Origin of the sequence: Pseudomonas marginalis, from assembly GCF_900105325.1 — a bacterium.
Taxonomy (GTDB): domain Bacteria; phylum Pseudomonadota; class Gammaproteobacteria; order Pseudomonadales; family Pseudomonadaceae; genus Aquipseudomonas; species Aquipseudomonas marginalis.
Window position 1 is genome coordinate 733902 of the sequence record NZ_FNSU01000001.1, and the last position, 114453, is coordinate 848354.

The following is a 114453-nucleotide window of genomic DNA, read 5'->3' on the forward strand; positions in this document are numbered from 1 at the left end:
CGGAAATGCACTTCCCGGGCTTCACGGGTCTTGGGGTCGACGCTGTGCATGCGCACCGGCGTCTTGAAGCCCATGCCGACGTGGAAGAACTGCACGTCGAGTTGGCCGTTCAATTCCTTCCACAGCGAATGGTTGCCGTCGTAGCCGATGGCGTTGAAATTCTGCGGGGTCATGGTCGCCAGGGTGGGCGGCAGCACCTGTTTGGTGTCTTTATACGCGGTTCCGGCGAGTTGTTTGGCTTGGGCCTTGAGCGTTTCAAAATCGAACGCCACGGCCTTGCCATCGGCGGCACGGTTCCCGGCCCAGGCCTGCGCGGCAAGCAGGCCGCTGGCCGATAAACCGGTGTAGGCCGCAATGGCCATGGAGGCTTTGAGCAAATTCCTGCGGTGCATAGAGACAACCTGTCGTGAGCAAATCCCGCGCCGTTCCTGGCACGTGCTGGATCAGAAATTACGGTTCGGACATGCCTTCGGCCAAACACAACGGACATTAAACAGACGCCGGATAGCTTAAGCGGTTCGATGACGTAGGAAAATTGATTGATGGCGGGGTGATTGCATTGCAAATGCGACAAGACATTTCCGACGCTGTGAGCGAACACATTACCCACGAATTATGAAGATCCAAATGTAGGAGCGAGCTTGCTCGCGAAGAACGTCAACGATAACGCGGACATTCTGACTAACCGCGGTGCGCTTGCGTTCTTCGCGAGCAAGCTCGCTCCTACAATAAAGCGTTACGGCACTTGGGCGATCAGTGCTTGAACATCACATGCCGAACCGTGGTGTAGTCCTCCAAGCCATACATGGACATATCCTTGCCATACCCCGACAGTTTCTGACCACCGTGAGGCATTTCGCTGACGAGCATGAAATGGGTGTTTACCCAGGTGCAGCCGTACTGCAAACGCGCGGCCAGGCGGTGGGCGCGTCCTACGTCGGCGGTCCATACCGATGACGCCAACCCGTAGTCCGAATCATTGGCCCAGCCCAGTACCTGCGCCTCATCGGTGAATTTGGTTACCGACACCACTGGCCCGAACACCTCGCGGCGCACGATTTCATCGTCCTGTTGCGCATCGGCGAGCACGGTCGGCTCAAAGAAGAAACCATTGCCTTCCACCGCCTTGCCACCGGTGACCAGGCGGATATGCGGCTGCGCCACGGCGCGTTCGACAAACCCGGCAACCCGGTCGCGGTGTTGCGCGGTGATCAACGGGCCCAGCTCAGTGGCCGGGTCATCCTGCAAGCCGTATTTGATGCTGGCGACCGCCGCGCCGAGCTTCTCCACAAAGGCGTCGTAGATGTCCGCCTGCGCATAAATCCGGCACGCTGCGGTGCAGTCCTGGCCGGCATTGTAGAAGCCAAAGGTACGAATGCCTTCCACCGCTGCATCGATATCCGCATCGTTGAAGATGATCACAGGCGCCTTGCCGCCCAGCTCCATATGCATGCGCTTCACGCTGTCGGCGGTGCTGGAGATGATATTCGCACCGGTGGCGATGGATCCGGTCAGCGACACCATGCGCACTTTCGGGTGGTTCACCAGCGGACTGCCCACGGTAGGCCCACGGCCGAACACCAGGTTGAGTACTCCGGCCGGGAAAATCTCCGACGCCAACTCGACCATCCGCAACGCGGTCAGCGGGGTTTGCTCCGACGGCTTGAGCACCACGGTATTGCCCGCGGCCAGGGCCGGTGCGATTTTCCAGGCGACCATCATCAGTGGGTAGTTCCACGGCGCGATGGACGCGATCACGCCCACCGGGTCGCGACGGATCATCGAGGTGTGGCCGGGCAAGTATTCACCGCCGGCCGAACCGCTCATGCAACGGCTGGCGCCAGCGAAGAAGCGGAACACGTCGGCAATCGCCGGGATCTCGTCGTTCAGCGCGGCGCTGTAGGGCTTGCCGCAGTTGTCCGATTCCAGCTTGGCCAGTTCTTCGCCGTGGGCTTCGATCACGTCGGCCAGTTTCAGCAGCAACAGCGAGCGATCCTTGGGCGCGGTTTGCGACCAGCCTTCGAAGGCCGCATCGGCGGCGCGCACGGCGGCGTCGACCTGGGCTTCGCTGGCTTCTTTGATTTCCACCAGCACGCGGCCCAATGCCGGGTTGAACACCGCTTGCGCCGGGCCTTCGCCTTCGACGAGGTGGCCGTTGATCAAGAGTTTGGTTTGCATGGTTCAGTCCTCCAAAAAGCGATCGTTATGTCACTGAATAAACCGGCTCTGAATGTGGGAGAGGGCTCGGTGTCTTCAATAAAAAATTATTTACCACCACTCCCGGCCACGCTTTCACCGCCGCGAGTCAGGTAATAGGCGCCCAGGATCGGGAACATCGTCACCAGCATCACCAGCATCGCGACCACATTGGTCACCGGCACATCCCGTGGCCGGCTCAATTGGTTGAGCAACCACAGCGGCAACGTACGCTCGTGGCCGGCGGTGAAAGTGGTGACGATGATTTCGTCGAACGACAGCGCAAACGCCAGCATGCCGCCGGCCAGCAGCGCCGAGCCGAGGTTGGGCATGATGATGTAGCGGAAGGTCTGCCAGCCGTCGGCGCCCAGGTCCATCGAGGCTTCGATCAGGCTGTGGGACGTACGGCGCAGGCGGGCAATGACGTTGTTGTAGACGATCACCACGCAGAACGTCGCGTGGCCGACGATGATGGTGAACATCCCCGGCTCGATGCCTAATGTCTTGAACGTCGCCAGCAGTGCAATACCGGTGATGATCCCCGGCAGCGCAATCGGCAGGATCAACATCAGCGACACACCTTGCTTGCCAAAGAACTCGCGGCGATACAGCGCCGCCGAGGCCAGGGTGCCCAGCACCATGGCAATCAGGGTGGCGATGGCGGCGATCTGCAACGACAGCTTGATCGCTTCCAGCACATCCGGCCGGGCGAAGGCCACGCTGAACCACTTCAGGGTAAAGCCCTGGGGCGGAAAGCTGAACGCGGCTTCCTCGGTGTTGAAGGCGTAGAGGAAGATGATCAGGATCGGGAAGTGCAGGAATACCAACCCGCCCCAGGCTGCGATCTTCAAGCCTAATGATGATTTCTCAGAGTGCATCGAAGGCCCCCAGGCGTTTGACGATGGACAGGTAAACCGCGATCAGCACGATCGGTACCAGGGTGAACGCCGCCGCCATGGGCATATTGCCGATGGCGCCTTGCTGGGCGTAGACCATTCCGCCGACGAAGTAACCCGGCGGACCCACCAGTTGCGGCACGATGAAATCGCCCAGGGTCAGCGAAAACGTGAAGATCGAACCGGCGGCAATCCCCGGCACCGACAGTGGCAGGATCACCTGCATGAAGGTCTGGCGCGGCTTGGCGCCGAGGTCGGCGGAGGCTTGCAGCAGCGACGGCGGCAAGCGCTCCAGGGACGCCTGGATCGGCAGGATCATAAAGGGCAGCCAGATATAGACGAACACCATGAAACGCCCCAGGTGCGAGGTGCTCAAGGTGCTGCCGCCCACGCCGGGAATGCCCAGCACGAACTGCAATACCGGTTCCAGGCCCAGGTGCTGCACGAACCACTGCGCCACTCCACCTTTGGCCAGCAGCAACGTCCAGGCATACGCCTTGACGATGTAGCTGGCCCACATCGGCATCATCACCGCGATATAGAAGAACGCCTTGGTCTTGCCCGTGGTGTAGCGCGCCATGTAGTAGGCGATCGGGAAGGCGACGATGGCGCTGGCGATCGACACCACGATCGCCATGCCCAGGGTGCGCAGGATGATGTCGAAGTTCGACGGCTGGAACAGCGCGGCGAAGTTGGCCAGGGTCAGGTCCGGGGTGACCGCCATGGTGAAGTCGTCAAAGGTATAGAAGCCTTGCCATAGCAGGGTCAGTAACGAACCCAGGTAGATCGCGCCGAACCAGATCAGCGGCGGAACCAGCAGCATCGCCAGGTACAGGTTGGGCTTGCGGTACAGCAGGTTGGAAAACCTGCGCATCGGCGGTTGGGAAAGGGCCAGGCTCATGTCACACCTCGCCTGCGCGGTCAGTCAGCGGCGTCATGGCTTCTCGCGCCCAGCGGGCGGTGATGAACTGGCCGACCTGATGGCCGCTGCTGATGTCCAGCCACTGGTTGTTGGCCTGGCTGATGTTCAGCGCCTGGCCGTTTTCCAGTTTCAGTTCATAGCGGGTGGCGCTGCCCTGGTACTGGATGTCGTGCAGCAGGCCGCTGATTTCCACTTCGCCGGCGCCCAGCGGGCCCTCGGCAAACCGTACGTGTTCCGGGCGAATCGAAAACGGCTGCGCACTGCCGCTGAGGCGCTGGGCCAACTCGCCGCGAATCACGTTGGAGGTGCCGACGAACTCGGCGACGAACGCGGTGGCCGGTTTCATATACAGGTTGCGCGGGGTGTCGACCTGTTCGATACGGCCCTTGTTGAACACCGCCACACGGTCGGACATCGACAGCGCTTCGGTCTGGTCGTGGGTGACGAAGATAAAGGTGATGCCGAGCTGGCGTTGCAGCTTCTTCAGCTCGCTTTGCATCTGTTCGCGCAGCTTGAGGTCGAGGGCGCCCAGGGGTTCATCGAGCAGCAACACGCGGGGGCGATTGACCAGGGCACGGGCCAAGGCCACTCGTTGGCGTTGGCCGCCGGAGAGCTGTACCGGCTTGCGCTCGCCGTAGCCACCGAGGGCGACCATCCCCAAGGCTTCTTCGGCGCGGTTGAGGCGTTCGGTCTTGCCCACGCCTTTGACCTTGAGGCCATAGGCGACGTTGTCGCGCACGTTCATATGGGGGAACAGTGCGTAATCCTGGAATACCGTGTTTACGTCACGCTGATACGGCGGCAAGCCAGCGGCTTCCTCGCCATGAATGCGGATCGAGCCTGCGCTCGGTTGCTCGAAACCGGCGATCAGGCGCAGGCAGGTGGTCTTGCCCGAGCCGGATGGGCCGAGCATGGAAAAGAACTCGCCGTCCTGGATATCGATGGAAACCCGGTCAACGGCCTTCACTTCGCCGAACTGACGGGAAACGTGGGTGAATTGGACTGCAAGCGTCATGGTGCGGTGCTCCAAAAAGGCGCGTTTTGGATAAAAATAAAATCGTAGGAGGTGCTCAGAAATCGCAGCCTCGTTTCACTCGACGGCTCCTACCAACGGTGTAGAAGCAGTAAAGATCCGTAGCAGCTGCCGAGGCACGAGGCTGCGTTGGGCCGCGAAGCGGCCCCTGAGGGTCAGATGGCTTAGCGCCCGCCCATGATCGCGATGTAGTCCTGGGTCCAGCGGCTGTACGGCACGAACTTGCCGCCCTCGGCCTGCGGGGTTTTCCAGAAGGCGATCTTGTCGAACTGATCGAAGCCGTTGGTCTTGCAACCCTCGGCGCCGAGCAGTTCGCTTTCCTTGCAGGCTGCGGGCACCGCCGGCAGCGAGCCGAACCAGGCGGCGACATCGCCCTGGACTTTCGGCTGCAGCGACCAGTCCATCCACTTGTAGGCGCAATTCGGGTGCTTGGCCTCGCTGTGCAACATGGTGGTGTCGGCCCAGCCGGTGGCGCCTTCCTTGGGAATGGTCGAAGCAATCGGCTGCTTCTCGTTCTGCAGGCCGTTGACCTGATACGGCCAGGCGCTGGAGGCCACCACGCCTTCGTTCTTGAAGTCGCTCATTTGCACGGTGGTGTCATGCCAGTAGCGGTGGATCAACGGCTGCTGCGCGCGCAACAGGTCGAGCACGGCCTTGTACTGGGTTTCGGTCAGTTCATAGGGGCTCTGGATCCCCAGTTCCGGCTGGGTGCTCTTGAGGTACAGTGCCGCATCGGCGATGTAGATCGGACCGTCATAGGCCTGCACGCGACCTTTGTTCGGCTTGCCGTCCGGCAGGTTCTGCGCATCGAACAGCACATTCCAGCTGGTGGGCGCGGTCTTGAACACGGTGGTGTTGTACATCAGCACGTTCGGCCCCCACTGGTACGGGGTGCCGTAGGTCTGCTGGCCCACCACGTACCACGGCGCATCCTTGAGGCGCGGGTCGATGTTCTTCCAGTTGGGGATCAACGCCGTGTTGATTGGTTGCACACGCTTGCCAACGATCAACCGCAGCGACGCATCCCCGGACGCGGTGACCAGGTCATAACCGCCCTTGGCCATCAAACTAACCATTTCGTCAGAGGTGGCGGCGGTTTTCACGTTGACCTTGCAGCCGGTTTCCTTCTCGAAACCTGTGACCCAGTCGTAGGCCTTGTCGCTTTCGCCACGTTCGATATAGCCGGGCCAGGCGACGATATCCAGCTGGCCTTCACCAGCGCCCACCGCCTTGAGCGGTTCGGCGGCCTGGATACTGACGCTGGCCAGCAGCGCGGTGGTCAAGGCACTGAGCAGTGCGGTCTTATGCGCAGACATGGGGATTCCCTCTTCTTTAATTATGGTCGGGGCAGTGTGTGAAGCCGTGACGCATGAGCTTAGTTGTTGTTTTAAAGATGCTGGCCGTGGCGGGCCATGATGTGGCGCACCACGCTGTAGTCCTGTAGCGAATCGCTGGACAGATCTTTCCCATACCCCGAGCGCTTCAAGCCGCCGTGGGGCATTTCGCTGACCAGCATGAAATGGCTGTTGATCCAGGTGCAGCCGTATTGCAGGCGCGCGGCGACCTGCATGGCCTTGTCCAGGTTCTGGGTCCAGACGGAGGAGGCCAGGCCGTATTCGGAATCGTTGGCCCAGTCCACCGCCTGTTCCAGTTCGTCGAAGCGGGTCACGGTGACCACCGGGCCGAACACTTCGCGCTGGACGATTTCATCGTTCTGCTTGCAACCGGCGAGCAGCGTCGGCTGGTAATAGAAGCCGGCCCCGGAATGCACGGCCGCGCCGGTGACCCGCTCGATATGCGGCTGGCCCAGGGCGCGCTCGACAAAGCTGGCCACGCGGTCGCGCTGGCGTGTGCTGATCAGCGGGCCGAGTTCATTATCGGCATCGCGCTTGCCGGCGAAGCGCAGGCTGCTGACGGCTGCGCCCAGCTCGGCGACCAATTTGTCGTGGATGCCCGCCTGGGCATAGATGCGGCACGCCGCGGTGCAGTCCTGGCCGGCGTTGTAGTAACCGTAGGCACGTACGCCTTCGACCACGGCTTGCAGATCGGCGTCGTTGCACACGATCACCGGCGCCTTGCCGCCCAATTCCAGGTGTGTGCGTTTGAGGGTCTTGGAGGCGGCCTGCAGGATTTTCTGGCCGGTGACGATGTCGCCGGTCAGCGAGACCATGCGCACCTTGGGGTGGCTGACCAAATGGCTGCCGACGCCTTCACCGCCACCGCACAGAATGTTGATGACCCCGCGTGGTAACACGTCCTTCAGGACCGGGGCCAATGCGAGGATCGACAGCGGCGTGTGTTCCGACGGCTTGAACACCAAGGTATTACCGGCCGCCAGCGCTGGGGCGATCTTCCACGCGGCCATCATCAGCGGGTAGTTCCACGGCGCAATCGAGGCCACCACGCCAATCGGATCGCGGCGCACCATGCTGGTGTAGCCCGGCAGGTATTCGCCGCTGAGCTGGCCGGTCTGGCAGCGCACGGCGCCGGCGAAGAAGCGGAACACATCGATGGTGGCGCTCAAGTCGTCCTGGCGCGCCAGGTGCAACGGCTTGCCGCAGTTAAGCGATTCCAGGCGGGCCAGATAGTCGGCGTGTTTCTCGATGGCGTCGGCGATGCCCAGCAGGATGTTGGAGCGTTGTTGCGGCGTGGTCCGCGACCAGCCGGCAAAAGCGCGGTGTGCGGCGAGGATCGCACTTTCGACCTGCTCGGTGCTGGCTTCGGCGATCTGGGTGAGCACTTCGCCGGTGGCCGGGTTGAGGATCGGCTCGGCAACGCCCTGGCCCTGGACCAGTTCGCCGTCGATCAGCAACGCAGTGAGCAGCGGGGTTGGCGCGCCGGACATTTTTCGTGATCTCTTTTCTTGTGTGGTCATGGGCGTTCTCTTACAAGGCGCATGACCCTCTCCTATGAATAAACAGAGACTAGAGGCCAGGCGTGAGGACAACAAATACTAAATACTGAATGCAGCATTCGATTAAATAGATGGCTTGCGCGGGTGTGGTTGTTCCCGCGCAACGGTGAGGAACGGATCCACCAAGGCCGGTCGCGCGGTGCCTCGACGCCAGGCCAGGCCGACGTCCAGGGTCTGGCTGAGGTCGGCAATCGGCCGCGCTTCAATAATGTCGCCCTCCAGGGACCAGGGGCGGTAGGTCATGTCCGGTTGGATCGACACGCCCAGGCCCGCGGCCACCAGGCTGCGCACGGCCTCGGTGGAGGCGGTGCGCAGGGTCACGCGCGGTTGCAGGCCGGCTGCTGCCCACAGGCGCTGGGCGTTATGCCCCATTTCGTCGACGTTCAGCTGAATCAACGGCTCGCTTGCCACGTCGGCGAGGTTGATGCTGTCGTGCTCCAGCAGCGGATGTTGCGCCGGTAGCCACAGGCGGTGGGGCGAGTGGGTGAGGACTTCGGTCTGCAGGGCGTGGCGGTCTTCCAGGTTGGAGAGGATCAGCACGCCCACATCGATCTCGCCGCTGACCAGCAAATGCTCGATATACGGGCGTTCGTCTTCCATCACGCGGATCTCCACGTTGGGGTAGGCGCGCTGGAAGCGGGTGAGCAAATCCGCCAGGTAGTAGCCGGCGACCAGGCTGGTCACGCCGATGATCAACTGCCCGGCGACCTGGTCGGTGCTCTGTTGCAGGCTGCGCTTGGCATTGTCGACGGTGGCGAGGATCAAGTGCGCCTGGCGCAGGAACTGATGGCCCTGGTGCGTGAGGGTCATGCCCTTGGCGTGGCGGTTGAACAGGGTGACGCCGATTTCCTGCTCCAGTTGCTGGATCGCCAGGGTCAGGGTGGACTGGGAAATGAACGCGGTCTGCGCGGCGGCGGAGATCGAACCGGTCTCGGCCACGGCGATAAAATGCCGGATTTGACGCAAGGTCATCATGCTGGAATTACCAGTGGGGTGTTTTTATAGATTTATCCGAGTGTATATCGATTTAAGCGAAGGGCAGCGGCGTTACATCTGGAAGCACTCTAGATCGCGGCTTTTTGGCACTTAGTTTTACGCTGAGGGCCTATTGGTCCTATGAACCCTAGTGTCTGGAGGCTACGAATGAATACCCGTGGATTGCTCGATCAGTTGCTCAAGTCCGGCCAGGACATGTTGCAGAACAAAACCGGCGGCCAGCGCAAGCAGGACGATAAAGGCGCCCTCGGCGGGCTGCTCGGCGGCGGCGGTCTCGGCAGCCTGCTCGGCGGTGCGGGCGGTGGCGCCCTGGCGGCGGGAGCCATGGGCCTGTTGCTGGGCAACAAGAAGGCGCGCAAGTTTGGCGGCAAGGCCCTGACCTATGGCGGGCTGGCCGCGTTGGGCGTGATTGCCTACAAAGCCTACGGCAACTGGCAGGCCAAGCAGGCCAACGCGCCTCAGGGCGAACCGCAAACCATCGACCGCCTGCCACCGGCCCAGGTCGAGCAGCACAGCCAGGGGATCCTCAAGGCATTGGTCGCCGCCGCCAAGGCCGACGGCCATGTGGATGAGCGTGAACGCGCATTGATCGAAGGTGAATTCACCAAGCTGGACAACGACCGCGAACTGCAAAGCTGGCTGCACGCCGAATTGAACAAGCCGCTGGACCCGGCCGACGTCGCCCGCGCCGCCGGCACCCCGGAAATGGCTGCCGAGATGTACATCGCCAGCGTGATGCTGGTGGACGAGGAGAACTTTATGGAAAAGGCGTATCTGGACGAATTGGCCCGCCAACTCAAGCTCGAGCCGGGCTTGAAGCTGGAACTGGAAAAGCAGGTACGGCTTAACCAATAACCGACGAGTGTACGCAATGTGGGAGGGGGCTTGCCCCGATAGCGGTAGACCAGTTGGAGTATTTGCAGCTGTTCCACCGCAATCGGGGTGTAGAACCGTAGACATCGTTTACATCTGAAACCGGGGACATCGTTTACACATTTGAGGCCTGGACGCGGGTCATACCTCGTCCAAGCCTCCCCAAGGGATAATCACACAGGTACAAATCCCAAGCTTCATCTTCAGCTTCTTTGAGCCCTATCCTTTCCCCGGACAGCGCCTCGCTGATAAATACCAACTTGCCGTTCCACTTGATCGATCCGTCCTGCCTGACGCTTCGAACTTTCATTTCTGCCGGATATTCCACATCGGGCAAGCATCCTGGATAAATTCGGGTGGACGGCACATACAAGTCTCCCGGACGTTTCATGCCGAGCGCTTCGTGAGGGCGTACGTAATTAAACTCATGCCTGAAATGCTCCAGCAAAAGCTGCTGCTCGACTAAGTTTTTCCCTAAGGGCAACTCAAGTTTCAAGCTACGGTGCATTCGTTCATGGCGACCATTCTGGGCGGGTCTTCCCGGCATGGTTCGCTCGGGATAAATACCCAGCCGAATCCACCAAACTGCCAGTGTGGATATTCTTGCCAGGCCAGGAGAGGCGAACGGTACCCCGTTGTCCGAACGGATAACTTCCGGCATGCCGTACTCCTGAAAAAGCCTCTCAAAGGCCTGTTTTACAGGCTGGGTCATGATCTTGGGATGGGCCCTGCACGCTAAAATCAGCCGCGACGCATGGTCTGTGACGGTCAAAGGGAAGCACATCTGAGCATTAAGCATCTTGAACTGCCCTTTGTAGTCAGCACACCACGTCTTGTTAGGTTCGTCGGCCTTTCGCATTTGTGCGTGGGAAATGCTGTGTCGGCGTTTGAAGCGCCGCTTTTTGACGAGCCCAAGTCGGTCAAGCCATTGACCGGCCGTACTTGGAGAGGGCCAGGTGACGGAGGGATCTTCCAGCCGTAATAGCTCGAGAAGCTTTTTCGGCCCCCATTTATCGTGAGCCTCCTTCATCGCGACTACACGGGCCAAAATCTCGTCGTCGGTTTTATTTGGGCTGTTGTGAGGTCGCCGGGACAGTTCGGATAAAGACCTCAAATCGCCGTCGTGCCGGGCAATCCACTTATCGACGGTAGGTCGGCTAACGTCAAAGCGGCGTGCCAACTGGCTTTTGGTGAAGTTGCCAGAAAGCCAATCAGCTACCAGCTTGATTCTTTGATTCATGGGGGACTCTTGGTTCCAGGGCATGATCAGTTACCTCCTGATCATGCGTATTAGCCTGTAAACCATGTCCCCGGTTAGAAATGTAAACGATGTCCCCGGTTTGTACCGGGGCAAGCCCCCTCCCACAGGTGTTTTTGCATATATGTCGGCACAACACCAAAACCCATTGATAAATGAGGGCTTCTGCTCAGCTATACTCCCCTCCATTTGAATGGCCCTTCGAGGAAACACTGTGAAGAATTGGACCTTGCGCCAGCGGATTTTGGCGAGCTTTGCGGTCATTATCGCGATCATGCTGCTGATGGTTGTGGTGTCCTACTCACGGTTGCTGAAGATCGAAGCCAGCCAGGAATCGGTGCGTGACGACGCGGTGCCGGGGGTTTACCTCAGTTCGATGATCCGCAGCGCGTGGGTCGACAGCTATTTGCAGACCATCGATATCATTGGCCTGCGCGAGGATAAAACCTTCACCAATAGCGATAAGTCGGATTACAAGGCCTTCGAGGCGCGTATCGAACAGCAGATGGCCAATTACGAAAAAACCGTGCATAGCCAGGCCGATCGCATGGAGTTCGATAACTTCAAGGCCGCCCACATCAATTACAACAAGGTCCTGGCCGAGGTGCTTGAGCGCGTCGAAGCCAATGACCTGCCGGCCGCCCGCGAGCTGCTGGAAGAGCAATTGACGCCGATCTGGACCGAAGGGCGCATGAAGCTCAATGACATCATCACGGAAAACAAGGCCGTGTCCGACAGGGCAACGGCCGCCATTGACGACGCCGTTGCCTCGGCCAAGGTCAGCATGTTCCTGTCGCTGGCCGTGGCCATTCTCGCCGCCGGCCTGTGTGGCCTGCTGCTGATGCGCGCGATCATGGCGCCGATGCAACGCATCGTCGAGATCCTCCAGACCATGCGCACCGGTGACCTGAGCAAACGCTTGAACCTGGAGCGCAAGGACGAGTTCGGTGCGGTGGAAACCGGCTTCAACGACATGATGACCGAGCTCACGGCCCTGGTGTCCCAGGCCCAGCGCTCTTCGGTGCAGGTCACCACCTCGGTCACCGAGATTGCGGCCACCTCCAAGCAGCAGCAGGCCACTGCCACTGAAACCGCGGCCACCACCACTGAGATCGGTGCCACGTCACGGGAGATCGCTGCCACTTCCAAGGATCTGGTTCGCACCATGACCGAAGTGTCCACCGCCGCCGACCAGGCCTCGGTGGCCGCCGGTTCCGGCCAGCAAGGCCTGGCGCGCATGGAAGAAACCATGCACTCGGTGATGGGCGCCGCCGACCTGGTGAACGCCAAGCTGGCGATCCTCAATGAGAAGGCCGGCAATATCAACCAGGTGGTGGTGACCATCGTCAAGGTCGCCGACCAGACCAACCTGCTGTCCCTGAATGCCGCCATCGAAGCCGAAAAGGCCGGTGAATATGGGCGCGGTTTTGCCGTGGTGGCCACCGAAGTGCGGCGCCTGGCCGACCAGACCGCCGTGGCCACCTACGACATCGAGCAGATGGTGCGTGAAATCCAGTCAGCGGTTTCGGCGGGCGTGATGGGCATGGACAAGTTCTCCGAAGAAGTCCGTCGAGGCATGTTCGAAGTGCAGCAAGTAGGCGAGCAACTGTCGCAGATCATCCATCAGGTACAGGCCCTGGCGCCGCGGGTGTTGATGGTCAACGAAGGCATGCAGGCCCAGGCCACCGGCGCCGAGCAGATCAACCATGCCCTGGTGCAACTGGGCGATGCCAGCAGCCAGACGGTGGAGTCCCTGCGCCAGGCCAGCTTTGCCATCGATGAACTGAGCCAGGTTGCGGTGGGTCTGCGCAGCGGCGTGTCGCGTTTCAAAGTCTGATGAGCGACCTTGCGGCTAAACGCGGCGCCGTTCCGGCAGCGAAAAAAGCCTTGTTCCTGGTGTTTCACATCGGCAGCGAACGCTTTGCGCTCAAGGCCACGGAGGTGGCCGAGGTGTTGCCACGCCTGCCGCTCAAGCCTATCGCCCACGCGCCACTGTGGGTGGCGGGCATCTTTGCCCATCGCGGGGCGTTGGTGCCGGTCATCGACCTGAGTGCGCTGACCTTCGGCACAGCGGCCCAGGCGCGTACGAGTACGCGCCTGGTGCTGGTCAATTACCAGCCGCACACCTGGGTCGAATCGCGCTGGCTCGGGCTGATCCTCGAGCAGGCCACGGACACCCTGCGGTGCGACCCGGCCGAATTCCAGCCTTACGGCCTGGATAACCGCCAGGCGCGGTACCTGGGGCCGGTGCGTGAGGATGCCCTGGGCCTGATGCAGTGGATTGGCGTGAATGACGTGCTCACCGATGATGTGCGCGCCCTGTTGTTTTCTGCCGAGCTGAGCCTATGAGCAACGACCCGCGTTTCTTTGCCTTCTTGAAAGAACGTATCGGCCTGGACGTCGCGTCGGTCGGCGAGGCCATCATCGAGCGCGCCGTACGCCAGCGCAGCCAGGCCGTGCAGGCGCAAACGCCAGGGCAGTACTGGCAGCACCTGCAAAGCTCCGAGGACGAGCAACACGCGCTGATCGAAGCCGTGATCGTCCCCGAGACCTGGTTTTTCCGTTACCCCGAATCCTTTGCGACCCTGGCCCGACTGGCGCTTGCACGCCTGGCCGAGATCAAGCAGATGCGCGCCCTGCGCATTCTCAGCCTGCCGTGTTCCACCGGCGAAGAACCCTATTCCATTGCCATGGCCTTGCTGGATGCCGGGCTGGCGCCGCACCAGTTCAAGGTCCTGGGCCTGGATGTCAGCCCGCTGTCGGTGGAGCGCGCCCGGCGTGGGGTGTATGGCAAGAACTCGTTTCGCGGTGGCGATACTGCCTTTCGCGACCGCCACTTCACGGAATACGGCGACGGGTTCCACATCGCCGACCGCGTGCGCGAACAGGTGCGCCTGCAAGTCGGCAACCTGCTCGACCCGACGCTGCTGGCGAACGAGGCGAGCTACGATTTCGTGTTTTGCCGCAACCTGCTGATCTACTTTGACCAGCCGACCCAGAAACAAGTCTTCGATGTGCTCAAGGGCCTGACCCATGTGGACGGCGTGCTGTTTATCGGTCCCGCCGAGGGCAGCTTGCTGGGGCGCCACGGCATGCGCTCGATTGGGGTGCCGCAGTCATTTGCCTTCAGCCGGCATGCCGAACCGGTGAAGCCTGAGCCGGTATTCGTGCCCATGCCGACGCCACCGCGCAGCGCCGCGCCGGTCCCGGTCAAGCCGCGACCGTTCAGCACGGCCAGCACCCAGGCGGGGCCGATCAAGGCGCCGCCCTCCGATGCGGGCACCTTGCTCAGCCGCATCGCCAGCCTGGCCAACGAAGGCAAAAGTGCCGAGGCCCGCGCCGCCTGCGAGCAGTATCTGAACAGTCACCCGCCGGCCGCCCAGGTGTTCTACTGGCTGGGGTTGCTCAGCGACGTGGCCGGCAGCGCCCTGGAAGCCCAGGGGTTTTATCGTAAAGCCTTGTACCTGGAACCCCAGCACCCGCAGGCCTTGATGCACCTGGCCGCCTTGCTCGAGTCCCAGGGCGACAGTGCGGGGGCGCGCCGTTTACAGGCGCGGGCCGCCCGCAGCGAGCGAGCAGACAGTGAGTCCAAACGATGAGTAGCACCGAGGCGCTCAACACCGCAGGCCTGGACCTGACCCTGGCCGACACCCAAGCCATCGACGACTGCTGGAACCGTATCGGTATCCATGGCGACAAGTCGTGCCCGTTGCTTGTGGAGCATATCCACTGCCGTAACTGTTCGGTGTACTCGGCTGCCGCCACGCGCTTGCTGGACCGCTATGCCTTGCAGCAGGACGACCGTCGTCCGGTGGCGGCTGCCGAGGTTGACGAAAAGATCGTCACCCGCTCGCTGTTGGTGTTCCGCCTCGGCGAGGAATGGCTGGGCATCGCCACCCGCTGCCTGGTGGAGGTGGCGCCGTTGCAACCGATTCACTCGCTGCCGCACCAGCGCTCCCGTGCCTTGCTCGGTGTGGCCAATGTGCGTGGTGCGCTGGTGGCGTGCCTGTCGCTGGTGGAGTTGCTTGGCCTGGAAACAACCCATCAGGGCGCCAGCGGTGGGCGGATCATGCCGCGCATGCTGATCATCGCCGCGCAGGATGGCCCGGTGGTGGTGCCGGTGGACGAAGTGGATGGCATCCATGCCATCGATGAGCGCACCCTGAAGGCGGCGTCGGCCTCGGGTACCCAGGCCAGCGCGCGCTACACCCAGGGTGTGTTGCAGTGGAAAGGCCGTAGCCTGCGGTGGCTGGACGAGGCGCAATTGTTGTCCGCCGTGACCCGGAGCCTCACATGACCCCCGACCAGATGCGCGACGCCTCGCTGCTGGAGCTGTTCAGCCTGGAAGCCGATGCCCAGACCCAGGTGCTGAGCGCGGGCCTGCTGGCCCTGGAGCGCAACCCTACCCAGGCCGACCAGCTTGAAGCCTGCATGCGTGCCGCGCATTCGCTCAAGGGCGCGGCGCGCATCGTCGGGGTGGACGCCGGGGTCAGCGTGGCCCATGTCATGGAGGATTGCCTGGTCAGCGCCCAGGAACGCCGCCTGTACCTGCAACCCGAACATATCGACGCGTTGCTGCAAGGCACCGACTTGCTGATGCGTATCGCCACTCCTGGCAACGATGTCGGCACGGCGGACATCGATGCCTATGTGGCGTTGATGGAGCGCCTGCTGGATCCATCCCAGCCCAGTGCCTACGTCGCGCCGCTGCCCGCTGCGCCTGAGCCCGCCCCGGCGCCGCTCATCGAAGAGCTGCCGCCGGAGCCTGAGCCCGCACCGCACGTCGCCAGTGATCCGCCGCGTCAGGGCCGGCGCATGACTGAAGGTGGCGAACGCGTATTGCGCGTGACCGCCGAGCGCTTGAACAGCCTGTTGGACCTCTCGAGCAAGTCTCTGGTGGAAACCCAGCGGCTCAAGCCCTACCTGGCCAGCATGCAGCGTCTCAAACGGATTCAAAGCCAGAGCGTACGCGCCCTGGATACCCTGGATGGCCAGCTCAAGACCCTGGGTTTGAGCCTCGAAGCCGAGGAAGCCCTGGCCGATACCCGCCGCCTGCTGAGCGAAGCCCAGGCGCTGCTGGCGGAAAAGACCGCCGAGCTGGATGAGTTTGGCTGGCAGGCCGGCCAGCGTGCCCAGGTGCTCTACGACACTGCGCTGGCCTGTCGCATGCGCCCGTTTGCCGACGTGCTGGCCGGTCAGGTGCGCATGGTGCGCGACCTCGGCCGAAGCCTGGGCAAGCAAGTGCGCCTGGAGATCGAGGGAGAAAAGACCCAGGTCGATCGCGACGTGCTGGAAAAGCTCGAAGCGCCACTCACCCATTTATTGCGCAATGCCGTCGACCACGGCATCGAAATGCCCGAGCAACGCCTGCTGGCAGGCAAACCTGCCGAAGGCCTGATCCGCCTGCGCGCGTCCCATCAGGCCGGCCTGCTGGTGCTGGAGCTGAGTGACGACGGCAATGGCGTCGACCTGGAGCGTCTGCGCGGCACCATCGTCGATCGGCATCTTTCAACCTGGGAGACGGCCCTGAACCTGAGTGAAGAGGAGCTGCTGACGTTCCTGTTCCTGCCGGGGTTCAGCCTGCGCGACAAGGTCACCGAAGTGTCCGGGCGCGGTGTCGGGCTGGATGCGGTGCAGCATATGGTTCGCCAACTGCGCGGCGCGGTGGTGCTGGAGCAGACGGCAGGGCAGGGCAGTCGCTTCCATCTGGAGGTGCCGCTGACCCTGTCGGTGGTGCGCAGCCTGGTGGTGGAAGTCGGCGAGGAAGCCTATGCGTTCCCGCTGGCGCATATCGAGCGCATGTGCGACCTGGCACCCGACGACATTGTGCAGTTGGAAGGCCGCCAGCATTTCTGGCATGAAGGTCGGCATGTGGGCCTGGTCGCCGCCAGCCAGCTGTTGCAGCGCCCATTGGGGCAGAGCAATGACGAAACCTTGAAGGTGGTGGTGATCCGCGAGCGCGATGCGGTTTACGGGATCGCCGTGGAACGCTTTATCGGCGAACGCACCCTGGTGGTGTTGCCGCTGGATGATCGCCTGGGCAAGGTCCAGGATATTTCCGCCGGTGCCTTGCTGGACGACGGCTCGGTGGTATTGATCGTCGATGTGGAAGATATGCTGCGCTCGGTGGACAAGCTGCTCAACACCGGGCGCCTGGAACGCATCGCCCGGCGCAGCCAGCAGGCCACCGAGGCACCGCGCAAGCGGGTACTGGTGGTGGACGACTCGCTCACTGTGCGGGAGTTGCAACGCAAACTGCTGCTCAATCGCGGGTACGAAGTGGCCGTCGCGGTTGACGGCATGGACGGCTGGAACGCCTTGCGCTCCGAAGACTTCGACCTGCTTATCACTGATATCGATATGCCTCGTATGGACGGTATTGAATTGGTCACACTCCTGCGCCGTGACAGTCGCCTGCAATCGTTGCCGGTGATGGTGGTGTCGTACAAAGACCGTGAAGAAGACCGCCGTCGCGGGCTGGATGCTGGGGCCGATTATTATCTGGCCAAGGCCAGTTTCCACGATGACGCGCTGCTGGATGCCGTGGTGGAGCTGATCGGAGGCGCGCGGTCATGAGGATTGCGATCGTCAATGACATGCCCCTGGCCGTGGAGGCCCTGCGCCGTGCCTTGAGCTTCGAGCCCGCGCACCAGGTGGTGTGGGTGGCCAGCAATGGCCTGGAGGCGGTGCAGCGCTGCGCCGAATTGACCCCGGACCTGATCCTGATGGACCTGATCATGCCGGTGATGGACGGCGTGGAGGCCACGCGGCAGATCATGGCCGAGACCCCGTGCGCGATCCTGCTGGTGACCGTCGACCGCCAGGCCAATGTGAGCCGGGTGTTCGAAGCCATGGGCCACGGCGCCCTGGATGTGGTGGACACGCCGGCGCTCGGCGTGGGCAACCCCAAGGATGCGGCGGCGCCGTTGCTGCGCAAGATCCTCAACATCGGCTGGCTGATCGGCCAGCGCGGCAGCCGTGTGCGCGCCGAAACCACCCCGGAGCGCAGCACCGGCGAACGCCAGAGCCTGGTGGCGATCGGTTCTTCGGCGGGTGGCCCGGCTGCCCTGGAAACCCTGCTCAAGGGATTGCCCCGGGACTTTGCCGCCGCCATTGTGCTGGTGCAGCATGTGGATCAGGTCTTCGCCGCCGGCATGGCCGAGTGGCTGAGCAGCGCCTCCGGCCTGCCGGTACGCCTGGCCCGCGAAGGCGAACCGCCGCAAAGCGGGGTGGTGCTGCTGGCCGGCACCAATCACCACATTCGTTTATTGAAGAATGGCACGCTAGCCTATACCGCAGAGCCGGTGAACGAGATTTACCGGCCTTCGATCGACGTGTTTTTCGAAAGCGTGGCCAGCCACTGGAATGGCGATGCCGTCGGCGTACTGCTGACGGGTATGGGGCGTGACGGGGCCCAGGGGCTCAAGCTAATGCGTGAACAAGGTTATTTGACCATCGCCCAGGATCAGCAAAGCTCGGCGGTGTATGGCATGCCCAAAGCGGCGGCGGCGATTGATGCTGCTGTTGAAATTCGCCCACTGGATAGAATTGCGCCCCGATTGCTGGAGGTCTTTGCAAAATGATCATGACCTTCCGCGGTGTTGGCTTGCAGGCAGTAATTCAGGTGACTGCACATGAATGATTTACAGATCGACGACATCAAGACCGACGAAAACGCCGCCATGGTGTTGCTGGTCGACGACCAGGCCATGATCGGCGAAGCCGTCCGGCGCGGCCTGGCCCACGAAGAAAACATCGACTTCCACTTCTGTGCCGACCCGCACCAGGCGATTGCCCAGGCCATCCGCATCAAGCCCACGGTGATCCTGCAGGACCTGGTGATGCCGGGCCTCGACGGCTTGACCCTGGTGCGCGAATACCGCAACCACCCGGCCACGCAGAACATCCCGATCATCGTGCTTTCCACCAAGGAAGACCCGCTGATCAAGAGCGCGGCGTTCTCGGCGGGGGCCAACGATTACCTGGTCAAGCTGCCGGACAACATCGAACTGGTGGCGCGCATCCGCTATCACTCGCGTTCCTACATGACCCTGTTGCAGCGCGATGCCGCCTACCGTGCGCTGCGGGTCAGCCAGCAACAGCTGCTGGACACCAACCTGGTGCTGCAACGGCTGATGAACTCCGATGGCCTGACCGGGCTGTCCAACCGCCGCCACTTCGACGAATACCTGGAGCTGGAATGGCGCCGCGCCATGCGTGATCAGACCCAGCTGTCATTGCTGATGATCGACGTGGATTTCTTCAAGACCTACAACGACAGCTTTGGCCACGTCGAGGGTGATGAAGCCTTGCGCAAGGTCGCCAACACTATCCGCGAAGCCAGCAGCCGCCCCTCGGACCTGCCGGCACGCTACGGCGGCGAAGAGTTTGCCCTGGTGTTGCCGAACACCTCGCCGGGTGGGGCACGCCTGGTGGCGGAAAAGCTGCGCATGGCCGTCGCCGCACTGAAAATCCCGCATATCGCCCCGGCGGAAGGCTCGAGCCTGACCATCAGCATCGGGCTGTCGACCATGACGCCGGTGCAGGGTACCGATTGCCGCCAGTTGATCATGGCGGCGGACAAGGGCTTGTATACGGCCAAGCACAACGGGCGAAACCTGGTCGGCATCGAGTGACTCGAGGCCGCAACAGATCAAAATGTGGGAGGGGGCTTGCCCCCTCCCACATTTAACCCTGCGTAGTCTGCCTTTTCGCCAGGCGGGCTGCCGCTCCCCCCCGTTTGCCGTTATACTCGCCGGCTTTCAAAAGTTCGCCAACGAGTGCTGCCCGCCATGGAAATCAACCCGATCCTTAACACCATCAAGGACCTGTCCGAGCGCTCCGAAACTATTCGGGGGTATCTTTGACTACGATCAAAAGCATGAGCGCCTGACCGAAGTCAATCGCGAGCTTGAAGATCCGAGTGTCTGGAACAAACCTGAATACGCCCAGGAACTGGGGCGCGAGCGCGCTGCGCTGGCGCAGATCGTCGACACCCTCGACGAACTGAATACCGGCCTGGCCGATTGCCGCGACCTGCTGGACATGGCCGTCGAGGAAAACGACGAAGGCGCAGTGGGCGATGTCGTCGCCGAGCTGGCCCGTCTCGAGGAAAACCTCGCCAAGCTTGAATTCCGTCGCATGTTCAGCCACGAAATGGACCCGAACAACGCCTACTTGGACATCCAGGCCGGTTCCGGCGGCACCGAAGCCCAGGACTGGGCCAACATCCTGCTGCGCATGTACCTGCGCTGGGCCGACAAACGCGGTTTCGACGCCACCATCATGGAACTGTCGGCTGGTGAAGTCGCCGGCATCAAGGGCGCGACCGTGCACATCAAGGGTGAATACGCCTTTGGCTGGCTGCGTACCGAGATCGGCGTACACCGCCTGGTGCGCAAGAGCCCGTTCGACTCCGGCAACCGTCGCCACACCTCGTTCTCTGCGGTGTTCGTCTCGCCCGAGATCGATGACAAGGTGGAAATCGAGATCAACCCGGCCGACCTGCGTATCGACACCTACCGCTCCTCCGGTGCCGGTGGCCAGCACGTAAACACCACCGACTCGGCCGTACGTATTACCCACGTACCGACCAACACCGTGGTGAGCTGCCAGAACGAACGTTCCCAGCACGCGAACAAGGACACCGCCATGAAAATGCTGCGGGCCAAGTTGTACGAGCAGGAAATGCAGAAGCGCAACGCCGCTTCCCAGGCCCTGGAAGACACCAAGTCGGATATCGGCTGGGGTCACCAGATCCGCTCTTATGTGCTCGATGCGTCGCGGATCAAGGATCTGCGCACTAACATCGAACGCAGCGACTGCGACAAGGTGCTCGACGGTGACATTGACGAATACCTGGAAGCCAGCCTGAAATCTGGCCTGTAACCCCTTGTAGGAACCGGGGGGACGCCTGGTCCTTGCCGGCGATCCCCGGCCTACGCCTGGGACAACGAACCTGATGGAAAATTTAAAGACATGAGCGACCAACAACTCGACCCGCAAGCCCTGCAACAGGAAGAAAACTCCCTGATCGCCCTGCGCAAGGAAAAGCTGGCTGCCGAGCGCGCCAAGGGCAATGCCTTCCCCAACGACTTCCGTCGCGACAACTACTGCGATGCCTTGCAGAAGCAGTACGCGGACAAGACCAAGGAAGAGCTGGCAGAAGCGGCGATCCCGGTCAAGGTGGCAGGTCGCATCATGCTCAACCGTGGCTCGTTCATGGTGATCCAGGACATGACCGGGCGTATCCAGGTCTACGTCAACCGCAAGACCCTGTCCGAAGAAACCCTGGCCTCGGTGAAAACCTGGGATATGGGCGACATCATCGCCGCCGAAGGCACCCTGGCCCGTTCCGGCAAGGGCGACCTGTACGTGGAAATGACCAGCGTGCGCCTGCTGACCAAGTCCCTGCGCCCGTTGCCGGACAAGCACCACGGCCTGACCGACACCGAGCAGCGTTACCGCCAGCGCTACGTTGACCTGATCGTCAACGAAGACGTGCGCCAGACCTTCCGCGTGCGTTCGCAGGTCATCGCGCACATCCGCAGCTTCCTGATGCAGCGTGACTTCCTGGAAGTGGAAACCCCGATGTTGCAGACCATCCCGGGTGGTGCCGCAGCCAAGCCGTTCGAAACCCACCACAACGCACTGGACCTGGAAATGTTCCTGCGTATCGCGCCTGAGTTGTACCTCAAGCGTCTTGTGGTCGGTGGCTTCGAGAAGGTGTTCGAGATCAACCGCAACTTCCGTAACGAAGGCGTCTCGACCCGGCACAACCCGGAATTCACCATGTTGGAGTTCTACCAGGCCTACGCCGACTACGAAGACAACATGGACCTCACCGAGGAACTGTTCCGCGAGCTGGCGCAGCTTGTCCTCGGGACTACCGACGTGCCGTACGGCGACAAGGTGTTCCACTTCGGCGAGCCGTTCGTGCGCCTGTCGGTGTTCGACTCGATCCTCAAGTACAACCCTGAGTTGACCGCAGACGACCTCAACGACATCGACAAGGCCCGCGCCATCGCCAAGAAAGCCGGTGCCAAGGTGCTCGGTTTCGAAGGCCTGGGCAAACTGCAGGTGATGATTTTCGAAGAGCTGGTGGAGCACAAGCTGGAACAGCCGCACTTCATTACCCAGTACCCGTTCGAAGTGTCGCCGCTGGCCCGTCGCAACGACGACAACCCGAACGTCACCGACCGTTTCGAGCTGTTCATCGGCGGCCGCGAAATCGCCAACGCCTACTCCGAGCTTAACGATGCCGAAGACCAGGCCGAGCGCTTCATGGCCCAGGTGGCCGACAAGGACGCTGGCGACGACGAAGCCATGCACTACGACGCCGACTTCGTACGTGCCCTGGAATACGGCATGCCGCCAACGGCCGGTGAAGGTATCGGCATCGACCGCCTGGTGATGTTGTTGACCAACTCGCCGTCGATCCGCGATGTGATCTTGTTCCCGCACATGCGGCCACAAGCGTAAATGTAGCGAAATCCGAAGCCGCCTTTTATAAGGCGGCTTTTTTATGTGGCGTTTTTAAGCGTCAAGCAAACAGCGCCAGGTTTTGATCTATTCAAGGATGTGTGTCGTGAACCGCGTAACCGCTCAAGAAGGTGCCGCCGGCATTGCCGCTGCCGTGGCTGAAAGCGTCCAGTACCAGGGCCGTAAGGCCAGCCGTCGGGGCAGCGAGCAACGCAGGCAAGACATTCTCGATGCAGCCATGCGCATCGTGGTGCGCGATGGCGTGCGGGCCGTGCGCCATCGGGCCGTGGCGGCCGAGGCCGGTGTGCCGTTGTCAGCCACTACCTATTACTTCAAGGACATCGATGACCTGCTCACCGATACCTTCGCCCAGTACGTTGAACGCAGCGCCGCCTTCATGGGCAAGCTATGGGTGCGTAACGAAGGCCTGCTGCGTGAGATGGTCGCCTATGGCGATGGCAGCCCGGAATCGCGCTCGCAACTGGCCGATGACATCGCGCGGCTGACCGCCGACTATGTGCTGCGCCAGTTGACCAACCGCCGCGAGCATTTGATGGCCGAACAGGCCTTTCGCCAGGAAGCCTTGCTCAACCCGCGCCTGGCTGAGCTGGTGCGTTCCCACCAGCAGATCCTGTTGCAGGGCACGGGGCAGTTTTTCCAGGTATTGGGCTCCCGCGAGCCGCAACAGGACGCCAAGGTGTTGACGGCGATTATCAGTCGGATGGAATATCAGGGCCTGCTGGGCGGCGCAGAGCCTCTGACCGGTGAAGAGATGCTTGAGATCCTCAAGCGTTACATGCATTTGGTGTTGGCCTCGGTCTGACACCGGGGGAGTCCAATGAAAACCTGGCGTGTGGCGGTAATCGCCTTGTCGTTCCTGTTGCTCAGCGGTTGCCTGGTCACGTTCAAGGACCCGTTGCCCGCCCATGAGGCGGCACCGGATGAGTTGCTGGGCCATTGGACCAGCAGGAATGCCTGGGGCGAACCGCTCAATCTGCGCATCAGCCGTGCCGGTGAGCACCGCTACAAGGCGGTGAGCTACCCTAAAGCCACGCCGGCCCAGCGCGATGAGTACCTGTTTACCGTTTCGCGTCATGGCAACCGCTGGTACCTGTCGGCACCGTTGCCGGCCCGGTTCGGAGGGCATTACTTCCTGGCGGGGTTCGAGTTCGACGATAAGCACGAATTGGTGGTCTATAACCTCGACCTCGAACAGATTCACCAGGCCATCGGGCAACAGGTGCTGCAGGGCAGCAGCGTGGATACCGTCGAAGGCGCCGGCGTACGGGTCGACAGTTCCATGAGCCAGGTGTTTGCCTACCTGGATGATCCGGCCAATGCCGATGTGTTCGTTGAAGCCGTGCGCTACCAGCGTGCGGGCAAATAACGTTTAAAGAGGAAGCACCGGGTGGACGATTACCAGCAGACGATACGCAGCTTGTCCGATCGCATTGTGCTGGCGCAAACACCGATTCGCGTCCTCGACGCCGTGAAGTGGGACGACAACATTCGCCAGGGATTCCTCAAGGCCAAGGGCAAGGCCATGCCCGCCGTGGATCGCGACTATTACCTGAACCGGCCGCTGTCGTTCGACTCCAGTGCGGTAAAGCTGGAATTCCAGAACATCGAACGCGACATCACTCGCCGCCTCGGCCAGTTCAGCCCGGTGGGGCAGATCATGCGCCGCATGTGCCGCGAATACCGCATGGTGGTGCGCATGCTCGAAGCCCGCGGCACCGAGGACTTCGGCCTGATTTCCCAGGAGCTGTACGGCGCCGCCTCCGACGCCTTCCACGCCGGCGACCCGACCCTGGCTGACCTGGGCCTGATGCTCTCCGACTACCTGAACAATATCGACGGCCGTGGTGACCTCAAGGACGAAGCCAAGACCCTGACCGCCAAGGACGCCGTGGCCCTGCTGCAAACCCGCCTGAACAAGGTATTTGGCGAAGCCGAAGAGACCATCCGGGTGTTTGAGTCCGACGGTATCGTTGCCGATGCCGCAGCGGGCGCCGACTACATCAAGATCCGCGCCGACGCGATGTTCAACGACCGCGACGTGCGTGCGCTGGAAGTCCACGAAGGCCTGGTGCATGTCGGTACCACGCTCAACGGCCAGAACCAGCCGATCTGCACGTTCCTGTCCAAGGGCCCGCCGTCGTCCACCGTGACCCAGGAAGGCCTGGCGATCCTCATGGAGATCATTACGTTCGCCTCCTACCCGAGCCGCTTGCGCAAGCTGACCAACCGCACCCGTGCGATCCACATGGTGGAAGAGGGTGCCGACTTCCTGCAGGTGTTCGAGTTCTTCCGCGAGCAAGGCTTTGAAATGGCCGAAAGCTATGGCAACGCCAGCCGGGTATTCCGTGGCTCGGTGCCGAACGGCCTGCCGTTTACCAAGGATCTGTCCTACCTCAAGGGCTTTATCATGGTCTACAACTACATCCAGCTGGCCGTGCGCAAAGGCAAGCTGGAGCAAGTGCCGCTGCTGTTCTGCGGCAAGACCACCCTGGAAGACATGCGCACCTTGCGCCAACTGGTGGACGAAGGCCTGGTGGTGCCGCCCAAGTACCTGCCGGAGCAGTTCCGCGACATGAATGCACTGGCGGCGTGGATGTGTTTCTCCAACTTCCTCAACCACTTGAGCCTGGACCGGATCGAGGCGGATTACTCCAATATCCTTTAAACGTTGTTATTCACGAGGCTTCAACGGATGAGAATCCTCGGCATTCTGTGCCTGCTACTCACATTGAACGGTTGCAGCTCGCTGCTGTTCTACCCCGAACCCGGCCTGCCGTTCACGCCCGAAAAAGCGCACTTGCAATACCGCGATGTCACCCTCACCACCGCCGACGGTGTGAAGTTGCACGCGTGGTGGCTGCCGGCCAAGGCCGGAGTACCCGTCAAAGGGACGGTGCTGCACCTGCACGGCAACGGCGGTAACCTGGCCTGGCACCTGGGCGGCAGCTGGTGGTTGCCGGAGCAGGGCTACCAGGTACTGCTGCTGGACTATCGCGGTTACGGGCTGTCGGCAGGCAAGCCCTCGCTGCCAGCGATCTATCAGGACGTGGACGCGGCGTTCAACTGGCTCGACCAGGCGCCCGAAACCCAGGGCCAGCCGTTGATCGTCCTCGGTCAAAGCCTCGGCGGTGCGCTGGCGGTGCATTACCTGGCGGAACACCCGCAGCGTCAAGTCCAACTCAAGGCCCTGGTACTGGACGGCGTGCCCGCCAGTTATCGTGACGTAGGACAATTCGCCCTGAGCACCTCCTGGTTAACATGGCCCTTCCAGGTGCCCTTGTCTTGGCTGGTGCCCGACGCCGACAGCGCGATCAACGCCATGCCGCAACTGACCGGCGTGCCGAAATTGCTGTTCCACAGCCTGGATGACCCGATCGTGCCCGTGGCCAACGGTATCCGCCTGTATCAGGCCGCGCCACCGCCACGGGTATTGCAGTTGACCCGCGGCGGCCATGTGCAGACCTTTGCCGACAAGACTTGGCAAACCGTGATGCTGCGCTATCTGGACGACCCGCAGCACTTCAACGGCCTGCGCCGCCTGGGCGAGATTCCGAATTACCCCATTCCTAAAGTTGATCCATCAGAGAGCCCGCAATGAGCGAAGAACGCAACATGATCCCGCTGATCCTCACCGGCATCGGCACCATCATCGGCACCGTCGGCTGCCTGTGGTACTACGGCTATTTGCACTTCGCCAAGCCTGAGGATGCGTTGCTGCTCAGCGACTTCACCATGCTCAAGACCGTGCCGGGCGAGGACTACAAGATCTCCCTGACCCCGGCCGCTCAAGTGGCACAGTGCGTCGATGGTGTGCTGGTCATGTTCGATACCGAACAAAAAGGCTTGAGTGGAGTGTTGGTCAACAACAAAAAGCAGGCGGTGCGTTGCATGGGCCAGGAAACCCCGCAACTGCAGCAGTAAGCCAGCGCGTCGAGTCCGTGGGAAAACGCCACTCAGCCTGGGGATTCGTCCCTTGGTGCAGGTCCGAGTCTTCCCAGGCCGGAACCATCTCTATTTGCCCGCCACAGACTATGGACTGATCGGTGTGACTGATCGGTCCTTTTCGTTAGTTATTGTGGAGTCGACATTTATGACAAGCATCAGCGGAACACAGTCTCCAGTGAATACGGGCAGCTATGGCGCCGGCGGGAGCTCCCAGGGAGACCTCAACCAACAGATTGATGACGTAAAAAGCAAAATTAACCAAATGGAGTCACAAGGCTCCCAGGGTGGGCAGGGAAGCGGTGGGGCCGGCGGCGGAGAGAGTCTCGAGGACCTGAAGGAGCTACTGAAGAAGCTGCTTGCACAACTGCAGCAACAAGGTGCACAGGGCGGCCAAGGCGGCGAAGGCGGCCAGGGCAATGGCCAGATTCCGCAACCCGACTATCAGGGGGGGGGCTCGATCAACACCTGATTGCCCACCCGTGGAAAAACCCGCCTGCCATAGGCGGGTTTTTGTGTATCCGGGGTCAGGTTAGCCACGGCCCGCTCAATGTCCACAGGGGGGCGGGATTTATTTGGAACCATATCGCGCAAGACGCCACAGAAAGCGGTGTAACTTACACAGTTCAGGGCCGAGAAAGTGGCGATATCTATTTTTTCAAATCCTGCAAATCCTGCAGCTCCTGAAAGTCCGGCATTACGCAACATGCGGGATATGGTCAGGTGCCATGAGGATCTGGAACGGCAGCAAGCTCGGGAGCAGAAAAAGCAACTGATGGAGCATTTGCCGAAACAGGCCCATGCCCCGAAGATTGAGCTGCCAGCGGAGGACACAAACCGTCCTGTCCAATTCGGCGAGCCCAAAAAAAACCCACCATAAGGTGGGTTTTCTTATCCAGCATCAATCAGTTGGTGACGGACGAGCGTGGCTTGACCGGCTGGTTATCGTTGGAGATGGTCACTTCAACGCGGCGGTTCATGGCACGGCCCGAGACGCTGCCGTTGTCGGCAACCGGGTATTCCTTGCCATAGCCGGTGGTCACGATGCGGCGTGGGTCAACGCCCATCTTGATCAGCGCAACCTGCACAGAAGCGGCACGTCGCTCCGACAGGCTCTGGTTGTAGGCATCGCTGCCTGTGCTGTCCGTGTAACCTTCAACGATCACCTGGCGATCCGGGTTTTCCTGAAGGAACTGCGCCAGCTTATTGATGTTGACCAGGCCGCTGGACTTCAGGTCGGCCTTGTTGGTGGCAAACAGCACGTCGCCAAAGGTCACCAGAGTACCGCGCTCGGTTTGCTTGGCGTTCAAGCTGTCCTGCAGCTGCTTGATCTGCGCATCACGGGCCTCGAGCAGGGCACGGGCGCGTTCGTCGCCGGCGTTTTTCAGCTTGGCTTCGGATTCGCGCAGCACGATGGTGTCTTTGGCCACTTCAACGCGCTGGTTGGTCAGGTAGGCCAGTTGATCGACCTTCTTCTGGTCTTCCTTGTCGCGGTAGGCCTTGTCAGCCTTGTCCAGCCAATCGCTGGCGTCCTTGGTTTCCAGGGCGGCAAGCTTGGTGGCTTGCGGGTTGGTTTGCAGGGACGAGAAGTTGGTCCGTGCGTTTTCCAGGTTTGCGTTGGGCGGGGTAGAGCAGGCCGCCAGGGCAACGCTCATCGCCAGCAGGGCAGGGATCATCAATTGTTTACGCATAGTCGTGTCGTCCTTTCAATTCGATATCGGGTGCAGTGCAATCAGGCGCGGCGCTTTATTTCTGCTGGATAGCAGCCGGGCGCATACCTTCCTGACGCAGCTCCTGAACAGCTTTCTGGGAATCCTTCACAGCCTGTTCGGCCTTGGCCGCCTGGGACTTGCGCTCTGCAACGCGAGCATCCCATTCAGCCTGTTCGGCCAGGCGACGCGCCTCGTCATAATTCTTGTCGTGCATGGCGATTTCGGCTTGCTTGAGCTTGTCCTGGGCCGATTTCATTTCAACTGCTGCGTACTCGGTACCGCCGGCGCTCACTGCGCTGTTGACCGCGGACTGAGTCACCGCGTACTGCTCGGTTGGCGGGTTGCCGGCGCAGCCAGCCAAAACGAAGCTGGTGCCGATTGCCAGCGCGGCCAATTTAAGCCCGCGCAGGTGGTTAAACGTGGATTTGGCAGTGCTGGTCTTCATCGTCTTCAACTCCATTGGATAGCTCCTAAAAACATCAAAATCCATCGCAGTCGGTGAACGGCTTGGGGCGCGGCGGTAAAGCGCGACAGGCCCTTTCAAACGGCCGTTCCAAGTGATGGCTTACTGGCTGTGACCGGAGGCTTTTTTCAAAAGTTCAGAAGAGATGGCGATTTGCCTAAAAAAATATCTGACTGATTGGTCAGGGTAAAAAGTTGGAACTTTTGCCACGTGCAGGGGTACTCCGAGCCTCGGCAGAGGCCCGGAATACGGGGTTCAGATGGGTGTCAATCGAGTCCGTCAGTGCTTTTGGTCGTCGGCACTGGCAGACAAATCATGCAGATAGCGACGGGACAAGGTCAGGAACCGCGGCGTTGGCCCGACGTCCTCATAGAGCGGGTCGCCCTCTTCATCGGTGGCGATGACCTGTTGTCCCTTGATGTAGGGAAAGCTGGCTTCCAGCTCCTCAAGGGCGGCACCGATCAGCTCGCCGAGCAGTTCTTCGGTGTGGCGCTTGGGGTACATCTCGGCGATGGCTGCCAGCCGTGCAGCAGCCTCCACATCCAGATGGATGGCGTACTCGGTCTTGGTCAGGCGACCCTTGGCGTTCTCTTCCCAATGCTGGGCCAGTTCTCGAATTTTCATGGCAACCTCAATAAAGCCTGCGGTGGCAGGCGGTGATGAGTGACCAGCCGTGCGCGTGGATAAACGCGGCGGCTCACACTTGAGACTAGCTGCAAGTCACAAGGTTTAAAGTCTTGTCATAAAACGATGCCGGCGGCACTCTGACACACCTGCGCGTCCCGGATTTCTGGCTGGAGATTGGCTGATGAGTGATATCGATGCACGCTTGCGTGAGGATGTTCACCTGCTCGGTGAACTGTTGGGCAACACCATTCGAGAGCAGTACGGCGATGATTTTCTCGCCAAGATCGAACAGATCCGCAAAGGCGCCAAGGCCGACCGCCGCGGAGCCGCCCCGGACAAAGCCGCGGGTGATGAACTGAGCGCCAGCCTCAATCAGTTGCAGGAAAACGAACTGCTGCCGGTGGCGCGGGCCTTCAACCAGTTCCTCAACCTGGCCAATATCGCCGAGCAGTACCAGTTGATTCACCGGCGCGACGAGTCGCAACCGGCGCCGTTCGAGTCCCGCGTATTGCCGGAGTTACTGGCTCGCCTGCAGGGCGAGGGCCACAGCAATGAGTCCCTCGCCCGCCAGTTGGGGCGCCTGGACATCGAACTGGTCCTCACCGCCCACCCCACCGAAGTGGCACGCCGCACCCTGATCCAGAAATACGACGCCATCGCCGCGCAACTGGCGCTGCAGGATCATCGCGACCTCACCAGCGCTGAGCGCGAGCAGATCCGCCAGCGCCTGCAGCGCTTGATCGCCGAAGCCTGGCACACCGAAGAAATCCGCCGCACTCGGCCCACCCCGGTGGATGAAGCCAAGTGGGGCTTCGCGGTGATCGAGCATTCGTTGTGGCACGCCATCCCCAATTACTTGCGCAAGGCCGACCAGGCGTTACACGCTGCGACGGGCCTGCGTTTGCCGCTGGAAGCCGCGCCGATCCGCTTTGCGTCGTGGATGGGCGGCGACCGTGACGGCAACCCGAATGTCACCGCGCCCGTCACCCGCGAGGTGTTGCTGCTGGCGCGCTGGATGGCGGCCGACCTGTACCTGCGCGATATCGACCACCTGGCCTCCGAACTGTCGATGCAACAGGCCAGCCCGGCGTTGCAGGCCAAGGTCGGCGACAGCGTCGAACCTTATCGTGCCCTGCTCAAGCAACTGCGCGAACGCCTGCGCGCCACGCGCCAATGGGCCCATACCGCGTTGAGCAGCAGCACGCCGGCGCCTGCCGAGGTGTTGCAGAACAACCGCGATCTGCTCGAGCCACTGGAGTTGTGCTACCAGTCGTTGCACGCGTGCGGCATGGGCGTGATCGCCGACGGCCCGCTGCTCGATTGCCTGCGCCGGGCCGTAACCTTTGGTCTATTTCTGGTGCGCCTGGATGTGCGCCAGGATTCCAGTCGTCATTCGGCGGCGATGACTGAAATCACCGATTACCTGGGCCTGGGCCGTTACGAGGACTGGAACGAAGACATGCGCATCAGCTTCCTGATGAAGGAGCTGGCCAACCGTCGACCGCTGTTGCCGGGCTATTTCAAGCCATCGGCCGATACGGCCGAAGTGCTCAATACCTGCAAGGAAGTGGCCGCCGCGCCTGCCGCATCGTTAGGCTCGTATGTCATTTCCATGGCCGGTGCCGCGTCGGACGTATTGGCGGTGCAGCTGCTGCTTAAAGAGTCGGGCGTTCAACGGCCGATGCGCGTGGTGCCGCTGTTCGAAACCCTGGCCGACCTGGATAACGCCGGTCCCGTGATCGAACAACTGTTGCTGCTGCCAGGCTACCGGGCGCGCTTGCAGGGCCCGCAGGAAGTGATGATCGGCTACTCCGACTCGGCCAAGGACGCCGGCACCACCGCCGCCGCCTGGGCGCAGTACCGGGCCCAGGAGCGGCTGGTGGATATCTGCCGGGAGCAACAGGTGGAATTGCTGCTGTTCCACGGTCGCGGCGGCACCGTCGGACGTGGCGGCGGCCCGGCCCACGCGGCGATCCTGTCGCAACCGCCGGGTTCGGTGGCGGGGCGTTTCCGTACCACCGAACAAGGCGAGATGATTCGCTTCAAATTCGGCTTGCCGGACATTGCTGAACAGAACCTCAATCTCTATCTGGCCGCCGTGTTGGAAGCGACATTGCTGCCACCGCCGCCACCGGAGCCGGCGTGGCGCCATTTGATGGATGAATTGGCGGCCGACGGCGTCAGCGCTTATCGCGCGGTGGTGCGGGAAAATCCGCAATTCGTCGAGTATTTTCGTCAGTCCACCCCGGAGCAGGAGCTGGGCCGGCTACCTCTGGGCAGTCGCCCGGCCAAGCGTCGCGCCGGTGGTATAGAAAGCCTGCGCGCCATTCCGTGGATCTTCGGTTGGACCCAGACTCGCCTGATGCTGCCGGCCTGGCTGGGTTGGGAGGCCGCGTTGAGCAAGGCCCTGGAGCGCGGCGAAGGTGAACTGCTGGGACAGATGCGCGAACAGTGGCCGTTCTTCCGCACCCGCATCGATATGCTGGAAATGGTCCTGGCCAAGGCCGATGCCGATATTGCGCGCCTGTATGACGAGCGCCTGGTGCAGCCGGACCTGTTGCCATTGGGGGCGCACTTACGCGACCTATTGTCGCAGGCATGCGACGTGGTGCTTGGCCTGACCGGCCAGTCGCAACTGCTGGCCCATAGCCCTGACACCCTGGAGTTCATCCGCCTGCGCAACACCTACCTCGACCCCTTGCACCTGTTGCAGGCCGAGTTGCTCGCGCGCTCGCGTCGCCAGGAAGCCGCGCAGGACAGCCCTCTGGAACAGGCGTTGCTGGTGTCCGTGGCGGGTATTGCCGCCGGCCTGCGCAACACCGGCTGAGGTTTTTTGCGTGTTCTCAAAAGCTTGCGGATAAACCACGACGGCCGCCCTGAAAGGGGTGGTCGGCGTTTACAGCGCTGGTTGCACTCAGGCACACCCTACCTATGACGTACGCGTGGCGCGGGTTCCTGCGACTTTTGGCGGCTTGTGTGGTTAGGGCCCGCTGTGTATCTTGATCAGCCTTTGGCCGTTTGGGCGGCCTGGGCCCATAGTTTCATGAGCCCTATATTATTTTTACGAGATTGGCCCCACGCGGCGAATCCGAGCGTCATCTCTATAAAAAATTGAGGAGCACATCGATGCGCGTCATTCTGCTGGGAGCTCCCGGGGCCGGTAAAGGTACTCAGGCAAAGTTCATCACTGAAAAATTCGGCATTCCACAAATCTCCACCGGCGACATGCTGCGCGCAGCCGTCAAGGCCGGCACCGAGCTGGGCCTGATCGCCAAGAGCGTGATGGACAGCGGCGGCCTGGTCTCCGATGACCTGATCATCAACCTGGTCAAGGAACGCATCAGCCAGGAAGACTGCAAGAACGGCTTCCTGTTCGACGGTTTCCCACGCACCATTCCCCAGGCCGAAGCCCTGGTGAAAGCCGGCGTCGAGCTGGACGCGGTGGTGGAAATCGCGGTTGAAGATGAAGAAATCGTCCAGCGTATTGCCGGTCGTCGCGTCCACGAAGCCTCGGGCCGCGTGTACCACACCGTCTACAACCCGCCTAAAGTTGAAGGCAAGGACGATGTCACCGGTGAAGACCTGGTGCAGCGTAAGGACGACACCGAAGAAACCGTGCGTCATCGCCTGTCGGTCTACCATTCCCAGACCAAGCCGTTGGTGGATTTCTACCAGAAGCTGTCCGCAGCCCAGGGCAAGCCGAAGTACAGCCATATCCCTGGCGTCGGCTCGGTGGAAGCGATCACCGCCAAGGTCCTGCAAGCACTGAGCTGATCCTTTATCGGCTTGATAGACAACGGCCCGCTTGCGGGCCGTTGTTGTTTATACTGGCGCACTTTTTTTCGACTTGGACACCCATACCGATGAGCACCCTGCTGGCCCTGGACACCGCGACTGAAGCTTGCTCCGTTGCCTTGCTGCACGATGGCAAGGTCACAAGCCACTACGAGGTGATCCCGCGCCTGCACGCGCAGAAGCTGTTGCCGATGATCAAGCAGCTGCTTGAAGACGCGGGCACCACCCTGTCGGCCGTGGATGCCATCGCCTTTGGCCGTGGCCCGGGAGCGTTCACCGGGGTGCGCATCGCCATTGGCGTGGTCCAGGGCCTGGCCTTTGCGTTGGAGCGCCCGGTGCTGCCGGTTTCCAACCTTGCCGTACTGGCCCAACGTGCCTTGCGCGAACACTGCGCCCAGCAGGTGGCGGCGGCGATCGATGCGCGTATGGACGAAGTGTATTGGGGTTGCTACCGCGAAACGGCTGGCGAAATGCGCCTTGTCGGCGTGGAAGCGGTGCAGCCACCGGAATCGGCGGTATTGCCGTGCGATGCCAGTGGTGACTGGTTCGGGGCTGGCACCGGTTGGGGTTATGGCGAGCGTATCGGCGTTCAACCTGCTGGCCAGGACGCCACCCTGTTGCCTCACGCCGAAGATCTGCTGACCCTGGCGCGCTTCGCGTTCGAACGTGGCGAGGCGATTCCTGCGGATCAGGCTGCACCGGTTTACCTGCGCGATAAAGTCGCGCAGACCAAGGCAGAAAGAGGGATTATTTGACGCCAAAAATGATGGCAATTTGAGGCAAAAGTCGCCAATCGTCAGAATTTGCCCGGGTTTTTAAACCTTTTTCAAATTATGTGTTCTAGTTATCACCAGAGCATTTGCGCGCGACGGACAGTGCTGCCAAAATGCCATTACTGATAGCGAGTTCGCGCCTATGCGTATAGATGGATTTTCCTCACAGTCGTACCCGATCAAGCGCAAGCCGCGTAAGGCAAACGCCACGGTGGACGACTCCGTCGAGGATTCGCCGGACTTCATTGAGGTCCAATCCGATGCGCAGGCCAGTTCACAAGCCCGCATCAGCGGCGTTCCCGCCCGTCAGCAAGACATGGTCTTCCCGCGCTCCATGAGCAAAAGCGTTGCCACCGCCCTGGCCAGCTACCTGACCACCGCCGGATTTGTCGAATGGGATATGGAAGTGCTGGGTCTCGACATCCACATCTGATGCGCCTGCCTTACTACCTCGGCTGCCCGTCCTGGAGTGAAAACGCCTGGCGCGAGTACCTGTACCCAGTCGACGCCCGCTCCAGCGATTACCTTGCCCTTTATTCCCAGGTCTTCAACGCCGTTGAGGGCAATACCACGTTCTACGCTCGCCCCTCGGCCGCTACCGTGCAGCGCTGGGTCGACATCATGCCCGACGATTTTCGCTTCACTGCAAAATTCCCCGGTGACATCAGTCACGGTGGCGACTTGCGCGAGCAATTGCCGGCGGCGGAAAGTTTTGTCGGTTTGATGAGCCCGCTCGGTGAACGTGTTTCGCCGCTGTGGCTGCAACTGTCGGCGAGTTTTTCGCCGCAACGCCTGGCTGAACTGGCCGGTTTTATCGATGGCCTGGAACGCCCGATGGCGGTGGAAGTACGCCACCCTGAGTTCTTCGCCAAGGGCGATGCCGAGCGCACGCTCAACCGTTTGTTACGGGATCGGGGTGTCGAGCGCATCTGCCTCGACCCGCGCGCGTTGTTCAGTTGCACGTCGACCTCGGCGGCGGTACTGCACGCACAATCGAAAAAGCCCAAGGTGCCACCCCGTCCGGCAGCGCTGACCCAGTTTCCCCAAGTGCGTTTTATCGGCCATCCGGAGCTTGAGGCCAATGACCCGTTCCTGGTGCCGTGGGTGGAAAAAATCGCGGGTTGGATCGAAGAAGGCCGCACACCCTACGTATTCCTGCACACCTCGGACAACCGCCTGGCCGCACAGCTGGCCCTGCGTTTCCACGCCAAGTTGATGGTGCGCCTGCCCGGCCTTCCGGCGCTGCCGACGTTGGATCGGCAACCCGAAGCGGAACAACTGGGGTTACTCTAGGGCTCCTTTTCCCGCCAGGAGTCAGTCATGGATGCCCAAGCCCTTCGCGCCGAAACCTTCAAGTCCCTGCATGAGCGCGACCGCGCCTTCGTGATGCCTAACCCTTGGGATGCCGGCTCCGCGGTGATGCTCACCAGCCTTGGCTTTGAAGCCCTTGCCACGACCAGTGCGGGTTATGCGTTCAGCCTGGGGCGCCCGGACGCGGAAGGCGCGTTGTCCCTTGAAGACACGTTGCTCAATGCCGCCATGATCGCCAAGGCCACCGCGCTGCCGGTGGCGGCCGACCTGGAAAACGGCTTCAGCGATACCCCTGAAGGCTGTGCCGAAACCATCTTGCGGGCGGCGGCCAGCGGTATCGTGGGGGGCTCTATCGAAGATGCCACCGGCGTTGCCGTCGACCCGATCTATCCCTTCGACCTTTCCGTAGAGCGCGTGGAAGCCGCCGTCGCCGCTGCCCGCAGCTTGCCATTCCCCTTCACACTGACGGCCCGCGCGGAAAACCTCCTGCATGGTCGCCTGGATCTGCCCGACACTATTCGCCGCCTGCAGGCCTACGCCGAAGCCGGCGCCGACGTGCTCTATGCGCCGGGCCTGCGCAGTGCTGAGGACGTGCTGGCGGTGGTCAAGGCCGTGGCGCCAAAGCCGGTGAACGTGTTGATGTCCGGCGGCCTGAAACTCAGCGTGGCGCAATTGAGCGCGATGGGGGTAAAGCGCATCAGCGTGGGCTCGGCCATGGCACTGGCGGCCTATGGTGAATTCTACCGAGCGGCCCAGGAAGTCTATGAGCTGGGCACCTTCAGCTTTACCGAGCGCTCGATGCCCTTCAGCCAGGCCAATCAGTTCTTCAAGGACTGAGCCGTGCGTTTTTTCAAACTGCTGGGTGCTCTGCTGGTGCTCAGTGGTGCATTTGCCGTGGGTGTATGGCGTGGCTGGCTGCCGTTGCCGGCCGAATGGAACCCCTGGTCGCCGCTGGACGTACGGTCCAGCCCGAACCTGTTGACCCGCTACAAGCTGGGACGCCTGCAGGATGACCCCGAGCTCTGCGACCAAGTGCTGAAAACCTCTGGTTTGCGTGTCAGCCATCAGGCTGACACGCCCGCTGACGCTGCCTGTCCTCTGCGCAATACCTTGCGCGTGCAGGGTGCAGACGTGGCATTAAGCAGCAGCTTTCTCGCCAGTTGCCCGTTGGCCGTGGCATTCGCGCTGTTCGAGCGTCACAGCCTGCAACCGGCAGCCCAGGCGGTGTTCGGCCAGGCGGTGACACGGGTCGATCACCTGGGCAGCTTTGCCTGTCGCAACATGTATAACCGTGCCGAAGGGCGGCTCAGCCAGCATGCGTCGGCCAATGCCTTGGATATCGCCGGGTTTCGCCTGGCGGATGGGCGCAGTATCAGCGTGCTCAAGGATTGGTCCGGGGAGGGCGACAGCGCGCGGTTCCTGCGCCAGGTGCGCGATGGCGCCTGTGATGATTTCAATGTGGTGTTGAGCCCGGACTACAACGCCGCGCACCGCAACCATTTCCATCTGGACATGGGGCGTTGGTGGGTGTGTCGCTAGGCCGCCAGGCGCAGGTTGTGGGTGATCAGTGGGCGTGCCCAGTGGTAGTCGAAGTCCAGCGCCTTCTGTTGCGCCAGCAGTTCTTCGGTTGGGTAAGGCGTGGCGGGTGGTGGCAACAGGTCCAGTTCGAACTCGGCAATCGGCAAGTGCAGAGGGCGTGGTTCCGGCGCCGGGCCGGGCTCAGGCAATGGCTGGCCGGCCGTGAGGACGATCGGGCGAACCCAAGCGCTTTCGAAATTCTGCTGGCGCTGCTGCGCGACGATTTCTTCCTGTGGGAATGGCGTGGCGGCCGGTGGCAGCAACTCGGTTTCGAATTCGGCGATAGGCAGGAACAGTGGCTCAGGTGGCGCAATCTCGGTGTCTTTGACGTCGCACTCACGCTGCGTGAGGATCTGCGACAACAGGTCGGCACCGGCGCTGGGCTCTACCGTCGGGTCCGCCGGTGCCGGCGCCTTGGCGGCGAGCGCGTCCGGCGTTTCACCGAGCTGCTCGGCCAGCGCCCGGGCGAAGAAGTCCTGCCACACATGGCTCACCCCGGCCAGCGCTTGAGTATTGCGCAGGCCGTAGTGGTTATGGGTCGGCAGTACACCGATGGTTAGGGGGAGAATGTCTGACATTTTTCTCGGTCGACGCTCAGCTCTGGCAAAATACCTGACTGTTGTTTTTATCGGCCGTTGTTTGCCGATCCTTAATATTTTTGAGCGTAGCGATTGATGAGCGAACAACCAGCGGCCAGCCGCATCCAGGTCGAGGCCTTGGGCGAAGGTTTCCAGGCCCGGGCCGAGCAGTGGGCTGCACAGCTCGGCTTGCCTTTACAGCTCGCGGATGCGGATTTTTCCCTGCAAGTGGGGGAACACGGCCTGCAACTGCAGCAGCTTGGACCTGACGCGCCGGGACCGGTGCGGGTGGACTTCGTCGAAGGCGGCGCGGCTCACCGTCGGCTGTATGGCGGCGGCAGCGGACAGATGATCGCCAAGGCCGTGGGCATTGCCCAAGGCGTGCGTCCCCGTGTGCTGGACGCCACGGCCGGTCTGGGCAAGGACGCGTTCGTGCTGGCCAGCCTGGGCTGCGAGATGAGCCTGATCGAGCGCCAACCGCTGATCGGTGCCTTGCTCGAGGATGGCCTGGCGCGCGCTACGCAGGATTTTGACGTAGCGCCCATCGTGGCGCGCATGAAGCTGCTCAAGGGCAACTCCATTGACGTGATGCTCAATTGGCAAGGGGAGCCACCCCAGGTGATCTACCTCGACCCGATGTTCCCCCACCGTGAGAAAACCGCCCTGGTGAAGAAAGAAATGCGCTTGTTCCGGCCACTGGTGGGCGATGATCCGGATGCACCGGCCCTGCTGGCCGCCGCCCTGGCCCTGGCCAGCCACCGCGTGGTGGTCAAGCGCCCGCGCAAGGCGCCCTGCATCGAAGGGCCCAAGCCGAGCCATGCGCTGGATGGCAAGTCCAGCCGGTATGACATTTATCCCAAGAAAGCGCTCAAGTCTTAAGCCACAAGCCACAAGCCACAAGCTGCAAGCTGCAAGCTGCAAGCTGCAAGCAAAAGCGCTTTTCACTTGCTGCTTGCAGCTAACCACTTGCAGCCGCATCTCTCCTATAGGCCCGCATAAACAACCCCACCACCTCCTGCACATGGGCTTCGGCGGCTTCCTCACTCAGTTGCCCGCCGCAGCCATACAGCAGGCAGAAGTTCGCGGTGCCCTTGAGCAGGCAGAAGAAGTGCTCGGCTGCCGTAAGCGGTCTGTCGATGCTCAGCGCGCCGCTCTGGTCGATCTTGCCGAGCAGGCGCTCCATGCCCTGGAGCATCCGCATGGGCCCGGCTTCGAAGAAGATCTGTGAGAGTTTCACGTCCTGATTGCCGGTGGTCATCATCAGGCGATGCAGGTTAACCGACTCTTCACTGTTGATCAGTCGATGGAACCCCCGGGCGATATTCAACAATACCGTTTCCACCGGCATGCCTTCGGGCAGTTCGAAGTACATCACCGGCAACTGTTCCTCGCACTTGGCCACCACGGCGGCGGTGAACAAGGTTTCTTTGTCGGTGAAGTGGCTGTAGACGGTCAGTTTCGATACGCCGGCCTCAAGGGCCACGGCATCCATGCTGGTGTTGGTGTAGCCGTTGCTCAAGAACAGGATTTTCGCTGCCGAGAGGATAGCCTGGCGTTTTGCCATGTCCTTGGGACGCCCGGGGCTATTGGTGCTTACACGATTGTCGGACATTTCTACCTTTAATACTGGACTGGCGAGTTTGGTATTAATAACATACCGGCCAGTATAATTATTCCTAGCTCCATTTGCGAAAGGTCCTTCAGCATGCGCAGCACTTTCCTGCCCTTTGCGTTGCCTGTCTGCCTGGTCTTCCTGTTGGCCGCCTGCGGCCAGGAAGAAGCGGTCCAGACCACCGTCCGCCCGGCCATGGTGGTGCAGCCGCAACCCTCGGCGCAGTCGACGGACAGCTACCCCGGTGAAGTACGCGCGCGCTATGAGCCGGACCTGGCCTTTCGCGTCGGTGGCAAAGTCAGCAAGCGTCTGGTGGAGGAGGGCGAGCGGGTCAAGACCAACCAGGCACTGGCGGAACTTGACCCTCAGGATGTGCGCCTGCAACTGGAGGCCGCCCGTGCCCAGGTCGCCGCTGCCGAGGCCAACCTGCGCCTGGTACGCGCTGAGCGTGATCGCTACAAGACCCTGATGGACCGTCAGATGGTCAGCCGTTCCCAGTACGACAATTCCGAAAACCTTTACCGTTCCGGTGAAGCGCGCCTCAAGCAGATCAAGGCCGAGTTCGACGTGGCCAGTAACCAGGCCGGTTACGCCGTATTGCGCGCCCCTCAGGATGGCGTCGTCGCCAAGCGCGCGGTGGAAGTCGGCCAAGTGGTATCCGCTGGCCAGACCGTGTTCACCCTGGCCACCGATGGCGAGCGCGAAGTGCTTATCAGCCTGCCCGAACAAGGGTTTGGTCGCTTCAAGATCGGTCAGCAGGTCGCGGTGGAGTTGTGGAGCCAGCCGGGCCAGCGTTTCACCGGGCGCATTCGTGAACTGTCGCCTGCGGCTGATCCAAAATCGCGCACCTTCGCCGCTCGCGTTGCCTTCACCGGCGGCAAAGTCCCGGCGGAACTGGGGCAAAGCGCTCGCGTATTCATACAGGCCGACGGCGTTGTTCCGCTGTCGGTACCGCTGTCTGCCCTGAGTGCGGAGAACGGTGCGTCCTACGTCTGGCGTGTACAGCCGGACAACACCCTCAAGCGCACGCCGGTACGCATCGGCGCCTTTGGCGAAAAAACCGTGCCGGTGCTGGAAGGCTTGACCCCCAACGACTGGGTGGTCGCAGCAGGCGTGCATGTGCTCCACGAGGGCCAGCAAGTGCGCGCGGTGGATGGCTCCAACCGTATAGTGAACCTGGCGGCCAAGGAGTAGTCCCCGATGGCTTTCAATCTTTCCGAATGGGCGTTGCGTAACCGCCAGATTGTACTGTTCCTGATGATCCTGCTGGCTGTGGTCGGTACTTTGTCCTATACCAAACTGGGGCAAAGCGAAGATCCACCGTTTACCTTCAAGGCCATGGTGATCAAGACCAACTGGCCCGGCGCTACGGCCCAGGAAGTCTCGCGCCAGGTCACCGAGCGTATCGAGAAAAAACTGATGGAGACCGGCGAATACGAGCGCATTGTCTCTTTCTCTCGCCCGGGCGAGTCCACCGTCACCTTCATTGCGCGCGACTCCATGCACTCTGTGCAGATTCCTGAGTTGTGGTACCAGGTGCGCAAGAAGATCAGCGACATCCGGCAGACCTTGCCGCCGGATATCCAGGGGCCGTTTTTCAACGACGAGTTCGGTACCACCTTCGGCAATATCTACGCCCTGACCGGCGACGGCTTCGACTATGCCGTACTCAAGGACTACGCCGACCGCATCCAGATTCAGCTGCAACGAGTGGCGGATGTGGGCAAGGTCGAGTTACTTGGCCTACAGGATGAGAAGATCTGGATCGAGCTGTCCAACCTCAAGCTCGCCACCCTTGGCCTGCCGTTGGCCGCTGTGCAGCAGGCGTTGCAGGAGCAGAACGCGGTCTCCACTGCCGGCTTCTTTGAAACCCCGAGCGAGCGCGTGCAACTGCGCGTGTCGGGTAATTTCAAGACGGTGGAAGAAATCCGCGACTTTCCTATTCGTGTCGCTGATCGAACCTTCCGCATCGGTGATGTTGCCGATATTCACCGCGGCTTCAACGATCCACCGGCGCCGCGCATGCGTTACATGGGGGCGGATGCTATCGGACTGGCCGTGGCCATGCGCGACGGTGGCGACATCCTGGTGCTGGGCAAGGCTCTCGAAGGCGAATTCGCACGCTTGCAAAAGAACCTTCCGGCGGGCATGGAGCTGCGCAAGGTGTCAGACCAACCGGCAGCGGTGAAAACCGGTGTCGGCGAATTCGTGCAGGTGTTGGCCGAGGCATTGGCGATTGTCTTGCTGGTGAGTTTCTTCTCCCTCGGCATACGCACTGGCATGGTCGTAGCACTGGCGATTCCGCTGGTGCTGGCGATGACCTTTGCCACCATGTATTACCTCGGCATCGGCCTGCACAAGATTTCCCTCGGTGCGTTGGTGCTGGCCCTTGGCTTGCTGGTGGATGATGCGATCATTGCCGTGGAAATGATGGCAATCAAAATGGAGCAGGGCTACGACCGGCTCAAGGCGGCCAGTTTTGCCTGGACCAGCACCGCCTTCCCGATGCTCACCGGCACGCTGATCACGGCGGCCGGCTTCCTGCCGATTGCCACCGCGCAGTCGAGCACAGGTGAATACACACGCTCGATCTTCCAGGTGGTGACGATCGCGTTGCTCGCCTCATGGATCGCCGCCGTGGTGTTTGTGCCGTACCTGGGGGAAAAACTCCTGCCGGACCTGGCGAAGATTCACGCGGCCAAACATGGCATCGATGGCCCGGATCCCTACGGTACGCCGTTCTACCAACGTGTAAGACGTTTGGTGGAGTGGTGCGTGCGTCGGCGCAAAACTGTGATTGTCCTGACGTTGCTGCTGTTTATCGGCTCGGTGGCGTTGTTTCGCTTTGTGCCGCAACAGTTCTTCCCGGCCTCAGGCCGCCTGGAATTGATGGTCGACCTGAAACTGGCCGAAGGCGCTTCCCTGAGCAACACCGCCGATCAGGTCAAGCGCCTGGAAGCCTTGCTCAAGGAACACGCCGGCATTGATAACTATGTGGCCTACGTCGGCACCGGTTCGCCGCGTTTCTACCTGCCACTGGACCAGCAACTGCCAGCGGCCAGTTTTGCGCAGTTCGTGGTATTGGCTAAGACCATCGAGGGCCGCGAAAGCCTGCGCACCTGGCTGATCGAAACCCTCAACGAACAATTCCCCGACCTTCGCTCACGCGTTACCCGCCTGGAAAATGGCCCTCCCGTGGGCTATCCGGTGCAGTTTCGCGTAACCGGCGAACACATCGAGGAAGTCCGCGCCCTTGCGCGGAAAGTCGCTGCCAAGGTTCGCGAAAATACCCACGTGGTCAATGTGCACCTGGACTGGGAAGAGCCGAGCAAGATCGTCTACCTCAATATCGACCAGGACCGCGCCCGCGCCCTCGGTGTCAGTACCGCCAACCTGTCGAAATTCCTGCAAAGCTCACTGACCGGTTCCAGCGTCAGTCAATACCGGGAGGACAACGAGTTGATCGAAATTCTCCTGCGCGGCACCGTCCACGAGCGCACCGAGTTGTCGCTGCTGCCCAGCCTGGCGGTACCGACCGACAACGGTAAAAGCGTGGCCCTGTCGCAGATCGCCACCCTCGAATACGGCTTTGAAGAGGGCATTATCTGGCACCGCAACCGCTTGCCGACGGTGACCGTGCGCGCCGATATCTACGGCAAGGAACAACCGGCAACGTTGGTCCAGCAAATCCTGCCAACCCTTGAGTGGGTTCGCGCCGAATTGCCGGATGGCTACCTGTTGGAGGTCGGTGGCACCGTCGAAGACTCCGCCCGCGGGCAGAACTCGGTGAAGGCCGGCGTGCCGCTGTTTATCGTGGTGGTGCTGACCTTGCTGATGCTGCAATTGCGCAGCTTCTCACGCACGGCGATGGTGTTTCTGACCGCGCCGTTGGGCCTGATTGGCGTGACGCTGTTCCTGCTGGTGTTCCGCCAGCCCTTCGGCTTCGTGGCCATGCTCGGGACCATCGCGTTGTCTGGGATGATCATGCGCAACTCGGTGATCCTGGTGGACCAGATCGAACAGGACATCAAGGCCGGGCTGGCGCCGTGGCAGGCAATTATCGAAGCCACCGTACGGCGTTTCCGCCCGATTGTGCTGACCGCCCTGGCGGCGGTGCTGGCGATGATCCCGCTGTCACGCAGCGTGTTCTTCGGGCCGATGGCAGTGGCGATCATGGGTGGCTTGATCGTGGCGACGGCGTTGACCCTGTTGTTCTTGCCGGCGCTCTACGCGGCGTGGTTCAAGGTTCGGAAGGCGGCATAGAGGGGTAAGGGCCAATATTTGAGTGTCGAAACGGGTGGCGGGAGCCGGGAACGCTTCCTGCATTCCTGCCACTTAGAGACTACCTGATCACAGGTATGGATTTGTCGATGTCAGTTGTTGACGACAACGGTAAATGGACTCATCTCTTTGGACTTAAGGAATACTTTATGTTTTTTTGCCCCTTCAAGTGCTTTTTTTCTGCGCTGTCGATGCCTCAAAGACCCCCGGTAAGCGGTCCTTGCCCGCAAGAGCCGCCACCCCGACCTTGCCCGCCGCCGCCCCGGCCTTGCTACGCAAAACCTCCTAGCCCTTGCTGGCCTGAGCCCAGTCCTGCGAGGCCACTCCCTTGTTCAATGCGTTCGGCCGAGCCGCCCATGAGTATTGGTTATGGCGTGGCAACAACGACGACTTTTGTCGTGGGCGCTTTCCTGTAGTTGTCTGGTTTAACCGCTGGAACGAATCTGCATGCCCTCCCGGTGAGGGCATCTTGCGGGTACTTGCAGTAGACTTCGCGAGTTTGATGATGGCCACTGTCGCCGGGCCATCCATGTTGACGCGTCAGTTTCGATGGGGGGAACGACTTTGGGTCGTCACTCTTGAGGAAAACCTGCATGTTCGCCTGCATTCCAGCCCTGATGTTGCTACTGCTTGCCCCCGGTCCCACCAATACCTTGCTGTTTCGTGCCGGCGTATTGTTTGGCTATCGTGCGTCCTGGTGGTTGGCATTTGTCGAGTGCCTGGCTTACGTGCTTCAGGTTTCGATATGGGGTGTTGCACTGCTCTACCTGGCGGCCTATTCGCCTTGGGCGTCGAAGTTCACGCAATTGGCGGCGGCCGGATACCTGCTGTATGTCTCGTACAAGCTCTGGCAACGCAAAAACAGCACCGTCGACCCTGGCCGTGACCGCCTCAGTGGGTGGAGTTTTTTCTGGTTGACACTGATGAACCCCAAGGGGCTGTTGATCGTGTCGTTTATTGCGCCGGCCGGCACCTTTGCCGCATGGCAAGGCTATGCCGGGTTCATGGCCACACTGGCATTGGTGGTGATACCGGTAGGGTCTGCGTGGATCGTATTCGGCAGTCGCTTCGAAGGGCTGCAAAAAGCCTGGCTGACACCCTTGAAGATCAACCGTGCGACGGCGCTGGCCATGGGGGGCTTTGCAACGTTGACGGTGGGGCGATTGGCTGAGTCGGTACTGCATTGAAGAAAGGCATGTCTCAATTTTCGTGGTTATTGAGATAGGTGGAGTTTTCTGCTGTACTCAAGTCTCAGAAATCAAAAATTGAGATTTTGATGATTAAACTGCCACCCAAGGTGCCGGAACGGGTTTTTGTTCTCATTGGCCAGGAGCCCCATCTTCAGCATCTATCTGACTATATGAAGCTGTCTCAGCCAACAGACAGTCGGGGCCGCTATTTGCACTTTGATCAGCTACGCCACCGTTTTCCTCAGCACTTGGATCAAGCGATATGCTGGGGGATCGTAAAGTACGAGCGCTCCCGTCTGTATCAGAAAATAGTGCCCGTAGGTACGCCTGAGGTCTGGTGCAACTTTGTATTAACGCCAACCGCACAACGCGTGGTCTCCACGGTCGACAGATATGCCTCGACTGCCGCACTTGAGTACATGAGCAGCAAGGTCGGGAAGGCTGCTCATATAAAGTATTTGCTCAACGACCTGATTGAAGATGAGGCAATCAGTAGCAGCCAGTTGGAGGGCGCGGCAACCACGACGCTCGTTGCAAAAGATATGTTGAAGCGAGAGCGACTGCCCAGAACGCCAGATGAAAAAATGATCATCGGCAATTACCGAATGATGCGTTTCGCTTGGGATAAGAGAAACGAGCCGCTAAGTGTGGAGTTGATCGCGGACATGCACGAAGTAGGTGTTCAGGGCATTGACGATGATAAATATTCTCCTGGCAGCTTTCGTTTAAACGATGAGGTGGTTGTCCAGGATGGTGATGGCAATGTTGTGCATTCGCCACCTCCCGCAGAAGGGATCATCACTCGGCTGGAGCGGTTGGCTGATTGGATCAATACTTGTCACGACGATGCTACGGCCACCCGCTACCTGCATCCACTGATCAAAGGCATTTCTCTGCACTTTGCCTTGGGTTACGAGCATCCCTTTCGGGATGGCAATGGTCGTGTTGCGCGTGCGTTGTTTTATTGGTTCATGTTTAAAAGCGATTACGCGGCATTCAGGTATATCTCCATCAGTGTCTTGCTGAAGAATGCGGCTGTTCAATACGGTATGTCTTATCTGTATACGGAGACGGATGAACTCGATCTGACTTACTTCATCGACTATCAGTGCTCCATCGTGCAACGCGCAGTTGATGGATTTAAGCAGTCTTACGAGATAAGTGTCCGAGAGGCCGAGGCGTTTGAGCGTTGGTTATGGGAGTCAGGACTTTATAAGGAACTGAATGAGAAACAAAAGACGGTATTTCAGGTCGCCAAGAGCGGTACCGCCAAACAGTTCACAGCCGTCAATGTGAAGGAAAATCTAGGCTGTTCTTACAATACGGCATCGGCCGTGCTGAACGGTCTAGTCGACTTGAATATATTTGTCAAAAAGAAGGTTGGCCGCGAATGGTTCTTTTCAATGCGAGATCAAGCAGAAATACAAAAGAACTGGTTAAAGGCTTCTCATTGAGCGGCTTCCCAATGCCCACGTCTCGCTGAAACGTGGGCATCACAGCTATTACAAGGCGCCAAACACCTTCTTCGCCAGGCTGGTCGCCGCAGCCGCCGGGTTCTTGCGAATCGTCTCTTCCTGCTGCGCAATCATCTTGAACAAACCATCCAGCGCCTGTTCGGTCACGTAGCTTTCGACGTTGGCGCTCTTGGCATCCACGGCGCCAAATGCGGCGGCCTTGCCTGCCAGGGCGTTGTACTGCTGGGCCACGCCCACCTTGTCGGTAGCGGCCTTGACGATCGGCAGGAACTTGGCGCGGATGGCTTCGCGGCTGCTTTTGTTCAGGTACTGGGTGGCGGAGTCCTGGCCGCCGCTGAGGATGCCCTTGGCGTCGGTCACGCTCATGTTCTTCACCGCGTTGACCAGGATCGGCTGGGCCTGGGTCACGGCGGTTTCAGCGGCTTTGTTCATGCTGTCTTCCAACTGCGTGACCTGGTCACCCATGCCGAACATTTTCAGCTTGTCGGCGACTTTGCCCAGCTTGCCCGGCAGGCCGATCTTCACTTCAGGGTTGTTGCTGAAACCACCGGGTACACCCAGTTGTTTCACGGCGATCTGTGCGCCTTGGGTCAGGGCGTCCTTGAGGCCGCCGCTGGCGTCGCCCTGGGACAGGCTACTGAGGTCCAGGGCCACGGCATTGGCGCCGAGCAGCAGGCCGGCACACAGGGCAGTGAGGCGAAGGGAGTTGCGGAGCATGGGCGCTTCCTTATGTTCGAGTTCAGGGTGCTACGGCGTTCACGCGCACGCGCAGCGGCTGTGGATCCTGGCCGTTGAGCTGCACCGTGTGCCGTTCGGTGGTGATAAACAGTAGCTTGCCGTCCAGCTCGATGCGAGCGCTCACCGAATAACTGTGGCCCGGCTTGACCTGTGCGGGGTCGTAGGTCAGGTGAAACGGCAGCGGCACCTGGCCTTTGACCGGGCCTTTCTGCTCGGCCAGCGTCACCGCGGGCGCATCCGCCAGGGACACGTCCTGCAGGCTCACGCTCAAGGTGGCGGCGGGCGGCAGGGCAATGCGTTGCAGGTAGAACACCTCGCCGTCGAGGCTGGCCTTGGGCGCTGGATGCATGGATTGGCAGGCTCCGAGCAGGGCGGTGAGACCCAGGAGAATGATTTTTTTCATGGTGCAGCTCCTTTTCAACGGCGCCAGCATCCAACTGGCGCCTTGTTCAATCTAGCGTGTTTCTTCCGCTTCCACCGGCGCTTCGGCTGCGCCATCCACACGGTGCAAGGCCACCTGGCGGATCGACAAGCGAATCTCCGCGGGCAACACGCGCTTGGCCGCACCTTCGGCCAGTTCGCCGAGCAGGTCGTGGTAGCTCAACTTGCCGGCCTCGTCGCGACGCAGCACATCTTGTTCCAGCAAGGTCTGGATGAAATGTCGGAAAAGGCTCTTGTCGAAGAACTCCGGGGCGTTGAGGCCATGCAGGATCGACAGGCGTTGGGCCATGATCGTGCACAGGTCTTCCAGTTCTTCGGCGCTGATGCTGTTCTGGCCGCTGTTGAGCAGCAGCGAGATCGCCATGTAGAAGCGTTGCAGGGTCTGGGCGATGGTCTTGGACAGCAGGGTCAGCAGTACGAAGTGTCGCGAGCTTGGTGCCGGGCGCAGGAACACATTGTTTTCGAAGCGCAGCAGGCCTTGTTCGACGAACGCGTCCAGCCATTGATCGACCACCGTATCCAACTCTTCCAGCGACCAGCGGATAAACAGCTCCGATTGCAGGTACGGGTACAGCGCGTGGGTATAGCGCAGGATCTGCTCGCGGCTCATCCGCGAGCTGCTCTGGAAGAAGCTGGCCAGCAGCGCCGGCAGGGCGAAGATGTGCAGTACGTTGTTGCGGTAGTAGGTCATCAGGACGGCGTTCTGCTCGTCCAGGTACAGAATCTTGCCCAAGGCATCGCTCTGTTCCGACAGCAGGTCCATGTCCTTGACGTGCTTGATCAGCGCCAGGCCGTCGCCTTCGGGCAAGGTGGTGTGGGGCGAATAAGGCACGCGGCGCAGCAGCGCCAGGTACAGGTCCAACTGGCGGGCCATGGCCTGTTCATCCAGGGCCAGGCGCGTGGTCGACAGCAGCGCCAGGGCCACCAGGTTCACCGGGTTCACGGCGGCGGCTTCGTTCAAGTGGCGGGCCACCTGTTCGCCGAGGCGATTGGTGGTTTCGTTGAGCCAGGCCGGTTTGTAGTTCGGGCCCAGTTCCTGGCTGCGCCAGTCCGGTTGCTCGGCGTCGAGGAACTCAGCCAGCTTGATCGGCTCGCCGAAGTTGACCGCGACCTGGCCAAAGCGCTGCTTGAGCGCGCCGACCACTTTGAAAATATCGAAGATCGACTCTTTCTTCTTGCTCGCACCCCGCAGCTCACCGAGGTAGGTGCGGCCTTCGAGCACGCGCTCATAGCCGATATACACCGGCACGAACACGATCGGCATGCGCGAGGAGCGCAGGAAACTGCGCAGCGTAATCGCCAGCATCCCGGTCTTCGGCTGCAGCATGCGCCCGGTGCGCGAGCGCCCGCCTTCGACGAAGTACTCCACCGGGAAGCCCTTGGTGAACAAGGTGTGCAGGTATTCGTTGAACACCGAGGTGTACAGCGGGTTGCCCTTGAAGGTGCGGCGCATGAAAAACGCACCGCCACGGCGCAACAGGCTGCCGATTACCGGCATGTTCAGGTTGATGCCGGCGGCGATATGCGGCGGGGTCAGGCCGTTCTTGAACAGCAGGTAGGACAGCAGCAGGTAGTCGATATGGCTGCGGTGGCAAGGCACATAAATTACCTCGTAGCCCTGGGCAACCTGTTGCACGCCCTCGATGTTATTGACCTTGATGCCGTCGTAGATCTTGTTCCAGAACCAGCTCAACACCACTTCCAGGAAGCGGATCGCGGTGTAGGTGTAGTCCGAGGCGATCTCGTTGCCGTAGCGCAGGGCTAGGGCCTTGGCTTTTTCCGGGCTGATTTTTTCCCGTTCGGCTTCGTCAAGGATGGCCTGGCGCACCAATGGCATGTTGACCAGGCCTTTCACCAGATTGCGCCGGTGGGACAAATCGGGGCCGATCACCGCCGTCTTCAGGTTACGAAAGTGCACGCGCAGGATACGTTGGGCCATGCGCACGGTGCGTTCGTGGCCTTTATTGTGCTCGATCAATTCACGCAGGTTGATGGGCGCGGAGAATTGCACGCGGGTCTTGCGCCCCAGGATCAGGATGCTCAACAACCGGCGTAGACGCCCAGTGACCGCCCAGCTGTCGGCAAACAGCAGTTTCCACGGGCTGGACTCGCTCGCAGGGGTTTGTCCCCAGAACACGCTGACCGGAATGATTTGTGCATTCTCTTCGGCGTGTTCGCTGAGGGTGTTGACCAGGCGGGTCAGGGTCGGCGGCGCGCCGCGCTTGTCCTGACGCCCCAGCCAGTCCGGCTCGGGCGTGAGGTAGAAGAACGCCGCGGGTTCCATCAGCGGGCCCACCGATACCGGCAGTACCGGGCGCGGCAGGCCGGCCTTGGTGCACTCGGCATCGACCACGGCCAATTCGGTGAGGGAGGGCGATTGCAGGACGTAAAACACCGGCCGGCTGCGGTCCAGGTTGAGGGTAAGGGACGACTGGTTGATCGTCTCCGAGCGAACCCAGAGGTACAACAGTCGGCGCAAGGTGCCAAACACCAGACGGCGGAACGGGGAGCGGGTCATAGGCGAGCTGCTTCAAGTGGGAAAAACCGAGCAGGCGCTCGGGCGGGTAGTGTGCCGTATTCGCCGAAAATCGGCAAAAAAGCAGCGATGTAAACTTGAGTTGATCGTTTTTGAGCCTGTCTTATACTCGGCAGTTCAACGCGATCGGCTCAACAATAACAATCAAGTGGGAGTGAACAGATGGCAACGCGCGAGACAGGCAATGTGAAGTGGTTCAACGACGCCAAGGGCTATGGCTTTATCCAGCGTGAAGATGGCAAGGATGTGTTTGTGCACTACCGCGCCATTCGCGGCGACGGCCACCGTTCGTTGGCCGAGGGCCAGCAAGTGGAATACGCCGTGGTAAGCGGCGAGAAGGGGTTGCAGGCGGAGGATGTGGTCGGCCTGTAGGCCGAGCGGCAAGCTACAAGCTGCAAGCGCTATGACTTGCAGCTTGCAGCTGCTTTTTAAGCTGTTTTCCAGGTGATCTGCTCTTCACCGTCCGCGCTGATGCGGATCCAGGTGTCGGCGCTTTCCTCACCTTCTTCCTCGATCCAGCTACCCGGTGCGCAACGTACTTCAACATTCAGCGCAGCAAACGCAGCGCGGGCACAGGCAATGTCGTCTTCCCACGGTGTCTGGTCACTTTCCAGGTACAGGCTGTTCCACTTGCCTACGGCTTTCGGCAGCCAGGTGACGGGCACATTGCCGGCCTTGCACTTGTAGGTCTGGCCACGTTGGACCCAGTCGCTGCAAGGGCCCAGGGCAGCGCCCAGCCAGGCGGCGATGGCCTTGTAGTCGACGTCGGCGTCCTTCAGGTAAATCTCGATATCGGGTTGGCGCATGGATATTCCTCGTTGCGGGATTCGAAAATCCATTCGCGGATGGTTAAAAGTCGGTTATTGAAGCACGAAATAATCGTAGCGCATCGACACCGTGACCAGCAGCGGCTCGGCCGCCTCGATCACCTCGGCACGGCGCTCGGCACTGGCGCGCCAGCCGTGAGGGGTCATGGCCAGCAGGTTGGCGCGGTCCCGGGGCTCGGCCAGGCTCAAGGTGAATTCCAGGGTTTCGCTGTGGGCCAGGCTCATGCCGTCCGGCACCAGGGCCAGGTGCTTGTCGTCGGTGTACTCGCGCACTTGGTCGTACAGGCGCTCGCGCAGTTCCATCAGGTGGCCGCTGGTCGGGCCGACCTTCATCAGGCCGCCGCCGGGACTGAGCAGGCGCCTGGCCTCTTGCCAATCCAACGGGCTGAACACACTGGCGAGGAACTGGCAGCTGGCGTCGGCCAACGGCACGCGGGCCATGCTGGCGATCAACCAGGTCAGCGCCGGGTCGCGTTTGCACGCGCGCTTGACCGCTTCCTTGGAAATGTCCAGCGCGTAGCCATCGGCATGGGGCAGGGCCGCGGCGATTTGCGCGGTGTAGTAACCCTCGCCGCAACCGATGTCCACCCAGCGCTGCGGTGCGCGTTCGGCGGCCAGCTCGGCCAGGCGCTTGGCCACCGGGGCGTAGTGCCCGGCGTTGAGAAAGTCACGGCGCGCCTCGACCATGGCCAGGTTGTCGCCCGGGTCGCGGCTGTTCTTGTGCTGCACCGGCAGCAGGTTCAGGTAACCCTGGCGCGCGCGGTCGAAACGGTGCCCGGCCGGGCACGCCACGCCATTGTCCACCGCGTTGAGCGGGGCGCTGCAAATCGGGCAGGCCAGCATCAGGCGAGCAACTTGATCAGGGTCTGGTAATAGATTTCGGTCAGCACGTCGAGGTCGCTGGCCAGGATCCGCTCGTTGACCTGGTGGATCGTCGCGTTCACCGGGCCCAACTCGACCACCTGGGTGCCAAGGGTCGCGATGAAGCGCCCATCGGAGGTACCGCCACTGGTGGAGGCCTGGGTCTCACGCCCGGTGATCGCCTTGATGCTGGCCGACACCGCATCGAGCAACGCGCCCGGCTCGGTGAGGAACGGCAGGCCCGACAGCGCCCACTCCACATGCCAGTCCAGGCCATGCTTGTCGAGAATCGCCGCAACGCGCTGTTGCAGGCCTTCGACAGTGGATTCGGTGGAAAAACGGAAGTTGAACACCGCCGTCAGGTCACCCGGAATCACGTTGGTGGCGCCGGTGCCAGAGTTGAGGTTGGAAATCTGGAAGCTGGTCGGCGGGAAGAAGGCGTTGCCGTTGTCCCAGTGCTCGGCGGCCAGTTCGGCCAGGGCCGGCGCGGCCAGGTGGATCGGGTTCTTCGCCAGGTGCGGGTAGGCCACATGGCCCTGTACGCCGCGCACGGTCAGGGTGGCACCGAGGGAGCCGCGACGGCCGTTCTTGACCACGTCACCCACCAGGGTGGTGCTCGACGGTTCGCCGACGATGCACCAGTCCAGGCGCTCCTTGCGCGCGGCCAGGCGTTCGATCACGGCCTTGGTGCCATGGTGCGCCGGGCCTTCCTCATCGCTGGTGATCAGGAACGCGACCGAGCCCTTGTGGTCCGGGTAGTCGCTGACGAAGCGCTCGGCCGCCACCAGCATGGCGGCCAGGCTGCCCTTCATGTCGGCCGCGCCACGCCCGCAGAGCATGCCGTTTTCGTCGATCAATGCGTCGAACGGGTCGTTCTGCCAGGCTTGCACCGGACCGGTGGGAACCACGTCGGTGTGGCCGGCGAAGCACAGCACCGGGCCGTCGTGCTTGCCATGGGTGGCCCAGAAGTTGTCCACGTCCTCGATGCGCATCGGCTCCAGCGCAAAACCGGCGTCGCCCAGGCGCTGCATCATCAGCTTCTGGCAATCGGCGTCGATCGGCGTGACCGAGGGGCGACGGATCAGGTCGATGGCAAGTTGAAGGGTCGGCGAAAGGTCGGCATGGGCCGTCATGGGAAAACTCCGGGAAGCATGTCTGGAAGAGCGGGGCGGGCGGACAAAATGGCCGTTATCTTATAGCAAAACGGCGGCCAGAGGCCGCCGTTTAGTGCATTGCGCAAGTTTTTAAGCCACGGGTGCAGGCTCAGGTGCCACGGCTGGTTTCGGCAGCGACGACAGGAACGCCATGATCAACGCCGCCACATACGGCAGCGATTGCACCAGCAGCATCACCACCCAGAAACGTATGTCATTGCTCGGCAGGCCTTGCACCAGGTAGATCCCCAGCGCCGCGCCCCACAACAGCAGCATGATGAACATTTCTTCGCGGGCTTCGGAAATCGCTACCCAGAAGCCGTGGTTATCCGCGTTTTTCGGGGTACGAAAGAACGGAATGCTGGTGGTGAAGAAGCCATACAGCACCGCCTTGGCGATGGTGTGGGACAACGCCAGGCCAGCCAGGGCGGCGCAGAATGCATCCTTGAGGTTCACACCTACCGCGCGGCGGTAGAGGAAGATGATCTTGCCCACCTTGAACACGAACAACGCCAGCGGCGGGATCGCGAAAATCAGCAGCGGCGGGTCGACCCGCGTCGGCACGATGATCATCGCCGCCGACCACAACAGCGCGCCGACGGTGAAGAAGATGTTCATGCCGTCCGCCACCCACGGCAACCAGCCCGCGAGGAAGTGGTAGCGCTGGCCACGGGTCAGCTCGGTGTCTTTGCCGCGCAGCAGGCTGGCGGTGTGACGCTTGATGATCTGGATCGCGCCATAGGCCCAGCGGAAACGCTGTTTCTTGAAGTCGATAAAGGTATCCGGCATCAGGCCCTTGCCGTAGCTGTCGTGGTAGTACGCCGCCGACAGGCCTTTCTCGAATACCCGCAGGCCGAGTTCGGCGTCTTCGCAGATGCACCAGTCGGCCCAGCCCAGTTCCTCGAGCACCGAGCGACGGGTCATGGTCATGGTGCCGTGCTGGATGATCGCGTCGCGGTCGTTACGGGTGACCATACCGATATGGAAGAAGCCTTTGTATTCGGCGTAGCAGAGCTTCTTGAAGGTGCTTTCGTTCTGATCGCGGTAGTCCTGCGGCGACTGCACCACGGCGATTTTCGGGTCGGCGAAGTGCGGCACCATGTGCTTGAGCCAGTTCGGCGACACGCAGTAGTCCGAGTCGATCACCGCGATCACTTCGGCATCCTTGGCGGTGTGCGGGATCAGGTAGTTCAGTGCACCGCCCTTGAAACCGGCCAGGGGTGCGACGTGGAAGAACTTGAAGCGCGGGCCCAGGGTTTCGCAGTAGTCGCGCACCGGTTCCCATACCGCCGGGTCCTTGGTGTTGTTGTCGATGATCAGGACTTCATAGTCCGGGTAATCGAGGGCCGCCAGGGCGTCGAGGGTCTGTTTGACCATCTCTGGCGGCTCGTTGTAGCACGGCACATGGATCGACACTTTCGGGCGGTAGTCCGATTCCCCTTCCACCGGCAGGAATTCACGCCGGCGCTTGTGGGTCCATACCGCTTCCGCCAGTTCGTGGGCTTCGGTCAGCAACACAATGAACACGCCCAGGGCGCCCAAGGCCAACAAGATGCCGATGGTCACGCTGAACCAGGTGCTGTATTGCTGGCTGTAGTCGTAGCCGATCCACACCAGTACGGAACCGCAGAGGAACGCGATAAAGGTCAGGAAGGTGCGGCCACGCTGGCGCAGGGATGAGCCGTCGATCATCAGCAGGGTCAGGGACAGCAAGGCGAGCACCACCGAGCCGATCGCCAGGACGCGCCACTGCGGGATTGCCACCACCGGCCCTTCGAAGTTGAATTTCTGCTGGCGCGCGGCGTTGTAGACGCCCCAATACGCGCCGGCCGAGCCTTCGTCGCTGACCTTCCACGGCTGGTCGAAGGCCTCGATCACGAAGTAGTTGTAGCCCTGGCGGTTCAGCTTGTTCACCAGCGTACGCAGGTAAATGGCCTGGTCTGCGGGGGACGTTTCATTCCCGCCGCGCATCCGGCCGTTACTTGGCCAGCCCACTTCCGACAGCAGCAGCGGCTTTTTCGGGAACAGTTTCTTCAGGTCCTTGGCGCGGTCGAGTACGTACTGGCCGGCCTTGTCCATCGGGATGTACTCCCAGAACGGCAGGATGTGCGCGGCGATCAGGTCGACGTGCTTGGCCAGTTGCGGGTTCTTTTCCCAGATATGCCATTGCTCGGAGGTCGTCACCGGTACTTTCACGGCGCCGCGCACCCGGTCCAGCAGCACGATCAGTGCTTCAGGGGTGATCTCTTCACGGAACAGCGCCTCGTTACCGACGACAACCCGCACGACACTGCGCGAGCTGTTGGCGATCTCGATGGCGCGCTGGACTTCGCGCTCGTTACGCTCCAGGTCCGGGCTGATCCAGATCCCCAGCGTTACGCGCAGGCCGAACTCTTCGGCGAGCTTGGGAATGTCCCCCAGCGTGCCGTCGACCGAGTAGGTGCGGATGTTATCCGTCAGCTTGCTCATGATCTCCAGATCGCGACGCATCTGCTCGTCGGTGGGGTACTGGTCTTTCTGCGGGTACTGGCCTTGCTGGAACGGCGAGTAGGAAAAACCGGATATCTGCTCGGGCCAGTTGGGAGCAGTGACCGGGCGGTTGATCAGCGCCCAGAAGCCGGTGAACAGCGCGGCAATTGCCAGCACTATCACCAGGTTGAGTCCAAATTTACGCGATGCCATGGTTATGTCGGGTTCCAAAGGGTGTGGAACGAAAAGAGGTGTCGGCCTGCACCGAACGGCGCGCATCCTACACCGGCCTTTCCCTGACCGTACAGCAAGCCGAGAAAAACCGGACATTGGGCAGCGAAAGTACATCTAAGTTCTTAACTTGTAGCTTGTAGCTTAAAACTTGTCGCTGCGTAGTCCTATAATGCGCGCCGGTTTTTGGGGTAATGGTCATGAGTACAGAAGATCCGCGGTTTGCAGGCGTCGCCCGCTTGTATGGCATTGAAGGCCTGGAGCGCTTGAAAGCGGCCCATGTGGCGATCGTCGGCGTCGGTGGCGTCGGCTCGTGGGCGGCGGAAGCCATGGCCCGTTGCGGGGTGGGCGAGATTTCGCTGTTCGACCTGGACGACGTCTGCGTCAGCAACAGCAACCGCCAGCTGCACGCCTTGGACAGTACCGTGGGCAAGCCCAAGGTCGAGGTGATGGCCGAGCGCCTGCGCGCGATCAACCCGGATTGCACGGTGCATGCGGTAGCGGATTTCGTCACCCGCGACACCATGGCCGAGTACATCACGCCCAACATCGATTGCGTGATCGACTGCATCGACGCGGTTAACGCCAAGGCCGCACTGATTGCCTGGTGCAAGCGCCGCAAGATCCAGATCATCACCACCGGTGGCGCCGGTGGGCAGATCGACCCGACGCTGATCCAGGTCTGCGACCTGAACCGCACCTTTAATGATCCCTTGGCGTCGAAAGTGCGTTCCACCTTGCGCCGTGACTACGGCTTTTCCCGCACCGTGACCCGCCACTACAGCGTGCCGTGCGTGTTTTCCACCGAGCAACTGCGCTACCCCAAGCCGGATGGCAGCATCTGTTTGCAGAAGAGTTTTGTCGGTGATGGGGTGAAGCTGGACTGCGCCGGCGGGTTTGGCGCGGTGATGATGGTGACGGCGACTTTCGGCATGGTCGCGGCGACCAAGGCGGTGGACAAGATTGTGGCCGGGGTGCGCAGGCCCTCGGAACGGGTCAAACCGACCTGAGTCTCAGAACTTTAGACGGTTCAAATGTGGGAGGGGCGGTGCGAGGATTCGACTTGCTCCCTCCCACATTTAGTCCTGTGTATGGCTTAGCGTTCGCATGCGCTGCAGGACTGCATTCAGCCCATTGCTGCGCGACGGCGACAGTTGACGGGAAAGCCCTAGCTGATTGAACCAGTCAGGCAAGTCGACCGCCTGCAACTCGTCCGCCGACAGCCCATTGACCCGTGCCAGCAGCAATGCCACCAAGCCACGAATCATCCGCGCATCGCTGCTCGCGGCGAACTGCCAGTGGCCATCGTGCAAGCGCCCCACCAACCACACCAGGCTCTCACAGCCCTGCACCAGGTTGGCATCGACCTTCTCCTCATCCGCCAATACGGGCAGGCGTTCACCCCACTGCATCAGCATTCGAGCGCGTTGCTCCCAGCTGCCTACTGACTGGAAGGCTTCTAGCGCAGCAATTGCAACCACCGGCAGGCTCATCGCAGCATATCCAGCGCCCGGTCCAGCGCTTCAAAGAAGCGTTCCAGGTCATCGGAATCGTTATACAGCGCCAGGGAGACGCGGATCGCCCCCGACAAGTGCATCGCCTTGAGCAGCGGCATCGCGCAATGATGGCCGGCACGTACGGCAATACCTTGTTCGGTCAGCAGGTGCGCGAGGTCGGCGTTGTGCACGCCTTCGACCACAAAACTGACCAGCGCCGCCTGCGGCGACCCCAACACACGGACGCCATTGCGCGCGTTCAGCCCGCGCAACAGGTAGTCATGCAGGGCCGCTTCATGGGTGAGAATCGCCTGTGGGTCCAGCGAACTCAGATAGTCCAGGGTCGCGCCCAGGCCGATCACGCCGGCAATCGGCGGGGTGCCGGCTTCGAACCCCAGCGGTGCCGGGCGGAAGCTGGCGCTGTGGTAGTCGGCCTGTTGCACCATCTCGCCACCGAATTGCCAATGGCGCAGGTGATGCAGGGCTGCGTGGCTGCCGTACAGCACGCCGACGCCGTCCGGGCCGTACAGCTTATGGCTGGAAAATACATAGAAGTCGCAGCCCAGGGCCTGCACGTCGTGGCGGCCGTGGACGATGCCTTGGGCGCCATCGACCACGGTCAGGGCGCCGTGGGCCTGGGCCAGCGCCAGCAAGGCCGGCAGCGGCTGCCAGGTGCCAAGCACGTTGGACAGTTGGCTCACCGCCAGCAGGCGCGTACGCGGGCCGATCAACTCGGCGGCGGCTTGCAGGTCGGTCACGCCGTCATCGTCGAGAGGCAATACCACCAGGGTGAGCGCGCGACGCTTGGCCAGTTGCTGCCACGGCAACAGGTTGGCGTGGTGTTCCAGGGCGCTGATGACAATCTCATCGCCCGCATTGAATAAGTGCTCAAGGCCATAAGCCAGGAGGTTCAGCGCTGACGTCGCGCCGTGGGTGAACACGATTTGCCCGCTGTCACCTGCATTCAACCACTGCGCAACCTTGCTGCGACTGTCCTCGAAGGCCTGGGTCGCATGGGCGCCCGGCAAATGCTGGGCACGGTGCACATTGGCGGCGCCATTGGCGTAGTAATGGCTGATGGCATCCAGCAGGGCCTGGGGTTTTTGCGTCGTCGCGGCGTTGTCCAGGTAGGTCTGGTCTTGCCGTTGCAGGGTGGCGATGGCCGGAAAGTCGGCGCGCCAGGGGGAGGGCACAAGCATGGTGTTCAAGACTCGTATAAGCGAGCCCCAGGGTCGGGGCCCGCTAGTGGCATCGAGTGGCTGCTTAGTTGTGAGCGTGCAGCGCTTCGTTCAGTTCGATGGCCGATTTGTGGGTTTTGCACTCCACGGCACCGGTCTCGGAGTTACGGCGGAACAGCAGGTCCGGTTGGCCGGCCAGCTCGCGCGCCTTGACCACTTTGACCAGTTGGTTCGACTCGTCCAGCAGTGCAACCTTGGTGCCGGCGGTGACGTACAGGCCCGACTCCACGGTGTTGCGGTCGCCCAATGGGATACCGATACCGGCGTTGGCGCCGATCAGGCAGCCTTCGCCGACCTTGATCACGATGTTGCCGCCGCCCGACAGGGTGCCCATGGTCGAGCAACCGCCGCCCAAGTCCGAACCCTTGCCGACGAACACGCCAGCCGATACACGGCCTTCGATCATGCCCGGGCCTTCGGTGCCGGCGTTGAAGTTGACGAAACCTTCGTGCATCACGGTGGTGCCTTCGCCCACATAGGCGCCGAGGCGAATACGCGCGGCATCAGCGATACGCACGCCGCTCGGTACCACGTAGTCGGTCATTTTCGGGAACTTGTCCACCGAGAACACTTCCAGCAACTCGCCACGCAGGCGGGCTTCCAGTTGGCGTTCGGCCAGCTCATTGATGTCGATTGCGCCCTGGCTGGTCCAGGCCACGTTCGGCAGTTGCGGGAACACACCGGCGAGGCTCAGGCCGTGTGGCTTGACCAGGCGATGGGACAGCAGGTGCAGCTTGAGGTAGGCCTCTGGGGTGGACGTCAGTGCGGCGTCTTCGGCCAGCAAGGTGGCGACCAGCGGTGTGTGGCTTTCAGCCAGGCGGCTCAGCAGGGCGGCTTGGGTGGCGTCGACGCCTTTGAGCGCGTCGGCCAGTTGCAGGGCCTGGGCGACGGTGAAGGTGATCGCCTGGTTGCCTTCGCTGTAGCCGAGGATCGGCGCGATGGCGGCAACGATTTCAGCCGATGGATTGAGCAAGGGTTGTGCGTAAAACACTTCCAGCCAAGCACCTTGGCGGTTCTGAGTGCCGACGCCGAAGCCCAGGCTGAACAGGGAATTGGACATGCTGTTACCTCTACAAAAATGGAAGGGCTGGCCTACTTGAGGGCCGCCGAATAACTATCTGGCTTGAAGCCAATCAGGGTTCTGTCACCGAGATCAAGCACCGGGCGCTTGATCATCGAAGGTTGCGCGAGCATCAATTCAATGGCTTTCGACTGATCGAGATCGGCTTTGCGTTCGTCTTCGAGTTTGCGAAAGGTGGTGCCCGCACGGTTCAAAACCACCTGCCAACCGTGCTCGTTGCACCATTGGGTCAAGTGTTCGCGGTCGATACCGGCCGTTTTGTAGTCGTGGAACGCATAGCTCACCGCGTGCTCATCGAGCCAGGTGCGCGCCTTTTTCATGGTGTCGCAGGCTTTGATGCCGAAAAGGTGCAACGTTTTGCTTGAAGCGGTCAAGGAATTGCCCCCCCTGCTTTACTGATGCAAGTGCCAATGAAAATGAAAGGTCACGGATTATGCCACGCCCAGAGATTTTGGGTGCCGCTCGTCAGCAGCGTGCGACTTTTGTGCAAAAGCCAGCGCGCAGCATAGGCCGGTAAGATAGCCGGGTAATATGGCACTTCAACGGCCAGTTGTTGCCTGATGTGTGTCGTTGCAAGCCGATCGTCCGGGAAACCCGCGTTATGCAAACCGCCTACACCGTTCTTATCCTGCTGATGCTGGTCAGCGTTTCGCGTCTGGTCGGGCGTGTCATCCCTCTGCCGTTACCCCTGGTGCAGATTGCCGCCGGCGCCTTGCTGGCCTGGCCCACGCTGGGGCTGCACGTGGCGCTGGACCCGGAGTTGTTCCTGTTTCTGTTCCTGCCCCCGCTGCTGTTCTCCGATGGCTGGCGCATGCCCAAGCGCGAATTGTGGCGCCTGCGTGGGCCGATCCTGACGCTGGCCGTCGGGTTGGTGCTGTTCACCGTGGTCGGTGCTGGCTACTTCATTCATTGGCTATTGCCGACGATCCCGCTGCCGGTGGCCTTCGCCCTCGCGGCCGTGTTGTCGCCGACAGATGCCGTGGCCGTGTCGGCAATTGCCCAGAACCGCTTGCCGACGCCGCTGATGCATATGCTTCAGGGCGAAGCGTTGATGAATGACGCCTCGGGCCTGGTGACCTTCAAGTTCGCCTTGGCGGCCGCGTTGACCGGTGTGTTCTCGTTGGCCGATGCCAGCCTGACCTTTGTCTTGGTGGCCTTGGGCGGCCTGGCGGTGGGGGTGGCGCTGAGTTGGCTGGTCGGCCGCCTGCGTGCCTGGATGATTGCCCGGGGCTGGGACGACCCGGCAACGCATGTGGTGTTCATGTTGCTGTTGCCGTTTGCGGCCTACGTGTTGGCCGAACGGCTCGGCGCCTCGGGCATCTTGTCGGCGGTCGCGGCGGGCATGATGCAAAGCTGGCTCGACCTGCTGCCTCGCCAGACCAGCACGCGCCTGCTCAATCGCAGTGTCTGGTCATTGCTGGAATTTGCCTTCAATGGCCTGATCTTCCTGCTGCTGGGCCTGCAATTGCCGGACATCATCAAGGCCGTGGCCAGTCATGAGCCGACGCTGTGGCCCACCTTGTTGTATCGCTGCCTGGATGTGATTGCTATTTTCCTGGTGTTGGTGGTGCTGCGTTTTATCTGGGTGCAGAGCATCTGGCGCCTATCGGGTTTGCTCCGGCGGCTGCGTGGGAAAAGTGAGTTGACCCTGGTGCCCACTGCGCGTTCCTGCTGGCTGTTGACCGTGGGCGGTGTGCGCGGTGCGGTGACCCTGGCCGGTGTAATGTCGGTGCCATTGCTGCTGGTGCCAGGCCAGGATTTCCCCGAGCGCGACCTGCTGATCTTTATCGCTGCCGGTGTGATCCTGCTGTCACTGATCGCCGCCTGCATCGCCCTGCCGCTGCTCTTGCGGGGCGTTGAAAAGAGTCCGGATGAAAAGCGCCATAACGAAGTGCGCGAGGCCTGGAAAAAAACCGCCGTGGCAGCGATTCACGCACTGGAGGCGGAAGAGCCCTTAGACTCGGAAACGTCCGACGCCGCCCAGGCGGCGCTGGCTACGGAGCTAAAGGCACGGTTGATGTCGGAATACCGCCATCAGTTGGAAGTGTTCAACGACTCGGCCGAAGCCCAGGCGCTCGCGATGCAGATGGACCTGCTTGAGCGAAAACTGCGGCTCAAGGCCCTGCGTGCGCAACGCTTGGAGTTGTACAGCTTGAGCCGTCATCACCAAATTGGTGATGACGTTTTGAGGGAAGTGTTGGCGGAGCTGGATATGAGTGAGGCGAATCTGGGCCAGATGAAATGACCCGGTTGCCTATCGACGACGCTGAATGAAGTCCCGAATACGCTCAGCCGCTTCCACACATTCGGCCAGCGGCGCAACCAACGCCAGGCGTACGCGCCCGGCGCCGGGGTTCACGCCATCCACTTCCCGGGAGAGGTACGAACCCGGCACCACGGTCACGTGTTCCTCCACGAACAAATCGCGGCAGAACGCGGCATCATCGCCTTGCACATTCGGCCACAGGTAGAAGCCGCCGTCCGGGGCCTGTACGTCCAGCACCGGCTTGAGGATCGCCAGCACGGCATCAAACTTCTCGCGGTACAGGTCGCGGTTGGCCTGCACATGGGCCTCGTCCTGCCAGGCCGCGATGCTTGCCAGCTGGGTTTGCACCGGCATCGCACAGCCATGGTAAGTGCGGTACAGCAGGAAACCCTTGAGGATCTCGGCGTCGCCAGCAACAAAACCGGAGCGCAGGCCTGGCAGGTTGGAGCGCTTGGACAGGCTGTGGAACACCACGCAACGCTTGAAGTCCTGGCGGCCCAGCTCGACGCACGCGCTGAGCAGGCCCGGTGGCGGGGTTTGTTCGTCGAAGTACAGTTCGCTGTAGCACTCGTCGGCGGCGATAACGAAGTCATATTCGTCGGCCAGGGCGATGAGTTTTTTCAGGGTGTCGACCGGGATCAGTGCACCGGTCGGGTTGCCGGGGGAGCAGAGGAACAGGATCTGGCAGCGTTTCCAGATGTCTGGCGATACCGCGTCGAAATCCGGGTTGAAGCCGTTTTCATCCAGGCATGGCAGGTAGTGCGGCTTGGCCCCGGCCAGGAACGCGGCGCCTTCGTAGATCTGGTAGAAGGGGTTCGGACTGACCACCAGCGCGTCATCGCCCCGGTTGACCACGGTCTGGGTGAAGGCGAACAACGCTTCACGGGTGCCGTTGACCGGCAGGATAGTGCGCGCCGGATCCAGCCAGCCCTTGGGGACGTCGAAGCGGCGTTCGCACCAGCCACCGATGGCCTCGCGCAAGGCCGGGATGCCCAGGGTGGTGGGGTAGACCGCCATCTGGTCGAGGTTGTTAGCCAGGGCATCGGCAACGAACTGCGGCGATTTGTGCTTGGGTTCGCCGATGGACAACGCGATCGGGCGCTTGTCCGGGTTCGGCGTGACGCTGCCCAGCAGGGCGCGCAGCTTTTCGAACGGGTAGGGCTGGAGCTGGTTCAGGGCGTTGTTCATCGGTGGATCTCGTGCAAGGCGTTAAAAACTGGGAGGGAGCGGTGGGCCGCTCCTGGTATCAAATCGTCAGGCGCGTCAGCTCGACACCGGGTTCCTGGGGCACGCTCAACTGCTGCACGATCGCCGCCTGCAAGCGCAGGCACAGCTCCGGGTCGGACAGCGGCTGGTTATCGGCATCGGTAATAAAGAACACGTCCTCCACCCGCTCGCCGAGGGTCGCAATCTTGGCGTTCTGCAGTGACAAATCGAATTCCAGGAAAATGCCGCCGATCCGCGCCAGCAGGCCTGGCCGGTCCGGCGCGCTGAGTTCCAGTACGGTCACCGGGCGCTGTGCATCGTTGGAAATGGTCACCTGGGGCGCAAAGGCAAAGTGCTTGAGCTGACGCGGTACCCGGCGCTGGATGATCGTCGGGTAGTCGTCGGGGTTACGCAGGGCTTCGGTCAGGCCTTCGCGGATCTTTTTCACCCGCGCCGGGTTATCGCCGATGGACTCGCCTTCGGTGTCGAGCACGATATAGGTGTCGAGGGTGAACTGGCTGCTGGAGGTGATGACCCGGGCGTCATGGATATTCAGGTTGAGCTGGTCCATGGCCGCCACGGTCACGGCGAAGAAGTCGTGCTGGTCGGGTGCATAGATGAAGATCTGCGTGCCGCCTTCGAATTCGCGCTGGGTGGTTTCCTTGATCAACACCAGCGGGCCGCCATCGGCCGGCTGCTGCAGGATCGCGTCACTGTGCCAGGCGACATCGCCGGCGGTGTGGCGCAGGAAGTAATCGTCCCCCAATTGCGACCACAACTGCTCGACGTCGTCCGGGTCGTTGCCGCCGCGCACCAGGATGTCCAGGGCGGCGCTTTGGGTGCGGCGGATCTGCTCTTCGCGGTCCACCGGGTTTTCCAGGCCACGGCGCAGCGCGCGCTTGGTCTCGGTGTAGAGCTGGCGCAACAGGCTGGCGCGCCAGGAGTTCCACAGGGTCGGGTTGGTGGCGTTGATGTCGGAGACGGTCAGCACGTACAGGTAGTCGAGGCGGGTTTCATCGCCGACGATCCCGGCGAAGTCGTGGATCACCTGCGGGTCGGACAAGTCCTTGCGCTGGGCAGTGGTCGACATCACCAGGTGGTTCTGCACCAGCCACACGATCAGGCGGCTGTCCCACAGTGGCAACTGGTGGCGCTGGCAGAACGCCTCGGCATCCACCGCGCCGATTTCCGAGTGGTCGCCATGCCGGCCCTTGCCGATGTCGTGGTACAGGCCGGCGAGGTAGATCAACTCCGGCTTGGGCAGCTTGGCCATGAGCTTGCTGGCCAGCGGGAATTTCTCTGATACCTGGGTGTACTGCAACTTGCGCAAGTGCTTGATCAGGTTGAGGGTGTGGGCGTCCACGGTGTAGATGTGGAACAGGTCGTGCTGCATCTGCCCGACGATAAACCCGAACTCCGGCAGGTAACGCCCGAGGATGCCATAGCGGTTCATGCGCCGCAGGTTGCGATGGATGCCGATCTTGCACTTGAACAGCTCGATAAACAGGCTGGTGTTGCGAATGTCGTTGCGAAAGTCGTCGTCGATCAGGTGACGGTTTTCCCGCAGCAGGCGGATGGTGTCGGCGCGTACGCCCTTGATTTCCGGCTGCTGGGCCATCAGCACGAAGATTTCCAGCATGGCGAACGGAGTGCGGCGGAACACGTTGTCGTTGCGTGCCTCGATATAGCCGTCGTGCAGTTGGAAGCGCGAATTGATCGGCTGCGGCGGTGCTTCGTCTTCCGGAGCGAGGATCACTTCTTCGAAATGCTGGATGATCAGGTCGCTGAGCTGGGCAATGCTCATGACCACCCGGTAGTACTGCTGCATGAAGCTTTCGATGCTGGTCTTCGCGTCTTCGCCTTCAAACCCCAGCAGGGTGGCGATGGAGCGCTGGTGGTCGAACAGCAGGCGATCTTCGGAGCGCCCGGCGAGCATGTGCAGGGCGTAGCGCACTTTCCACAGGAATTCCTGGGACGACGCCAGCAGGGCATTTTCGCTCTCTACCAGGAAGCCTTCGCCGGCCAGGGCGCGCAGGTTCAGGGTGCCGTATTGGCGACGTGCGACCCACAGAATCGTCTGGATGTCGCGCAACCCGCCCGGCGAGCCTTTGACGTTGGGTTCGAGGTTGTATTCGGTGTCGTTGTACTTGTGGTGCCGGGCCTTCTGCTCGGCACGCTTGGCCAGGAAGAAATCCTTGCTCGGCCACATGTGCGCGGTGCTGGTGACTTCGAGCATGCGCTGGCGCAGGCGCTCGGGGCCGGCGATGGTGCGGCTTTCCATCAGGTTGGTGATGACGGTCAGGTCGGCGCGGGCCTCTTCGGCGCACTCATCCACCGAGCGCACGCTCTGGCCGACTTCCAGGCCGATGTCCCACAGCAGTGTCAGAAAGCGCTCGATGGAGTCGCGAAAGATCTCATGGTCGGCGCTGTCCAGCAGGATCAGCAGGTCGATGTCGGAGTACGGGTGCAGCTCGCCACGACCGTAGCCGCCGACCGCCACCAGGGCAATATCGGCGTCTTCGCTCCAACTGAACTGTTCCCAGGCTTTTTGCAGGATGTTATCGACGAACCAGGCGCGGTCTTCGATCAGCCGACGGATGTCCCGGCCGCTGCGAAAGCGCTCGTCGAGCACCTCGCGGGCCTGGCGGATCGCCTTTTTGAATGCGGCGATGGGGCTCGCTTTCAGTGCCAGCTCGGCCTGGAACTGGCCACGGTCGAAGAGTTCGGGATCCACCTGGGGCATTGATCGGCTTTCCTTTCTATCTATCAGTCAGTCACAACACAGTTTGGGAAAACCTTGGCAGCCCTTCACGCCGAAACGCGTGGGATCGTGTCGTCGGCGCGCAGGGTGAAGATCTCGTAGCCGGTCTCGGTGACCAGCAGGGTGTGTTCCCACTGGGCCGAGAGCTTGCGGTCCTTGGTGATGGCGGTCCAGCCGTCGCCCAGCACCTTGGTGTCGGCCTTGCCCTGGTTGATCATCGGCTCGATGGTAAAGGTCATGCCTGCCTTGAGCTCCATGCCGGTGCCGGCGCGGCCGTAGTGCAGGATCTGCGGTTCTTCGTGGAAGACCGTGCCGATACCGTGGCCGCAGAATTCGCGCACCACCGAGAAACCGTTCTTTTCGGCGTGCTTCTGGATCACTTCACCGATGTCGCCTAGGCGGCAGCCAGGCTTGACGATCTCGATGGCCTTGTACATGCATTCCTGGGTGACCTGGGACAGGCGCTCGGCCCACACCGGCACGGTGCCGACGTGGAACATGCGGCTGGTGTCGCCGAAGTAGCGGTCCTTGATCACGGTGACGTCGATGTTCAGGGTGTCGCCGTCCTTCAACGGCTTGTCGCCCGGAATCCCGTGGCAGACCACGTGATTGACCGAAGTACAGATCGACTTGGGGAAGCCCTTGTAGTTCAGCGGCGCAGGAATGGCGCCCTGCACATTGACTATATAGTCGTGGCAGATCTGGTTCAGGGTTTCCGTGGTAACGCCGGGCTTGACGTGCTCGGCGATCATTTCCAGCACGTCGGCAGCCAGTTTGCCGGCAATGCGCATGCCGGCGATGTCTTCGGCGGTTTTCAAACTAACGGTCATACAGGCTCTCTCTAGCGCGATGCGCTGAAATCAATACGGTTTACGGGCGTGCGACAAAAGGTTGCAGAGTTCGCACAAGCGCCAAAAAACGCGATTCTAACAGACGCGGGCGGCAAATCATGAGCCCCCGACGATCGCTTCTCTCTATCAAATGGGGTTATATCGGCTCTATTCAAAGGGTTGCGTACACGTCGCCCACGCCAAATGTGATTGCGTGTTTCGTTTTCGCCCTTCGTGTGGTATAAAATGCGCCGCTTTCCGGGGATACCCCGAAAAGCTTAAATCCACACACGTGTCGACACGATGACCTGGGTGCCGGAGGCCTTGATGCCGCTGGTTGGTCATTGGGATACGTGGAGGCCAAACCCGACTTATTAAGGAACTATCATGTCCCAAGTCAACATGCGCGATATGCTGAAGGCCGGTGTGCACTTCGGTCACCAGACCCGTTACTGGAACCCGAAAATGGGTAAGTACATTTTCGGCGCGCGTAACAAGATCCACATCATCAACCTTGAAAAAACCCTGCCAATGTTCAACGAAGCTCTGACTTTCGTAGAGCGCCTGGCCCAGGGCAAAAACAAGATCCTGTTCGTCGGCACCAAGCGTTCCGCTGGCAAGATCGTTGCTGAAGAAGCAGCACGTTGCGGTTCGCCGTACGTCGATCACCGCTGGTTGGGCGGCATGCTGACCAACTTCAAAACCATCCGTGCTTCCATCAAGCGTCTGCGTGACCTTGAAGTGCAGGCCGAAGACGGTACTTTCGCCAAGCTGACCAAGAAAGAAGCGCTGATGCGCACTCGTGACCTGGAAAAGCTCGATCGTTCCCTGGGTGGTATCAAGGACATGGGCGGTCTGCCTGACGCACTGTTCGTTATCGACGTTGATCACGAGCGCATCGCGATCACCGAAGCCAACAAGCTGGGCATTCCTGTTATCGGCGTAGTCGATACCAACAGCAGCCCGGAAGGCGTTGACTACATCATCCCAGGCAACGATGACGCCATCCGCGCCATCCAGCTGTACATGGGTTCGATGGCTGACGCTGTCATCCGTGGTCGCAACCACGTTGCTGGTGGCACCGAGCAGTTCGTTGAAGAAGCTCCGGTAGCCGCAGCTGAGTAATTGACGCCCTGGCGTTGACTCAGTAAGCAAAAAGGGGGCTTGGCCCCCTTTTTGCCACCTCGAAAACCATTTGTCAGCAGCGCAGCTACATCACCTGTAACGTGCAGCGGCTAACAAGGGTGGTTCGGGAAGAATTGATCCCCCGTTCGATCGGGTGGAATGGTTGAAAACCTATCCAAGAGGAATTTGAAAATGGCAGCAATTACTGCAGCGTTGGTTAAAGAACTGCGTGAGCGTACCGGCGAAGGCATGATGGATTGCAAGAAAGCCCTGGAAAAGGCTGACGGCGACATCGAAAAAGCCATTGATGACATGCGTGCTTCCGGCGCCATCAAGGCTGCCAAGAAAGCAGGCAACGTGGCTGCTGAAGGCGCTATCGCTCTGAAAGAAGACGGCAAATCTGCTGTTCTGCTGGAAGTGAACTCCCAGACCGACTTCCTGGCCCTGCAGGACGACTTCAAGGCATTTGTTGCTGCCAGCGTTGAAAAAGCGTTCGCCGACAAGCTGACTGACGTCGCTCCGCTGATCGCCGCTCAAGAAGCTGATCGCCTGGTACTGGTCGGCAAGGTTGGCGAAAACGTCAACATCCGTCGCCTGGTACGCGTTGAAGGTGATGTTGTCGGTGGTTACCTGCACGGCAACAAGATCGGCGTTGCAGTGGTCCTGAAAGGCGGCAACGTTGAGCTGGCCAAAGACATCGCTATGCACGTAGCGGCCAGCAACCCTGAGTTCCTGCTGCCTTCGGAAGTTTCTGCCGAAGCGATCGAGCGTGAAAAAGCTGTGTTCCTGCAGCTGAACGAAGAAAAAATCAAAGGCAAGCCAGAAAACATTGTTGAGAACATGGTCAAGGGCCGTATCAGCAAGTTCCTGGCCGAAGCAAGCCTGGTTGAGCAGGCGTTCGTCAAGAACCCTGAAGTCAAGGTTGGCGAACTGGCCAAGAAAGCCGGTGCTGAAATTGTTTCCTTCACTTACTTCAAGGTAGGCGAAGGCATCGAGAAGCCGGTCGACAACTTCGCTGAAGAAGTTGCTGCCCAGCTGGCTGCCGCCAAGCAATAAGACAGTTTTTAACTGTCGCCCGAAAGAGGCTGCCCGCTCACGCGCGCAGCCTCTTTTCAAATGGGCAGGCCGATTTAATTTGGCTTACCCTCGGAACTGGCTTACAAAGCCGTGTTCCGATGGCGCTGTGAGAGCGTCCAGCTAGAGTGAACGCAAGCCGTAAACGGCTCGCCAAGAATTTTTTAAAAATACGCCGCAGGAGAGATTCGCAATGGCTCAGCAGGGCAGTGGTTATCAGGCTCGCTATAAACGCATTCTACTCAAGCTTAGCGGCGAGGCCCTGATGGGCTCGGAAGAGTTCGGGATCGACCCCAAGGTACTCGACCGCATGGCGCTGGAAGTCGGCCAGTTGGTCGGCATCGGCGTACAGGTCGGCCTGGTGATCGGTGGCGGTAACCTGTTCCGCGGCGCAGCACTGAGTGCGGCCGGCATGGATCGGGTCACCGGCGACCACATGGGCATGCTGGCCACTGTGATGAACGCCCTGGCCATGCGTGACGCCCTGGAGCGTGCCAATATCTCGGCTATCGTGATGTCGGCTATTTCCATGGTGGGTGTGACCGATCACTATGATCGTCGCAAAGCCATGCGCCACCTGAACGCCAAAGAGGTGGTGATCTTCGCTGCCGGTACCGGCAACCCGTTCTTCACCACGGACTCGGCTGCTTGCCTGCGCGCCATCGAGATCGATGCCGACGTGGTGCTCAAGGCGACCAAGGTAGATGGCGTGTACACCGCAGACCCATTCAAAGACCCGCATGCCGAGAAGTTCGATCATCTGACCTACGATGAAGTGCTGGATCGCAAGCTGGGCGTGATGGACCTGACGGCTATTTGCCTGTGCCGCGACCACAAGATGCCGCTGCGCGTATTTAACATGAACAAGCCCGGTGCCCTGCTGAATATCGTACACGGCGGCGCGGAAGGGACTCTGATCGAGGAAGGCCAACAATGATCAACGAAATCAAGAAAGACGCCCAAGCGCGTATGCAGAAATCCCTGGAGTCTCTGAGCCACGCATTTGGCCAGATTCGTACCGGCAAGGCGCACCCGAGCATCCTGGGCAGCGTGATGGTGCCTTATTACGGCGCTGATACCCCGCTGAGCGGCGTGGCCAACGTTACCGTAAAGGATTCGCGCACCCTGCAGGTCGTGGCTTTCGAGCGCAACATGCTCGCTGCAGTCGACAAGGCCATCCAGAGCGCCGGCCTGAACCTCAACCCGACCAACCTGGGTGAGTTGCTGTTGATCTCCATGCCGGCCCTGACTGAAGAAACCCGCAAGGGCTTCACCAAGCAGGCCCGCAGCGCGGCTGAAGATGCGCGTGTTGCAGTGCGTAACATTCGTCGTGATGCCTTGGGCGAGCTGAAGAAGTTGGTCAAGGACAAGGAAATCAGCGAAGACGAAGAGCGTCGTGCCGTCGCCGATATCGACAAGCTGACCAAGGAAGCCGAGGCGAAGATCACCCAGGCAACCGAAGAAAAAGAAAAGGACCTGATGGCCGTATAAGGGGTCAGGACGCCTTCATGGAAAAGACCAAGCAGACTGTGCCCTCCGTGGTGCCGCGCCATGTCGCGATCATCATGGATGGGAATAATCGCTGGGCGAAGAAGCGTTTTATGCCGGGTGTTGCCGGGCATAAGGCGGGTGTCGATGCGGTACGGGCCGTGATCGAGGTGTGTGCCGAGGCCAAGGTCGAGGTATTGACCCTGTTCGCGTTCTCCAGTGAAAACTGGCAGCGGCCCGCCGAAGAAGTCAGTGCCTTGATGGATCTGTTCTTCAAGGCCCTGCGTCGTGAGGCCAAGCGCCTGAATGACAACAACATCAGCCTGCGCATCATCGGCGACCGCTCGCGCTTTCACCCGGAACTGCAGGCGGCCATGCGTGAAGCCGAGGCGATCACTGCCGGCACTGACCGCTTTGTGCTGCAAATCGCCGCCAATTACGGTGGCCAGTGGGATATTGCCCAGGCTGCGCAGCGACTGGCCCGCGAAGTGCAGGCCGGTCATCTGCGGCCGGACGACATCACGCCTGAACTGTTACAGACCTGCCTGGTGACCGGCGACCTGCCGTTGCCTGACTTGTGTATCCGTACCGGTGGTGAGCATCGCATCAGCAATTTCCTCTTATGGCAATTGGCCTATACCGAGCTGTACTTCTCCGACCTGTTCTGGCCGGACTTCAAACACGATGCCATGCGCACTGCGCTGGCCGATTTCGCTTCCCGTCAGCGTCGCTTCGGTAAAACGAGTGAGCAGATCGAAGCTGGAGCCCGGGTTTAAATGCTTAAACAACGAATCATCACAGCACTGATACTGTTGCCGATTGCCTTGTGCGGGTTTTTCCTGCTGGATGGCTCCGGCTTTGCGCTGTTTATCGGCCTGGTGGTCACCCTGGGTGCCTGGGAATGGGCGCGATTGGCAGGTTTCAATGCGCAGCTGCCGCGTGTGGCGTATGCCCTTGTGGTGGCGGTACTGCTGTTTCTGATGCATACCCTGTCGAGCATTATCGTGCCCTGGGTGTTGGGGGCAGCGGTGCTGTGGTGGGCGCTTGCGACCTACCTGGTGCTGACTTTTCCGCGCAGCAGTGGCCAGTGGTCCAGTGTCGCCAGCAAGCTGGTGATTGGCTTGTTGATTCTGTTGCCTGCCTGGCAAGGGCTGGTGGAGATCAAGAATTCGCCGATGGGTAACTGGCTGATCATGGCGGTGATGGTGCTGGTCTGGGGCGCAGACATCGGCGCCTACTTCTCTGGCCGGGCATTCGGCAAGCGCAAGCTGGCGCCGTCAGTCAGTCCGGGCAAGAGTTGGGAAGGCGTGTATGGCGGCCTGGCGTTGACGCTGGTGATCACGCTTGTGGTGGGTCTGGTGCGCGACTGGTCGGCGAAGGAAATCTTCCTGGCCCTGCTGGGTACGGCCATCGTCGTATTTATCTCGGTGGTCGGTGATCTCACCGAAAGCATGTTCAAGCGCCAGGCCGGGATCAAGGACAGCAGCAACCTGCTGCCGGGTCATGGCGGGGTGCTGGATCGTATCGATAGCCTTACCGCAGCCATCCCGATCTTTGCCGTGCTGTTGTGGATGACCGCTTCGTGAGCCGCCTGCAACAAGTGACCGTGCTGGGTGCAACCGGCTCGGTAGGGTTGAGCGCCCTGGATGTGATCGCTCGTCATCCCGACCGCTATCAAGTGTTTGCCCTGACCGGGTTCACCCGTCTCAGCGAACTGCTGGCACTGTGCGTGCGCCACGTGCCGCGCTTTGCTGTCGTGCCCGGGCGTTCGGCTGCACGGGGCCTGCAGGATGATCTGCGGGCTGCCGGGCTGGCCACTCAGGTGCTGGTGGGGGAGGAGGGGTTGTGCCAGGTCTCGGCCGATGCCGAGGTGGATACGGTGGTGGCCGCTATCGTCGGTGCCGCCGGCTTGCGTCCGACCTTGGCTGCCGTGGATGCGGGCAAGAAGATCCTGCTGGCCAACAAAGAAGCGCTGGTGATGTCCGGCGCGCTCTTCATGCAGGCGGTGCGCAAGAGCGGCGCCGTATTGCTGCCCCTCGACAGTGAACACAATGCGATCTTCCAATGCATGCCCGGCGACTTTGCTCGCGGCCTGGGACAGGTGGGTGTGCGTCGGATTCTGCTGACCGCGTCGGGTGGTCCTTTCCGGCAAACTCCCTTGGGGGAGTTGGAGCAGGTGTCTCCGGACCAGGCGTGCGCTCATCCTAACTGGTCGATGGGGCGCAAGATCTCCGTGGACTCGGCAAGCATGATGAATAAAGGCCTGGAGTTGATCGAAGCCTGCTGGTTGTTCGATGCGCGACCGGATCAGGTCGAGGTGGTGATTCACCCGCAAAGTGTGATTCATTCACTGGTCGACTACGTGGATGGCTCGGTATTGGCCCAATTGGGCAATCCGGATATGCGCACCCCGATCGCCAATGCCCTGGCCTGGCCGGAGCGAATTGATTCCGGCGTGGCGCCACTGGATCTGTTTGCCATTGCCCGCCTGGACTTCGAGGCGCCGGACGAGCAACGTTTTCCGTGCCTGCGTCTGGCACGTGAGGCCGCGGAGGCGGGTAACAGCGCGCCGGCGATGCTCAATGCGGCGAATGAAGTGGCCGTGGCGGCGTTTCTCGAACGGCGCATCCGCTTTCCGCAGATCGCGAGTATCATCGAGGACGTCCTGAGTCTTGAGCCCGTGGTCGCGGTGAACGACCTCGGCGCGGTATTCGAGGCGGACACCAAGGCGCGCGCCTTGGCCGAGCAATGGTTGGACCTCAACGCGCGTTAGTCTTGTGGGCGCGATTGAGCCTTGGGGCACTGGATTGGAATGCGGAGAAATTAGATGAGTGCGCTTTACATGATTGTCGGCACCCTGGTTGCTCTGGGTGTGCTGGTTACCTTCCACGAATTCGGCCACTTCTGGGTGGCACGTCGTTGCGGCGTCAAGGTACTGCGCTTTTCCGTCGGCTTCGGCATGCCGCTGGTTCGCTGGCACGACCGGCACGGCACCGAGTTCGTGATCGCGGCCATCCCGTTGGGTGGCTATGTCAAGATGCTCGATGAGCGTGAAGGCGAAGTGCCGGCCGATCAGGTGGACCAATCCTTCAATCGCAAGACCGTTCGTCAGCGTATCGCCATTGTTGCGGCCGGTCCGATCGCCAACTTCCTCCTGGCGATGCTGTTTTTCTGGGTCCTGGCCATGCTCGGCAGCGAGCAGGTGCGTCCTGTCATCGGCGCGGTCGAGGCGGACAGTATCGCCGCCAAGGCAGGTCTGGTCGCAGGGCAGGAAATTGTTTCCATTGATGGTGAGCCGACGACGGGTTGGGGCGCGGTCAATTTGCAGCTGGTACGTCGTTTGGGTGAAAGCGGCACCGTCAACGTCGTGGTGCGTGAGCAGGATTCCAGTGCCGAGACCCCGCGCACGTTGGCCTTGGACCATTGGCTCAAGGGCGCTGACGAGCCTGATCCGATCAAGTCCCTGGGCATCCGTCCATGGCGTCCTGCGCTGCCGCCAGTGCTTGCCGAGCTGGATCCGAAGGGTCCGGCCCAGGCCGCGGGTCTGAAAACCGGCGATCGCTTGCTGGCCCTCGATGGCCAGGCGTTGGGTGAGTGGCAGCAGGTAGTCGACCTGGTGCGCGTACGCCCTGATACAAGGATTGTGCTGAAAATTGAGCGTGACGGTGCTCAAATTGACGTCCCCGTGACCCTGGCGGTACGTGGGGAAGCCAAGGCGGCCGGGGGTTACCTGGGTGCAGGCGTCAAGAGTCCGGAGTGGCCGCCCTCGATGGTGCGTGAGGTCAGTTTCGGGCCGCTGGCGGCCATTGGCGAGGGTGCAAAACGCACCTGGACCATGAGTGTGCTGACCCTCGAATCCCTCAAGAAAATGTTGTTCGGCGAGCTCTCGGTAAAAAACTTGAGTGGACCGATAACCATTGCTAAAGTGGCGGGCGCTTCTGCCCAGTCGGGTGTCGCGGATTTCCTGAATTTCCTGGCTTATCTGAGTATCAGCCTGGGTGTTCTGAATTTGCTGCCCATTCCAGTATTGGATGGGGGGCATCTGTTGTTTTATCTGGTCGAGTGGGTGCGTGGTCGCCCCTTGTCGGATCGGGTGCAGGGTTGGGGGATACAGATCGGTATCAGCTTGGTGGTCGGGGTGATGTTATTAGCCTTGGTCAACGATCTGGGTCGACTGTAACGCTTCGCTGAATTGCGAATCTGCCGCATTTTGCGGCAGTTTGTTTATTGCCAGTTGGAATAAGAAAGGACTTCATGAAACGTCTGCTGCTAACTGCGGTTCTCACCGTATTGATGATCGCCGAAGTTCACGCCGAGTCCTTCACCATCTCCGATATTCGCGTCAACGGCCTCCAGCGGGTTTCCGCGGGTAGTGTCTTTGGTGCCTTGCCGTTGAACGTCGGGGAACAGGCTGATGACCGTCGCCTGGTGGAATCCACTCGTGCGCTGTTCAAAACCGGGTTCTTTCAAGACATCCAACTGGGTCGCGAAGGTAACGTCCTGGTCATCACCGTCGTCGAGCGACCTTCCGTCGCCAGTATCGAGATCGAAGGCAACAAGGCGATCTCCACTGAAGACCTGATGAAAGGCTTGAAGCAATCCGGCCTGGCCGAGGGCGAGATCTTCCAGCGCGCCACCCTTGAAGGTGTGCGTAACGAACTGCAGCGCCAGTACGTTGCCCAGGGTCGCTACTCCGCGACCGTGGAAACGGAAGTCGTGCCGCAGCCTCGTAACCGTGTCGGCCTCAAGGTCAACATCAACGAAGGTACCGTGGCGGCCATTCAGCACATCAACGTGGTGGGCAACACCAAGTTCGCTGATGAAGACCTGATCGACCTGTTCGAGCTCAAGACCACCAACTGGTTGTCGTTCTTCAAGAACGATGACAAGTACGCCCGCGAAAAACTCTCCGGTGACCTGGAACGCCTGCGTTCCTACTACCTGGACCGTGGCTATATCAACATGGATATCGCTTCGACCCAGGTGTCCATCACCCCGGACAAGAAGCACGTCTACATTACTGTCAACGTCAACGAAGGCGAGAAGTACAAGGTTCGTGACGTGAAGCTCAGCGGCGACTTGAAAGTGCCTGAAGACCAGGTCAAGGCCCTGTTGCTGGTGCAGAAAGACCAGGTGTTCTCGCGCAAGCTGATGACCACCACGTCCGAACTGATCACCCGTCGCCTGGGTAACGAAGGCTATACCTTCGCCAACGTCAACGGCGTGCCTACCCCCCACGATGAAGACCACACCGTGGACATCACCTTTGTCGTCGACCCAGGCAAGCGTGCCTACGTGAACCGCATCAACTTCCGTGGCAACACCAAGTCCGCGGACGAAGTGCTGCGCCGCGAAATGCGCCAGATGGAAGGTGGCTGGGCATCGACTTACCTGATCGACCAGTCCAAGACCCGTCTTGAGCGCCTGGGCTTCTTCAAGGAAGTGAACGTCGAAACGCCAGCCGTACCGGGTGTGGATGACCAGGTTGACGTGAACTACGCCGTGGAAGAGCAAGCGTCGGGTTCGATCACCGCCAGTGTCGGTTTCGCACAGAGTGCCGGCCTGATCCTCGGTGGTTCCATCACCCAGAACAACTTCCTGGGTACCGGTAACAAGGTGTCCATCGGCCTGACCCGAAGCGAATACCAGAGCCGTTATAACTTCGGTTATGTCGACCCCTACTGGACCGCGGACGGTGTCAGCCTGGGCTACAACGCCTTCTATCGCACCACCGACTACAAAGACCTTGACGTCGACGTAGCCAGCTATGCAATCGACAGCCTGGGCGTAGGCGCCAACATCGGTTACCCGATCAGCGAGACCTCGCGCCTGACCTTCGGCCTGACTGCGCAACAGGATGAGATCAAGACCGGTGTGTACACCGTGGACGAGATCTTCGACTTCACTCGCAAGGAAGGCGACAAGTTCCTGAACTTCAAGGCGTCCGCCGGCTGGTCCGAGTCGACCCTGAACAAAGGCGTGCTTGCCACCCGTGGCCATTCCCAGAGCCTGACGCTGGAAGCAACGACGCCGGGCAGCGACCTGTCGTTCTTCAAGCTCGACTACCGTGGCCAGTTGTTCCAGCCGCTGAGCGATAACTACACCATGCGCCTGCACACCGAGCTGGGTTATGGCGACGGTTATGGTTCCACCAATGGGCTGCCGTTCTACGAGAACTACTACGCGGGTGGCTTCAACTCCGTGCGGGGCTTCAAGGACAGCACCCTGGGTCCACGTGGTACACCGAGCCGTGGCGTTGGTGTGACCGGTAACCAGGGCACCGTAGCTGACTCCGACAACGACCCGCTGCCATTCGGTGGTAACGTGTTGATCCAGGGTGGTGCGGAAATCCTGTTCCCGCTGCCGTTCGTCAAGGATCAGCGGTCCCTGCGTACTTCGGTCTTCTGGGATGTGGGTAACGTTTTCGACTCCAAGTGCGAACAGATCACCAACCCAAGCGGCGTGAAGTCACGGACTGAGTGCAACGACGTGAGCCTCAGCAACCTGGCGAGCTCGGTGGGTGTCGGTGTGACCTGGGTGACTGCGCTTGGCCCGTTGAGCTTTGCTCTGGCCATGCCGATCAAGAAACCGGATAACGCTGAAACCCAGATTTTCCAATTCTCCCTCGGCCAGACGTTCTAAGCGTCTGACCCAAGATAACGACAACGGATTCTGTAGGAGTACATCGTGCGTAAGTTGACTCAATTGGTTCTGCTGGCCACCGTGCTGGTAGCCACCCCGGCCTTCGCCGAAATGAAAATCGCCGTCCTGAACTATCAGATGGCCCTGCTGGAATCCGATGCGGCCAAGAAATACGCCGTGGATGCCGAGAAAAAATTCGGTCCGCAACTGACCAAGCTCAAGACGTTGGAAAGCAGCGCCAAGGGTATCCAGGACCGTCTGGTAGCGGGTGGCGACAAGATGCAGCAAGGCGAGCGCGAGCGTCTGGAGCTTGAGTTCAAGCAAAAGGCCCGTGACTACCAGTTCCAATCCAAGGAGCTGAACGAAGCCAAGGCTGTTGCCGACCGTGAAATGCTGAAACAGCTGAAGCCTAAACTCGACAGCGCCGTGGAAGAAGTCATCAAGAAAGGTGCCTTTGACCTGGTGTTCGAGCGTGGCGCAGTGATTGACGTCAAGCCTCAATACGACATCACCCGTCAGGTGATCGAGCGCATGAACCAGCTGAAGTAAGCCATGACCGCGACTATCAAGCTCGGCGAGTTGGCCGAGTTCCTGGGAGCCACCTTGCGTGGTTCCCCGGAGAAGGAAATTACTGGGCTAGCCACCTTGCAGGAGGCTGGCCCAGCTCAGTTGAGCTTCCTCGCAAACCCCCAATACCGTAAATACCTGGTCGACTGCCAGGCCGCAGCCGTGTTGCTGAAGGCCGCTGACGCCGAGAGTTATGCCGGGGATGCCCTGGTAGTGGCTGACCCCTACCTGTCGTACGCAAAGGCGTCGCATCTGTTCGACCCGAAGCCCAAGGCAGCAGGTGGTGTTCATCCGTCTGCGGTTATCGCCGATGATGCCCAGGTTGACCCTGCGGCCAGCATCGGTGCGTTTGCGGTGATCGAGAGCGGTGCACGCATCGCGGCCGGTGTAACGGTCGGTGCGCATTGCTTTATCGGCGCTCGCTGTGTAATCGGCGCCGACGGTTGGCTGGCACCTCGCGTGACCCTGTACCACGACGTGCGCATCGGTGAACGTGTGGTCATTCAGTCGGGTGCCGTGATCGGTGGTGAAGGCTTCGGTTTTGCCAACGCCAAGGGCGTCTGGCACAAGATTGCCCAGGTCGGCGGTGTATTGATCGGCGACGACGTGGAAATCGGTGTCAACACGGCTGTCGATCGCGGAGCCCTGGCCGATACCGTGATCGGTAACGGCGTGAAGCTCGACAACCAGATCCAGATCGCCCACAACGTGCAGATTGGCGATCACACCGCCATGGCCGCGTGTGTAGGCATTTCCGGCAGCACCCGGATCGGCAAGCATTGCATGCTCGCCGGTGGCGTAGGGCTGGTGGGGCATATCGATATTTGCGACAACGTTTTCATCACCGGTATGACCATGGTGACCCACTCGATTACCGAACCGGGGGCCTACTCATCTGGTACCGCCATGCAGCCCGCAGCTGAATGGCGCAAGAGCGCAGCACGTTTGAGGCAGCTCGACGACATGGCTCGACGTCTCAAACAGCTGGAAAAGCGTGTTGGGGACGTGACCCCTGGCGGTAATGCTTCATCAGAAGGCTGATACCATTTCCATATCAAGTGTGCACAGCCGCTAGACTGCCTCCTTGATTTGCTAGCGGGGCGTGCGTTTAGTCGCCCGCCCCCAATCTTTATTACAGGCTTCCCCCCGAAATGATGGACATCAACGAGATTCGCGAATACCTGCCTCACCGTTACCCGTTCCTGCTGGTGGACCGTGTAGTGGACCTCAATGTTGAGGAAAAGCGCATTCGTGCCTACAAGAATGTCAGCATCAACGAACCGTTCTTCAACGGTCACTTTCCCGCGCATCCCATCATGCCGGGCGTATTGATCATCGAAGCAATGGCCCAGGCTGCCGGTATCCTTGGTTTCAAAATGCTCGACCTCAAGCCTGCCGACGGCACGCTTTACTATTTCGTCGGCTCCGACAAGTTGCGCTTTCGCAACCCGGTTACCCCGGGTGACCAGTTGATCCTGGAAGCCAAGTTCATCAGCTGCAAGCGCCAGATCTGGAAGTTCGAATGCCAGGCCTCGGTAGATGGCAAGCCGGTTTGCTCTGCCGAGATCATCTGTGCGGAACGCAAACTATGAGTTTGATTGACCCTCGCGCAATCATCGATCCGTCGGCCGTACTGGCCGCCGACGTTGAGGTCGGCCCCTGGTCGATCATCGGCGCAGGTGTGGAAATCGGCGAGGGGACTGTCATCGGGCCGCACGTGATCCTCAAGGGTCCGACCCGCATTGGCAAACATAACCGCATCTACCAGTTTTCCTCGGTAGGCGAAGACACCCCGGACATGAAGTACAAGGGTGAAGAAACCCGCCTGGTAATCGGTGATCACAACATCATCCGTGAAGGCGTGACCATTCACCGTGGCACCGTGCAGGATCGTGCCGAGACCACGCTGGGTGATCACAACCTGGTCATGGCCTATGCCCATATCGGTCATGACAGCGTGATCGGCAACCACTGCATCCTGGTCAACAACACCGCGTTGGCTGGCCATGTACACGTTGACGATTGGGCGATCCTGTCCGGTTTTACCCTGGTGCATCAGTATTGCCATATTGGCGCCCACAGCTTTTCCGGCATGGGCACTGCCATCGGCAAGGACGTTCCGGCGTTCGTCACGGTGTTCGGCAACCCGGCCGAAGCCCGCAGCATGAACTTCGAAGGCATGCGCCGTCGTGGCTTCAGCGAAGAGGCGATCCACGCCCTGCGCCGCGCCTACAAGGTGGTCTACCGTCAGGGGCTGACGGTGGACCAGGCGTTGATCCAACTGGCCGAGCCGGCAGCGTTGTTTCCGGAAGTCGCGGTGTTCCGTGACTCGATCCAGGCGTCGACCCGCGGCATCACCCGCTGATCATGGCTACTCTGCGTATCGCGCTGGTGGCCGGAGAAGCTTCCGGCGACATTTTGGGCGCAGGTCTGATGCGGGCACTCAAGGCCCGGCACCCTGCGGTGGAGTTTATCGGCGTCGGCGGCCCGCTGATGCAGGCCGAAGGCCTGACGTCGTACTTCCCTATGGAGCGTCTGTCGGTCATGGGCCTGGTCGAGGTGCTGGGTCGCCTGCGTGAGCTCCTGGCTCGTCGCAAGCTGCTGATCCAGACGTTGATCGAAGAAAAGCCCGATGTCTTTATCGGCATCGATGCGCCGGACTTCACCCTCAATATCGAACTCAAGTTGCGTCAGGCCGGGATCAAGACCGTGCACTACGTCAGCCCCTCTGTGTGGGCGTGGCGGCAGAAGCGTGTGTTGAAGATCCGCGAAGGCTGCGACCTGATGTTGACCCTGTTGCCGTTCGAAGCCAGGTTCTACGAGGAGAAGGGCGTGCCGGTAAGGTTTGTCGGGCATACCCTGGCCGACAGCATTCCTTTGCAGGCTGACCGCGCAGCCGCGCGTGCCGAACTGGGGTTGCCCGAAGGCCCGCTCGTTGCGCTGATGCCGGGCAGTCGAGGCGGCGAAGTGGGCCGTCTTGCCAGCGTGTTTTTCGATGCTGCCGAGCGCCTTCAAGCCTTGAAGCCCGGGGTACGGTTCGTGTTGCCCTGCGCCAGCCCGCAACGGCGTGCACAAATCGAGACACTGCTGGTCGGTCGCAATCTGCCATTGACCCTGCTCGACGGTCGGTCGCACCTGGCCCTGGCGGCCTGTGATGCGGTGCTGATCGCTTCAGGTACCGCGACCTTGGAGGCCCTGCTCTACAAGCGCCCGATGGTCGTGGCCTATCGCCTGGCGCCACTGACTTTCTGGATTCTCAAGCGCATGGTCAAAAGTCCCTACATCTCCTTGCCCAACTTGCTGGCCCAGCGTCTGTTGGTGCCGGAGTTGTTGCAGGACGATGCAACGCCCGAAGCCCTCGCGCAAACCCTACTACCCTTGATCGACGGCGGCGAAGAACAGACCCGCGGTTTTGACGACATTCACCGCACCCTGCGCCGTGATGCATCGAACCAGGCGGCCGACGCGGTATTGACCTTGATCGGCCAAAAACAGGAAGCTTTATGAGCACGCAAATAGGCCTGGATTTCAGCCTGGTTGCCCAAACCCACGAACTGGTGGCCGGCGTTGACGAAGTGGGGCGCGGCCCGCTGTGTGGCGCGGTGGTGACGGCGGCCGTGATCCTGGATCCGAACCGCCCGATCCTGGGCCTCAACGACTCGAAAAAACTCACCGAAGCGCGTCGTGAAAAACTCTACGACGAAATCTGTGAAAAGGCCTTGAGCTGGCATATCGCCCGGGCCGAAGTCGAAGAAATCGACGAATTGAACATCCTGCACGCCACGATGCTGGCCATGCAGCGTGCCGTTGAAGGCCTGCATATCACGCCAAAACTGGCGATGATCGACGGCAACCGTTGCCCGAAGCTGGCGATGCCGGCTGAGGCGGTGGTCAAGGGCGATAGCAAGGTTCCAGCCATTGCCGCCGCGTCGATCCTGGCCAAGGTCAGCCGAGACCGTGAAATGGCTGCCTTCGAATTGATTTACCCCGGCTACGGCATCGGGGGCCATAAAGGCTATCCGACGCCCGTTCATCTGGAAGCCCTGGCCCGTCTCGGCCCAACGCCGATCCATCGGCGCTCGTTTGCCCCGGTGCGCCAGGCTTATGAGCTGCGCGAGAACCTCAGCGAGGTTTAGTCGCAAGGCTGATGTTTTTGCCAAGGCCCGGTACAATCCCGGGCCTTGTTGTTTCTAAGTTTCTGGACAGGATCACTATGCCGGCTTCATTCGTTCACCTGCGCCTGCACACTGAATACTCCCTGGTCGACGGCCTTGTACGGATCAAACCGCTGGTCAAGACCCTGGTGGGCATGAACATGCCTGCGGTCGCGGTTACCGATCAGAACAACATGTGCTCCCTGGTCAAGTTCTACAAGAACGCCATGGGCGCCGGCATCAAGCCGATCTGCGGCGCCGACCTGTGGCTGTCCAACAAAGACCCGGATAACCCCCTGAGCCGCATCAGCCTGCTGGCGATGAATGGCGTGGGTTATCGCAACCTCACCGAATTGATTTCCCGTGGCTTTATCGACGGCCAGCGCAACGGCTCGATCATCATCGAGCGCGAATGGGTCGCCGAGGCCAGCGAAGGCCTGATCATGCTGTCGGCCGCCAAGGAGGGCGAGATCGGTATCGCACTGCTGGGTGGCAATCCCCATGAAGCCGAAGTGCTGGCGAGGGAGTGGATGCAGGTCTTCCCCGACCGTTTCTACCTGGAAGTCCAGCGCACCAACCGCCCCAACGATGAAGAGCATCTGCACGCCGCCGTAGCCCTGGCCGACAAGCTGGGCGCGCCCTTGGTGGCGACCAACGATGTGCGCTTTATCAAGAAGGAAGATTTCGAGGCCCACGAAACCCGCGTGTGCATCGGTGAAGGCCGGGCCCTGGATGACCCGCGTCGTTCCAAGAACTACAGCGAAGAGCAGTACCTCAAGAGCGCGGACGAAATGGCCGAGCTGTTCAGCGACCTGCCCGAGGCCCTGGAAAACTCCGTCGAGATTGCCAAGCGCTGCAATATCGAAGTGAAGCTGGGCAAGCACTTTTTGCCCAACTTCCCGATTCCCGATGGCATGACCATCGACGAGTATTTCCGCAAGGTGTCGTTTGATGGTCTGGAGGAGCGTCTCTCCGTCCTGCTGCCCAAGGACACCACCGAAGATTACGAGGCCAAGCGCCAGGTCTATGTCGATCGGCTGAATTTCGAGCTGGATATCATCATCCAGATGGGGTTCCCCGGTTACTTCCTGATCGTGATGGACTTTATCCAGTGGGCCAAGAGCAACGGCGTGCCGGTAGGTCCGGGCCGGGGGTCGGGTGCCGGCTCGCTGGTCGCCTATGTACAGAAGATCACCGACCTCGACCCCCTGGAATATGACCTGCTGTTCGAACGGTTCCTGAACCCGGAACGGGTCTCCATGCCCGACTTCGACGTCGACTTCTGCATGGACGGCCGCGACCGTGTGATCGAATACGTGGCCGAGAAATACGGCCGCAACGCCGTGAGCCAGATCATCACCTTCGGTTCCATGGCGGCCAAGGCGGTTATCCGTGACGTAGCGCGGGTGCAGGGAAAGTCCTACGGCCTGGCGGACCGCCTGTCGAAGATGATCCCGTTCGAAGTCGGCATGACCCTGGAAAAAGCCTACGAGCAGGAAGAGATCCTGCGCGACTTCATCAAGGTCGATGAAGAGGCCGCCGAAATCTGGGAGATGGCGCGCAAGCTCGAGGGCGTGGTGCGTAACGTCGGTAAGCACGCCGGTGGCGTGGTGATCGCGCCGACCAAGCTGACTGATTTTTCGCCTATCTATTGCGATGAAGAGGGCGGCGGCCTGGTCACCCAGTTCGACAAGGACGATGTGGAGGCGGCCGGCCTGGTGAAGTTCGACTTCCTCGGCCTGCGCACCCTGACGATCATCGACTGGGCGCTCAAGACCATCAACCGCGACCGCGCCAAGGTCAACGAAGAACCGCTGGATATCGCCTTCATCCCGCTGGACGACAAGCCGACCTACACCTTGCTGCAAAAAGCCGAAACCACGGCGGTGTTCCAGCTTGAATCCCGCGGCATGAAAGAGCTGATCAAAAAGCTCAAGCCCGACTGCCTGGAAGACTTGATCGCACTGGTGGCCCTGTTCCGTCCGGGCCCGCTGCAATCGGGCATGGTGGATGACTTCATCAACCGTAAGCACGGCCGCGCCGAGTTGGCGTACCCGCACTCCGATTACCAGTACGAAGGCCTCAAGCCTGTATTGGCGCCGACCTACGGCATCATCCTGTACCAGGAACAGGTGATGCAGATCGCCCAGGTGATGGCCGGCTACACCCTCGGTGGCGCGGACATGCTGCGGCGGGCCATGGGTAAGAAAAAGCCCGAGGAAATGGCCAAGCAACGCGGCGGTTTCATTGAAGGGTGCGCCACCAACAATATCGACGCCGACCTGGCCGGTAACATTTTCGACCTGGTGGAAAAATTCGCCGGTTATGGCTTCAACAAATCCCACTCCGCCGCCTACGGCCTGGTGTCGTACCAGACGGCCTGGCTGAAAGCCCACTACCCGGCGCCGTTCATGGCTGCGGTACTCTCGGCGGATATGCACAACACCGACAAGGTCGTGACCTTGATCGAGGAAGTGCGCACCATGAAGCTGCGCCTCGACGCACCGGACGTGAACGCCTCGGAGTTCAAGTTCACGGTGAACGACGAAGGTCGCATCATCTATGGCCTGGGCGCGATCAAGGGCGTGGGCGAAGGCCCGGTGGAAGCCATCACCGAAGCGCGCCAGGACGGGCCGTTCAAGGATCTGTTCGACTTCTGCGCACGGGTTGACCTCAAGCGCATCAACAAACGTACCCTCGATGGCCTGATCCGCAGCGGTGCGCTCGACCGTCTCGGGCCGTATTTCCACGATGAGCCGAAGGCGTATCAGGCGAATATCGATCGCAATCGCGCGGTGCTGCTCACCGCCATGGAAGAAGCGATCAAGGCCGCCGAACAGACCGCCCGCACCCACGACAGCGGCCACGCCGACCTGTTTGGCGGGTTGTTCGTCGAAGAAGATGCGGATGTGTACGCCAACCACCGCAAGGCCAAGGAACTGACCCTCAAGGAGCGCCTCAAGGGTGAGAAAGACACCTTGGGCCTGTACCTCACCGGTCACCCGATTGACGAATATGAAGGCGAGATCCGTCGTTTCGCTCGTCAACGCATCATCGACCTGAAACCGGCGCGGGATACCCAGACCGTCGCCGGCATGATCATCGCCCTGCGGGTGATGAAAAACAAAAAGGGCGACAAGATGGGCTTTATCACCCTCGACGACCGCTCGGGCCGGATCGAGGCGTCGCTGTTTGCCGACGCCTTTCACTCTGCGCAATCGCTGCTGCAAACCGACGCCATGGTGGTGGTGGAAGGGGAGGTCAGCAACGATGACTTCTCCGGCGGCTTGCGCCTGCGGATCAAGCGGGTGATGAGCATGGAAGATGCGCGCACCAACCTGGCCGAAAGCCTGCGCCTGAAGGTGAAGACCGAAGCCCTCAAGGGCGATCAGCTACGCTGGTTGGGTGACCTGCTCAAGCGTCATCGTGGCGCCTGCCCGGTGACCATGGAGTACACCGGCAACGACGCCAAGGCCATGTTGCAGTTTGGCGAGACGTGGCGAATTGATCCCGCTGACGGCTTGATTCAAGCTTTGCGTGACCAGTTCGGCCGTGACAACGTCTTCCTCCAATACCGTTGACGGTCAGAACGCCTGACCTCGGCTGAACATTTAATCTCGACCTAAACGCGCCTCTCCCTTAAGGTAGGGCGCGAATAGACAACCGGCTGGCCAGGCAACCCTTGGCCGTCGACCCAAGACGGACGCTTATGAACCCGAATTTTCTTGATTTCGAACAGCCGATCGCTGACCTGCAAGCCAAGATCGAAGAGCTGCGCCTGGTCGGCAATGACAATTCGCTGAATATCGGCGATGAGATCGCTCGCCTGCAAGACAAGAGCAGCACGCTCACCGAAGACATCTTCGGCAAGCTGACCAGCTGGCAGATCGCGCGCCTGGCCCGCCACCCGCGCCGTCCGTATACCCTGGACTACATTCAGCACATCTTCACCGAGTTCGACGAGCTGCACGGCGATCGCCATTTCTCCGACGACGCGGCCATCGTGGGCGGTATCGCTCGCCTGGACGACCAGCCGGTCATGGTCATCGGTCACCAGAAAGGCCGTGAAGTGCGCGAGAAAGTACGCCGCAACTTCGGCATGCCGCGTCCGGAAGGCTACCGCAAGGCGTGCCGCCTGATGGAAATGGCCGAGCGCTTCAAGATGCCGATCCTGACTTTCATCGACACCCCGGGTGCTTACCCGGGTATCGATGCCGAAGAGCGCAACCAGAGCGAAGCGATTGCCTGGAACCTGCGAGTGATGGCCCGCCTGAAAACCCCGATCATCGCTACCGTGATTGGTGAAGGTGGTTCCGGCGGTGCACTGGCCATTGGCGTCTGCGATCAGCTGAACATGCTGCAATATTCGACCTACGCGGTGATCTCGCCGGAAGGTTGCGCCTCGATCCTGTGGAAAACCGCAGAGAAGGCGCCGGACGCTGCCGAAGCCATGGGCATCACTGCCGATCGCCTCAAGGGCCTGGGTATCGTCGACAAAGTGATCGCCGAGCCATTGGGCGGCGCCCACCGCGATCCGGCCGCCGCCGCTGCCACTATCCGTGCCGAACTGGGTTCGCAACTGGCGATGCTCAAAAAGCTGGATAACGAAGCGCTGCTGGCCCGTCGCTACGAGCGCCTGATGAGCTACGGTCTCTAAGGTCGCAGCAGCACTAATGTGGGAGGGGGCTTGCCCCCGATTGCTGAGTGTCAGTCACTGTATTCATTGGCTGATGCTCCGCTATCGGGGGGCAAGCCCCCTCCCACATTTGCTTTGTGTATGCTTGGCTTGGGTATTCCAGATTTGCGGCGGTAACCTGTGATGAAACCGACTTTATCCGCCAAGCTCCTGCACGCCCTGGCCCCCTGGCGCAACGCCCCGGCTTGGCATATCGCCTTCTCCGGTGGTCTTGATTCCACTGTCCTGCTGCATCTCCTGGCCAACGCCGAAGCCCTTCCGCCTCTAAGCGCTGTCCATGTCCATCATGGCCTGCAGGCTGTCGCCGACGCCTGGCCAGGTCATTGCCAGTCGGTGTGCGACAGCCTGGGCGTCCCCTTGCGGGTCATGCGCGTGCACGTGCAGCCCGGCGCCAGTCTTGAGCGTGCAGCGCGTGATGCGCGTTACCGGGCGTTTACCGAGGTGATCGGGGCAGGGGAAGTGTTACTCACCGGCCAGCATCGCGATGATCAAGCCGAAACGCTGCTATTCCGTCTGCTGCGCGGTGCCGGAGTGCGAGGGCTCGCCGCAATGCCTGCGCATCGCCCGTTGGCAGGTGGTTTCCTGGTGCGGCCGTTGCTGGAGCTCTCGCGCGCCGAGCTGGAAGCCTACGGCGATGAGCATCAACTCAAGTGGATTGAAGATCCTTCCAACACCGATCCACGTTTCTCCCGTAATTACCTGCGTCACCGCGTGATCCCGACGCTGACGGCGCGTTGGCCCCAAGCCATCTGCAGTCTGGCCCGGACTGCCGACCACCTCGGTGAAGCCCAGGCGCTGCTGGGCGAATTGGCCTGCATGGACCTGCAAGCCGCCGATCAGCCTTCGCGGTTTCCTTGGCTGGCGGTGCCATCATTGGTCCTTGGTCCACTGCGCGAACTTTCCGATGCTCGTCAGCGCAATGTCCTGCGACATTGGCTGGCGCCGTTGACCCGGTTACCCGACAGCGACCATTGGGCCGGCTGGTATTCCCTGCGCGACGCCAAGGGCGACGCACAGCCCTTATGGCGTCTGGCTGATGGAGATTTGCAACGTTGTGGCGCACGCATCTGGTGGTTGCCTCGCGGCTGGTCGGAGTTTTCCCACGCATCGGTGAGCTGGCCTGATCCGCAAAAGCCACTAGAGTTACCCGGTAATGGCCTGCTGGAAATGAGCGGCGAGGTGCCCGAAGGCCCGCTGGAGGTCCGTTATCGCCAGGGCGGCGAAATGCTTGAACTACCAGGCCGAGGCCGGCGTGACTTGAAGCGCCTGCTTAATGAACAGGGGGTGCCGGGCTTCATCCGTGGCAGATTGCCGCTGCTGTATCAGGGCGAGCAATTGCTCGGTGTGCCCCTCCTCGCTGGACTCTGGGCCGCACCGAGTGAAGCTTGGCAATTACATTGGATGCCACGGAGCTGCGATCAAGGTTTGAGCTGATAGCGCCTTTCCGGTAGACTACGCTCCCTTCTTGATACAACTTCTGTGGATTCGCCTGAATCGCAGCAGTTGCCGATTACCAAGCAGTCTTTGCTGGGCGATTCCAAAAAATGTGTAGCGATCAACGTACCGGCAGTTTCACTGCTGGTCTGTCACAACGCGGCGGTTTTTTTGAAAGGTGCACTGTGATTAATGCAGGTGATCGGGGGCTTCGGCCTCTCTTCGCTTTCCCCGGCGGCTCGGACCGCTTTAACGCAGACTTCTAGGGTTTTTCATGACGCGCTACATATTCGTCACGGGCGGTGTTGTTTCTTCATTGGGGAAAGGCATTGCCTCCGCTTCATTGGCGGCCATCCTGGAGGCGCGGGGGCTTAAAGTCACCATGCTCAAGCTGGACCCGTACATCAACGTCGACCCGGGCACCATGAGCCCGTTCCAGCACGGTGAAGTGTTCGTCACACACGACGGCGCCGAGACCGACCTGGACCTGGGCCACTACGAGCGGTTCATCCGCACGACCATGACCCAGAACAACAACTTCACCACTGGCCGCGTCTACGAGCACGTGCTGCGCAAAGAGCGCCGTGGTGACTACCTGGGTGCAACCATCCAGGTGATCCCGCACATCACCGACGAAATCAAGCGCCGTATCATCAAGGGTGCAGGCGATGCCGACGTGGCGATGGTCGAGATCGGTGGCACCGTGGGTGACATCGAATCCCAGCCGTTCCTCGAAGCCATCCGCCAGTTGCGTTTCGAAGTCGGCGCCAAGCGCGCGATGCTGATGCACCTCACGTTGGTGCCTTACATCGCCACCGCCGGCGAAACCAAAACCAAGCCTACCCAGCACTCGGTCAAGGAACTGCGTTCCATCGGCCTGCAGCCGGACGTGCTGGTGTGCCGCTCCGACCACCCGATCGATATTTCCTCGCGTCGCAAGATCGCGCAGTTCACCAACGTTGAAGAACGTGCAGTGATCGCCCTCGAAGACGCCGACACCATCTACAAGATCCCGGGCATCCTGCATTCGCAAGGCCTGGATGATTTTGTGGTCGAGCGTTTCGGCCTGCAGTGCAACGGCGCGGATCTGTCCGAGTGGGAAGCCGTGGTTGACGCCAAGCTCAACCCTGAGCACGAAGTCACCATCGCCATGGTCGGCAAGTACATGGAACTGCTGGACGCGTACAAGTCGCTGATCGAAGCGATGAGCCACGCGGGTATCAGCAACCGTACCAAGGTCAACCTGCGCTACATCGATTCCGAAGACATCGAGAACCAGGGCACCGCGCTGCTCGAAGGTGTCGATGCGATCCTCGTTCCAGGCGGTTTCGGCCTGCGTGGCGTGGAAGGCAAGATCACTGCCGTGCAGTACGCTCGCGAGAACAAGGTGCCGTACCTGGGCATCTGCCTGGGCATGCAAGTGGCCGTTATCGAGTTCGCCCGTAACGTGATGGGCTGGAAAGACGCCAACTCCACCGAGTTCGACAGCAAGAGCGGCCACCCGGTCGTGGGCCTGATCACCGAGTGGGAAGACGCCACCGGCGCCGTCGAAACCCGTACCGAAAGCTCCGACCTGGGCGGCACCATGCGCCTTGGCGCGCAAGACTGCCTGCTGGAGCCGGGTTCCCTGGTTCACGACTGCTATGGCAAGGACGTGATCGTCGAACGTCACCGTCACCGCTACGAAGTGAACAACAACCTGCTGCCGCAGATCAAAGAGGCTGGCCTGAAAATCTCCGGTCGCTCCGGTGATGGCGCGCTGGTTGAAGTGGTCGAGGCCCCGGATCATCCATGGTTCGTCGCTTGCCAGTTCCACCCTGAGTTCACCTCGACACCGCGCGACGGTCACCCGTTGTTCAGCGGTTTCGTCAAGGCTGCACTGACGCAACACCAGAAGAAGGCGTAAACCTGATGGCCCAGAAGATCATTCGCGTAGGCGACATCGAGATTGCCAACGACAAGCCCATGGTGCTGTTCGGCGGCATGAACGTGCTGGAAAGCCGTGACATGGCGATGCAGGTCTGTGAAGAGTACGTAAAGGTTACCGAGAAACTGGGTATTCCTTACGTGTTCAAGGCCAGCTTCGACAAGGCCAACCGTTCGTCCGTGACCTCCTATCGCGGCCCGGGCCTTGAAGAAGGCATGCGTATCTTCCAGGACATAAAGCAAGCCTTCGGCGTGCCGATCATCACCGACGTCCACGAGCCTGAACAGGCTGCCGTGGTCGCCGAGGTGTGCGACATCATCCAGCTGCCGGCCTTCCTGTCGCGCCAGACCGACCTCGTGGTCGCGATGGCCAGGACCGGTGCGGTGATCAATATCAAGAAAGCCCAGTTCCTCGCGCCCCAGGAGATGAAACACATCCTGAACAAGTGCGTGGAAGCGGGTAACGACCAGTTGATCCTCTGCGAGCGTGGTTCTAGCTTCGGCTACAACAACCTCGTGGTGGACATGCTCGGTTTCGGCATCATGAAGCAGTTCGAATACCCGGTGTTCTTCGACGTGACCCACGCGCTGCAAATGCCCGGTGGTCGTGCCGATTCCGCCGGTGGGCGCCGTGCCCAGGTACTGGACCTGGCCAAGGCCGGCATCAGCCAGTCCCTGGCGGGCCTGTTCCTCGAAGCCCACCCGGACCCGGACAACGCCAAATGCGACGGCCCATGCGCCCTGCGCCTGGACAAGCTGGAGCCATTCCTGGCCCAGCTCAAGCAGTTGGACGAACTGGTCAAGAGTTTTCCGACGGTAGAGACCGCGTAAGCGTTGATTCTCCGGTAGACTTTCCCACGCTTTACGCTCAGGCCTACGGGCCTGAGCCTTGTCGCCTGCAAGCCTGCCCCGTTGTTCCACCCTTGCGGTCGGTCAAAAGATTTCCTTCAGCTGCGTCGTTTTCGTCAACTTTGGAGTGTTTACAACAATGGCAAAAATCGTCGACATCAAAGGTCGTGAAGTTCTCGACTCCCGTGGTAACCCCACCGTCGAAGCCGACGTGCTTCTCGATAACGGCATCATCGGCAGCGCCTGCGCGCCGTCCGGTGCCTCCACAGGTTCGCGCGAAGCGCTGGAACTGCGTGATGGCGACAAGAGCCGTTACCTGGGCAAGGGTGTCCTCAAGGCTGTAGCCAACATCAACGGCCCGATCCGTGACCTGCTGCTGGGCAAGGACCCGCTGGACCAGAAAGCCCTGGACCACGCGATGATCAAGCTCGACGGCACTGAAAACAAAGGCAGCCTCGGCGCCAACGCCATCCTCGCCGTGTCCCTGGCTGCTGCCAAGGCCGCCGCCCAGGACCAGGACCTGCCGCTTTACGCCCACATCGCCAACCTGAACGGTACGCCGGGTGTCTACTCGATGCCGGTTCCGATGATGAACATCATCAACGGTGGCGAGCATGCCGATAACAACGTCGACATCCAGGAATTCATGGTGCAGCCGGTCGGCGCCAAGACCTTCTCCGAAGGCCTGCGCATGGGCACCGAGATTTTCCATCACCTCAAAGCCGTGCTGAAAGCTCGTGGCCTGAGCACTGCCGTGGGTGACGAAGGTGGTTTCGCACCGAACCTGGCGTCCAACGAAGATGCACTGAAAGTGATCTCCGAAGCCGTGGCCAACGCCGGCTACACACTGGGCACCGACGTGACCCTGGCCCTGGACTGCGCTGCCAGCGAGTTCTACGAAGATGGCAAATACAACCTGTCCGGTGAAGGCCAGGTGTTCAACTCCGAAGGCTTTGCCGACTACCTGAAGGGCCTGACCCAGCGCTACCCGATCATCTCGATCGAAGACGGCCTGGACGAGTCCGACTGGGATGGCTGGAAGATCCTCACCGACAAGATCGGCGAAAAAGTCCAGCTGGTGGGTGACGACCTGTTCGTGACCAACACCAAGATCCTGAAAGAAGGCATCGACAAAAAGATCGCCAACTCGATCCTGATCAAGTTCAACCAGATCGGCACCCTGACCGAAACCCTGGAAGCTATCCAGATGGCCAAGGCTGCGGGCTACACTGCCGTGATCTCGCACCGCTCCGGCGAAACCGAAGATTCGACCATCGCCGACCTGGCCGTGGGCACTTCGGCGGGCCAGATCAAGACCGGCTCCCTGTGCCGCTCTGACCGTGTGTCCAAGTACAACCAATTGTTGCGTATCGAAGAGCAACTGGCCGGCAAAGCCAAGTACAACGGTCGCGGCGAGTTTCGCGGCTGATCGGTAAGTGGTAAAAAGTCGGTGGATTGCGTCGGAAAGATCACGAAGGTGCGAGTTTCGACGCTAATCTGATGGCGATCAAGCACAAGCCTGGTTCTTCCAGGCTTCGTGCTATCAGTTGCTGTAAAAGTTTTGCATGGCGTGTTTTTCCACTGGATACCCGATATTCGATGCGCAGTCCCAATTGGTTGTTCCTCGTCTTGCTCTTGTTGCTGGCTGGCCTGCAGTACCGCCTATGGGTAGGTAATGGCAGCTTTGCGCAGGTAAAAGACCTGACCCAGCAAATTGCCGACCAGCACGCCGAGAACGAACGCCTGCTGGAGCGCAACCGCGTCCTCGATGCTGAAGTGCTTGAGCTGAAAAAGGGTACCGAGACCGTTGAAGAACGGGCCCGTCATGAGTTGGGCATGGTCAAGGAGGGCGAAACCCTCTACCAGTTGGCCCAATGAGTTACCGTTTGCCGGCCTTCTGGGCCGTGATACCTGCCGCGGGCGTCGGTGCCCGTATGGCCGCGGACCGTCCCAAGCAATACTTGCAGTTGGGCGGGCGCACTATTCTCGAACACAGCCTTGGCTGTTTTCTCGATCATCCCAACCTCAAGGGGTTGGTGGTCAGTCTTGCTGCTGATGACCCGTATTGGCCAAGCCTGGCATGTGCCGCTGACCCGCGTATCGTGCGTGCGGACGGTGGTTCGGAGCGTTCTGGCTCGGTGCTCAATGCGTTGCTGCAACTCAATGCCCTGGGCGCCAGCGATGACGATTGGGTACTGGTCCACGATGCGGCGCGGCCGAATCTGAGTCGCGATGATCTGGATAAGTTGCTCACCGAACTGGCGAACGACCCGGTCGGCGGTCTGCTGGCCGTGCCGGCCCGCGATACCCTCAAGCGCGTCGACAAGCAGGGGCGGGTGGTGGAAACCGTCGACCGCAGCTTGATCTGGCAAGCCTATACACCGCAGATGTTCCGCCTCGGGGCCTTGCACCGCGCATTGGCTGATAGCCTGGTGGCCGATGCAGTGATCACCGATGAAGCCTCGGCCATGGAGTGGTCCGGGCAGGCGCCGCGCTTGGTCGAAGGGCGCTCGGACAATATCAAGGTGACCCGGCCGGAAGACCTGGAGTGGCTGCGGTTGCGTTGGGCGAATCGTCGTTAATCAACCGCTGTACTCTGGCCGCTCGGCCAAGCCCTCTTTCAAGAAATCCACCAACTTCCTGACCTTCGGCGACAAGTGCCGTTGTTGCGGATACAGCCCCCACACCGCCGTATTCGGTGGCTGATGCGCCTCCAGCAGCGACACCAGCGCGCCGCTGTGCAGATGCTCCAGTACGTAATAGTCCGGCAGTTGGCACAATCCCACCCCTTGCAACGCCGCATCCAACACCGCTTGCCCACTGTTGCAGCGCCAGTTGCCTTGCACTCTCTGGGAAAATTCCCTCCCGTCCTGGGCCAGTTGCCAAATGTCCGAGCTGCCGATCAGGCAATTATGCCGACTCAATTCCGACAAACTATGTGGCCGACCATACCGGGCCAGGTAGGACGGCGACGCGCACAGGTACATGCGCCGAGGCGCGAGGCGGCTGGCGACCATGCGCGAATCCTGCAATCGCCCCAGGCGAATCGCCAGGTCGAGTCCTTCGTGCACCAGATCCAATTGACGGTTGCTCAGTTCGATGTCCACCCGCAATTGTGGGTACAGGCCCATGAACCGCGTCACCAGTGGCACGATAAACCGCTCGCCATAGGCCACCGCGCAGGTCATGCGCAACATGCCTTTCGGTTCGCTGGTCAGGTCACCCACGGCGCGCAGGGCTTCTTCGCGGCCGTCCTGTAGGCGCTGGCAATGTTGCAGAAAGGTCTGACCCGCTTCAGTCAGCGTCACCTTACGGGTACTGCGATACAGCAACCGCGTTTGCAGGCGCTCTTCCAGGCGTGCCACCTGGCGGCTGATGTGGGACGAAGACACACCCAGCCGCTCGGCAGCCGCCGTAAATTGGTTGCATTCGGCGACGGCAACGAATTCATCGATGCCTTCCCAGCGGTTCTCCAGCATGGCGATTATCCCTGTACAGCAATAAAGTTTTGCTTTTGCCTGGATTATTAATCATGGAGCCATGTTTTACACTCTCTCCATCATTTTTAACGCCCTGGAGAAACCCGGATGATCAAGTCCCGCGCTGCCGTTGCCTTTGAAGCCAAGAAACCCCTCGAGATCGTGGAAGTCGATGTGGCCATGCCCAAGGCGGGCGAAGTGCTGTTGCGTGTGGTCGCCTCCGGGGTTTGCCATACCGACGCCTACACCCTCTCCGGCGCCGACCCGGAAGGCATCTTCCCGTCCATCCTTGGCCATGAAGGCGGTGCGGTGGTCGAAGCCATCGGCGAGGGCGTGACTTCGGTGGCGGTGGGCGACCATGTGATCCCGCTGTACACCCCGGAGTGCGGCAAGTGCAAGTTCTGCCTGTCGGGTAAGACCAACCTGTGCCAGGCCATTCGTTCCACCCAAGGCAAAGGCCTGATGCCGGATGGCACCACGCGCTTTTCCTACAAGGGGCAGCCGATTTTCCACTACATGGGGACTTCGACGTTCTCCGAGTACACCGTGCTGCCGGAAATTTCCGTCGCCAAGATTCCTAAAGAAGCGCCGCTGGAGAAGGTCTGCCTGCTCGGCTGTGGCGTCACCACCGGCATCGGTGCGGTGCTCAACACCGCCAAGGTCAAGCCGGGCGACACCGTGGCGATCTTCGGTCTTGGCGGTATTGGCCTGTCGGCCGTGATCGGTGCGGTCAAGGCTAAGGCCGGCCGTATCATTGCGATTGACATCAACCCGGCCAAGTTCGAGATCGCCAAGCAACTGGGCGCCACCGACTGCATCAACCCGAAAGACTATGACCGTCCGATCCAGGACGTGATTGTCGATTTGACTGACGGCGGCGTGGACTTTTCCTTCGAGTGCATCGGCAACGTGCAACTGATGCGTGCCGCGCTCGAGTGCTGCCACAAGGGTTGGGGTGAATCGGTGATCATCGGGGTTGCCGGTGCCGGCCAGGAAATCTCCACCCGCCCATTCCAACTGGTGACCGGTCGCGTCTGGCGTGGCTCGGCGTTCGGTGGCGTACGCGGCCGTACTGAACTGCCAAGCTACGTGGAAATGGCCCAGACCGGCGAGATTCCGCTGGACACTTTCATCACCCACACCGTGGGCCTGGAAGACATCAACAAAGCGTTTGACCTGATGCATGAAGGCAAGAGCATTCGTACCGTCATTCACTTTTGAAGCAGCGGCAAGCGGCAAGCTATCAGCAGCAAGTGGGTGTACGCCTTACTTGCCGCTTGAGGCTTGCAACTTGCAGTTGGGAGCACTCCCATGACCCTGGAAAATATCTCCTGCCAGAAGAGTTTTGGCGGCTGGCACAAACGCTACAAACACAGTTCCCACGTGCTCGGCTGCGACATGACTTTCGCCGTCTACCTGCCGCCGCAAGCGGAGCAGGGCGGCAAATTGCCGGTGCTGTACTGGCTGTCCGGCTTGACCTGCACCGATGAGAACTTCATGCAGAAAGCCGGTGCTCAGCGCATGGCCGCAGAACTGGGGCTTATCATTGTCGCGCCCGACACCAGCCCCCGTGGCCCCGGTGTGCCGGGCGACCCGGACAACGCCTGGGATTTTGGCCTGGGTGCCGGCTTCTACCTGAATGCCACCCAGGAACCTTGGGCCAAGCACTACAGGATGCATGACTACGTGGTGCAGGAATTGCCGGCATTGGTTGAAGCGCATTTCCCGGCTTCGGACAAACGCGGTATCAGCGGCCACTCCATGGGCGGCCACGGTGCGTTGGTGTGTGCCTTGCGCAACCCCGGGCGTTACCTGTCGGTGTCGGCGTTTTCGCCGATCAACAACCCGATGGATTGCCCGTGGGGCCAGAAAGCCTTCTCCCGTTACCTGGGTGAAGAACGCTCCAAATGGCGCGAATGGGATGCCTGTGTGCTGATCAGCGAAGCCTCGCAAAAGCTGCCCTTGCTGGTGGATCAGGGCGACCGCGACGATTTCCTCGCTGTGCAGCTCAAGCCCGAAGCCTTGCAGCAAGCGGCCAAGGCGGCGAACCATCCACTGGAACTGCGCCTGCAGCCCGGCTACGACCACAGCTACTTCTTTATCGCCAGCTTCATCGAAGACCATTTGCGACATCATGGTCGTGCTTTGCTCGGTTAATGTGAGGCAAAAGTAGGTAGAATCACGCCCTGAATTAAATCGGGGCGTTTTTTTATGCGTATTGGCCACGGCTACGATGTGCACCGTTTCGCTGAAGGCGATTTCATCACCCTGGGCGGCGTGCGCATTGCGCACCACCATGGGTTGCTGGCTCATTCCGACGGCGACGTTGTCCTGCATGCCTTGAGCGACGCCTTGCTCGGCGCGGCGGCACTGGGCGATATCGGCAAGCACTTTCCGGATACCGATCCCACCTTCAAGGGCGCGGACAGCCGTGTCCTGCTGCGCCATGTGGTCGGCCTGATCCATGCCAAGGGCTGGAAGGTCGGCAATGTCGATAACACCATCGTGGCCCAGGCGCCGAAAATGGCCCCGCATATCGAATCCATGCGCGCACTGATTGCCGCAGACCTGCAAATTGAATTGGATCAAGTCAACGTGAAAGCCACCACCACCGAAAAACTCGGGTTCACCGGTCGTGAAGAGGGCATCGCGGTGCACTCCGTCGCCTTGTTGCTGCGCGCATGAACGACCTGCAACTGCTGGGCCCGCGTGCCTATGGCGAGGCCCTGGGCAGCGCGGTCCTGAAGGCCACGGCTGAAGATTTCCAGGTCGACGAAGTGCTCGATATTCCGCTTACCGGCGAAGGCGAGCACCTGTGGCTGTGGGTTGAGAAGCGCGGGCTCAATACTGAGGAAGCCGCGCGGCGTATCGCCAAGGCGGCTGGCGTGCCGTTGCGCACCGTCAGCTATGCCGGGCTCAAGGACCGTCAGGCGTTGACCCGCCAGTGGTTCAGCGTACAACTGCCGGGCAAGGCCGATCCGGACATGAGCGCTGCGGAAAACGACACCCTCAGGATCCTGAAAACCGCCCGCCACAAGCGCAAGCTGCAACGTGGCGCGCACTCGGCCAACGGCTTTACCTTGCGCCTGACCCAATTGGCCGGTGATACCGTCGCCATCGACGCGCGGCTGCAATTGATTGCCCAGTACGGCATTCCCAACTATTTCGGCACCCAGCGTTTTGGCCACAACGGTGGCAATGTCGTCGACGCCCGCGAATGGGCCGCGCGCAAGGCCCTGCCGGAGCAACGCAATGTGCGTTCGCGGTTGTTGTCCACCGCGCGTAGCTTCCTCTTCAACAAAGTGTTGGCGGCACGTGTCGCCGACGGTTCCTGGCAGCGCGCGCAAGTGGGTGATCTGCTGGCGTTTACCGACAGCCGCAGCTTTTTTCCGGCGGGGGAGGCTGAGTGCAGCGACCCGCGCCTGGCGATCCTGGACCTGCACCCCACCGGGCCGCAGTGGGGCGAGGGTGATTCTCCGGCGACAGGCGCCACGTTTGAGTTGGAGCAGGCGGTTGCCGCCGGTGAAGCCGACCTGCGTGATTGGCTGGTGAGTGCCGGCATGAGCCAGGAACGTCGCATTCTGCGACTGCCCATTGGCGGGTTGACGTGGCATTATCCCGGGCCTGACATTCTGCAATTGGAATTCGTCCTGCCGGCCGGATGCTTCGCCACTGTCTTGGTGCGCGAGCTTGTTGATCTGGTGCCGGTGGGGCAGACGGACAGCCCATGCGTATTCTGATATCAAACGATGACGGTGCCACCGCACCCGGTCTTGCCGCGCTCTATGCTGCGCTGCAGGATTACGCCGAGTGCGTGGTGGTTGCCCCCGACCAGGACAAGAGCGGCGCCAGCAGTTCGCTGACGCTCGACCGTCCGCTGCACCCGCAGGTTCTGGCCAATGGCTTCATCAGTGTGAACGGCACCCCCACCGACTGCGTGCACCTGGCGATCAACAGTTTGTTGGACCAGGAGCCGGACCTGGTGGTGTCGGGCATCAACCTCGGCGCCAACCTTGGCGACGACGTGCTGTATTCCGGCACGGTGGCGGCGGCGCTTGAAGGACGCTTCCTCGGCCGGACCTCGTTTGCGTTTTCGTTGGCATCGCGTCAACTGGACAACCTGCCCACCGCGGCCTATTTCGCGCGCAAGCTGGTGGAGGCCCATGGCGCCCTGGACCTGCCGCCGCGCACGGTGCTCAACGTCAACATTCCCAATTTGCCCCTCGACCACATTCGCGGTATCCAGCTTACACGCCTGGGCCATCGCGCCCGCGCGGCAGCGCCGTTGAAGGTCGTCGACCCGCGTGGCAAGGAAGGCTACTGGATCGCGGCAGCGGGCGATGCCGAAGACGGTGGCCCAGGCACGGACTTTCACGCGGTGATGCAAGGCTATGTGTCGATTACCCCGTTGCAACTTGATCGCACCTTCAGTGATGCCTTCAGTGGTCTCGATGGCTGGCTGGAGGGGCTGCGCTGATGGCTCGTGAACAAGACGACCTGCTGCGCCGGGGCATCGGGATGACCTCCCAGCGCACCCGTGAGCGTTTGATCCAGCGCCTGTACGAAGAGGGGCTTTCCAACGCCCAGGTGTTGGAAGTGATCCGGCGTACGCCTCGGCACCTCTTTGTCGATGAAGCCTTGGCCCATCGTGCCTACGAAGACACGGCATTGCCCATCGGCCATAACCAGACCATCTCCCAGCCTTATATGGTTGCGCGCATGAGCGAGCTGCTGCTGGCGGCGGGGCCGTTGGACAAGGTGCTGGAGATTGGCACCGGTTCCGGCTACCAGACGGCGGTGCTGTCGCAACTGGTGGAGCGGGTGTTCTCGGTGGAGCGCATCAAGGTGCTGCAGGACCGCGCCAAGGAACGCCTGGTGGAGCTGAACCTGCGCAACGTGGTATTCCGCTGGGGCGATGGTTGGGAAGGCTGGCCGGCGCTGGCGCCCTACAACGGGATTATCGTCACTGCCGTGGCCACCGATGTGCCGCAGGCACTGCTCGATCAACTGGCCCCGGGAGGGCGGCTGGTCATTCCGGTGGGGTCAGGTGAAGTGCAACAATTGATGCTTATTGTCCGTGAAGACGATGGTTTTTCCCGGCATGTACTCGGCGCCGTGCGTTTTGTGCCGTTGCTCAATGGCCCGCTGGCCTGATCATTTTTCGCGGGCAGTGAATTCTGTTGGTGAGGATGTGTCTTACGGCGGGGTCTATCAAGTCAACATGATGGGCGGGGCGATTCAACGCGCTGAATGATTCGTTTCAGTCGCGTGACGGTAAAACTTCAATGCCCAGTTATACTTGCGTCATATTTCAAGCCTGATACAGGCATTCATGTTCAGCCACCACAAAGGGAGCGGCGGGTGAGTCTCACAGGTCTTGCGCAGCGTATGAGTAAAACAAGTTTTCAGCGACTGGTGCTTGGCCTTGTCTTTGGTTCCCTTCTGGTAGGGTGTTCCAGCTCGCCAAGCAGCGGTGCACGGGTGGTTGACCGCAATAACGCTGCACCACAAAAGCCGACGGTGACCACCGGGCAGTATGTCGTGCGCAAGGGCGACACCTTGTTCTCGATTGCCTTCCGTTATGGCTGGGACTACAAGGCCCTCGCAGCCCGTAACAATATTCCTGTGCCCTACACGATACATCCGGGTCAGACGATTCGCTTTGACGGTCGCACCGGTTCTACCCCTACGGCAGTTGTGACAAACACCGGATCTTCGCCGTCGTCTTCGAGCAAAACCACCATCATTACCCGGCCTGCGGGTACCGCTGCGCCGAGTGCTGCGAACAAGCCGGCACCCGCGCCGTTGCCCCCCGCAGGGCCTGCGCCGACCGGTTGGGGATGGCCCTCAAATGGAGTGTTAATTGGAAAATTCTCTTCAAACGGCAGTTTGAATAAAGGCATTGATATTGCCGGGGATTTGGGACAGCCTGTTTTAGCTGCGTCTGATGGGACGGTGGTGTACGCCGGGAGTGGTTTGCGGGGCTACGGCGAACTGGTCATCATCAAACACAGCGATACCTACGTCAGTGCTTACGGCCACAACCGTAGGCTGTTGGTTCGGGAGGGGCAGCAGGTCAAAGTCGGACAGACAATTGCCGAAATGGGGTCAACTGGTACGGACCGGGTGAAACTGCACTTTGAGATTCGCCGTCAAGGGAAGCCTGTAGATCCACTGCAATTCCTACCCCGTCGTTGATATGTTGCACAGCCTGTTCCTCACGTAGAAGGAACAGGCTCCAGCGTTGCCAAGGATAAAGGCGTCGCTTGAGCTTGAGGTCGAACTCACCAAAGGACTATAACAATGGCTCTCAGTAAAGAAGCGCCGGAGTTTGACATCGACGATGAGGTTCTCCTTATGGAGACCGGCATCGCTACGGAATCGATGTCGAATGAGGGACCTGCTGTACCTTCAGTTCGCACCAAATCCAAGAACTCCACCGCGTTAAAGCAACACAAATACATTGATTACACGCGGGCGCTCGATGCGACCCAGCTGTACCTCAATGAAATCGGCTTTTCCCCTCTGCTGACTCCCGAAGAAGAAGTCCATTTTGCGCGCTTGTCGCAAAAGGGTGATCCGGCTGGGCGCAAGCGCATGATTGAAAGCAACCTGCGCCTAGTGGTGAAAATCGCCCGACGCTACGTCAATCGTGGGCTGTCCTTGTTGGACCTGATCGAGGAGGGCAACCTGGGCTTGATCCGGGCGGTGGAGAAGTTCGATCCTGAGCGGGGCTTCCGCTTCTCGACCTATGCCACCTGGTGGATTCGCCAGACCATCGAACGGGCGATCATGAATCAGACCCGCACGATCCGGTTGCCGATCCATGTGGTCAAGGAACTCAACGTCTACCTCCGGGCGGCACGTGAGCTCACTCAAAAACTCGATCATGAACCCTCGCCCGAAGAAATCGCCAATCTGCTGGAAAAACCGGTAGGGGAGGTCAAGCGCATGCTGGGTCTTAACGAGCGTGTGTCTTCGGTCGACGTCTCGCTGGGTCCGGACTCGGATAAAACCCTGCTGGACACCCTGACGGATGATCGTCCTACGGATCCCTGCGAGCTGCTGCAGGACGATGATCTTTCCCAAAGCATTGACCAGTGGCTGTCGGAGCTCACGGACAAGCAGCGTGAGGTGGTGATTCGCCGCTTCGGCCTGCGTGGCCATGAGAGCAGCACGCTGGAGGACGTAGGCCTGGAGATTGGCCTGACCCGTGAGCGGGTGCGGCAGATCCAGGTGGAAGGGCTCAAGCGCTTGCGCGAGATCCTGGAGAAGAATGGCTTGTCGAGTGAGTCGTTGTTTCAATAACGACGCCGCTTGAATGCTTGAATGTGGGAGGGGGCTTGCTCCCGATAGCGGTAGTTCAGTCACTGGATGTATCGACTGGCACGCCGCTATCGGGAGCAAGCCCCCTCCCACATTTTTTGCGCACGACATTTTATTCATTTATGCCCAAATCCCAGGCATAAAAAAACCCCGCTTTTAAGGGCGGGGTCTTTTCGACTGAGTCAGTACAAGTTAGATAACTTGAACTTCTTCAGCTTGCATGCCTTTCTGACCGCGGGTAGCGATGAAAGAAACCTGTTGGCCTTCTTTCAGGCTTTTGAAGCCGTCGGATTGGATAGCTTTGAAGTGAACGAACAGGTCGTCACCGGATTGTGGAGTGATGAAGCCGAAGCCTTTTTCATCGTTGAACCACTTAACGGTACCAGTTTGGCGATTAGACATGGTGTATCTCCTTGGACAAAGTTAACTGCGACTCAGGAAAAGCCCTGGCCGAGACTGAGTGCAAAGAGCAGGAAAAATTCTTGGAGATGGTTGGATCGAAATTCAACATATCGTGTAGAGATTCTCAGTGACACAAGCAGCACAGTGGCGCCACCTTAACCCTTTTTCCGGAACGTGCCAATGGTATTTCCGAAGGTTTCTCTATTTTCGTGACTGGCGGTGGTATTTACACACACCGGTTGCGGCAATACGGGGCCCGGCCCCGCTGGCCGCGCCTTATGGCAGCCGGTGCGTTCATCAAGAAAAGCCCGACGCCCTTTGAACCCCAACGCCGGCCCCGGTAAGATGCCCCACAGAATTTTTCCACCTCGCTATTCAGGACACCCGCCATGAGCATCAAATCGGACAAGTGGATTCGCCGCATGGCGCAAGAGCACGGCATGATCGAACCGTTCGTCGAGCGTCAGATTCGTGGTGAAGGCGATGACCGCGTGATCTCGTACGGCGTTTCCAGCTACGGCTACGATGTGCGCTGCGCCGACGAGTTCAAGGTGTTCACCAACATCAACTCGGCGATCGTGGATCCGAAGAACTTCGACGAAAAGAGCTTCGTCGATGTGAAAAGCGACGTGTGCATTATCCCGCCGAACTCCTTTGCCCTGGCACGCACCGTGGAATTCTTCCGTATTCCCCGCGACGTGCTGACCATCTGCCTGGGTAAAAGCACCTACGCGCGCTGCGGCATTATCGTCAACGTGACGCCACTTGAGCCTGAGTGGGAAGGCCACGTGACCCTGGAATTCTCCAACACCACCACCCTGCCGGCGAAAATCTACGCCAACGAAGGCGTGGCGCAGATGCTGTTCCTGCAGTCTGACGAGGCCTGTGAAGTGTCCTACAAAGACCGCGCCGGCAAGTACCAGGGCCAGCGCGGCGTCACCTTGCCACGCGCTTGATCGAAAGGTCCTACGCGTAAAGGGAATTAGTCCGCAGAAAGTGACTCTATTGGGTGTACTGCCTCGGTGCGTGCAAAACGCACCGAGCCACGCTTGAGGAGTGCCTTATGAAGATTGACCCGCGAATCAGCGCAGAACTTGCCCGGCTTGAACCCAACCAGATTGGCGTTCTGGCCTGGTCCCTGATGGCTGATCCCGCCTATGCAGGCGGCATCCCCGGCCAACCCGATGAAGATTGGCCACAGCAGCCCACCGAACCCGGTGAGCCGACCCTTCCGGACGAGCCGCCTCCCGCACCGGTCGCCTGATACCCGCAAGGCCGGTCAGCGAACCTGCCACACCTGGTGATCGCCGATAACAAAGATTCGGCGGTCATTGTCCTGCTCCACCGTATGCCCCCCGGTAAACGCCCCAAACGCCGGCAGCAGGCTGACGCGCGTGCCGAACTGGAAACACGGCAGGAGCAGGCTCTGCCGGCCCTTGCCGCGCAAGCGATACACCGGGTGCACATGCCCCGCCAGCACATGGTGGCTGGCATGGGCGTGCGGTTCGTGTTGCAGGGCGAAAGGGCCCATCAGCAGTGGCTCCGGAACCACATCGATCCTCAAGTCAGCCGGTGGGTCGCCCGCGCGTTTATCGTGATTACCGCGAATCAAGGTCATCGACAGGTCGCAATGACGTGCTCGCCAGGCCCTCAAGGCGCTGAGGGTGCCGCTGGCGTGGGAGCCGGGCCCGTGGAGGAAGTCGCCGAGAAAGATCACCTGGGCGCACGGTACGACCGCCAACAGCCGATCCAGGCGCTGCAGGTTTTCGGTGGTGGTGCCTTGCGGTACCGGCTGGCCCAGGCTGCGATAGGCCGATGCCTTGCCAAAGTGTGCATCGGCGATCAGCAGGCACTGGCGCGCGGGCCAGTAGAGCGCCTTATCCGCCAACAGCCACAGCTCTTCGCTCTCCAGCGTCACTGAGCACACCATCAGCGTTTGCCGTTATCGGCGACTTTTTCCAAGTCCTTGACCATCCGCGCAATGCGCTCGGAGAGTTTTTCCGAACTCATGCTTTCGCGCATCCGTTCCACCAGCAGTGGGAAGGCCAGGGGCGTAGGACGTTCGATCATATGCACGTCCAGTGTCAGCGCCGAGAGGCGAAGCAAGGTCTCTTCCAGCCGACGAATATCTAATTCATCACGCAGGACTTCTTCCCCCGCCTGGGCCAGCAACAGGTTTTGCGGGTCATATTGCTTGAACACTTCAAAGAACAACCCGCTGGATGCCTGCACCTGGCGCGTGCTTTTCGGCGCGCCGGGGTAACCGGCAAACACCAGTCCGGCGATACGCGCAATCTCGCGAAAGCGGCGCAGGGCGAGTTCCCCGGCGTTCAGGCTGGCTGCCACGTCTGCCAGCAACTGCTTCGGGCGCAGCAGCGCCCCATTCAGTAAGCGTGGCCAATCCACCTCGGTGGCGCTGAGCAACTCCAAGCCGTAATCGTTGACGGCAATCGAGAAGGTCACAGGCTGCTGCTGGCTGACCCGCCACGCCAGCAGACTCGCCAGTCCCAGGTGCACCTGGCGGCCGGCAAACGGGTAGAGGAACAGGTGCCAGCCCTCCCGCGATTTCAAGGCTTCGGCCAGCAAGTGCTCGCGCGTCGGCAGGCCGGACCAGCGCAACTGTGTCTGCAGCAGGGTTTGCACAGCCCGCATTTCCGGCCCCTCGTAGACCCCGTGCGCGGCCGCATCGAAGCGCTCCACCACGGCTTGGGCCAGCTCATTGGAAAGGGGCATGCGCCCGCCATTCCAGCGCGGTACTGCAGCTTTTTTGGCGCTGCTACGGCGCACATAGGCGGTCATGTTTTCCACCCGCACCAATTCCAGCAGGCGCCCGGCAAACAAGAAGCCATCACCCGGCTTGAGGCGTGCAATAAAGCCTTCTTCAACACTGCCCAGGTTCTTGCCACCGCCGCCCTTGCTCCAGAATTTCAGCTGGATGCTGGCGTCGCTGACAATGGTGCCCACGCTCATGCGATGGCGACGCGCAAGCCGGGCATCGGGGACGCGCCAAATGCCGTGCGCGTCCGGCTCCACGCGGCGGTAATCCGGGTAAGCGGTCAGCGATAAGCCGCCATGCCGTACAAAGCCCAGGGCCCAGGCCCAATCGGCCTCGGTGAGGTCACGATAGGCCCAGGCGCCACGGACCTCCGCCAGCAGCGCCTGCGGCGTAAAGCCACCGCCGAGGGCCATGCTCACCAAATGTTGTACGAGCACATCCAACGGCTTGTGGGGCGATTCGCGGGCTTCGATGCGCCGCGCTGCAATGGCGTCCTGGGCCGCAGCGGCTTCCACCAGTTCCAGGCTGTGGGTCGGCACCAGGGTCACCCGCGACGGCCGTCCGGGTGCATGGCCGGAGCGGCCGGCGCGTTGCATCAGGCGCGCCACGCCTTTGGCCGAGCCGATTTGCAGCACGCGCTCCACCGGCAAAAAATCCACCCCCAGGTCCAGGCTGGAGGTGCACACCACCGCCTTGAGCTGACCGTCTTTCAACGCCCGCTCCACCCAGTCGCGGGTCTCGCGGGACAGAGAACCATGGTGCAGGGCAATCACCCCGGCCCAATCCGGTCTGGCATCGAGCAATGCCTGATACCAGATTTCCGACTGCGCCCGCGTGTTGGTAAACACCAGGCAACTGCTGCTGGCGTCGACCTCGGCGACCACCTGCGGCAGCATCTTCAAGCCGATATGCCCGGCCCACGGAAACCGCTCGGCGATGGGCGGCAGCAAGGTGTCGACGTGCAACTGCTTGACCGTTTGTCCCTGCACATTAATCCCGTCCCCTTGTGGGATCAGCACTTCCAAGGCGTGGGACTGGTTACCGAGGGTGGCCGAAATGCCCCAGACCATCAGTTCAGGATGCCAGCGCCGCAGCCGCGCCAACGCCAGTTGCAACTGCACGCCGCGCTTGTTGCCGATCAGCTCATGCCATTCATCCACCACCACCATGCGCAGGTGCGCCAGGCTCGTTTCGCTGTCGGCGCGGGCGAGCATCAGGGTCAGGCTTTCCGGGGTGGTGACCAGCGCGGTGGGCTGGCGTCGGGTTTGCCGGGCACGCTCGCTGCTGCTGGTATCGCCGGTGCGCAGGCCGACGCTCCAGGGAATCTGCAAGGCCTCGAGCGGCGCTTCGAGGGCGCGTGCGGTGTCGGCGGCCAACGCGCGCATGGGCGTGATCCACAGCACGGTCAGTGGCTCAGCCGGCGGTTTGCGTTTACCGGTGGCGGGCGGGCGGGTGATCGCGAAACGATTGAGGGCGGCAAACCACAGGGCGTAGGTTTTGCCGGCGCCGGTGCTGGCATGCAGCAAGCCCGAGCGGCCGTCCTTGACCGCCGTCCATACGTCTTTCTGGAAGGCGAACGGCTTCCAGCCTTTGGCGGCAAACCACGTTTTGGCGAAGTCGAGGGGTTTTGCCATGGGGCGGCGAATGCTCTGGAGGGTCTATTTCACAGACCCTCCAGGCGTTGCAAAGGTTTACTTCAAATTGCCGCTCAGGAACTGTTGCAGGCGCTCGCTCTTCGGATTGCCCAGCACATCCTCCGGCGCGCCTTGCTCTTCCACCAGGCCCTTGTGCAGGAACAGCACCTGGCTGGATACCTTGCGTGCAAAGCTCATTTCGTGGGTCACCATGATCATGGTGCGGCCTTCCTCGGCCAGGCCCTGGATGACCTTCAACACTTCACCCACCAACTCCGGGTCGAGGGCCGAGGTGGGTTCGTCGAACAGCATCACTTCCGGCTCCATGGCCAGGGCGCGGGCGATGGCCACCCGTTGTTGCTGGCCACCGGACAGGAACGCCGGGTATTGGTCCGCTACCCGTGCCGGTAAACCCACCTTGTCCAGGTAGCGACGGGCGCGGTCTTCGGCGTCCTTTTTGCTGCAACCCAGCACCCGGCGCGGGGCCATGGTGATGTTTTCCAGCACGCTCATATGGCTCCACAGGTTGAAATGCTGGAACACCATCGCCAGTCGTGTGCGCAGGCGTTGCAGTTCGGCATCGTCGGCCACGCGCATGCCGTGGCGGTCGCTGACCATGCGGATCGGCTGGCCGTCGAGGGTCATGGCGCCGTCGTTGGGGGTTTCCAGGAAGTTGATGCAACGCAAAAAGGTGCTTTTGCCCGAGCCGCTGGCGCCGATCAGGCTGATCACATCACCGGTCCTGGCCTTGAGCGAGACACCTTTGAGCACCTCATTGTCGCCATAGCTTTTATGCAGGCCTTCAACGGTCAATTTGTACATGGGGCGTGCATCCTCAAGGCGAAAGTAGGTAGCCGCTGCGGTAGGCCTCGGTGCCTGCGACATGGCCGACGACCATCCCGGCAGTGGCCATGCGGCGCAGCGAACGGGCGTAAAGCAGGCCGGCCTTCTGGCAGTGCACGGGCGTTACGCGGTCGGTAATGGGGTCGATGATTTCGGCGATCAGTTGCCCGGCTTCCAGGTATTCACCGGGCAGGGCGCTGAACACCAGCAGGCCGCCCACCGGCGTTGCCACGGGTTCGACGCCCGCCAGCGGCGTGGCGGGGTAGGGCAGCTCGGGCAGCGGTGCGGCGTCGCCGGCAATCGCGCCGAAGTGAATCAGGTAGTCGATGATTGCCTGGCAGTCGAGGGCGGCCAACCCATGGTTGACGTCGCCCTGGCCACGCAGTTCGACGGTCACCGAAAAACTGCCCATGGGGATCGGGAAGCGCGCGCCAAAGCGTTGCTGCAACTGCCACCACACCAGGGTGAAACACTCATCGAAGGACTGCCCGCCGGAGTCGGTAGCCAGCAGGTTGGCCTCCGAGCCGATATAGCGTGCCAGCGGCTCCACCTGCGGCCAGGCTTCGGGCGTGGTGTACAGGTGCGCCACGGCTTCGAAGTCGCAATGCAGGTCCAGCACCATGTCGGCATCGCAGGCCAGGCGTTGCAACACCAGGCGTTGGGAGTGCAACTGGGTCTCGGCGATTTGCACGGCCAGGGCAGCGCTCAAGGCGGCGCGGATCAGTTCGACGTTTTGTTGCGGGTTATCGCCGAGCGAGCCCTCGACCTGATCGCCGACGGTATCGCTGAGGTCGACAAACAGGCGATTGAAGTTCTGCCCGCTTTCCAACTCGTAGCGGCCCAGCGGGGTGTCCATTAACACCTGTTCCAGGCCTGCCGGATTGGCGATGGGCACCAGCACGATCTCGCTCAGTAACCGCCCGGCTGCCGCCAGCTCGGCCAGGCGCACTTTCAGGTGCCAGGCCACCAGCATGCCCGGCAGTTCATCGGCATGCAGCGATGACTGGATATAGACCTTGCCTTCGGCATGTTCGGGGCCGAAGTGGAAACTGTGAATCTGCCGCGCCGTGCCTGGCACCGGTGCGATCAGATCGTGTACCTGATGACGCATGAAGGCTCCTTAATGGCTTGGTCCGAGAAACGCCAGCCAGCGGCGCTCCGCCAGACGAAACAGACCGACCAGGGCGAAGGTCACGGTCAGGTAGATCAGCGCGGCGATACCGAATGATTGGAACGTCATGAACGTGGCCGAGTTGGCGTCCCGCGCCACCTTGAGGATGTCCGGGATCGTCGCGGTAAACGCTACCGTGGTCGAGTGCAGCATCAAGATCACTTCGTTGCTGTAGTAGGGCAACGAGCGGCGCAACGCCGAGGGCATGATCACGTAGGCGTACAGCTTCCAGCCGCTTAAACCGTAGGCCTTGGCCGCCTCGACTTCGCCGTGGGCCATGCTGCGGATGGCCCCGGCGAAAATCTCCGTGGTGTAGGCGCAGGTGTTGAGGGCGAATGCCAGGATCGTGCAGTTCATGGCATCGCGAAAGAACGCATCCAGCAGCGGTTGTTCGCGTACGGCGGCGATGCTGTAGATGCCGGTATAGCAGATCAGCAACTGGATATAGAGCGGCGTGCCACGAAACAGGTAGGTGTAGAACTGCACCGGCCAGCGTACCAGCGGGTTGCGCGATACACGGGCGATGGACAGCGGGATCGACACCACAAAGCCGATGACCAGGGCGGCGCTGAGCAACCACAGGGTCATGGCCAGGCCGGTGATGTGCTGGCCGTCGCTATAGAGGAAGGGGCGCCAGTATTCCTGCAAGAGTTCGATCATCGCACCGCCTCCCGTGAGCCTGCGGAGTAGCGACGTTCAAGACGACGCAGGACGAAGTTGGACGCGCTGGTGATCAACAGGTAGATCAGCGCGGCGAGTACCAGGAAGTAGAACAGTTGGTAGGTGCTTTTGCCGGCATCCTGGGCGGCCTTGACCAGGTCCGCCAGGCCGATGATCGACACCAGGGCCGTGGCCTTGAGCATCACCATCCAGTTGTTGCCGATACCCGGCAGGGCAAAGCGCATCATCTGCGGGAAGGTCACGTAGCGAAAGCGTTGCCCGCGCTTGAGGCCATAGGCCGTGGCGGCTTCCAGCTGGCCACGGGGGACGGCGAGGATCGCGCCGCGAAACGTCTCGGTGAAATAAGCACCGTAGATAAAGCCCAGGGTGATCACCCCGGCGCTGAATGGGTCGATCTCGATGTATTCCCATTCCATGAAGTCGGTCAGGCCGGTGAGCCAGGTTTGCAGGCTGTAGAAAATCAGCAGCATCAGCACCAGGTCGGGTACACCGCGAATCAGGGTGGTGTAGAGCTGGGCGGGGATGCGCAGGAAGGGCAGGCTGGAAAGTTTGGCGCTGGCGCCGAGCAGGCCCAGCAATACGCTGACGACCAGGGACAGCACCGACAACTTGATGGTCATCCAGGTGCCTTGCAGCAACAACGGGCCGAAACCCTTCAGGCTGAGTGCGCTCAGCCCGAGGGTTTGCAACAGTTCTTCGAACATAAATCAGGACCTATGGCGATAAAAAAGCGCCCCTTGAGAGAAGGGGCGCCCCAGGCATTATTTGCCGCTGTACAGGTTCAGATCGCCAAAGTGTTTCTTCTGGATGGTGGCGTAGGTGCCATCATCGTGTAACGCTTTGATACCTTTATCCAAAAGGGCCTTCAGTTCAGTGTTACCTTTTTTGATACCGATGGCGGTTTTCGATGGCAGCAATGGGTCATCGATGGCGGCGCTGACTTCATAGTCGGCACCGGCCGGGGACTTCAGGAAGCCCAGTTCGGCTTGCAGCATGTCCTGCACCGAAGCGTCGAGACGACCGGAAGTCAGGTCGGCATAAACCTGGTCCTGGTTGGCGTAGGCCTTGGTGGTTACACCGGCTTTATCCAATACGGCCTTGGCGTAGGCTTCCTGGATGGTGCCTTGCTCGTAGCCCACGGATTTGCCCTTGAGGGACTCTGGGGTCGAGTACCCCGCGCCTTTCTTGAACACCAGCGAGGTCGGGCCGGAGAACAGTTCGCTGGAGAAGTCGATGGCTTTCTCGCGCACCGGGGTCACGGTCATGGACGAAATCACTCCGTCGAACTTGTTGGCTTTGAGGCCTGGAATCATGCCGTCAAAGTCACTCTCGACCCACTTGCACTTCACTTTCAGTTCGGCGCAGATCGCATTGCCCAGGTCGATATCGAAGCCTACCAGGCTGCCATCGGCCGCCTTGGATTCGAACGGCGCGTAGGACGGATCGACACCAAAACGCAGTTCCTTGTATTCCTTGGCCAACGCGGTACCGGCGGCCATGCACAGAGCCAGTGCAGAAAGGGTCAGCAATGCTTTTTTCATTATTTAATCCCTGGAAACCAAGATAAGCGCTTGTGGCGCGTTTTAGGACTGTTACTGAACGGTGTCAGACGGATCACGAGTAGCAATTTCTGCACCATAGTTCCGAATGAGCGTTTTAAAAGGTGGGACAAGGGAGTCATGAGTGTAGGAGATGCCCGAAAATGGGCATTGAAAATCGAACGCACTATTTCGGAACATTTGGAGATCCATTGTGGAGGGGCGGTGTTCTGGGTCAGGCCAGTAAGTCCTGCAGGGTGGCAAGGTTATCCGCCTCATCCACCGCCTTGTCCTGGCGCCAACGCAACATCCGCGGAAAGCGCACCGCAATCCCGCTCTTGTGCCGCTTGGACAGGGCAATGCCTTCAAACCCCAGCTCGAACACCATGCTGGGCGTCACGCTGCTGACCGGGCCGAACTTCTCCACGGTGGTCTTGCGCACGATGGCGTCGACCTTGCGCATTTCTTCGTCGGTCAGCCCTGAATAGGCCTTGGCGAAGGGCACCAGCGTGCGTTCACTGCCGGGCGGGCCATCCCATACGGCAAAGGTGTAGTCGCTGTAGAGGCTGGCGCGCCGGCCATGGCCGCGTTGGGCGTAGATCAACACCGCATCGACACTGAAGGGGTCGACTTTCCACTTCCACCACAGGCCCATGTCCTTGGTGCGGCCCACGCCGTAGAGGCCCTGGCGATCCTTGAGCATCATGCCTTCCACGCCGAGGCTGCGAGACGCTTCACGTTGCTCGGCCAAGGCCTGCCAGGTCGCGGCCGTCAGCAGTGGCGAGGGCAGCAGCACCGGTTGGTTGCACTGGGTGATCAACTGTTCGAGCTGGGCGCGGCGTTCGGCCTGGGTGTGGTTGCGCCAGTCGTCGCCCTGGTGTTCCAGCAGGTCATAGGCGAGGACGGCGACCGGTGCATCGTCGAGCACTTTTTTGCTCAGGGTCTTGCGGCCGATCCGCTGCTGCAGCAGGGCAAAGGGTTGCACCGCGTCTTTCCAGACGACGATCTCGCCATCGATCACCGTGCCATCGGGCAGGCCACTGACCAGGCTGTGCAGTTCGGGGAAACGCTCGGTCACCAGCTCTTCGCCCCGCGACCAGATCCACAGGCGGCCTTCACGCTTAACCAGTTGCGCGCGAATGCCGTCCCACTTCCATTCCACCTGCCAGTCGGCGGGAGAGCCGAGCAACGTGTCGAACTGCTCCACCGGCTGCGACAACCCGTGGGCGAGAAAAAACGGATAGGGCTGTCCGCCCCGTTGTGCATGCTCGTCGGATGATTCGGCAGCGATCAGCTTGAGGTATCCCTCGGCTGTCGGACGGTTGGACAGATCGGTGTAGCCCACCAGCCGCTGTGCAACGCGCTTGCTGTCGAGGTCGGCCATGGCGGCGAGGGCGCGGGTGACCAGCAGTTTGGATACGCCGACGCGAAAGCTGCCGGTGATCAACTTGACGCACACCATCAGACTCGGCTGGTCCAGTTGCGCCCATAACGCCGGTAACCGTTCGGCCAGGTCCAGGGGCGACAGGCCACGCAGCGGCAGGAGTTTTTCTTCCAGCCATACGGCGAGACCGTCCTCGGAGGTGTAGGTGGATTCCGGCAGGAGCAGGGAAATCGTCTCGGCCAGGTCGCCTACCGATTGGTAGCTCTCTTCGAACAGCCACGGCTCGATGCCGGATGCTTCGGTGGCCATGTCCCGCAGCAGACGCGTCGGTACCAATTGCCGCGGTCGTCCGCCGGACAGGAAATACACCGCCCACGCAGCGTCTTCAGGCGGCGCTTGCAGGAAGTAGGCTTGCAGGGCCGCGAGCTTGGCATTGCTGGAGGTGGTGGCGTCGAGGTTGGCGTACAGCTCGGCGAAGGCTTTCATGCCGTGGCCTCCTCTTCGTCATCACCGTATTCGGTGGTGAAGCCCTGGGCATCCAGGCCTTTTTCCCGCAGGTGGCGTACCAATACGCCGACGGAGCCGTGGGTGACCATCACCCGTTCGGCGCCGGTTTGTTCGATCGCCCACAGCAGCCCGGGCCAGTCCGCATGATCCGACAGCACAAAGCCCCGGTCCACTCCGCGTCGCCGCCGCGTACCGCGCAGGCGCATCCAGCCGCTGGCGAAGGCATCGCTGTAGTCGCCGAAGCGCTTGATCCAACTGCTGCCACCGGCGGAAGGCGGCGCGATGATCAGGGCCTGGCGCAGCAATGGGTCGGTCTTTTTGAAATCGCCGGCGTAGAGGGTTTCGGGGATATAAATGCCGGCCTCGCGATAAACCCGGTTCAGCGGCTCGACCGCGCCATGGCTGAGGATCGGCCCGATGCTGGCGTCGATGCCATGCAGGATGCGCTGGGCTTTGCCGAAGGAATAACAGAACAACACACTGGCTTTGCCGGCGGCAATATTGCCCCTCCACCAGTCGTTGATCCCGGCGAAGATCTGCGCCTGGGGCTGCCAACGGTAGATCGGCAGGCCAAAGGTGGATTCGGTGATAAAGGTATGGCAACGCACCGGTTCGAAGGGCGCGCAGGTGCCGTCCGGTTCCACTTTGTAGTCGCCGGACGCCACCCAGACTTCGCCCTGGTACTCGAGGCGCACCTGGGCCGAGCCGAGTACATGCCCGGCTGGGTGGAAGCTCAGGGTCACGCCGTGGTGGACGAGTTTTTCGCCATAGGCCAGGGTTTGCAGGTTGATGTCCTGGCCCAGGCGCGAGCGCAGGATGCCTTCGCCAGGGGCGGCAGCCAAATAGTGTTGATTGCCCGTGCGGGCGTGGTCGCCATGGGCGTGGGTGATGACGGAGCGTTCCACCGGGCGCCAAGGATCGATGTAGAAATCTCCGGCGGGGCAGTAGAGGCCTTCGGGCCGGGCGATGACAAGGTCCATGGGCTGACCGGGGCGATGGGCTTATCAGGTATGAGGCGGGGGCGAGCGCAGAAGTTCTATCTGAATGCATGTGGGCCAAATGTGGGACGGGGCAAGCCCTAGTTATGGCTTTTTGTAGGAGCGAGCTTGCTCGCGAAAAACTCACAGGCGCCGCGTTCATTCAGGAAGCACGCGTTATCGTTGACGTTTTTCGCGAGCAAGCTCGCTCCTACAGGAGGCGATGCACGCTTAACTGACCAAGCCCCCTCCCACATTTGGATCCGGTTTCAGCAGGTGGAAGTCAGGTCACTTGCCTGGGGTCAGGGTCAACCTGGCCTTCCCATATACCTTCTCGAAGTTCTGCGGCTGCATCGGGAAGCTCAGGTATTGCGCCTTGAGCGACGGGTCGATGCCGTTGGCGTAGTTCGGGCTTGCCGGGTTGCCGGATTGGCCGATGCCACCCTGGCCCATCATCGGCTCCACCTGGCCGAAGTCGACGATCATGCGCAGCGCCGGCACCTGGGTGGTGTTGAAGTCCTGGCCCCAGCTGTACGGTGCCGGGTTCAAGGTGTTGTGGTCGCCACCGGACGCCAGTGGGCCGCGAATCACTTGGCCACTGGTGTTTTTCCAGGTGGTGCTGTGCAGCTTGCCCCACTGCCAGGTCTTGTGGTCAGCACCCAGTTGGCTCTCGCCAGCGCTGATCGCGGCGGCCAGGCTGCGGGCGAGGATGGCGGGTTTGTCTTCTTTCTGCGCGGTGCGCACGTCGTCCCAGAACGGGCTGTCTTCGCGGCCCAGCAGGTGGTCGGCCTGGGCGGCATAGGACAGGTTGGCGTTGCTGACAAAGGCTTTCCAACTGGCGCTGTTTTCCGGCCCCAGTTCGTCGAGGAATATCTGCCGGGTGCTTTCCTGCAGAAACAGTTCGTAGAGCGCCGCGTCGGCGGACGTCGACACCAGGCGGCCGTCGAAGGCCATCAGGCGCGTCAGTGCTTCCCGTGCCTTGGCCTGGTCGGCCGCCGGCAACGCATCAATCGCCTGCTTCAATGGCTGGGCCATACCCGGCGCCTGGAACATGGTCTTGAGCTTGGCGGCAAAGGTGGTGGTCTGGTCGTATTGCATGGCGATCATGCTGCGGCTGTCGTGCTTGCCCGCATTGGCCAGTTGCGCCAGGCGCTCGCTGCGCTCCGGCGCATCCCAGGAGTTGGACAGCTGCATGCCGTAGCCGCGCGGCGCGGTGCGTTGGTTGGCGGTGCCGATCCAGCCTTGGGCCGGGTCCTGGTCATAGGGGTGCAGCATCGCGTCGGCGTAACCGTCCCAGTCAAAGCGCGTATCCCAGCCGGGCGAGGGCAGCAGGCCTTCGCCTTCGCGGCGGTTGGGGAAGCGGCCGGTGACCTGCCAGCCAATGCTGCCGGCGTCGGCGAAGACCATGTTCAAGGCAATGGCGCGAATGTTCCGGGTTGCGTCCGAGGCCTTGCCGGCGTTTTGCGCGCGGGACAGGTCGAAGAACGCGTCGAGGCTCTTGTCATCCTTGAAGTCGGCGGTTTGCAGGGCCAGGCCAAAACCGCTGGTCAGGGCCTGGCTGCTGTTGAGCAGGGCGCCGTGGCGGGTTTCGTACACCACTTCGCGAATCGAGCGTTGACCCTTGACGAAGAAGGTTTCATTACGCACCGCTGCCGGCAGCCATTTTCCGTTGTTCTCGTAGTACAGCGCGCTGCCCTGGCGTTTGACCTTCTCCAGGA

104 protein-coding genes (2 of these 104 running past the window's edge) are annotated in these 114453 nt (G+C 61.0%); 64 read left to right on the forward strand and 40 right to left on the reverse strand.

The window, feature by feature from the left end:
* The 8 genes from BLW22_RS03610 to BLW22_RS03645 form a co-directional block, all read right to left on the reverse strand.
* On the reverse strand, positions 1-392 hold the beginning of the coding sequence (locus BLW22_RS03610) for a glucan biosynthesis protein D (RefSeq protein ID WP_065948862.1). It extends 1234 nt beyond the left edge of the window; 392 of the gene's 1626 nt are visible here — the first part of the coding sequence; the start codon lies at positions 390-392; its stop codon lies beyond the left edge, outside the window.
* A 361-nt stretch (positions 393-753) separates the two neighbouring features.
* Positions 754-2178, reverse strand: a complete 1425-nt coding sequence (locus tag BLW22_RS03615; RefSeq protein ID WP_065948861.1) for a gamma-aminobutyraldehyde dehydrogenase — start codon at positions 2176-2178, stop codon at positions 754-756.
* A gap of 86 nt (positions 2179-2264) precedes the next feature.
* Entirely contained in the window at positions 2265-3074 is an 810-nt protein-coding gene (locus tag BLW22_RS03620; protein WP_025856826.1) for an ABC transporter permease, read from the reverse strand.
* Entirely contained in the window at positions 3064-3993 is a 930-nt protein-coding gene (locus tag BLW22_RS03625; protein WP_027604529.1) for an ABC transporter permease, read from the reverse strand. Before BLW22_RS03625 ends, BLW22_RS03620 begins: the two co-directional genes overlap by 11 nt.
* 1 nt (position 3994) lies before the next feature.
* Positions 3995-5029, reverse strand: a complete 1035-nt coding sequence (locus tag BLW22_RS03630; protein ID WP_065948860.1) for an ABC transporter ATP-binding protein — start codon at positions 5027-5029, stop codon at positions 3995-3997.
* A 182-nt stretch (positions 5030-5211) separates the two neighbouring features.
* Positions 5212-6363, reverse strand: coding sequence for a putative ABC transporter substrate-binding protein YdcS (ydcS, locus tag BLW22_RS03635; RefSeq protein ID WP_065926496.1), 1152 nt, complete (start codon positions 6361-6363; stop codon positions 5212-5214).
* A 71-nt stretch (positions 6364-6434) separates the two neighbouring features.
* Positions 6435-7892, reverse strand: a complete 1458-nt coding sequence (locus tag BLW22_RS03640; RefSeq protein ID WP_065926495.1) for a gamma-aminobutyraldehyde dehydrogenase — start codon at positions 7890-7892, stop codon at positions 6435-6437.
* A gap of 132 nt (positions 7893-8024) precedes the next feature.
* Positions 8025-8936: a LysR family transcriptional regulator gene (locus BLW22_RS03645; protein ID WP_065926494.1), complete on the reverse strand. Its 912-nt coding sequence runs from the start codon at positions 8934-8936 to the stop codon at positions 8025-8027.
* 168 nt (positions 8937-9104) lie between these two features.
* On the opposite strand from BLW22_RS03645, the gene BLW22_RS03650 reads away from it, so the two are divergent.
* Positions 9105-9812, forward strand: a complete 708-nt coding sequence (locus BLW22_RS03650; RefSeq protein ID WP_065938734.1) for a tellurite resistance TerB family protein — start codon at positions 9105-9107, stop codon at positions 9810-9812.
* Positions 9813-9945: 133 nt separating this feature from the next.
* On the opposite strand, the gene BLW22_RS03655 is transcribed toward BLW22_RS03650, so the two are convergent.
* Entirely contained in the window at positions 9946-11094 is a 1149-nt protein-coding gene (locus tag BLW22_RS03655; protein WP_065924691.1) for an integrase core domain-containing protein, read from the reverse strand.
* 268 nt (positions 11095-11362) lie between these two features.
* On the opposite strand from BLW22_RS03655, the gene BLW22_RS03660 reads away from it, so the two are divergent.
* The 15 genes from BLW22_RS03660 (at position 11363) to BLW22_RS03730 (ending at position 27004) form a co-directional block, all read left to right on the forward strand.
* Positions 11363-12925 (forward strand): methyl-accepting chemotaxis protein, encoded by a 1563-nt coding sequence (locus tag BLW22_RS03660; protein ID WP_413038056.1) that lies wholly within the window; start codon positions 11363-11365, stop codon positions 12923-12925.
* Positions 12925-13437, forward strand: coding sequence for a chemotaxis protein CheW (locus tag BLW22_RS03665; protein WP_027604522.1), 513 nt, complete (start codon positions 12925-12927; stop codon positions 13435-13437). Before BLW22_RS03660 ends, BLW22_RS03665 begins: the two co-directional genes overlap by 1 nt.
* On the forward strand, positions 13434-14687 hold the full coding sequence (locus BLW22_RS03670; RefSeq protein WP_074844212.1) for a CheR family methyltransferase: 1254 nt from the start codon (positions 13434-13436) through the stop codon (positions 14685-14687). The genes BLW22_RS03665 and BLW22_RS03670 overlap by 4 nt, the downstream gene beginning before the upstream one ends.
* Positions 14684-15385, forward strand: coding sequence for a chemotaxis protein CheW (locus BLW22_RS03675; protein WP_027604520.1), 702 nt, complete (start codon positions 14684-14686; stop codon positions 15383-15385). The genes BLW22_RS03670 and BLW22_RS03675 overlap by 4 nt, the downstream gene beginning before the upstream one ends.
* Complete coding sequence (locus BLW22_RS03680) at positions 15382-17664, forward strand: hybrid sensor histidine kinase/response regulator (protein ID WP_065948858.1); 2283 nt, start codon at positions 15382-15384, stop codon at positions 17662-17664. Before BLW22_RS03675 ends, BLW22_RS03680 begins: the two co-directional genes overlap by 4 nt.
* Positions 17661-18671, forward strand: a complete 1011-nt coding sequence (gene cheB / locus BLW22_RS03685) for a chemotaxis response regulator protein-glutamate methylesterase (protein WP_065926489.1) — start codon at positions 17661-17663, stop codon at positions 18669-18671. Before BLW22_RS03680 ends, cheB begins: the two co-directional genes overlap by 4 nt.
* 51 nt (positions 18672-18722) lie before the next feature.
* A complete protein-coding gene (locus BLW22_RS03690) occupies positions 18723-19724 on the forward strand; it encodes a response regulator (protein ID WP_065926488.1) in 1002 nt (333 codons plus the stop codon).
* Between the two features lie 156 nt (positions 19725-19880).
* Positions 19881-20976, forward strand: a protein-coding gene (prfB, locus tag BLW22_RS03695; protein ID WP_098465888.1) for a peptide chain release factor 2 whose coding sequence is annotated in 2 segments (ribosomal slippage) — positions 19881-19952 and positions 19954-20976 — 1095 coding nt in all. Because the reading frame shifts where the segments join, the coding sequence is not laid out codon by codon here.
* A 90-nt stretch (positions 20977-21066) separates the two neighbouring features.
* Positions 21067-22569 carry a lysine--tRNA ligase gene (gene lysS, locus BLW22_RS03700; protein ID WP_065926487.1) on the forward strand — a complete coding sequence of 501 codons (1503 nt, stop codon included), beginning with the start codon at positions 21067-21069 and terminating at the stop codon, positions 22567-22569.
* Positions 22570-22675: 106 nt separating this feature from the next.
* Positions 22676-23392: a TetR/AcrR family transcriptional regulator gene (locus BLW22_RS03705; protein ID WP_027604515.1), complete on the forward strand. Its 717-nt coding sequence runs from the start codon at positions 22676-22678 to the stop codon at positions 23390-23392.
* Between the two features lie 15 nt (positions 23393-23407).
* Positions 23408-23956, forward strand: coding sequence for a hypothetical protein (locus BLW22_RS03710; protein ID WP_065926486.1), 549 nt, complete (start codon positions 23408-23410; stop codon positions 23954-23956).
* 21 nt (positions 23957-23977) lie between these two features.
* Positions 23978-25255 carry a flavohemoglobin expression-modulating QEGLA motif protein gene (locus tag BLW22_RS03715; protein ID WP_027604513.1) on the forward strand — a complete coding sequence of 426 codons (1278 nt, stop codon included), beginning with the start codon at positions 23978-23980 and terminating at the stop codon, positions 25253-25255.
* Positions 25256-25282: 27 nt separating this feature from the next.
* Positions 25283-26188 (forward strand): alpha/beta hydrolase, encoded by a 906-nt coding sequence (locus BLW22_RS03720; protein ID WP_027604512.1) that lies wholly within the window; start codon positions 25283-25285, stop codon positions 26186-26188.
* The gene (locus BLW22_RS03725) at positions 26185-26511 is read left to right on the forward strand and encodes a PA3694 family proteiin (RefSeq protein WP_003172217.1); all 327 of its coding nucleotides are present in this window, start codon (positions 26185-26187) and stop codon (positions 26509-26511) included. The genes BLW22_RS03720 and BLW22_RS03725 overlap by 4 nt, the downstream gene beginning before the upstream one ends.
* Before the next feature lie 169 nt (positions 26512-26680).
* Positions 26681-27004 carry a hypothetical protein gene (locus BLW22_RS03730; protein ID WP_065926485.1) on the forward strand — a complete coding sequence of 108 codons (324 nt, stop codon included), beginning with the start codon at positions 26681-26683 and terminating at the stop codon, positions 27002-27004.
* Between the two features lie 433 nt (positions 27005-27437).
* Here BLW22_RS03730 and BLW22_RS03735 read toward each other — a convergent pair whose 3' ends face one another.
* The 3 genes from BLW22_RS03735 to BLW22_RS03745 all read right to left on the reverse strand — a co-directional run bounded on the left by BLW22_RS03735 (position 27438) and on the right by BLW22_RS03745 (position 29331).
* The gene (locus BLW22_RS03735; protein ID WP_074844215.1) at positions 27438-28223 is read right to left on the reverse strand and encodes a lipotoxin F family OmpA-related lipoprotein LptF; all 786 of its coding nucleotides are present in this window, start codon (positions 28221-28223) and stop codon (positions 27438-27440) included.
* Between the two features lie 55 nt (positions 28224-28278).
* Entirely contained in the window at positions 28279-28689 is a 411-nt protein-coding gene (locus BLW22_RS03740) for a DUF4398 domain-containing protein (protein ID WP_169899499.1), read from the reverse strand.
* A 297-nt stretch (positions 28690-28986) separates the two neighbouring features.
* Entirely contained in the window at positions 28987-29331 is a 345-nt protein-coding gene (locus BLW22_RS03745) for a hypothetical protein (protein ID WP_027604509.1), read from the reverse strand.
* Between the two features lie 184 nt (positions 29332-29515).
* Here BLW22_RS03745 and ppc point away from each other — a divergent pair, with 184 nt between their 5' ends.
* The 7 genes from ppc (at position 29516) to BLW22_RS03780 (ending at position 36752) form a co-directional block, all read left to right on the forward strand.
* Positions 29516-32161: a phosphoenolpyruvate carboxylase gene (gene ppc / locus BLW22_RS03750; protein WP_065926484.1), complete on the forward strand. Its 2646-nt coding sequence runs from the start codon at positions 29516-29518 to the stop codon at positions 32159-32161.
* 299 nt (positions 32162-32460) lie between these two features.
* Entirely contained in the window at positions 32461-33108 is a 648-nt protein-coding gene (gene adk / locus BLW22_RS03755; protein ID WP_010212617.1) for an adenylate kinase, read from the forward strand.
* An 89-nt stretch (positions 33109-33197) separates the two neighbouring features.
* On the forward strand, positions 33198-33884 hold the full coding sequence (gene tsaB / locus BLW22_RS03760; RefSeq protein WP_074844217.1) for a tRNA (adenosine(37)-N6)-threonylcarbamoyltransferase complex dimerization subunit type 1 TsaB: 687 nt from the start codon (positions 33198-33200) through the stop codon (positions 33882-33884).
* A gap of 160 nt (positions 33885-34044) precedes the next feature.
* Positions 34045-34335: a hypothetical protein gene (locus BLW22_RS03765; RefSeq protein WP_065926482.1), complete on the forward strand. Its 291-nt coding sequence runs from the start codon at positions 34045-34047 to the stop codon at positions 34333-34335.
* Complete coding sequence (locus BLW22_RS03770; protein WP_065926481.1) at positions 34335-35195, forward strand: DUF72 domain-containing protein; 861 nt, start codon at positions 34335-34337, stop codon at positions 35193-35195. The genes BLW22_RS03765 and BLW22_RS03770 overlap by 1 nt, the downstream gene beginning before the upstream one ends.
* Before the next feature lie 27 nt (positions 35196-35222).
* The gene (locus BLW22_RS03775; RefSeq protein ID WP_065948855.1) at positions 35223-36050 is read left to right on the forward strand and encodes an isocitrate lyase/PEP mutase family protein; all 828 of its coding nucleotides are present in this window, start codon (positions 35223-35225) and stop codon (positions 36048-36050) included.
* A gap of 3 nt (positions 36051-36053) precedes the next feature.
* On the forward strand, positions 36054-36752 hold the full coding sequence (locus BLW22_RS03780; RefSeq protein WP_065926479.1) for an extensin-like domain-containing protein: 699 nt from the start codon (positions 36054-36056) through the stop codon (positions 36750-36752).
* Here BLW22_RS03780 and BLW22_RS03785 read toward each other — a convergent pair.
* Entirely contained in the window at positions 36749-37369 is a 621-nt protein-coding gene (locus BLW22_RS03785) for an energy transducer TonB (RefSeq protein ID WP_065926478.1), read from the reverse strand. The genes BLW22_RS03780 and BLW22_RS03785 overlap by 4 nt on opposite strands.
* Positions 37370-37465: 96 nt before the next feature.
* On the opposite strand from BLW22_RS03785, the gene BLW22_RS03790 reads away from it, so the two are divergent.
* Complete coding sequence (locus BLW22_RS03790) at positions 37466-38248, forward strand: class I SAM-dependent methyltransferase (RefSeq protein ID WP_065926477.1); 783 nt, start codon at positions 37466-37468, stop codon at positions 38246-38248.
* Between the two features lie 79 nt (positions 38249-38327).
* On the opposite strand, the gene BLW22_RS03795 is transcribed toward BLW22_RS03790, so the two are convergent.
* A complete protein-coding gene (locus BLW22_RS03795; protein ID WP_074844220.1) occupies positions 38328-38981 on the reverse strand; it encodes a TetR/AcrR family transcriptional regulator in 654 nt (217 codons plus the stop codon).
* Positions 38982-39074: 93 nt separating this feature from the next.
* On the opposite strand from BLW22_RS03795, the gene BLW22_RS03800 reads away from it, so the two are divergent.
* From BLW22_RS03800 to BLW22_RS03815, 4 genes are all read left to right on the forward strand, one after another.
* Positions 39075-40175, forward strand: coding sequence for an efflux RND transporter periplasmic adaptor subunit (locus tag BLW22_RS03800; protein ID WP_074844223.1), 1101 nt, complete (start codon positions 39075-39077; stop codon positions 40173-40175).
* Positions 40176-40181: 6 nt separating this feature from the next.
* Positions 40182-43244, forward strand: a complete 3063-nt coding sequence (locus BLW22_RS03805) for an efflux RND transporter permease subunit (RefSeq protein ID WP_074844227.1) — start codon at positions 40182-40184, stop codon at positions 43242-43244.
* A 611-nt stretch (positions 43245-43855) separates the two neighbouring features.
* Positions 43856-44449 (forward strand): LysE family translocator, encoded by a 594-nt coding sequence (locus BLW22_RS03810; protein ID WP_074844230.1) that lies wholly within the window; start codon positions 43856-43858, stop codon positions 44447-44449.
* A gap of 92 nt (positions 44450-44541) precedes the next feature.
* On the forward strand, positions 44542-45906 hold the full coding sequence (locus tag BLW22_RS03815; RefSeq protein WP_065949012.1) for a Fic family protein: 1365 nt from the start codon (positions 44542-44544) through the stop codon (positions 45904-45906).
* Positions 45907-45954: 48 nt separating this feature from the next.
* Here BLW22_RS03815 and BLW22_RS03820 read toward each other — a convergent pair whose 3' ends face one another.
* From BLW22_RS03820 to plsB, 3 genes are read right to left on the reverse strand one after another with little or no spacing between them, the layout of a single operon-like run.
* Positions 45955-46644 (reverse strand): DUF4197 domain-containing protein, encoded by a 690-nt coding sequence (locus BLW22_RS03820; protein WP_074844233.1) that lies wholly within the window; start codon positions 46642-46644, stop codon positions 45955-45957.
* Between the two features lie 22 nt (positions 46645-46666).
* Positions 46667-47068, reverse strand: coding sequence for a YbaY family lipoprotein (locus BLW22_RS03825; protein ID WP_027604494.1), 402 nt, complete (start codon positions 47066-47068; stop codon positions 46667-46669).
* Between the two features lie 51 nt (positions 47069-47119).
* Positions 47120-49624, reverse strand: coding sequence for a glycerol-3-phosphate 1-O-acyltransferase PlsB (gene plsB, locus BLW22_RS03830; RefSeq protein WP_065926470.1), 2505 nt, complete (start codon positions 49622-49624; stop codon positions 47120-47122).
* A 180-nt stretch (positions 49625-49804) separates the two neighbouring features.
* Here plsB and BLW22_RS03835 point away from each other — a divergent pair, with 180 nt between their 5' ends.
* The gene (locus tag BLW22_RS03835) at positions 49805-50014 is read left to right on the forward strand and encodes a cold shock domain-containing protein (protein WP_017529713.1); all 210 of its coding nucleotides are present in this window, start codon (positions 49805-49807) and stop codon (positions 50012-50014) included.
* Positions 50015-50070: 56 nt separating this feature from the next.
* On the opposite strand, the gene BLW22_RS03840 is transcribed toward BLW22_RS03835, so the two are convergent.
* The 4 genes from BLW22_RS03840 to BLW22_RS03855 all read right to left on the reverse strand — a co-directional run bounded on the left by BLW22_RS03840 (position 50071) and on the right by BLW22_RS03855 (position 55166).
* Entirely contained in the window at positions 50071-50448 is a 378-nt protein-coding gene (locus BLW22_RS03840; protein ID WP_065926469.1) for a hypothetical protein, read from the reverse strand.
* 54 nt (positions 50449-50502) lie between these two features.
* Positions 50503-51312: a putative RNA methyltransferase gene (locus BLW22_RS03845; RefSeq protein ID WP_065948850.1), complete on the reverse strand. Its 810-nt coding sequence runs from the start codon at positions 51310-51312 to the stop codon at positions 50503-50505.
* Positions 51312-52463 carry a succinyl-diaminopimelate desuccinylase gene (dapE, locus tag BLW22_RS03850; protein WP_027604490.1) on the reverse strand — a complete coding sequence of 384 codons (1152 nt, stop codon included), beginning with the start codon at positions 52461-52463 and terminating at the stop codon, positions 51312-51314. Before dapE ends, BLW22_RS03845 begins: the two co-directional genes overlap by 1 nt.
* Positions 52464-52574: 111 nt before the next feature.
* The gene (locus BLW22_RS03855; RefSeq protein ID WP_074844236.1) at positions 52575-55166 is read right to left on the reverse strand and encodes a glycosyltransferase; all 2592 of its coding nucleotides are present in this window, start codon (positions 55164-55166) and stop codon (positions 52575-52577) included.
* A 218-nt stretch (positions 55167-55384) separates the two neighbouring features.
* Between BLW22_RS03855 and tcdA the strand changes: the two genes are divergently transcribed.
* On the forward strand, positions 55385-56194 hold the full coding sequence (tcdA, locus tag BLW22_RS03860) for a tRNA cyclic N6-threonylcarbamoyladenosine(37) synthase TcdA (RefSeq protein WP_046036662.1): 810 nt from the start codon (positions 55385-55387) through the stop codon (positions 56192-56194).
* Between the two features lie 69 nt (positions 56195-56263).
* Here tcdA and BLW22_RS03865 read toward each other — a convergent pair whose 3' ends face one another.
* The 4 genes from BLW22_RS03865 to BLW22_RS03880 form a co-directional block, all read right to left on the reverse strand.
* Positions 56264-56677 (reverse strand): SufE family protein, encoded by a 414-nt coding sequence (locus BLW22_RS03865; RefSeq protein ID WP_065948849.1) that lies wholly within the window; start codon positions 56675-56677, stop codon positions 56264-56266.
* Entirely contained in the window at positions 56674-57879 is a 1206-nt protein-coding gene (locus tag BLW22_RS03870) for an aminotransferase class V-fold PLP-dependent enzyme (RefSeq protein ID WP_065948848.1), read from the reverse strand. Before BLW22_RS03870 ends, BLW22_RS03865 begins: the two co-directional genes overlap by 4 nt.
* A gap of 64 nt (positions 57880-57943) precedes the next feature.
* Complete coding sequence (gene dapD, locus BLW22_RS03875) at positions 57944-58978, reverse strand: 2,3,4,5-tetrahydropyridine-2,6-dicarboxylate N-succinyltransferase (protein ID WP_027604485.1); 1035 nt, start codon at positions 58976-58978, stop codon at positions 57944-57946.
* Positions 58979-59010: 32 nt separating this feature from the next.
* Entirely contained in the window at positions 59011-59319 is a 309-nt protein-coding gene (locus BLW22_RS03880) for an arsenate reductase (RefSeq protein ID WP_232005376.1), read from the reverse strand.
* A gap of 281 nt (positions 59320-59600) precedes the next feature.
* On the opposite strand from BLW22_RS03880, the gene BLW22_RS03885 reads away from it, so the two are divergent.
* On the forward strand, positions 59601-61244 hold the full coding sequence (locus BLW22_RS03885) for a Na+/H+ antiporter (RefSeq protein ID WP_065948797.1): 1644 nt from the start codon (positions 59601-59603) through the stop codon (positions 61242-61244).
* A 9-nt stretch (positions 61245-61253) separates the two neighbouring features.
* Here BLW22_RS03885 and dapC read toward each other — a convergent pair whose 3' ends face one another.
* The 3 genes from dapC to map all read right to left on the reverse strand — a co-directional run bounded on the left by dapC (position 61254) and on the right by map (position 66062).
* Positions 61254-62453, reverse strand: coding sequence for a succinyldiaminopimelate transaminase (gene dapC, locus BLW22_RS03890; protein ID WP_065926461.1), 1200 nt, complete (start codon positions 62451-62453; stop codon positions 61254-61256).
* A 58-nt stretch (positions 62454-62511) separates the two neighbouring features.
* Positions 62512-65214, reverse strand: coding sequence for a [protein-PII] uridylyltransferase (locus tag BLW22_RS03895; RefSeq protein WP_027604481.1), 2703 nt, complete (start codon positions 65212-65214; stop codon positions 62512-62514).
* A 65-nt stretch (positions 65215-65279) separates the two neighbouring features.
* The gene (gene map, locus BLW22_RS03900) at positions 65280-66062 is read right to left on the reverse strand and encodes a type I methionyl aminopeptidase (protein WP_012722594.1); all 783 of its coding nucleotides are present in this window, start codon (positions 66060-66062) and stop codon (positions 65280-65282) included.
* A gap of 387 nt (positions 66063-66449) precedes the next feature.
* Here map and rpsB point away from each other — a divergent pair, with 387 nt between their 5' ends.
* The 23 genes from rpsB to ispD all read left to right on the forward strand — a co-directional run bounded on the left by rpsB (position 66450) and on the right by ispD (position 92599).
* Entirely contained in the window at positions 66450-67187 is a 738-nt protein-coding gene (gene rpsB, locus BLW22_RS03905; RefSeq protein WP_003219330.1) for a 30S ribosomal protein S2, read from the forward strand.
* A gap of 192 nt (positions 67188-67379) precedes the next feature.
* The gene (tsf, locus tag BLW22_RS03910) at positions 67380-68243 is read left to right on the forward strand and encodes a translation elongation factor Ts (RefSeq protein WP_065926460.1); all 864 of its coding nucleotides are present in this window, start codon (positions 67380-67382) and stop codon (positions 68241-68243) included.
* Between the two features lie 211 nt (positions 68244-68454).
* A complete protein-coding gene (pyrH, locus tag BLW22_RS03915; RefSeq protein WP_003172271.1) occupies positions 68455-69198 on the forward strand; it encodes a UMP kinase in 744 nt (247 codons plus the stop codon).
* The gene (gene frr, locus BLW22_RS03920) at positions 69195-69752 is read left to right on the forward strand and encodes a ribosome recycling factor (RefSeq protein ID WP_065926459.1); all 558 of its coding nucleotides are present in this window, start codon (positions 69195-69197) and stop codon (positions 69750-69752) included. The genes pyrH and frr overlap by 4 nt, the downstream gene beginning before the upstream one ends.
* A 17-nt stretch (positions 69753-69769) precedes the next feature.
* Positions 69770-70525 (forward strand): polyprenyl diphosphate synthase, encoded by a 756-nt coding sequence (gene uppS / locus BLW22_RS03925; protein ID WP_027604478.1) that lies wholly within the window; start codon positions 69770-69772, stop codon positions 70523-70525.
* Positions 70526-71335, forward strand: a complete 810-nt coding sequence (locus BLW22_RS03930) for a phosphatidate cytidylyltransferase (RefSeq protein ID WP_065926458.1) — start codon at positions 70526-70528, stop codon at positions 71333-71335.
* Positions 71332-72522, forward strand: coding sequence for a 1-deoxy-D-xylulose-5-phosphate reductoisomerase (gene ispC / locus BLW22_RS03935; protein ID WP_074844239.1), 1191 nt, complete (start codon positions 71332-71334; stop codon positions 72520-72522). Before BLW22_RS03930 ends, ispC begins: the two co-directional genes overlap by 4 nt.
* 54 nt (positions 72523-72576) lie before the next feature.
* On the forward strand, positions 72577-73929 hold the full coding sequence (gene rseP / locus BLW22_RS03940) for a sigma E protease regulator RseP (RefSeq protein WP_065926456.1): 1353 nt from the start codon (positions 72577-72579) through the stop codon (positions 73927-73929).
* A gap of 74 nt (positions 73930-74003) precedes the next feature.
* Complete coding sequence (gene bamA, locus BLW22_RS03945; protein WP_053137245.1) at positions 74004-76391, forward strand: outer membrane protein assembly factor BamA; 2388 nt, start codon at positions 74004-74006, stop codon at positions 76389-76391.
* 45 nt (positions 76392-76436) lie between these two features.
* A complete protein-coding gene (locus BLW22_RS03950) occupies positions 76437-76940 on the forward strand; it encodes an OmpH/Skp family outer membrane protein (RefSeq protein WP_003219314.1) in 504 nt (167 codons plus the stop codon).
* A gap of 3 nt (positions 76941-76943) precedes the next feature.
* A complete protein-coding gene (gene lpxD, locus BLW22_RS03955) occupies positions 76944-77999 on the forward strand; it encodes a UDP-3-O-(3-hydroxymyristoyl)glucosamine N-acyltransferase (protein WP_065948794.1) in 1056 nt (351 codons plus the stop codon).
* Positions 78000-78109: 110 nt separating this feature from the next.
* Positions 78110-78550, forward strand: coding sequence for a 3-hydroxyacyl-ACP dehydratase FabZ (fabZ, locus tag BLW22_RS03960; protein ID WP_003172281.1), 441 nt, complete (start codon positions 78110-78112; stop codon positions 78548-78550).
* Positions 78547-79323 (forward strand): acyl-ACP--UDP-N-acetylglucosamine O-acyltransferase, encoded by a 777-nt coding sequence (lpxA, locus tag BLW22_RS03965; protein WP_027604472.1) that lies wholly within the window; start codon positions 78547-78549, stop codon positions 79321-79323. Before fabZ ends, lpxA begins: the two co-directional genes overlap by 4 nt.
* A gap of 2 nt (positions 79324-79325) precedes the next feature.
* On the forward strand, positions 79326-80465 hold the full coding sequence (gene lpxB, locus BLW22_RS03970) for a lipid-A-disaccharide synthase (RefSeq protein ID WP_065926454.1): 1140 nt from the start codon (positions 79326-79328) through the stop codon (positions 80463-80465).
* A complete protein-coding gene (gene rnhB, locus BLW22_RS03975; protein ID WP_027604470.1) occupies positions 80462-81094 on the forward strand; it encodes a ribonuclease HII in 633 nt (210 codons plus the stop codon). The genes lpxB and rnhB overlap by 4 nt, the downstream gene beginning before the upstream one ends.
* Before the next feature lie 77 nt (positions 81095-81171).
* The gene (gene dnaE / locus BLW22_RS03980) at positions 81172-84693 is read left to right on the forward strand and encodes a DNA polymerase III subunit alpha (protein WP_065926453.1); all 3522 of its coding nucleotides are present in this window, start codon (positions 81172-81174) and stop codon (positions 84691-84693) included.
* Positions 84694-84821: 128 nt separating this feature from the next.
* Complete coding sequence (locus tag BLW22_RS03985; protein WP_016976871.1) at positions 84822-85769, forward strand: acetyl-CoA carboxylase carboxyltransferase subunit alpha; 948 nt, start codon at positions 84822-84824, stop codon at positions 85767-85769.
* Positions 85770-85931: 162 nt separating this feature from the next.
* Positions 85932-87242 carry a tRNA lysidine(34) synthetase TilS gene (gene tilS / locus BLW22_RS03990; RefSeq protein ID WP_074844242.1) on the forward strand — a complete coding sequence of 437 codons (1311 nt, stop codon included), beginning with the start codon at positions 85932-85934 and terminating at the stop codon, positions 87240-87242.
* A gap of 274 nt (positions 87243-87516) precedes the next feature.
* Positions 87517-89148, forward strand: a complete 1632-nt coding sequence (locus tag BLW22_RS03995; protein WP_053137224.1) for a CTP synthase — start codon at positions 87517-87519, stop codon at positions 89146-89148.
* Between the two features lie 5 nt (positions 89149-89153).
* On the forward strand, positions 89154-89999 hold the full coding sequence (gene kdsA / locus BLW22_RS04000) for a 3-deoxy-8-phosphooctulonate synthase (protein WP_027604465.1): 846 nt from the start codon (positions 89154-89156) through the stop codon (positions 89997-89999).
* 157 nt (positions 90000-90156) lie between these two features.
* Positions 90157-91446 (forward strand): phosphopyruvate hydratase, encoded by a 1290-nt coding sequence (gene eno / locus BLW22_RS04005; protein WP_027604464.1) that lies wholly within the window; start codon positions 90157-90159, stop codon positions 91444-91446.
* A 170-nt stretch (positions 91447-91616) separates the two neighbouring features.
* Positions 91617-91895 (forward strand): cell division protein FtsB, encoded by a 279-nt coding sequence (ftsB, locus tag BLW22_RS04010; RefSeq protein ID WP_003172294.1) that lies wholly within the window; start codon positions 91617-91619, stop codon positions 91893-91895.
* Positions 91892-92599 carry a 2-C-methyl-D-erythritol 4-phosphate cytidylyltransferase gene (gene ispD, locus BLW22_RS04015; RefSeq protein WP_074844247.1) on the forward strand — a complete coding sequence of 236 codons (708 nt, stop codon included), beginning with the start codon at positions 91892-91894 and terminating at the stop codon, positions 92597-92599. The genes ftsB and ispD overlap by 4 nt, the downstream gene beginning before the upstream one ends.
* On the opposite strand, the gene BLW22_RS04020 is transcribed toward ispD, so the two are convergent.
* Positions 92600-93496 carry a LysR substrate-binding domain-containing protein gene (locus BLW22_RS04020; RefSeq protein ID WP_074844249.1) on the reverse strand — a complete coding sequence of 299 codons (897 nt, stop codon included), beginning with the start codon at positions 93494-93496 and terminating at the stop codon, positions 92600-92602. It lies immediately after the preceding gene.
* A gap of 108 nt (positions 93497-93604) precedes the next feature.
* Between BLW22_RS04020 and BLW22_RS04025 the strand changes: the two genes are divergently transcribed.
* The 8 genes from BLW22_RS04025 to rpoS all read left to right on the forward strand — a co-directional run bounded on the left by BLW22_RS04025 (position 93605) and on the right by rpoS (position 100804).
* Entirely contained in the window at positions 93605-94717 is a 1113-nt protein-coding gene (locus BLW22_RS04025) for an S-(hydroxymethyl)glutathione dehydrogenase/class III alcohol dehydrogenase (protein ID WP_074844252.1), read from the forward strand.
* Between the two features lie 90 nt (positions 94718-94807).
* The gene (fghA, locus tag BLW22_RS04030; RefSeq protein WP_074844255.1) at positions 94808-95653 is read left to right on the forward strand and encodes an S-formylglutathione hydrolase; all 846 of its coding nucleotides are present in this window, start codon (positions 94808-94810) and stop codon (positions 95651-95653) included.
* A 54-nt stretch (positions 95654-95707) separates the two neighbouring features.
* Positions 95708-96181, forward strand: coding sequence for a 2-C-methyl-D-erythritol 2,4-cyclodiphosphate synthase (ispF, locus tag BLW22_RS04035; protein WP_012722614.1), 474 nt, complete (start codon positions 95708-95710; stop codon positions 96179-96181).
* Positions 96178-97236 carry a tRNA pseudouridine(13) synthase TruD gene (truD, locus tag BLW22_RS04040; protein ID WP_074844258.1) on the forward strand — a complete coding sequence of 353 codons (1059 nt, stop codon included), beginning with the start codon at positions 96178-96180 and terminating at the stop codon, positions 97234-97236. Before ispF ends, truD begins: the two co-directional genes overlap by 4 nt.
* On the forward strand, positions 97224-97973 hold the full coding sequence (gene surE, locus BLW22_RS04045; protein WP_065926446.1) for a 5'/3'-nucleotidase SurE: 750 nt from the start codon (positions 97224-97226) through the stop codon (positions 97971-97973). Before truD ends, surE begins: the two co-directional genes overlap by 13 nt.
* Before the next feature lie 41 nt (positions 97974-98014).
* Positions 98015-98650, forward strand: coding sequence for a protein-L-isoaspartate(D-aspartate) O-methyltransferase (locus BLW22_RS04050; protein WP_169899534.1), 636 nt, complete (start codon positions 98015-98017; stop codon positions 98648-98650).
* 207 nt (positions 98651-98857) lie between these two features.
* Entirely contained in the window at positions 98858-99694 is an 837-nt protein-coding gene (locus BLW22_RS04055) for a peptidoglycan DD-metalloendopeptidase family protein (protein WP_065948790.1), read from the forward strand.
* 105 nt (positions 99695-99799) lie between these two features.
* Positions 99800-100804 (forward strand): RNA polymerase sigma factor RpoS, encoded by a 1005-nt coding sequence (gene rpoS, locus BLW22_RS04060; protein ID WP_025855149.1) that lies wholly within the window; start codon positions 99800-99802, stop codon positions 100802-100804.
* Between the two features lie 210 nt (positions 100805-101014).
* On the opposite strand, the gene BLW22_RS04065 is transcribed toward rpoS, so the two are convergent.
* Positions 101015-101224, reverse strand: a complete 210-nt coding sequence (locus BLW22_RS04065; RefSeq protein ID WP_002554837.1) for a cold-shock protein — start codon at positions 101222-101224, stop codon at positions 101015-101017.
* Positions 101225-101613: 389 nt separating this feature from the next.
* On the opposite strand from BLW22_RS04065, the gene dcd reads away from it, so the two are divergent.
* Together dcd and BLW22_RS04075 are read left to right on the forward strand one after the other, a co-directional pair.
* Positions 101614-102180 carry a dCTP deaminase gene (dcd, locus tag BLW22_RS04070; RefSeq protein ID WP_003172320.1) on the forward strand — a complete coding sequence of 189 codons (567 nt, stop codon included), beginning with the start codon at positions 101614-101616 and terminating at the stop codon, positions 102178-102180.
* 107 nt (positions 102181-102287) lie between these two features.
* Positions 102288-102488 (forward strand): hypothetical protein, encoded by a 201-nt coding sequence (locus tag BLW22_RS04075; protein ID WP_027604457.1) that lies wholly within the window; start codon positions 102288-102290, stop codon positions 102486-102488.
* Positions 102489-102503: 15 nt separating this feature from the next.
* Here the strand turns inward: BLW22_RS04075 and pdeM are convergent, their stop codons facing one another.
* The 10 genes from pdeM to BLW22_RS04125 all read right to left on the reverse strand — a co-directional run.
* A complete protein-coding gene (gene pdeM, locus BLW22_RS04080) occupies positions 102504-103154 on the reverse strand; it encodes a ligase-associated DNA damage response endonuclease PdeM (protein WP_074844261.1) in 651 nt (216 codons plus the stop codon).
* Positions 103154-105634, reverse strand: a complete 2481-nt coding sequence (locus BLW22_RS04085) for a ligase-associated DNA damage response DEXH box helicase (RefSeq protein WP_074844264.1) — start codon at positions 105632-105634, stop codon at positions 103154-103156. The genes pdeM and BLW22_RS04085 overlap by 1 nt, the downstream gene beginning before the upstream one ends.
* A 57-nt stretch (positions 105635-105691) precedes the next feature.
* A complete protein-coding gene (locus BLW22_RS04090; protein WP_016973168.1) occupies positions 105692-106456 on the reverse strand; it encodes an ABC transporter ATP-binding protein in 765 nt (254 codons plus the stop codon).
* Between the two features lie 13 nt (positions 106457-106469).
* On the reverse strand, positions 106470-107588 hold the full coding sequence (locus BLW22_RS04095; protein ID WP_065926442.1) for a succinylglutamate desuccinylase/aspartoacylase family protein: 1119 nt from the start codon (positions 107586-107588) through the stop codon (positions 106470-106472).
* Between the two features lie 9 nt (positions 107589-107597).
* On the reverse strand, positions 107598-108308 hold the full coding sequence (locus tag BLW22_RS04100; RefSeq protein WP_027604453.1) for an ABC transporter permease: 711 nt from the start codon (positions 108306-108308) through the stop codon (positions 107598-107600).
* On the reverse strand, positions 108305-109033 hold the full coding sequence (locus BLW22_RS04105) for an ABC transporter permease (protein WP_065926441.1): 729 nt from the start codon (positions 109031-109033) through the stop codon (positions 108305-108307). The genes BLW22_RS04100 and BLW22_RS04105 overlap by 4 nt, the downstream gene beginning before the upstream one ends.
* A 57-nt stretch (positions 109034-109090) precedes the next feature.
* Positions 109091-109870 carry a transporter substrate-binding domain-containing protein gene (locus tag BLW22_RS04110; protein WP_065926440.1) on the reverse strand — a complete coding sequence of 260 codons (780 nt, stop codon included), beginning with the start codon at positions 109868-109870 and terminating at the stop codon, positions 109091-109093.
* Positions 109871-110102: 232 nt separating this feature from the next.
* On the reverse strand, positions 110103-111737 hold the full coding sequence (locus BLW22_RS04115; protein WP_065947312.1) for an ATP-dependent DNA ligase: 1635 nt from the start codon (positions 111735-111737) through the stop codon (positions 110103-110105).
* Positions 111734-112738 (reverse strand): ligase-associated DNA damage response exonuclease, encoded by a 1005-nt coding sequence (locus BLW22_RS04120; protein WP_074844272.1) that lies wholly within the window; start codon positions 112736-112738, stop codon positions 111734-111736. Before BLW22_RS04120 ends, BLW22_RS04115 begins: the two co-directional genes overlap by 4 nt.
* Before the next feature lie 285 nt (positions 112739-113023).
* Positions 113024-114453, reverse strand: partial view of a penicillin acylase family protein gene (locus BLW22_RS04125; RefSeq protein WP_074844275.1) — the 3' portion only. Its footprint extends 1012 nt past the window's final position; the window shows 1430 of its 2442 coding nt (coding positions 1013-2442); its start codon lies off the right edge, out of view; it ends in the stop codon at positions 113024-113026.

Bases quoted from the DNA above. Each gene is read 5' to 3' on its own strand.
- BLW22_RS03615 (WP_065948861.1), bottom strand. From the start codon at position 2,178: ATGCAAACCAAACTCTTGATCAACGGCCACCTCGTCGAAGGCGAAGGC.
- BLW22_RS03620 (WP_025856826.1), bottom strand. From the start codon at position 3,074: ATGCACTCTGAGAAATCATCATTAGGCTTGAAGATCGCAGCCTGGGGC.
- BLW22_RS03625 (WP_027604529.1), bottom strand. From the start codon at position 3,993: ATGAGCCTGGCCCTTTCCCAACCGCCGATGCGCAGGTTTTCCAACCTG.
- BLW22_RS03630 (WP_065948860.1), bottom strand. From the start codon at position 5,029: ATGACGCTTGCAGTCCAATTCACCCACGTTTCCCGTCAGTTCGGCGAA.
- ydcS (WP_065926496.1), bottom strand. From the start codon at position 6,363: ATGTCTGCGCATAAGACCGCACTGCTCAGTGCCTTGACCACCGCGCTG.
- BLW22_RS03640 (WP_065926495.1), bottom strand. From the start codon at position 7,892: ATGTCCGGCGCGCCAACCCCGCTGCTCACTGCGTTGCTGATCGACGGC.
- BLW22_RS03645 (WP_065926494.1), bottom strand. From the start codon at position 8,936: ATGATGACCTTGCGTCAAATCCGGCATTTTATCGCCGTGGCCGAGACC.
- BLW22_RS03650 (WP_065938734.1), top strand. From the start codon at position 9,105: ATGAATACCCGTGGATTGCTCGATCAGTTGCTCAAGTCCGGCCAGGAC.
- BLW22_RS03655 (WP_065924691.1), bottom strand. From the start codon at position 11,094: ATGCCCTGGAACCAAGAGTCCCCCATGAATCAAAGAATCAAGCTGGTA.
- BLW22_RS03660 (WP_413038056.1), top strand. From the start codon at position 11,363: ATGCTGCTGATGGTTGTGGTGTCCTACTCACGGTTGCTGAAGATCGAA.
- BLW22_RS03665 (WP_027604522.1), top strand. From the start codon at position 12,925: ATGAGCGACCTTGCGGCTAAACGCGGCGCCGTTCCGGCAGCGAAAAAA.
- BLW22_RS03670 (WP_074844212.1), top strand. From the start codon at position 13,434: ATGAGCAACGACCCGCGTTTCTTTGCCTTCTTGAAAGAACGTATCGGC.
- BLW22_RS03675 (WP_027604520.1), top strand. From the start codon at position 14,684: ATGAGTAGCACCGAGGCGCTCAACACCGCAGGCCTGGACCTGACCCTG.
- BLW22_RS03680 (WP_065948858.1), top strand. From the start codon at position 15,382: ATGACCCCCGACCAGATGCGCGACGCCTCGCTGCTGGAGCTGTTCAGC.
- cheB (WP_065926489.1), top strand. From the start codon at position 17,661: ATGAGGATTGCGATCGTCAATGACATGCCCCTGGCCGTGGAGGCCCTG.
- BLW22_RS03690 (WP_065926488.1), top strand. From the start codon at position 18,723: ATGAATGATTTACAGATCGACGACATCAAGACCGACGAAAACGCCGCC.
- lysS (WP_065926487.1), top strand. From the start codon at position 21,067: ATGAGCGACCAACAACTCGACCCGCAAGCCCTGCAACAGGAAGAAAAC.
- BLW22_RS03710 (WP_065926486.1), top strand. From the start codon at position 23,408: ATGAAAACCTGGCGTGTGGCGGTAATCGCCTTGTCGTTCCTGTTGCTC.
- BLW22_RS03720 (WP_027604512.1), top strand. From the start codon at position 25,283: ATGAGAATCCTCGGCATTCTGTGCCTGCTACTCACATTGAACGGTTGC.
- BLW22_RS03725 (WP_003172217.1), top strand. From the start codon at position 26,185: ATGAGCGAAGAACGCAACATGATCCCGCTGATCCTCACCGGCATCGGC.
- BLW22_RS03730 (WP_065926485.1), top strand. From the start codon at position 26,681: ATGACAAGCATCAGCGGAACACAGTCTCCAGTGAATACGGGCAGCTAT.
- BLW22_RS03735 (WP_074844215.1), bottom strand. From the start codon at position 28,223: ATGCGTAAACAATTGATGATCCCTGCCCTGCTGGCGATGAGCGTTGCC.
- BLW22_RS03740 (WP_169899499.1), bottom strand. From the start codon at position 28,689: ATGAAGACCAGCACTGCCAAATCCACGTTTAACCACCTGCGCGGGCTT.
- BLW22_RS03745 (WP_027604509.1), bottom strand. From the start codon at position 29,331: ATGAAAATTCGAGAACTGGCCCAGCATTGGGAAGAGAACGCCAAGGGT.
- ppc (WP_065926484.1), top strand. From the start codon at position 29,516: ATGAGTGATATCGATGCACGCTTGCGTGAGGATGTTCACCTGCTCGGT.
- adk (WP_010212617.1), top strand. From the start codon at position 32,461: ATGCGCGTCATTCTGCTGGGAGCTCCCGGGGCCGGTAAAGGTACTCAG.
- tsaB (WP_074844217.1), top strand. From the start codon at position 33,198: ATGAGCACCCTGCTGGCCCTGGACACCGCGACTGAAGCTTGCTCCGTT.
- BLW22_RS03765 (WP_065926482.1), top strand. From the start codon at position 34,045: ATGCGTATAGATGGATTTTCCTCACAGTCGTACCCGATCAAGCGCAAG.
- BLW22_RS03770 (WP_065926481.1), top strand. From the start codon at position 34,335: ATGCGCCTGCCTTACTACCTCGGCTGCCCGTCCTGGAGTGAAAACGCC.
- BLW22_RS03775 (WP_065948855.1), top strand. From the start codon at position 35,223: ATGGATGCCCAAGCCCTTCGCGCCGAAACCTTCAAGTCCCTGCATGAG.
- BLW22_RS03785 (WP_065926478.1), bottom strand. From the start codon at position 37,369: ATGTCAGACATTCTCCCCCTAACCATCGGTGTACTGCCGACCCATAAC.
- BLW22_RS03790 (WP_065926477.1), top strand. From the start codon at position 37,466: ATGAGCGAACAACCAGCGGCCAGCCGCATCCAGGTCGAGGCCTTGGGC.
- BLW22_RS03795 (WP_074844220.1), bottom strand. From the start codon at position 38,981: ATGTCCGACAATCGTGTAAGCACCAATAGCCCCGGGCGTCCCAAGGAC.
- BLW22_RS03800 (WP_074844223.1), top strand. From the start codon at position 39,075: ATGCGCAGCACTTTCCTGCCCTTTGCGTTGCCTGTCTGCCTGGTCTTC.
- BLW22_RS03805 (WP_074844227.1), top strand. From the start codon at position 40,182: ATGGCTTTCAATCTTTCCGAATGGGCGTTGCGTAACCGCCAGATTGTA.
- BLW22_RS03810 (WP_074844230.1), top strand. From the start codon at position 43,856: ATGTTCGCCTGCATTCCAGCCCTGATGTTGCTACTGCTTGCCCCCGGT.
- BLW22_RS03820 (WP_074844233.1), bottom strand. From the start codon at position 46,644: ATGCTCCGCAACTCCCTTCGCCTCACTGCCCTGTGTGCCGGCCTGCTG.
- BLW22_RS03825 (WP_027604494.1), bottom strand. From the start codon at position 47,068: ATGAAAAAAATCATTCTCCTGGGTCTCACCGCCCTGCTCGGAGCCTGC.
- plsB (WP_065926470.1), bottom strand. From the start codon at position 49,624: ATGACCCGCTCCCCGTTCCGCCGTCTGGTGTTTGGCACCTTGCGCCGA.
- BLW22_RS03835 (WP_017529713.1), top strand. From the start codon at position 49,805: ATGGCAACGCGCGAGACAGGCAATGTGAAGTGGTTCAACGACGCCAAG.
- BLW22_RS03840 (WP_065926469.1), bottom strand. From the start codon at position 50,448: ATGCGCCAACCCGATATCGAGATTTACCTGAAGGACGCCGACGTCGAC.
- BLW22_RS03845 (WP_065948850.1), bottom strand. From the start codon at position 51,312: ATGCTGGCCTGCCCGATTTGCAGCGCCCCGCTCAACGCGGTGGACAAT.
- dapE (WP_027604490.1), bottom strand. From the start codon at position 52,463: ATGACGGCCCATGCCGACCTTTCGCCGACCCTTCAACTTGCCATCGAC.
- BLW22_RS03855 (WP_074844236.1), bottom strand. From the start codon at position 55,166: ATGGCATCGCGTAAATTTGGACTCAACCTGGTGATAGTGCTGGCAATT.
- tcdA (WP_046036662.1), top strand. From the start codon at position 55,385: ATGAGTACAGAAGATCCGCGGTTTGCAGGCGTCGCCCGCTTGTATGGC.
- BLW22_RS03865 (WP_065948849.1), bottom strand. From the start codon at position 56,677: ATGAGCCTGCCGGTGGTTGCAATTGCTGCGCTAGAAGCCTTCCAGTCA.
- BLW22_RS03870 (WP_065948848.1), bottom strand. From the start codon at position 57,879: ATGCTTGTGCCCTCCCCCTGGCGCGCCGACTTTCCGGCCATCGCCACC.
- dapD (WP_027604485.1), bottom strand. From the start codon at position 58,978: ATGTCCAATTCCCTGTTCAGCCTGGGCTTCGGCGTCGGCACTCAGAAC.
- BLW22_RS03880 (WP_232005376.1), bottom strand. From the start codon at position 59,319: ATGAAAAAGGCGCGCACCTGGCTCGATGAGCACGCGGTGAGCTATGCG.
- BLW22_RS03885 (WP_065948797.1), top strand. From the start codon at position 59,601: ATGCAAACCGCCTACACCGTTCTTATCCTGCTGATGCTGGTCAGCGTT.
- dapC (WP_065926461.1), bottom strand. From the start codon at position 62,453: ATGAACAACGCCCTGAACCAGCTCCAGCCCTACCCGTTCGAAAAGCTG.
- BLW22_RS03895 (WP_027604481.1), bottom strand. From the start codon at position 65,214: ATGCCCCAGGTGGATCCCGAACTCTTCGACCGTGGCCAGTTCCAGGCC.
- map (WP_012722594.1), bottom strand. From the start codon at position 66,062: ATGACCGTTAGTTTGAAAACCGCCGAAGACATCGCCGGCATGCGCATT.
- rpsB (WP_003219330.1), top strand. From the start codon at position 66,450: ATGTCCCAAGTCAACATGCGCGATATGCTGAAGGCCGGTGTGCACTTC.
- tsf (WP_065926460.1), top strand. From the start codon at position 67,380: ATGGCAGCAATTACTGCAGCGTTGGTTAAAGAACTGCGTGAGCGTACC.
- pyrH (WP_003172271.1), top strand. From the start codon at position 68,455: ATGGCTCAGCAGGGCAGTGGTTATCAGGCTCGCTATAAACGCATTCTA.
- frr (WP_065926459.1), top strand. From the start codon at position 69,195: ATGATCAACGAAATCAAGAAAGACGCCCAAGCGCGTATGCAGAAATCC.
- uppS (WP_027604478.1), top strand. From the start codon at position 69,770: ATGGAAAAGACCAAGCAGACTGTGCCCTCCGTGGTGCCGCGCCATGTC.
- BLW22_RS03930 (WP_065926458.1), top strand. From the start codon at position 70,526: ATGCTTAAACAACGAATCATCACAGCACTGATACTGTTGCCGATTGCC.
- rseP (WP_065926456.1), top strand. From the start codon at position 72,577: ATGAGTGCGCTTTACATGATTGTCGGCACCCTGGTTGCTCTGGGTGTG.
- bamA (WP_053137245.1), top strand. From the start codon at position 74,004: ATGAAACGTCTGCTGCTAACTGCGGTTCTCACCGTATTGATGATCGCC.
- lpxD (WP_065948794.1), top strand. From the start codon at position 76,944: ATGACCGCGACTATCAAGCTCGGCGAGTTGGCCGAGTTCCTGGGAGCC.
- fabZ (WP_003172281.1), top strand. From the start codon at position 78,110: ATGATGGACATCAACGAGATTCGCGAATACCTGCCTCACCGTTACCCG.
- lpxA (WP_027604472.1), top strand. From the start codon at position 78,547: ATGAGTTTGATTGACCCTCGCGCAATCATCGATCCGTCGGCCGTACTG.
- lpxB (WP_065926454.1), top strand. From the start codon at position 79,326: ATGGCTACTCTGCGTATCGCGCTGGTGGCCGGAGAAGCTTCCGGCGAC.
- rnhB (WP_027604470.1), top strand. From the start codon at position 80,462: ATGAGCACGCAAATAGGCCTGGATTTCAGCCTGGTTGCCCAAACCCAC.
- dnaE (WP_065926453.1), top strand. From the start codon at position 81,172: ATGCCGGCTTCATTCGTTCACCTGCGCCTGCACACTGAATACTCCCTG.
- BLW22_RS03985 (WP_016976871.1), top strand. From the start codon at position 84,822: ATGAACCCGAATTTTCTTGATTTCGAACAGCCGATCGCTGACCTGCAA.
- tilS (WP_074844242.1), top strand. From the start codon at position 85,932: ATGAAACCGACTTTATCCGCCAAGCTCCTGCACGCCCTGGCCCCCTGG.
- BLW22_RS03995 (WP_053137224.1), top strand. From the start codon at position 87,517: ATGACGCGCTACATATTCGTCACGGGCGGTGTTGTTTCTTCATTGGGG.
- kdsA (WP_027604465.1), top strand. From the start codon at position 89,154: ATGGCCCAGAAGATCATTCGCGTAGGCGACATCGAGATTGCCAACGAC.
- eno (WP_027604464.1), top strand. From the start codon at position 90,157: ATGGCAAAAATCGTCGACATCAAAGGTCGTGAAGTTCTCGACTCCCGT.
- ftsB (WP_003172294.1), top strand. From the start codon at position 91,617: ATGCGCAGTCCCAATTGGTTGTTCCTCGTCTTGCTCTTGTTGCTGGCT.
- ispD (WP_074844247.1), top strand. From the start codon at position 91,892: ATGAGTTACCGTTTGCCGGCCTTCTGGGCCGTGATACCTGCCGCGGGC.
- BLW22_RS04020 (WP_074844249.1), bottom strand. From the start codon at position 93,496: ATGCTGGAGAACCGCTGGGAAGGCATCGATGAATTCGTTGCCGTCGCC.
- BLW22_RS04025 (WP_074844252.1), top strand. From the start codon at position 93,605: ATGATCAAGTCCCGCGCTGCCGTTGCCTTTGAAGCCAAGAAACCCCTC.
- fghA (WP_074844255.1), top strand. From the start codon at position 94,808: ATGACCCTGGAAAATATCTCCTGCCAGAAGAGTTTTGGCGGCTGGCAC.
- ispF (WP_012722614.1), top strand. From the start codon at position 95,708: ATGCGTATTGGCCACGGCTACGATGTGCACCGTTTCGCTGAAGGCGAT.
- truD (WP_074844258.1), top strand. From the start codon at position 96,178: ATGAACGACCTGCAACTGCTGGGCCCGCGTGCCTATGGCGAGGCCCTG.
- surE (WP_065926446.1), top strand. From the start codon at position 97,224: ATGCGTATTCTGATATCAAACGATGACGGTGCCACCGCACCCGGTCTT.
- BLW22_RS04050 (WP_169899534.1), top strand. From the start codon at position 98,015: ATGACCTCCCAGCGCACCCGTGAGCGTTTGATCCAGCGCCTGTACGAA.
- rpoS (WP_025855149.1), top strand. From the start codon at position 99,800: ATGGCTCTCAGTAAAGAAGCGCCGGAGTTTGACATCGACGATGAGGTT.
- BLW22_RS04065 (WP_002554837.1), bottom strand. From the start codon at position 101,224: ATGTCTAATCGCCAAACTGGTACCGTTAAGTGGTTCAACGATGAAAAA.
- dcd (WP_003172320.1), top strand. From the start codon at position 101,614: ATGAGCATCAAATCGGACAAGTGGATTCGCCGCATGGCGCAAGAGCAC.
- BLW22_RS04075 (WP_027604457.1), top strand. From the start codon at position 102,288: ATGAAGATTGACCCGCGAATCAGCGCAGAACTTGCCCGGCTTGAACCC.
- pdeM (WP_074844261.1), bottom strand. From the start codon at position 103,154: ATGGTGTGCTCAGTGACGCTGGAGAGCGAAGAGCTGTGGCTGTTGGCG.
- BLW22_RS04085 (WP_074844264.1), bottom strand. From the start codon at position 105,634: ATGGCAAAACCCCTCGACTTCGCCAAAACGTGGTTTGCCGCCAAAGGC.
- BLW22_RS04090 (WP_016973168.1), bottom strand. From the start codon at position 106,456: ATGTACAAATTGACCGTTGAAGGCCTGCATAAAAGCTATGGCGACAAT.
- BLW22_RS04095 (WP_065926442.1), bottom strand. From the start codon at position 107,588: ATGCGTCATCAGGTACACGATCTGATCGCACCGGTGCCAGGCACGGCG.
- BLW22_RS04100 (WP_027604453.1), bottom strand. From the start codon at position 108,308: ATGATCGAACTCTTGCAGGAATACTGGCGCCCCTTCCTCTATAGCGAC.
- BLW22_RS04105 (WP_065926441.1), bottom strand. From the start codon at position 109,033: ATGTTCGAAGAACTGTTGCAAACCCTCGGGCTGAGCGCACTCAGCCTG.
- BLW22_RS04110 (WP_065926440.1), bottom strand. From the start codon at position 109,870: ATGAAAAAAGCATTGCTGACCCTTTCTGCACTGGCTCTGTGCATGGCC.
- BLW22_RS04115 (WP_065947312.1), bottom strand. From the start codon at position 111,737: ATGAAAGCCTTCGCCGAGCTGTACGCCAACCTCGACGCCACCACCTCC.
- BLW22_RS04120 (WP_074844272.1), bottom strand. From the start codon at position 112,738: ATGGACCTTGTCATCGCCCGGCCCGAAGGCCTCTACTGCCCCGCCGGA.